The following is a 113,852-nucleotide window of genomic DNA, read 5'->3' on the forward strand; positions in this document are numbered from 1 at the left end:
CAAGGCTTATCATCCCTGCGATATTTGAGGTCTCCGGGTTGCTAAGCCTTGCTGCCGCCGGCGCTCTTGGTGACATTCCTGCTTTGCGCAGTGGGTGACATTTCTGGATGGTTGCAACATCGATGTGGCCGGGTGGATTCACAAATGAAGTGCAAATTCTGTATTAAAACAGAAGATTGCATGGAGGATGTTGAATGGGACGCCGTTACCCTCACCTGAGTTTGGAAGAACGTCGGAAGATTGCCAAGTGGCGTGACGCCAACATTCTGGTTCCCGAGATCGCGGATCGGCTTGGCCGCGCGCCGTCGACCATCTACCGCGAACTGAAGCGCAATTTCTATGACGACAAGGAATTGCCGGAGCTGAACGGCTATTACGCTCTGAACGCCCAAGACATGTATGAGAAGCGTCGTGCTCTTCATCGCAAGATGATCATGCACCCGGAATTGAAGACGGCCATCGAGGATCGTCTCAAAGCCGGATGGTCCCCTGAACAGATCGCGGGCCGGATGCGGCTTGAACGCCACCCGATCCGTGTAAGCCACGAGACGATCTATCGCTTCGCCTATTCCAAGGATGGCCGCGCGGAGCAGTTTTACCGTCATCTTCCCGAACACCGCAGACGCCGCAGACCACGCGGTCATCGTCGGCATAACCGAACCCACATATTCGACGCACAAAGCCTGTCACACAGGCCAGAGCGCATCGCGGAGCGCGCGGAGTTCGGCCACTGGGAGTGCGATCTGATGATGTTCCGCAAAGAGCATGGAAAGATAAACGTGACATCGCTCGTTGAGCGTGTGAGCCGGTACGCTGTCGTGATGCGTAACGAGGACCGCCAGTCCAAGCCGATCATGGAGGCGCTGATCCGGGGATTGGCTCCCCTGCCCGCTGGCGCGCGCCAGTCGATCACCTTCGACCGGGGCACCGAGTTTTCGGCTTGGCGACGGCTCAAGGCCGGGATCGGAGCGGATGCGTGGTTCTGTGATCCGCAAGCGCCATACCAGAAAGGCACTGTCGAGAACACGAACAACAGGCTCCGAAAGTACCTGCCTCGCTCGACCGAACCGACGGCGCTGACAAATCGATATTTGAGGTCGATTTGTCAGCGCCTCAATTCAACGCCGCGCAAATGTCTCGGCTACCACACACCAGCCGAAGTCTTCGAAAGCAAGCTGATGGAAATCCGGAACCGGTTGGAATAAAAGGATATATCAGAAATTGCGCTTCACCGTGAGTTCACACCGGGCAGATTCTAAACTGGGTTGCGACAAATCCCCCCCCCCAGAAAGTGCTTGGGTTGGAGACCCCCGACCGAGGCCTTCAGCGAAGAGCTCATAAAACTGAGATAGTGGAAAACCGTCGCAACGACCCTTGAGCCTTCACAACAATGGGCGCCAGCGCTGTGACCTGACGCCCTTTTGTTTATGCGACGGACTGATCCTCGCCCGTGTCGTGCACCTGCTGGGTCAGCGTGATGAAGGCGTCGTACTGCGACAGGAACACTTGCCCGGACAACTCGTCCAGAAAGGGACTACATTTCAGACGGTCCGCCACTGGCCCCTTCACCTCGGACAGGTGCAGCTTGATCCCCTGATCCGTCAGCCTTTGATTGATTGCCTCAAGCGACTCCAGCGCGCTCAGGTCGATCTCGTTCACCGCTGAACACATCAGGATCACATGTTTCAACTGATCGCGGCTCTGATGCACGCGCGACAGGATCAGATCCTCCATCCGCCGGGCATTGGCGAAATACAGGCTTTCATCAATCCGCAGCGTCAGGATCGCGGGATCGGTGATCACCTTGTGACGATGGATGTTGCGGAAATGCTGGCTGCCCGGCACCTGCCCGACCTCGGCCACATGCGGGCGCGAGGTTTTCCAGACAAATAGCATGAGCGACAGCAGAACGCCCGTGGCAACGCCCACTTCGACACCGACGCCAAGCGTCAGCACGATGGTACCCAGAACAGCGGCGAAATCGGCCTTGGAATAGGACCACGCGCGCGTCAGGATCGAGAAATCCACCAGCGACAGCACCGCCACGATGATGGTGGCGGCCAGCGTTGCCTTGGGCAGAAAATACAGCAGTGGCGTCAGCATCAGCGCCGCCAGCAACAGCCCCACGGCGGTAAAGGCGCCCGCCGCCGGGGTTTCTGCGCCGGCGTCGAAATTCACCACCGAGCGGGCAAAGCCACCGGTCACCGGATAGCCACCCGACAGCCCCGAAGACAGGTTCGCAGCCCCCAACGCGATCAACTCCTGGTTCGGTTCGATCCGCTGTTTACGTTTCGCCGCCAGCGTTTGCGCCACCGAAACGCTTTCCACATAGCCGATGATCGAAATCAGGATCGCAGGACCAATCAAGGTTGAAATCATGCTCAAATCGACGTTCGGCAGGCCCAGCGGCGGCAGTCCGGTAGGGACCGTCCCGACTACGGCGACCCCTGCCCCCGGCAGGTTCAGCGCCCAGGCCGCCACGGTGGTGCCGATCACGGCAAAGACCGGTCCGACCCGCGCAGCGGTGCCAGCGGTGCCGGCGCTTATCCCGAATTTCGACGTCAGGAATTTAGCCAACCCCTTGCGGACCCAGAACAGAAAGGACAGCGCGAACAGCCCCGTGATCAGCGTCGGCAAGTTGGTGTTTGGCAACTCCACCCAGATCGAGGACAGGATTTCAGGCAACGTGTGCCCATGCGCGCTAAGGCCAAGGATATGCTTCATCTGGCTTGCGGCGATCAGGATGCCCGAGGCGGTGATGAACCCCGCGATCACCGGGTGTGACAGGAAATTGGCCACTACCCCCAGCCGCAGGATCCCCATCGCCAGCAACACCAGCCCCGACAACAGTGCCAGCACCGCAGCGGCGGCGGTATAGTCCACCAGGCTCTCCAATCCCAGCGGCGCCAGTGCCGAGGCGGTCATCAGCGAGACCACGGCCACCGGCCCCACCGCCAGCGAGCGGCTGGTGCCAAAGATGGCATAAAACACCAGCGGCAGGATCGAGGCATAAAGCCCGACCTCGGCCGGAAGCCCGGCCAGCAAGGCATAGGCCAGCGATTGCGGGATCAGCATGATCGTCACGATCACCGCCGCGGTCATGTCGCCGGTGAATTGCGCCCGATCATAGGTTCGGCCCCAATCCAGCACCGGCAAAACCGCCCTCAGCCGTTCGGGAGAGAGCCGCGGCAGCGCGTTCAGAAACTTGATCAAGGGGGCGCACCTTTCTGTCGGTCCCCTGCCCCGCGTGCGGCGCATTTGCGCGGCGGGAAAAACGGGCCGGTTCGGAATTACATATTGCCATTTCTATATATGTAAGATCCCCGGCTTGTGAACCCCGCCAAGGGAGAGAAACGGCGCAAATGTCAAAATGCGAAAAGGCCGGGAAATCCCCGGCCTTTTCTGTTGATTCTCAATGCGGTGCGATCAGAAAAACGCCTGCAGCCCGGTCTGGGCACGTCCCAGGATCAGCGCGTGCACGTCATGGGTGCCCTCATAGGTGTTCACGGTTTCCAGATTCACCATGTGACGGATGACCTGGAATTCCAGGCTGATGCCATTGCCGCCATGCATGTCACGCGACATCCGTGCGATATCCAGCGCCTTGCCACAGTTGTTGCGCTTGATGATCGAAATCATCTCAGGCGCGGCGTTGGCCTCGTCCATCAGACGACCGACCCGCAGGCTGGCTTGCAACCCCAGCGCGATCTCGGTCTGCATGTCGGCCAGCTTCTTCTGGAACAGCTGGGTTTGCGCCAGCGGACGGTTGAACTGCTTGCGGTCCAGCCCGTATTGCCGCGCCCCGTGCCAGCAGGCCTCGGCCGCGCCCATCACACCCCAGCTGATGCCATAGCGGGCCCGGTTGAGACAGCCAAACGGCCCTTTCAGCCCCTGCACATTGGGCAGCAGCGCATCCTCGGATACCTCGACACCTTCCATCACGATCTCGCCGGTGATCGAGGCGCGCAACGACATCTTGTTGCGGATCTTGGGGGCAGACAGCCCCTTCATGCCTTTTTCCAGCACAAAGCCGCGAATTTTGCCGCCATGGGCGTCGGATTTCGCCCAGATAACAAAGACGTCCGCGATCGGCGCGTTGGAGATCCACATCTTGTTGCCGGTCAGCCGATAGCCGCCGTCGATCTTTTCGGCGCGGGTCTTCATGCTGGCAGGGTCAGAGCCGGCATCCGGCTCGGTCAACCCGAAACAGCCGATATGTTCACCGCTGGCCAGCTTGGGCAGGTATTTCTTGCGCTGCTCTTCGCTGCCATAGGCATAGATCGGGTACATCACCAGCGAGCTTTGCACCGACATCATCGAGCGATAGCCTGAATCCACCCGCTCAACTTCGCGCGCGACCAGACCATAGCTCACATAGCCGGCACCGATGCCGCCGTATTCCTCGGGGATGGTGGTGCCAAGCAGGCCCATTTCGCCCATCTCTCGAAAGATCTCGGGATCGGTTTCTTCGTTCTCGAAGGCCGACAGAACGCGCGGCTGCAGCTTTTCCTGCGCATAGGCGCGGGCGCTGTCGGCGATCATGCGCTCGTCTTCGCTCAACTGGTCGCTGAAGCGGAATGGATCGGCCCAGTCGAATCCGGCCAGATCGGGCGCGTCTTTGGCACGCAGCGTGGGGGCGGTCATGACAATCTCCTTTATCATATGCGTTTGCATGCGATGTATCACAGCGTTTGGGCAAGAAACAGCGAGACATTCGCATGGTTTCATGAGTAAACGGAATACATGCTTGCCCCGCGCCGATTCCTGCCTTCGATCGCCTCGCTTCGCGCGTTGGAGGCGCTTGAGCGATTGGGCAGCGCCTCGGCAGTGGCCGAGGAGTTGTCGCTGACGCAAAGCGCCGTCAGTCGGCAATTGCAGACGCTTGAGGAGCAGATGGGCGTGCCGCTGATCCAGCGCAGCCGCAGGCGCTTGTCGCTGACCCCGGCGGCGCAGGTCTATGTGGCCGAGATTCGCCCGGCCCTTGGACATATCGCGCAGGCCTCGATGCGGCTGCAGGTGCCGCAAGCGGGGGGCGCGCTGAACCTTGCCATCCTGCCGGCCTTCGGGATGCGCTGGCTGATGCCACGGCTGCCGGATTTCGCCCGGCTGCACCCCGAGGTGACGATCAACATGGCGACCCGGCTGCACCCGTTCAATTTCACCGGCGAACCTTTCGATGCGGCAATTCATTTTGGCACCGGCGACTGGCCCGGCACCGACCGGTTGCTGTTGAAACACGAACAGGTGGTGCCGGTCTGCGCGCCAGCCCTGCTTTCAGGCCGGGTTCCGGGCGATCCGCGCGCCCTGCTCACCATGCCGCTTTTGCATATCGAAACCCGCCCGCGCGCCTGGCAGGATTGGTTCACGCTCAAAGGGATCGAGACCAGCGGGCCGGTGCCGGGCACCATGTATGACCAGTTCTCGGCCATCATTCAGGCCGCTCTGCATGGGCTGGGGGTGGCGCTTTTGCCGGACTATCTGGCGGAACAGGATGTGGCGACGGGGCGGTTGGTGGCCCCCTTCGGCCAAGCGACCGAGGTGCCCGGGGCCTATTTCCTCGTCTGGCCGCAGGCCAAGGCGCACCATCCCCCGCTCACCGTCTTTCGCGATTGGCTCGCCGAGCAGGCCCAGCCTGAAGACCCCCTGCCCCGCTAAGCGCCGCCCGGGACGTTTTCCCGCTCTTTTTCTGGCCGAAAATACTCCCGCCGGAGGCTCCGACGTCCGCGATCGTGGAACCGCCCGTTCGGCGCTACAAAGGTCGGCGTTGAAAACACGCACACCCCGGGGCTAAGCCCGTTCGGCGCGGAAAACGCTCCACCGGAGCGTTTTCCGAGCGCGCCTCACCCCAGAGCATACCCCGCGCCGCGTACGGTGCGTACCGGATCGCCGCCGCCATGTTGGGTTAAAACCTTGCGCAGCCGCCCGATATGCACGTCCACGGTGCGGGTATCGACATAGATGTCGCGGCCCCAGACCCGGTCCAAAAGCTGTTCGCGGCTCCAGACCCGGCCGGGCTTTTCCATGAAGGTCGACAACAGCCGGAATTCGGTCGGACCCAGTTTCAGCGGATGGTCCGAGCGGCTGACCTTGTGGGTTTCAGCGTCGAGCACGATATCCTCGTATTCCAGCCGCAGCCCCACCGTCGAGGGACGTACCCGGCGCAGTTGCGTGCGCACCCGCGCCATCAGTTCCACCACCGAGAACGGCTTGACCACATAGTCATCTGCCCCGGTTTCCAATCCGCGCACCCGGTCCACCTCTTCCGAGCGGGCCGAGAGCATGATGATCGGAATCGACCGGGTTTCGGGCCGGGTCTTGAGCCGGCGACACACCTCGATCCCGGACAGGTTCGGCATCATCCAGTCCAGCACGATGATATCGGGCATGTCCTCTTCGACCAGAAGCAACGCCTCTTCGCCATTTTCGGCCCTGAGAACGCGAAAGCCCTCGGCCTCAAGATTGTAGCCCAGCACCTCGCGCTGGGCCAGTTCATCCTCGACCACCAGAACGGTGGGTTGATCGGCAGCCATGGCTTAGCCCTCCACCACACTTGAGGACGTGGTGTCGGCCTTGCTGCGCGCCTCGTCCGGGCGTTCGCCGGTGACCAGATACACCACCTGTTCGGCGATGCCGGTCACATGGTCGCCCATCCGCTCGATATTCTTGGCGATGAAATGCAGGTGCATGCAGGCGGTGATGTTGCGCGGGTCTTCCATCATGAAGGTCAGGAATTCGCGAAACAGCGCGTTATACATCTGGTCGACTTCATGGTCGCGCCCGATCACGTCGCGGGCCAGTTCCGGATCGCGCTGGATATAGGCGTCGAGCGCGTCCTTGAGCATCAACTCCACCTCGCGCGCCATCCGCCGCAGCGCTGCGGTCGAACTGTTCACCGGCCGCAACTGGGTCAGCACGCCGGTGCGTTTGGCGATGTTCTTGGAATAATCGCCGATGCGTTCAAGGTTGCCGCTGATTTTCATCACCGACAGCACCACCCGCAGATCCACCGCGGTGGGGGCGCGCAGGGCGATCAGCCGGGCGGTTTCCTCGTTGATCAGTTCCTCCAGCCCGTCGATGGCCGCGTCGCCGGCACGGACCTGTTCGGCCAGCTCCTCGTCGCGGGTTTCCAACGACCGGGCCGAGTCCGAAATCGCGGCTTCGACCAGACCGCCCATTTTCATGATCCGGGCCTGGATCGCCTCGAGATCACGGTCAAAGGCGGTGGCAATATGTTGCTCAGACATGGAAAATCCTATTCGCTTACCCGATGCGCCCGGTGATGTAACTCTCGGTGCGCGGGTCTTCGGGATTGGTGAAAATCTGTCCGGTTTCCCCGTATTCAACGAGATTTCCGAGATGGAAAAAGGCGGTCTTCTGGCTGACCCGCGCGGCCTGTTGCATCGAGTGGGTGACGATCACCACCGAATAGCTTTGGCGCAATTCGTCGATCAACTCCTCGACCTGCGCGGTGGCGATCGGGTCAAGCGCCGAACAGGGTTCATCCATCAACAGCACTTCGGGTTCCGTCGCGATCGCGCGCGCAATGCACAGCCGCTGTTGTTGCCCGCCCGACAGCCCGGTGCCCGGCGCATCCAGCCGGTCCTTGACCTCGTCCCAGATGGCGCCACGGCGCAGCGATTTCTCGACGATCTCGTCCAGTTCGGCCTTGCCACGGGCCAGCCCGTGGATGCGCGGCCCATAGGCGATATTGTCATAGATCGACTTGGGAAACGGGTTCGGTTTCTGAAACACCATGCCGACCTTGGCGCGCAACTGCACTGGGTCGACCTTGGGGTCATAGATATCCTCGCCGTCGAGCAGGATGTCGCCGGTGACCCGGCAGATGTCGATGGTATCGTTCATCCGGTTCAGGCAGCGCAGAAAGGTGGACTTGCCGCAGCCCGACGGGCCGATAAAGGCGGTCACGGTCTTGTCCTCGATTTCGACGTTCACGTCTTTGATGGCATGGGTGTCGCCGTAATAGACCTGCACGTTGCGTGCCGAGATCTTGGTTTCGGTCTGCTCCAAGGCACTCTCCGTTTTGGCTGTGTCGTACATTCTGGGTGTCCCTAGGTTCTTACCATTTATTCTCGAACTTCTGGCGCAGGAAGATCGCGACAGCGTTCATTGCGACCAGAAAGCCGAGAAGAATGAGGATGGCAGCCGAGGTTCGCGACACAAAGCCGCGTTCCGGGCTGTCGGCCCAGATGAAGATCTGGGTCGGCAAGGCGGTGGCGCTGTCAAACGGGCTTGAGGCCGCCGAGGTGATAAAGGCGTTCATCCCGATCAGCAGCAGTGGCGCGGTTTCGCCCAGGGCCTGCGCCAGCCCGATGATGGTGCCGGTCATCACGCCGGGCATCGCCAGCGGCAGCACATGCTGGAACACCACCTGTTGTTTCGACGCCCCAAGCCCAAGCGCCGCCTCACGGATCGAAGGGGGCACCGCTTTCAGCGCGGCGCGGGTGGCGATGATGATCGTCGGCATGGTCATCAGCGCCAGCGTCAACCCGCCCACAAAAGGGGCCGAGCGCGGCAGGCCGAACCATCCGATAAACACCGCCAGCGCCAAAAGCCCGAACACGACAGAGGGCACGGCGGCCAGATTGTTGATGTTCACCTCGATAAAGTCGCTGAGCTTGTTCTTGGGGGCGAACTCCTCAAGATAGATCGCGGCGCCGATCCCCAATGGAAACGAGATCACGAAACAGGTGAGAAGCGCCCAGAACGTCCCGGCCAGCGCCCCTTTCAACCCGGCAAGCTCGGGAAAGCGCGAGTCTGCATTGGTGAACAGAGCCCAGTTGAACGGCTTGGTAATGGCGCCTTGGGCCTTGAGCGCGTCGAAATATCCGATCTCGGGGTCTTTCACGCGACGGTGCTGTTCCGGCGTGTCCCGGTCGATCAGGTTCTTGTTCAACTGGTCGAACGGGTCGGAAACCGGCACCGTCATCGTGATGGTCTGACCGATCAGCTTGGGATCGGCCACGACCATGTCGCGCAGCTTGAACTGGGCGCCGTTGGACAGGATCTTTTCCACCGATTTGGCGACCTTGCGCTGGCTCATATCGACGCCCGGGAGCATTTTCCCAAGCGAGGCGCCGAGCGCGTCGTCGAAACCACCGCGCGGAAGTCGGTCCAAGGGGATTTCTTCGGGATCAACAAAGACCTCAAGCGTCACATGGGTCTGTGTGAAGGCCTGCCAACCGGATGAGACAAGCGATCCCACCAGAATGATCAGCATCAGAAAGGCGACGCCGATGGCCCCAAGCCCGATCCATTTCAGCCGCGCCTGCTTCCTGCGGCGGCGTTTCAGCGATGCGGCCACAAGCTCGGTGGCCCGTTTCGGGGTGGGGGCGCCAGATGCGCTGGTGATATCGGTCATGTCCGGGGCCTCAATCATAGGCTTCGCGGTACTTGCGCACGATGCGCAGCGCGAAAACGTTGATCATAAGTGTGACGAGAAACAGCATCATCCCAAGGGCGAAGGCAGCGAGTGTTTTCGGGTTGTCAAAAGAGGTATCGCCAATCAGCAGCGTCACGATCTGAACCGTCACCGTGGTCACGCTGTCGAGCGGATTGATGGTCATCTTCGCGATCAGCCCGGCCGCCATGACCACGATCATGGTCTCGCCGATGGCACGGCTCACGGCGAGCAGCACACCGCCGACAATGCCGGGGATCGCAGCGGGAAACAGCACTGTCGTCATCATCTCGGCCCGGGTCGAGCCCAGCCCCAGCGCCGCATCCCGCAGCGAGCTTGGCACCGCCGACAAGGCGTCGTCGGCAAAGGACGAAATGAACGGAACCAGCATGATCCCCATGACGCCGCCAGCGGCGAGCGCGGTATTGGGCGCCACATCGATGCCGATCGACTGGCCAAGGTCGCGGATGGCCGGGGCGACGACAAGCACCGCGAAAAAGCCGTAGACCACGGTCGGCACCCCGGCCAGGATCTCAAGAACCGGCTTGATGACGGCCCGCAGTTTGCGCGGCGCGAATTCGTTGAGGTATATGGCCGAGAGCAACCCGACCGGGATCGCCACGAACAGCGCCACCACCGTGATCACCATCGTGCCCAAGATCACCGGGAGCCAGCCGAACGCGCCTTCGGCAGCGATCTGATCCTCGCGCAGGGGGATCTGGGGTTCCCAATTGGTGCCGAACAGGAATTCGCTCAACGGGACGCGATCCAGAAACCGCACGGTTTCATAGGACAGCGACACGATGATGCCGATGGTGGTGAAAACCGCCACCGTCGAACAAAAGATCATCAGGCCCGAGACAATTCTCTCGACCCCCTGACGGGCCCGAAACTCGGCCGTCACGCGCGAGCGGGCAAAGCCGATGATCGCCAAAGAAACCCCCGCGACGACCGCAACCATCCACCAGTCAGACTGGGTCCGCAGCGCGGAATAGCTGTCGGCGGCGGCGATTTTCCAGTCTTCCGGGGTGCCAAAAATCTGGCCGCGCGAAATGGATTTGATCTCGGCCAGAACAAGCTGGAGGGCGCCGTCCCCCTGCCCGTCAAGCAAGCCATCGGGCAGGCCGGACATGACGACGCGGTCGATGATCGGCCCTTCGAACGCCAACCACAAAAGGATGATCGTCAGGACCGGAACCAGCACCAACAGGGCCGCGAACATGCCGTGGTAGGAGATCATCGAATGCAGGCGGGCGCCGTTGGCCCGGATCGACCCGGCGGCCATGCGGTTGAGCAGATAACCCGCGAGCGTTGCCAGAATGAGCAGAAGAAAGGGAAGGGCTGTCATGTTTTCGGACGCTTTCCAAAAATAGGTCCCCGGGCCGAAACGGCGGCCCGGGGGTTAGGTCTTAGGCGCAGCTTAGTTCGGCGCAGTCATCGCGGTGCCGTTCAGAACAGCGTCCTGAAGTTCAACACGACGCTCGTCCGACAGGGCCACAAGGCCACGCTCGGCCAGATAGCCGTCGGCTTCAAGCGCGTCATCGGACATGTATTCCTCGATGAAGGCGTCGAGGTTGGCGATCACGCCGCGGTGCGCGTTTTTCACATAGAAGAACAGCGGGCGCGATACCGGATAGGATTTGTCGGCAATGGTGTCGGTCGAGGGCGCGACGCCGTTGATCTTGATCCCCTTCAGCTTGTCGAGGTTCTCGTACAGGAAGGAATAGCCAAAGATGCCAACGGCATCGGCGTCCGCCTCAAGGCGCTGAACGATCAGGTTGTCGTTTTCACCTGCTTCGACAAAGGGGCCGTCCTGACGCATGCGCGAGCAGTTTTCCTTGACCCATTTCTTGTCCTTGTCAAAGCCCTGCTCCTGAACCCAGGCGTTATGCTTGCAACCGGCATGCATCGCCAGTTCGACAAAGGCGTCGCGGGTGCCCGATGTCGGCGGCGGGCCATAGGCAAGGATCTCGGATCCGGGCAGGCTGGCGTCGATGTCCGACCACTTTTTATTGGGGTTGGGAACCATTGCGCCATCAACCGGAACTTCTGCGGCAAGGGCAAGGAACACCTGCTCAAGCGACAGATCCCAGTCGGCTTCGTTGCTGCGCGACACGGCAATCGACAACCCGTCAAAGCCGATCATCGCTTCGGAGATATCGGTCACGCCGTTTGATTGGCACAGCTCGTATTCCGATTTCTTCATGGCGCGCGACGCCCCGGTGATGTCGGGGTGGCCTTCGCCGATGCCACCGCAAAAGATCTTCATGCCGCCGCCGGTGCCGGTCGACTCGACGATCGGAGACGGGGCGCCGGTGTTGTTGGCGAACTGTTCGGCAACCGCTTGGGTATAGGGGAACACGGTGGACGAGCCGACGATGCGGATTTCATCGCGGGCGGCTGCGGCCGTGGCAGAAAGGGCGCCGAGCGCCAGCGCGGAAACCGTCAGTTTCACAAAGGACATATCTGTCTCCTTGGTATGAAATTAATGATCACCCTCATGGTGACCTTGGCGCCCGTCCTAGTGAGCGTGCATGAGGCTTTTGTGACAGTCATGTAACAGTTGCATGACACAGCGCAGGAAAAAGTCCCTTAACCCGCACGAAAGCCTTGTCCGCAAACCGGATTAAACTTGTCTAGACTTCGCAGACAACTCTCGCCCGGCCGCCCTACTGTGGTAAAATAACCGTAAAAACAGAGCCTTGAGCCTGCTCGCTTTCCACCCGCAGCCGACCGCGGTGGCGGTTGATGATATGTTTGACGATCGCCAACCCCAGACCGGTTCCGCCCAGTTGCCGCGAGCGGTGGTTGTCGGCGCGATAGAATCGCTCGGTCAACCGCGGCAGGTGAACGGGATCGATTCCCGGCCCCTTGTCGATCACCTGTATCCGCGCCGCAGGGCCACGCACCGCCGGGTCACGATCCGAGGCCGACAGAACCGCATCGACCCGCCCGCCACTGCCGCCATATTTGATCGCGTTCTCGATCAGGTTGGTAAAGACTTGCCGCAACTGATCCACGTCGCCTGTCACCAGAACCGGCGCCTCTGGCGCGGCCAGCGACAGTTGCACCTGCGCACTGTCGGCCAAGGGGCGCAGTGAGGTGAGCGTCGCCTGCAGGATCTCGTTCAGATTCACCTGCGCCTTGGGGCGCACCCGCTCTTCGCTTTCAACGCGGTTGAGCGACAACAGATCCCCGACCAGCCGGTTCATCCGCCCGGCCTCGTCCTCCATGATGCCGAGAAAGCGATCGCGCGCCTCGGGATCATTGCGCGCGGGACCGCGCAGCGTCTCGATGAACCCCATCAAGGCGGTCAGCGGCGTGCGCAATTCGTGACTGACATTGGCGACGAAATCGCGGCGCATCTGCACCGCCTGCTCCAGATGTGTCACATCCTGAAAGGTGACCAACGTCGCCCCGCCCCGCACCGCGCCGATGCCGTGCACATAGCGGCAGGTCACATCATAGGTGGTGTCCTGAACCCCGTCATTGGACAACATGCGCGCCTGATGCGGGCTCTTGTCGCGCAGCGCTGCCTCGATCACATCCAGCACCGTGGGTTGGCGCAGGATGGTGGCGAAATGACGCCCGATGATCTGCTGCCCCAGCAATGTATGCGACTCGGGGTTGGCGGCGATGATGCGCTCGCTCTGATCGACCAGCAGCGCGGGCAGCGGCACCGCCGCCAGCAACCCAGAAATCAGATCGTCCTGCATGTTTTTTGCCTCCACACGGCTGTTTTCGGTGGCGGCCACCCTGCCCTGCTTTTGTAACTAGGATACGGCAGCGGCGGCGGCCTCGGAAAACACGGTTTTCAGCGCCTCTGGCTGTTCCAGCCCGACCGAGACCCGGAAAAACCCCTCGCTCAGACCCAGCGCGGCGCGTTCCTGCGCGCTGAGCGCCCGGTGCGAAGAGGACGCCGGATGCGACAGCGTGGTGCCGACATCGCCCAGCGTCGGGGCAAAGCTCAGCCCCTCGGCGGCACGGGTGAAGGCATTGGCGGCGGCGCGCCCGCCGGTCAGCTCGAAACTCACCATATTGCAGCCCTGCGTGCCCAGCAGCGCCACGGCCCGGGCCTGATCGGGATGATCGGCGCGCAGCGGATAGATCACGCGTTTGACCCCCGCCAGCCCGGCGAGATGATCGGCCAGCAGCACCGCCGTGGCCTGTGCCCGCTCAAAGCGCAGATCAAAGGTCAACATGCCACGTTCGGCCAGCCAGCAATCGAACGGGCTTGCGGTCAGACCGGCGGTGACCGCGAACACCCGCAACCGCGCGTTCAACTCGGGATCGCGGGCCGCGACATAGCCCAGCATCACGTCGGAATGCCCCGACAACAGCTTGGTCACCGAATGGATGACGATATCGGCGCCATGCTCGAATGGGCGGATCGCTTTTGGCGTGGTAAAGGTATTGTCCACCGCCAGCAGCACGCCCTTGTCCCGGCACAGTGTCGCCAAGCCCTCCAGATCGGCCACCCGCAGCGTCGGGTTCGATACCACCTCGATCAGCACCAACCGGGTCTCGGGGCGGATCGCGGCGGCGACGGCCGCCACATCCGTGGGATCGGCCAGCGTGGTTGCAATGCCCAGACGCGGCAGATCCTCGCTCATCATCCGCAGCGACCGGCCGTACAACTGGTTGCCGCCGACCACATGATCGCCAGCCTTCAACAGCCCCAAAAGAACCGCGCTCACCGCGCCCATGCCCGAGCCGGTCAGAACGCCGCCCTCGGCCCCCTCCATCGCGTCGAGCCGTTGCGCGACCACATCGGCATTGGGGTGCCCTTCGCGCGAATAGGTATAGCCCTGCACGCGCCCCTCGTATTGGTCATCCAAGGCGTCGGGCGTGTCGCTGGCATAGACCACCGAGGGGCTTAGCGGCGTGACAACCGGGGTGCTGGCGCTGGCGGGCAGCGGATAGGGCCGCACGAGCGAGCCCTTGGAGTTGCGTGTCATTCGATCGCCTTCAGTTCGTCGCGGTAACGGCGCATGTTGTCCTGATAGTGCAAGGTGCCCGCGTGCATCCGTTCGGCATGGGCATCGCTGATCTCGCGCACCACTTTGCCGGGGCTGCCCATGACCAGCGAATTGTCGGGAATTTCCTTGTTCTCGGTCACCAGCGCCCCTGCCCCGATCAGGCAGTTCTTGCCGATCTTGGCGCCGTTCAGCACCGTCGCGCCCATGCCCACCAGCGTGCCGTCACCAATGGTGCAGCCATGCAGCATCACCTTGTGACCGATGGTGCAATCCGTGCCGATGCTCAGGGGATAGCCCGCATCCACATGCATCACGCAATCTTCCTGCACGTTGGACCCTGTGCCGATGCGGATTTCCTCGTGATCGGCGCGCAGGGTGCAGCCGAACCAGACCGAGGAGCCCGGCTCCATCACCACCTTGCCGATCAGGTTGGCATCGGGGGCGACCCATGTATCGGCGTCGATCTTCGGTTTGTGCGGGCCAAGGGCATAGATTGTCATGACAATTCCTCGAATTCGGCCTGCAACGCGCGCACATGCGCCAGAAGGCTGGGTTGCTGGGTGCGGCGCAGGCGGGTGGCGGTGACGATGCTTTTCAGATTTTCCTCGGTGCGGTCGAGGTCATCGTTGATCAGCACGAAATCGTAATAGCCCCAGTGGCTGATTTCGGCCCAGCTCTTCTCCATCCGGGCGCCGATGGTTTCTTCGCTGTCGGTGCCCCGTTCGATCAGCCGGCGGCGCAATTCGGGGATCGAGGGCGGCAGCAGGAAGATCGACAGGGCATGTTGGGCCAGATCCGAATTGCGGATCTGTACCTCGCCCTGCCAATCGACATCAAACAGAACGTCCTCGCCGGAATTGATCGCCTCCTGCACCGGGGTCTTGGGCGAACCGTAATAGTTGCCGAACACATGCGCGTGTTCCAGCATCTCGCCCTCGTTCACCATCCGCTTGAACGACTCTTCGCTCAGGAAATAGTAATCCTTGCCGTCGACCTCTCCGGCGCGTGGCTTGCGCGTGGTGGCCGAGACCGAAAACCGGATCGACGGATCCCACGCGCGCAGCCGCTTCGCCAGCGTCGATTTCCCCGCGCCCGAGGGCGAGGACAGGATGATCAGTAGTCCGCGGCGTTTGCTCATGTCATGTTCCTTTCCCGATCATTCCACATTCTGCACCTGTTCGCGCATCTGGTCGATCACCGCCTTCAGGTCCAGCCCGACCTTGGTCAGATCTACGTTCTGCGACTTGGAGCACAGGGTATTGGCCTCGCGGTTGAACTCCTGCATCAGGAAATCCAGCTTGCGCCCGACCGCGCCACCGGCCCCGACCAGATCGCGCGCGGCCCCGACATGGGCGCGCAGGCGGTCCAGCTCTTCGGTGACGTCCGATTTCACCGCGATCATCGCCAGTTCCTGCGCCACCCGCTCGGGGTCGGCGCCCTCGGCGTTGTCCAGCACCCGGGCCAGATTGGCGCGCAGCGTTTCGGCCATGGCCGCCTTGCGCGCCTCGGCCAGATCGCTCGCCGTCGTGACCAGCGTGCTCAGTTGCTCCAGTTGCCCACGCAGCACCTGCGCCAGCGCCCGACCCTCGGCTTGCCGCATCTCCAGAAAGGCGGCGATCAGCGGACCCAGTTCGGCGCAAAGCTGCTTGACCAGCGCGGCGTTGTCGCCCTCCTCTGCGGCGGGCTCCATCATGCCGCGCAGCCCCAGCAGATCGCTGGCTTTCGACGGCGCCAAGGACACCCCGCGCGCCATCGCTTCGGCCTCGATCTGCGACAGTGCCTCGAGCGCAGCCGACAGCACATGGGGGTTCAGCGCCGCGCTGCTGCTCGCATCACTTCGGGTCAGGCGCAGCGACAGGGTGACATTGCCCCGCGTCACCGCCTTGGCCAGATCGGCGCGCAACGCCGTCTCCAGCCCTTCCAGCCAATCCGGCACCCGCAACCGCAGATCCAGCCCCTTGGCGTTGACGCTGCGCAGCTCCCAGCCCCAAGAATAGATCCCACGCTCGCCCTTGGCCGAGGCAAATCCGGTCATTGATCTGATCATATGCTGGGTGCTCCGTTTCCGCATTGCGCCGTCTCGGGGCGCAGGTAAAGGCAATGCGCCGGTCAGGGCAAGCCCCCGGCGATCGGTCCGGCACCGGTGCGACGTTAACCAGAGATTAAGGAAACGCTCCAAATTCGAGCAGAATTGTGTCAAGTTAACGGCAGGGTAACCAATCCGGCGGAAGTTTGGCAAAGCGTCGCGCGCGCCTGAGGACAGGGGCGGCGATATGGTCAGGACCCGATCGGTGATCGGGCCCGCGACAGCAGATGCAGGGTAACAGGTCGGGTGTAGGGTATGAGTGAGGACGCCAGCATGCAGCAAAGCGAGATCGGATGGAAAAAGGTCGTCGTGCTCGACCGGTTCCGCAGCGGTCGCAGCCTGTCACCGCTGCGTCAGGCCGAGGCCTATTGGCTGGCGCTCTGCGGGGAAACCGGGGTGCCACGCCGCAGCCAGATCGACCCACGCGCGCTGGGCAACATCCTTGAGCACAGCTTTATCCTTGAACGGGTATCGCGTCGCGCTGCCCGGTTCCGCCTTGCGGGCGATCACCTGACCGCATTGGCCGGGATGGACCTGCGCGGCACACCGTTCACGGCGCTGTTTGCGGATGAGGCGCGGGCCGAGGCCGGCGCGATCCTGCAACGGGTCTTCACCGCGCCGGCGGTGGCCGAACTGCGGTTGCAGACCTCGCTGTCGGCGCGCGCACCTGCTCTTGAGGCGCGGATGCTGCTTTTACCACTGGCGACGGAAGACGGCGATGTCGCGCGCGCGCTGGGCGTGCTTGTCGCCGATACGACGCTGCGCGCGCCGCCGGTCCGCTTTGACATTGCCAACCGCCTGCTGCGTCCGGTCGCAACCGCGCCACAGGCCCCCGCGCAAGCCCCCGTGCAAACAGAAGACCCGGGACAAGCGGAAGACCCGCCAAAGCCCTTGGCACTTACGATCTCACCCGCGTCCCGCTCCACAGACGGTTTTGCCGAGGCCCGCACAGCGCTGGAGGGCCAGCCGCCACATTTGCGGCTGATCAAATAGACACGGACTGTCGGTGAGGCAGAGTTTAGGCGCGCGCCCGGATGCCCCGGGCGCGCGGTTCGCTTTACTTAACTGGCGGCGCGTTCGACCCGCTGAGCGCGCAGCGCGCTCAGTTCCTCGGCAACGAGAAAGGCCAGCTCCAGCGATTGGCTGGCATTCAGGCGCGGATCGCAGGCGGTGTGATAGCGATCCGACAGGTTTGCCTCGCTGACCGCGCGCACGCCACCGGTGCATTCGGTCACGTCCTGACCGGTCATCTCGAAATGCACCCCGCCCGGCACCGTGCCCTCGGCCGCGTGCACGGCAAAGAATTCGCGGACCTCGCGCAGCACCAGTTCGAACGGGCGGGTCTTGAACCCGGTCGAGGATTTGACCGTGTTGCCATGCATCGGGTCGCAGACCCAGACCACATTGGCCCCCTCTTCGCGCACGGCCTTGATCAGGCGCGGCAGATGCTCGCCCACATTGCCGGCCCCGAACCGCGCGATCAGGGTCAGCCGCCCGGCTTCGTTGCCGGGGTTCAGCTTGGCCATCAGCAGCTTGAGATCCTCGGCCGTCATAGACGGCCCGCATTTCAGCCCGATCGGGTTCAGCACACCGCGACAGAACTCCACATGCGCGCCATCTGGCTGACGCGTACGGTCGCCAATCCAGATCAAATGACCCGAGCCCGCCAGCCATTTGCCCGAGGTGGAATCAAGTCGCGTCAGCGCCTCTTCGTATTCCAACAGCAGCGCCTCGTGGCTGGTATAGAAATCCACCGTCTGCAGGGTATGCGCGGTGTCGTTCTTGACCCCGGCCGCCTTCATGAAGTCCAGCGTGTCGGTGATTCGGCTCGCCATCTCGCGATAACGTTCGGATTTCTCGCCCTCGGTGAAGCTCAGCGTCCAGCTGTGCACCTGATTCACATCGGCATAGCCGCCGGTGGAAAACGCGCGCAGCAGGTTCAGCGTGGCGGCGGACTGGGTATAGGCCTGCAACATGCGGGCCGGGTCGGGAATGCGCGCCTCGGGGGTGAAGGCAAGATCGTTGACGATGTCGCCGCGATAGCTGGGCAGCTCGACGCCATCAACCACCTCGGTCGGTGCGCTGCGCGGTTTGGCGAACTGGCCCGCCATCCGCCCCACCTTGATCACCGGCACCTTGGCGCCATAGGTCAGCACCATCGCCATCTGCAACATCACCTTGAAGGTGTCGCGGATGCTGTCGGCGCTGAACTGTTCAAAGCTTTCGGCGCAATCGCCGCCCTGCAACAAGAATGCCTCACCGCGCGATGCGGCGCCCAATTCCTGCTTCAGACGGCGTGCTTCGCCGGCAAAGACCAGCGGCGGATATTTGGCAAGCTGACCCTCGACCGCAGTCAGGGCCGCGCTGTCAGTATAATCGGGCATCTGCACGCGCTGCTTGGCGCGCCAGTCCGATTTGCTCCAGTCCGTCATTGTTTCTTCTCCGCTTGGCGTATCAGGGGGTCTGTATACAAAAGCCAGAGGATAGAGGCCATATCCCATTTGCGGCACTTGACGCCGCAAATAACCTCTGAGCAAGCTGTGGATCACGGTCGGGTCGACACTGGATTCGGCGCGGACCTGGTTCGGAAAGGCCTCCGATGGAAGAACAACGTGAAGCCGTCGCAGTCGATCAGCCTCTGGGCCGTCCCCGTCGCTTTGTCTTTGTTCTGCTCGATAATTTCACGCTCCTGTGCTTCGCCTCGGCGGTTGAGAGCCTGCGCATCGCCAACCGGATGTCCGGGCAGGAACTGTATACTTGGCGCCTGATCGGCGAGGGCGGCGAAGAGATAACCTGTTCGTCGGGCACCACCTTCAAGCTTGACGGCGGGCTGGATGATTTGCAGCGCGACGATACCGTGCTGCTGTGTGGCGGGATCGAGGTTCAGAACGCCACCACCAAAAAGCTGCTGTCCTGGTTGCGGCGCGAGGCGCGCAAGGGGGTGATCATCGGCGGCTTGTGCACGGCCGGATACGCCATGGCCCGGGCCGGGCTGCTGGACGACAAAAAGGCGACGATCCATTGGGAAAACGCCGATAGCTTTGCCGAGGAATTCGACGAGGTGCAGCTCACCAAATCGGTCTTCGTGATTGACGGCAACCGCATCACCACTGCCGGCGGCACCTCTTCCATCGACCTGATGCTGAAACTGATCGCCGATGATCATGGCGAGGATCTGGCCAACGCAGTGGCCGACCAGTTGATCTATTCCTCGATTCGCACCGATCAGGACACCCAGCGCCTGTCGGTGCCGACCCGGATTGGCGTGCGTCACCCCAAGCTGAGCCAGGTGATCCAGATGATGGAAACCAACATCGAAGAGCCGATCAGCCCCTCGATCCTTGCGCGCGACGTGGGCATGTCGACCCGCCAGCTTGAACGGTTGTTCCGCCGCTATCTGAACCGCTCGCCCAAGCGCTACTATATGGAGCTGCGGCTGCAAAAGGCACGCAACCTTCTGATGCAGACCGATATGAGCGTGATCAACGTGGCGCTGGCTTGCGGCTTTGCCTCGCCGTCGCATTTCTCGAAATGCTACCGGACGCATTACAACACCACGCCCTACCGCGAACGCGGCGCACAGGCGGCGCGGCTCTCGATCTGAACGCAAGGCTTGGGCTGCGGGCGACGTCACACTCGCCGGGGCAAACCGTACAAAATCGACGCCAAAATCCCCGTTTTCTCGCCGCGCTGGGCCACCAGATATCCTGCTACAAAGCGCAGAAAGATCCGCGTAAGGCACAGGGCGAGCCCCCATTCGCGCCTTCGCCAAGGGGGGGTGATTTTGATCACGGATCTCGCGCAATCGCTGCGCGGGAAAAAAAATCCGGACGGGATCCATCGCACGGTGTTACGCTCTGGCAACGTTAGTACTTTTCTTTTTCTCAGAGCTTGCCTAGGGTCTGCACAGAACTTCACCGTTCAAATTTGGGAGTAATGAACATGAAAAAACTGCTTATGGCGACAGCCCTGAGTTCGTTGGGTGCGACGGCCGCATTTGCTGCGGATGATATCAAAATGGGTGTCGCGGCGGCCTTTACCGGCCCGCTCGAATCGCTTGCCCCGCCGATCGCGCGCGGTGCCGAACTGGCCATCGAAGAGGCCAACGCGTCGGGTCTGCTGCTGGGCGGCATCACCGTGAGCCCGGTCCGTGCTGACACCACCTGTATCGATTCAGCGGCCGCAACCGCCGCTGTCGAGCGTCTGGTCACCGGCGACAAGGTTGTCGGCGTCATGGGGCCGATGTGCTCGGGTGCCACCACCGCAGTGCTGCAGAACGTCGCCGTGCCCAACGGCATCGTCATGATCTCGCCCTCCGCCACCTCGCCGGCGCTGACCGATATCGAGGACAACGGCCTGTTCTTCCGCACCGCCCCTTCGGATGCCCGTCAGGGCGCCGTGATGGCCCAGATCATTCTTGATCATGGCATCAAAAGCGTGGCTGTGACCTATACCAACAACGACTATGGCAAGGGCCTCTCAAGCGCCTTTGAAACCTCTTACAAGGCGGCAGGCGGCACCGTCACGTTGACCTCGGCGCATGAGGACGGCAAGGCCGACTACTCGGCCGAAGTCGGTGCCTTGGCCTCTGCTGGTGGCGACGCGCTGGTTGTCGTGGGCTATGTCGATCAGGGTGGCTCCGGCATGGTACAATCCGCACTGGATTCCGGCGCCTTTGACACCTTTGTGTTCCCCGACGGCATGGTCGGCAGCGCGCTGGTGGAGCGGTTCGGCTCGGATATCGACGGCTCCTTTGGCCAGAACCCGGCAGCTGCCGGCGAAGGTCGCGGTCTGTTCAACGATATGGCGACGAAAGCCGGTTTCGACGGCACCTCGGCCTTTGCGGGCGAAGCCTATGACGGCGCGGCTCTGATGCTGCTGGCGATGCAGGCTGCTGGCTCTTCCGATCCTTCGGTCTACAAGACCAAGATCATGGATGTGGCCAACGCCCCGGGCGAGATGATCCTGCCCGGTGAAATCGGCAAGGCGCTGCAGATCCTCGCCGATGGCGGTGAAGTCGACTATGTCGGTGCCGCAGCGGTCGAGTTCATCGAGCCGGGCGAAAGCGCCGGGACCTACCGCGAAATCACCATCGAAGGTGGTGAAATCAAGGTTGTCGGCTACCGTTGACACCATCGCCCTGACAACTATGACAGCCCGGCTTGATGCCGGGCTGTCTGCTAACAGGGCAACCGTTCCACGCGAAGTTAGGGGAAGGTGATGATCGCCGTAGAGAATCTCCACAAACATTTCGGCGGGTTCCATGCGGTAGACGGCGCGTCGCTGGAAATCGCCGAAGGGTCCATTACCGGGCTGATCGGTCCGAACGGGGCCGGAAAAACCACGCTTTTCAATGTGATCGCCGGTGTGCTTCCGCCCACCTCTGGCCGTGTCACCATGGCGGGCGAAGACATCACCGGACTGCCGCCGCATCAGCTGTTCCACAAGGGGCTGTTGCGGACGTTTCAGATCGCGCATGAGTTCGGCTCGATGAGTTGCCGGGAAAACCTGATGATGGTTCCTGCCGCGCAATCGGGCGAAACGCTGTGGAACACCTGGTTCGGGCGCAAACGCATCGCCGAGGAGGAACGCGCGTTGCGGGCCAAGGCCGACGAGGTGCTGGAGTTCCTGACCATCGAACATCTGGCCGACCAACAGGCGGGCCAGATCTCGGGCGGGCAGAAAAAGCTGCTGGAACTGGGCCGCACCATGATGGTCGACGCCAAAATCGTCTTTCTAGACGAGGTCGGCGCCGGGGTGAACCGCACCCTGCTGAACACGATCGGCGATGCCATCATCCGGCTGAACAAGGAACGAGGCTATACCTTTGTGGTGATCGAACACGATATGGATTTCATCGGCCGCCTTTGCGATCCGGTGATCTGCATGGCCGAGGGCAAGGTTCTGGCCAAGGGCAGCCTGGACGAGATCAAGGCCAATGAGCACGTGATCGAGGCCTATCTGGGCACCGGCCTGAAGAACAAGGACAAGATCGACGCCTGACCGGCGGATGGTCGCACAAGAAGAACCGAAACCGGAAGAACCGAAAAGAGAACGTGAAAACAGCGTTCCGATGGGGGTTAGCATGATCAGACAACCGAACCTCAGGGTGTCCCGATGAGCGGCGGCTATGAAAACCGCAGCAACAAGGACGCGACCATCACCAATACGGTGGGCAAGGGCGAGTTCGACCCGCATCCCGGCACCGGGCACCCGATGGACACGGCCGAGGCCTTTCTGGTCGGCGACAGCATGACCGGCGGCTATGGCAAGGGGCCAGACATCCTGCACGATTGCACCCTTTCGGTGAACCCGGGTGAAATTGCGGTGATCGTGGGGCCCAACGGCGCCGGGAAATCCACCGCGATGAAGGCGGTTTTCGGCATGTTGGATTTGCGTCAGGGCTCGGTCCGGCTGGATGGTGAGGATATCACCAACCTCAGCCCGCAAGACCGGGTGGTTCGGGGCATGGGGTTTGTGCCGCAGAACAACAACATCTTTACCTCGTTGACGGTTGAGGAAAATCTGGAAATGGGGGCGTTTATCCGCCGCGATGATTTCCGCGAGACGCTTGCCCAGATCTATGACCTGTTCCCGATCCTCAAGGACAAGCGCCGTCAGGCTGCCGGAGAACTGTCGGGCGGCCAGCGTCAACAGGTGGCGGTGGGGCGCGCGCTGATGACCCAGCCCAAGGTCTTGATGCTGGATGAACCGACCGCCGGAGTCAGCCCCATCGTGATGGACGAGCTGTTCGACCGGATCATCGAAGTCTCGCGCACCGGGATCCCGATCCTGATGGTCGAACAGAATGCCCGCCAAGCGCTTGAGATTGCCGATCGCGGCTATGTTCTGGTGCAGGGTGCCAATGCCTATACCGGCACCGGGAAACAGCTTTTGGCCGATCCCGACGTGCGCAAGTCGTTTTTGGGAGGGTGAGCAGATGGATTTCCTGAACGCCATCGTGGCGCTGTCCAATTTCGTTCTGATCCCCGCCATCGCCTATGGCTCGCAACTGGCGCTGGGGGCGCTGGGGGTGACGCTGATCTATGGCATCCTGCGGTTTTCCAACTTTGCCCATGGCGACACCATGGCCTTTGGCTCCATGGTCACGGTTCTGGTGACCTGGTGGTTCCAGTCGATGGGGATCAGCTTTGGCCCCCTGCCCACGGCGCTGCTGGCGCTGCCCTTCGGCATTCTGGGCTGTATGGCGCTGGTGCTGATCACCGACCGGGCCGTCTATCGGTTCTATCGCGAACAAAAGGCCAAACCGGTGATCCTGGTGATCGTGTCGATGGGGGTGATGTTCATCCTGAACGGCGTTGTCCGCTTTATCATCGGGCCGGACGATCAGCGTTTTGCCGATGGTGAACGCTTCATCATTTCGGCCCGCGACTTCAAGGAAATGACGGGGTTGAGCGAGGGGCTCGCCATCAAGACCACGCAGGGCATCACCGTGGTGGTGGCTGTGGTCGCGGTGGTGCTGTTGTTCTGGTTCCTCAACCGCACCCGCACCGGAAAATCGATGCGCGCCTATTCCGACAACGAGGATCTGGCGCTGCTGTCGGGCATCAACCCCGAACGGGTGGTCATGTATACTTGGCTGATCGTGGCGGCACTGGCAACCGTGGCGGGTACGCTCTACGGCCTCGACAAAAGCTTCAAACCCTTTGTCTATTTTCAGCTTCTGCTGCCGATCTTTGCCGCGGCCATCGTCGGCGGCTTGGGCAGCCCGCTGGGCGCCATCGCCGGCGGTTTCGTCATCGCCTTTTCCGAGGTGACGATCACCTATGCGTGGAAAAAGGTTCTGGTCTATCTGCTGCCTGATGCGCTGGAGCCATCGGGGCTCGTCCAGCTGCTGAGCACCGATTACAAATTCGCGGTCAGTTTCGTGATCCTGCTGATCGTGCTGCTGTTCCGGCCCACGGGCCTGTTCCGGGGGAAATCCGTATGAGCACCACACTCAAGAACACGCTGCTGTTTGCGCTGGTCGGGGCGCTGATCCTGCTGACCGGTGTCATGCAAAGCTGGAACTCTGCCCTGTTGATCCTGAACATGGGGCTGATCTCTGCCATCATGGCGATCGGGGTCAACCTGCAATGGGGGTTTGCCGGTCTGTTCAATGTCGGCGTCATGGGCTTTGTCGCCCTTGGCGGACTGGCGGTGGTGCTGGTGTCCGAGCCGCCGGTGACCGAAGCCTGGGCGGCCGGTGGGATGCGCATCGTGCTGGGCCTGCTGCTGGGGGCGGCCACGGTCGTGGCGGCGGTTCTGGTCAATACACGGATGCCCGCCGGCCGTTTGCGCGTGGCGGTGATGATCGCGGTCCTGATCGGCGGATTCTTTCTGTATCGCGGGGTGTTTGATCCCGGCGTTGACGCCGTGGAACAGGTGAACGCGGCCGCAAGCGGATTTCTTGGCGGGCTGGGTCTGCCGGTGTTGCTGGCCTGGCCGGCGGGCGGGCTGCTGGCCGCTGGTGCCGCCTGGCTGATCGGCAAGACCGCTCTGGGGCTGCGCTCGGACTATCTGGCGATTGCGACGCTGGGCATTGCCGAGATCATCATCGCGGTGATGAAGAACGAGGATTGGCTGGCGCGCGGGGTCAAGAACGTGGTTGGCCTGCCGCGCCCCCTGCCCTTTGAGATTGATCTGCAGAACGACCCCGGTTTCGTCGAGCGCGCGGTCTCTCTCGGGATTGACCCGGTGACCGCCTCGACGCTCTACGTCAAACTGGGGTATTCGGTGCTGTTTCTGGTGGTGCTTCTGGTGCTGCTTTGGATGGCACAAATGGCGCTGAAAAGCCCTTGGGGCCGGATGATGCGCGCGATCCGCGACAATGAGGTCGCGGCCGAGGCGATGGGCAAGGATGTCACCCGCCGCCACCTTCATGTCTTTGTTCTGGGCTCGGCCATCTGCGGCATCGCTGGCGCCATGATGACCACGCTGGACGGGCAACTGACACCGGGCAGCTATCAGCCGCTGCGCTTTACCTTCCTGGTCTGGGTGATGGTGATCGTCGGTGGATCGGGCAACAATCTGGGCGCCGTGCTGGGCGGGTTCCTGATCTGGCTGCTTTGGGTGCAGGTTGAACCGATCGGGCTGTTCCTGATGCAGGTGATGACCTCGGGTCTTGCCGAGGACAGTGCGCTGCGGGCGCATATGCTGGACAGCGCGGCGCATATGCGCCTGTTCACCATGGGGCTGATCCTGCTTCTGGTGCTGCGGTTCAGTCCGCGCGGATTGATCCCCGAAAAATAGCGAGTGTGCCCAACGCCGCAGGAAAACTGAAAATGCGGCGCCCGTTTGAACGGGCGCCGTTTTTTATCGCCTAGCGGCCTTTGAAGAAACTGCCAAGGATGCCGCGCACGATGCGTCGTCCGGTGGTGCCCTTAAGTTCCTTGATCACCGCCGAGGAAAACGCCGATCCGAAGGTGTCCGTCTGCCGCCGCTGCGGTTTTGCAGTGGAACGGTCCGCCCGGCTGCCGGAATAGCGCCGCGCCGTGTTGTATTCGCGCGCCATGGGGTCGCCGGTGGCCTCGGCCTGTTCTTCGGCCTCGCCGGCGGCCTGTGCAGCTTTGGCCGCGCGGGCGGCAAGGATTTCATAGGCGGATCGGCGGTCAAGCGCGGTGTTGTATTTCTCCGCCAACCCCGAGGTCGCCATCACCGCTGTGCGCTCCTGTGGCGTGATCGGGCCCAGATGCGACGATGGCGGCCGGATCAAGGTGCGTTCGACCACCCCCGGCGCGCCTTTGGCTTCCAACATCGAAGTGACCGCCTCGCCGACGCCGACGTCGCGAATGGCCTCTTCGGTCGAAAACCTTGGATTCTCACGATAGGTCTCGGCAGCCATCCGCAGGTTCTTACGGTCGCGCGCGGTAAAGGCGCGCAGCGCATGTTGAACGCGGTTGCCAAGCTGGCCGAGAATGTCCTCGGGGATGTCCGATGGATGTTGGCTGACGAAATAGACCCCCACCCCCTTGGACCGGATCAGGCGGGCCACCTGTTCGACCTTGTCGAGCAGCGCCTTTGGGGCATCGTCAAACAGCAGATGCGCCTCGTCAAAGAAAAACACCAGCTTGGGTTTGTCGGGATCGCCCACCTCGGGCAGTTCCTCGAACAACTCGCTGAGCAGCCAGAGCAGGCAGGTGGCGTATAGGCCGGGCGAGGCCATCAGCTTGTCAGCGGCGAGGATATTGACCATGCCGCGCCCCTGCGCGTCGGTGCGCATCAGGTCGGCAAGCTCCAGTGCCGGTTCGCCAAAGAAATGCGCCGCGCCCTGATTTTCGATCACCAGCAGCCGGCGCTGGATCGCGCCCACCGACGAGACCGAGACATTGCCATAGCGCAGCGACAGCGTGGCACGGTTCTCGCCGATCCATGTCAGCAGCGCCTGCAGATCCTTGAGATCCAGCAGCGGCAACCCTTCTTCGTCCGACAACCGGAACGCGATGTTGAGGATGCCCTCCTGCGCCTCGGACAGGTCCAGCAGACGGGACAGCAGCAGCGGCCCCATCTCGGCGACCGTGGTGCGCAGCGGGTGACCCTGCTCACCGAAGATATCCCAGAAGGTGACCGGGCTGGCCCCGTAAGCATAGCCGTCGAACCCGATCGTTTCGGCGCGCGATGTGAAGGCATCGTGCAGCTTGAAGGTCTCGGTTCCGGGTTTCGCAAGACCCGAGAGATCCCCCTTGACGTCGGACAGCACGACAGGAACCCCGGCGTTCGAAAACCCTTCGGCCAGAATTTGCAGCGTCACGGTCTTGCCGGTGCCGGTGGCCCCCGCGATCAGCCCGTGGCGGTTGGCATATTTCAGCGCCAGCCCCTGTTTGCTGCCGTAGTCCGGGCCACCACCGCCCAGAAAGACCTTGTTGTCCATGTCATTCATCTCGGGTCATCCCGTTTTGGGCCCAATCATCTTGGCCATACTTCGTTAATACCTATCTGGAATAGTGGTTTCTGCCCGGCGCGGCAACGCGGTGCCCGGGGCAATTTCCCTCCTCGTCGGAGGGGCCGCGCGGTTCTGGCGCGGCCCTTTCGCCTTAGGGTTCTGAGAAAACGCACAGAAAACAGGCAAACATGGTGCGGCATGGGAATGTTCTCACCTTTGCTGTTGACCGAATCCAGCCCCTTTCGTAACTTCGTCTTTATAAATAAGTCGGCCTGTCCGACGGGGAGAAACAAAATTACGGAAGGGGGCCGGTTCGGCCCCCTTTTTCGTGTCTCCCGCTGCGGGAAAAACGCCGGGATCGGAACATTTCCGCGCGGGACGAGCAAAGGCCACTGACAGCGATCCGGCACCGTGATAAAGCAGCGCCAGCCTGCCATTATGGAAACGGGATAAACATGTTCAAGACACTGACCACTTTCTCCGCCATCGCCCTGGCGGCGTTGACCCTCCCCGCGGTCGCGCAGGATACCGCAACAGAACAGCCTGCGGGAACAGAGCAGCCCTCGGGCGAGCAACAGCTCGATCTGGGAACGCCCGCCGATGCGAGCCCGCAACTCGGCGAACGCTATTCCAAGGAAAAAGTCGGCGACTGGGATCTGGCCTGTATAAAGACTGAAAATGAAACCGACCCCTGTTCGCTGTTGCAGATCCTGAACGACGAAAAGGGCAACCCGATGGCCGAGTTCTCGTTGTTCCGCATCGAGGGCGAGGGTCAGGCGGTGGCTGGAGCGACCGTGATCGTGCCGCTGGAAACCCTGCTGCCTGCGCAGCTGACCCTGTCGGTCGATGGCGCCCCGGGCAAACGGTACGGATATTCCTTCTGCAATCCCTATGGCTGCGTGGCGCAGATCGGTCTCACCAAAGAGGATATCGCCGCCTTCAAGGGCGGGAGCGCAGCAACGCTGGCCTTGGTGCCGGCCCCGGCCCCTGATCAACTGGTGACGCTGAAGCTGTCGCTGCAAGGCTTTACCGCCGGGTATGACAAGGTGGACGTGGTCAAGAACCGCTGATCCCACGCGACACGCGGAAGATCGAAAATATGAAAACGCCGGACGGTTTGTCCGGCGTTTTTGCGTTCTACAACCTGTTTTGCGGCACCTTGTTTTGCGGCCTGCTCGGCTGTCAGATACGCGAACTCACACCCGGCGCAGCGCCAGCACCGCGTTGAGCCCGCCAAAGGCAAAGGCGTTGCTCAGCGCCACGTCGACCTTTGCCTCGCGCGCCACGTTCGGCACCACGTCAAGCGCGCATTCGGGATCCGGTTCCTGATACCCGATGGTGGGCGCGATCACGCCGTCACGCAACGCCATGATACAGGCCAAAAGCTCTACCGCGCCGGTGCCGCCAATCAGATGGCCATGCATCGATTTGGTGGAGGAGATCATCAAATCATCCGCATGCGGTCCGAACACATCGGCGACGGCGGCGCATTCGGTCTTGTCATTGGCGGCCGTGCCGGTGCCATGGGCGTTGATATAGCCTACGGCGTCGCCATTGATCCCGGCATCGGCCAGCGCGCCCGCCATTGCCCGCGCCGCCCCCTGTTTCGAGGGCATCACGATGTCCGAGGCATCAGAGGTCATGGCAAAGCCCGCCACCTCGCACAGGATCTCGGCGCCGCGCTTGCGTGCGTGTTCATATTCCTCGAACACGAACACCCCGGCGCCCTCGCCCTGAACCATGCCATTGCGGTTGGCGCTGAACGGGCGACAGGCATCCTTGGACATCACCCGCAGCCCTTCCCACGCCTTGACGCCGCCGAAACACAGCATGGATTCCGAGCCCCCGGTGAGCATCGCCGGCGCCGCGCCAGAGCGCACCAGTTGGAACGCCAGCGACATTGCGTGGTTGGACGACGCACAGGCGGTGGACACGGTAAAGGACGGCCCCTTGAGATTGTATTGCATCGAGACGTGGCTGGCAGCCGCGTTGTTCATCAGCTTGGGCACGACAAAGGGGTGTACCCGGTTCTTGCCGTCCTCATAGACAGAGCGGTAATTGTCATCCCATGTCGAGACTCCGCCGCCGGCAGTCCCCAGAACCACGCCGGCGCGCGCCGACAGCTCGCCATGAAACTCCAACCCCGCTTGTGCGACCGCCTCTGCGGCGGCGGTCAGGGTGAATTGGGTGAAGCGATCATAAAGAGACATCTGCTGACGGTTGAACCGCCCTTCGGCCTCGAAATTGCGGACCTGCCCGCCGATCTGGATCGCGAGCCGTTCGACGTCGCGAAACTCCAACTGACCGATGCCGCAGCGTCCTTCGCGCATCGCTTCCAGCGTTTCGGGAACCGTGTGACCCAGGGCGTTGATCGTGCCAGCCCCGGTGATGACAACGCGTTTCATGTGATCAGGTCCGTTCCCGCTGTGTCAGGATTGCTCGGCAATCATTTTTTCGATCCCGGCGATGATCGCGCCGACATTGGAGATGTCGAAATCGCTTTCCTTGGGATCGTTGGCGTTGAAGGGGATCGAGATGTCGAATTCCTCTTCGATGGCAAAGATGCTCTCGACCAGCCCCAGACTGTCGATGCCCAGATCCTCCAGCGTGCTGTCGGGCGTCACGTCGGAGGGGGACAAAACAGCCTGTTCGGCTATGATGGCAATAACCTTGTCGCGAGTGCTCATAGGGGCCTCTGATCTGCTGTACTGGGGCTGATTTACTCGCTCGATCCCAGTTTGGAAACCGCCTTTTTCAGGGCTGCGACATCGCGCAGGAGGCGTGGCAAACGGCGCTGTGCCTTGTAGATTTCGGTATGGGTTTCCATCTTGACCGCCGGATAACCCATCAGAACCCGACCAGCCGGCGCGTTCGACAGGATCTTGGTGCCGCCGGCGGCAATCACCCCGTCGCCGATAAAGACATTGTCGACGACGCCGCACTGACCGCCCAGCACGACATTGTTGCCGATATCGACCGAGCCAGAGATGCCGGTCTGTCCCGCGAACAGGCAATCCTGCCCGGTGCGTACGTTGTGGCCCAGATGCACCTGGTTATCCAGCTTGCAGCCATCGCCGATCTCGGTGGCACGGATGGTCCCGCTGTCGATCGTGGCATTCGCCCCGATCTCGACATCGTCGCCGATGCGCACCGCGCCCAGCGAATGGATCCGCAGCCAGCTTTGTGCTTTTGCGCCGCCCTGATCGCCCATCGTCTTGCGCACGTTCTCGGCGCCGGACACCTCGGGCGTGACAAAGGAAAACCCGTCCGAGCCGATCCGTGCGCCCGGCTGCGCGATAAAGCGGTCACCGATATGGACCCGCGCCCCGATGCTGACCATTTCGCGCAGAAAGGCCCCCTCGCCCAGCACCGTGTCCGTGCCCACATAGCAATGCGGCCCGATCACCGACCCCGCGCCGATCTTTGCCCCCGCGCCGATCACCGTCAGCGGGCCGACGCAGACGCCGATTCCCAGTTCTGCGCTGGGGTCGATCACGGCCGAGGGGTGGATGCCGGGGCCATAGCCCTGACCGGGGTCCATCATCCGGGTCAGCCCGGCCATCGCCATGCGAGGACGCGGAGCAAGGATCGCGGCACGCAGCCCCAACGCCTGCCAGTCCGCATCTGGCCAGACCATCGCGGCACGGGCCTGTCCCTGGCTGAGCGCTTCGGCGTATTTTGGCGACATCGCCAAGGCCAGATCGTCGGGCCCGGCACTGGCGGGTTCGGCGGCGCGACGGATCTGTAACGACACGTCGCCCCGGGCTTCGGTGCCCAGGGCGCGTGCGATCTCTTCGATGGTATAGGTCATTGCGGGTCCTGCGAACTGATCTACTTTGGACCCGTGCTTACCCCTGAACCGTGCCCAGGGCCACCCCGGCCTGATTGAGCGCATCCCAGATCTTGGCATCGCGTCCATAGACGTCGCGGCGGAACTCTGCCCGGCCCTGCTCGTTGGTAAAAGCGGTGCGATAGATGATGTGCACCGGCAGCGGCGTTTCCAGTTCGACCTTGGTTTCCACGCCGGTCTTCAGGATCGACTGGAACAGGCCCTGCGGATCATCGCTCTGCGCGGCGAGCAGGGCATAGGCGAACTCGAACGGTTCCTGCAGCCGGATGCAGCCATGGGAGAATGCGCGCACTTCGCGGTTGAACAGGCTTTTCTGCGGGGTGTCATGCAGGTAGATATTATAACGGTTCGGGAACATGAATTTCACCAAACCCAGCGCGTTGCGCGACGACGGTGGCTGGCGCATGTCGAACGGGAAAGAGTTCCCGGTATATTGCGAGAAATCGGCATTCGCCCGGTTCACCCGACGGCCACGGCTGTCGGTGATGATCAGATGGCCGGCGGCCCCGGGGTTGTTGCGCAGCTTGGGCAGGTATTCCTTGACGATGATCGAGCGCGGGATGTGCCAGCTCGGGTTGATGATCATGTGCTCCATCTCGTCAGAGAATTCCGGGCTGCGCCGGTCCGGCACGTTTTTCCCCACCACCGAGCGCGTCTCAAAGGTGACGCGGCCATGGTCGATGATCTTGGCGGAGAAATCGGTCTGGTTCACCCAGATGTGGCGCTCGCCGCGATCACGGTTCATCCAGCGTTCGCGCTCCATGGCCACGATCACCGATTTCAGCCGTTCTTGCACCGGTTTGTTGATCTCGCTCAGGGTGCCGCCGCCAGCGACGCCATCGGCCAGCAGCCCGTGGGCGAGTTGGAATTTCCGCACCGCCTGCTCCAGTGGCTTGTCATAGGTGCGCGTCGCGCTGCGTTGGAGGTAGCCCATCGCAACCAGACGGTCGCGCAGTGCAATCACTGCGGTTCCGGTATCGCCCGGTTCCAGTTTGCTGCCCGGCACGGTGGGGGCCCAGCCGCCGAGGGCGATCAGATGTTCAAAGCGCAGCTTTTCTTTCATCAGCGCGCGGTATTCGGCCGTCACCGGCGGCAAAGCCCGCAAATAGGCCTGCGGCGCGCTGTCAGCGAATTCGGTCAGATAGGCGGTCCGGTCATGCAGCGGCACCTTGCGCTTGATCCCGTCGTCAATCTTGGACGGGGTCAGCAAGCCGGTCTGCACGTCCTTGGCATAGGTGACAAAAGCGCGGCTCATCGCGACCTCGACCTCGCCCAGATCGCGGGTGGTGCGCACGGCGGCCATGCGCGCCTTAAGCGCCGCGACCCCATATCTTGCCTCGGGGAGCCCATGGACCGAGACGCCTGACAGCGCGTCGAGCAGCGCCGCGCGCCGGGTGCGCGCCATTTCCCCTTCGGCGGTCCAGATCGGCTGGTAATCGCGTTGGCGATAGAAGGCTGCGATGCTGTCATCGTCCGCTGCAGCCTCAGCAACCGCCTGTTTGAAGGCGGTGACTTGCGCCTGTGCGGGGGCAGTAACGGAAAACGTCAGCCCCAGTGCGCAGGCGGCCGCGAACAGCGTGGCACGGAGCGGAAACCGGATCGTCATTGTCATTTTGGCGTCCCTGATAACGTCGGAAAAATGTGTCTTTGCAATGGTTACGCCATCACTGTCTCTGCGCCAATGTACAATGTCCATTCACAATTCCTCTATCGGTCCTCTATCGGGGATTCTCTGGTACAGGTGCGGCGTGGCGGCATCTGTACCAGCGATGGCGCGGATCGAATTGTGGAATTTTGGGGCGGAATTCCCCCTTTTGCGCAAAAAATTGCCGAAAATCGGGTGCATGACAGGGTTGAAATATTCCGTGCTTGGCAGTCGAATCGTCTTATGGCATGCAGTCTGCATCTGGGGATGGATAAAAATCGTGTGCATAACATTGCGCGCTGGCAGGACGAAATTAGCGTACGGGACAACGCAGACCAATGGCAGATATGAACGGATCGGGAATTTCCCGGCGCTTTCTTTTGGGCGCATTCGCGGCAACCGCAGTAGTGGCAGCCCCAACATATTCCAGCGCAGCTGGTTTTCTTCGCGGCAGCGGTGATATTCGCAAGCTGAAGATGTACTCGGGCCGCACAGGCGAGCGGCTTGATATGATCTACTGGATCGACGGCGACTACATCAAGGACGCGGTCAAAGAGATCAACCACTTCATGCGCGACTGGCGCACGGATCAGATCAAGTCGATCGATCTGCGCACACTCGATATCATGGCAGCCTCGCATAACCTGCTTGATGTCAGCGAACCCTATCTGATGCTGTCGGGCTATCGCAGCCCGCAGACCAACGCGATGTTGCGCAGCCGCTCGCGCGGGGTCGCCAAGAATTCTCTGCACATGAAGGGTCAGGCCGCCGACCTGCGTCTGGGCTCCCGCAGCGTCAACCAGATAGCCAAGGCGGCGCTGGCTTGTCATAGCGGCGGTGTCGGGCGCTATTCGCGGTCGAACTTCGTCCATATGGATTGCGGCGTGGTGCGGACCTGGGGGGCCTGATCCCCTTTCGCAATTGACGTCTGTTCCGATGAACTGCCCCCGCCGTCACGCGGGGGCTTTTTCATGTTCGCTCTCCGCGATGGCATGACGCAGCTGCCGGTCCCGACGCCGCCCTTTACGGGACTGTCCGCCACATCGTAAAGAGTGGCAGACAGCCACGCCCTCGCCGACGACATCAGCAGACAGGACGCTTGCCAGATGATCACGATCCGCACCTTGATCTCCCGCCTCTGTTTGGTGGCCTGCGCCACACCCGCCGTCGCGCAAGAGGGCGCAATAGAGACAAGCACGCCGCTGTTTGGTGCCCCCGTCGCTTCCCCTGAGCCCCCCGTAACGGCCCTTGAATCGATCCCGTTGCCACAATTTCTGGTCGATGGCGGGCCGGTAATCTGGGCGATTTCCGCGCTGTCGATCATCACCCTTGCCATCATTTTGTGGAAGACCTGGGGCCTGGCCCGTGCCGGGGCCTGGCGCAAGGGCCATGCGCGCGACGCGGTGGCCGCCTATGAGCGGGGCGAGCGCGCCATGGCCGAGCAGATCCTGGCCCAAGGCGGCGGGCCGCGCTCGACCGTGGTGCGCGCCGCCGTAACCGGACGCGCCACCAAGCCCGACGCCCTTGCGCGCGAAGATACCCTGCGCGTGGCCCGCAATGAACTGGCCGAGGCCGCCACCGGTCTGAGGGCCTTGGAACTGATCGCCACCATCGCGCCGCTGCTGGGGCTGCTTGGCACCGTTCTGGGCATGATCGCGGCATTTCAGGCGTTGCAGGACAGCGGGGCGCGCGCCGATCCCGGGCAGTTGGCTGGCGGCATATGGGAGGCGTTGCTGACCACCGCCGCCGGCATGGCCGTGGCGATCCCGGCCTCGGCCGCCCTGACATGGTTCGAGGCGGTGATCGACCGCATGCGCCGCGATATCGAGGATGCGGTGACGCGGATCTTTGTCGCCCGCCCGCCCGAGGAGGCCGCCGATCTGACACGGGCCGCCGAATAACCATGCAAGAGCTGGCCCCGCCCCGAAGATCCAGGCGCCCCAGTCTGACGCCGATGATCGACGTCGTTTTCCTGTTGCTGGTTTTCTTCATGCTGGCTTCGCGCTTTGGCGTCGAACAGGTGATACCGCTGCCGCTTGTCGGCGGCGGTGAAAGCTATTCCGGCCCGCCGCGTCTGGTTGACATCGGTGCTGACGGGCTGCGTCTGAACGGGCGAGAGATTGCCCTTGAGGCGTTGATCGCGGCGCTGGCCCCTTTGATGACTACGGCAGAGGATACCATCGTGCTGCGCGGCGGCGCGGGGGCGTCGTTGCAGGATGTGGTGTCGGTCGCCGACCGGTTGCGCGCGGTGGGCTATTCCACCCTTGTTCTGGTGGAATAACCGATGCTGCTTGCCCCCCCGCGCCGCAGCCCACCCCGTGAATCGGTTGTTCCGATGATCAACGTGGTGTTTCTGCTGCTGGTGTTCTTCCTGATGACATCGCAGATCGCGCCGCCCGACCCGGTCGAAGTCGCACCGCCAATTTCGGTCGGGGGGGCACCTGTCGATCATGGCACACGCCTGTTCGTCGGGGCGGACGGCGTCGCGCGCTTGGACGGGATCAGCGGTGATGCGGCCCTGGCGGCGCTGGCCGCGCGGGATCCTGCCGCTGGCCCGGTGATCCTGGCCGCCGATGCCGAGGTGCCCGCTGCCACCATCGCCCGGTTGATGGCGCAGTTGGCCGGGCTGGGTCTGGCCCGGGTCGAGATGTCGGTGCAGCCGTGACGGGCGCTCTGGCGGAAAAGGTGGCGTTTGGTTTGATCGCGGCGGGGCTGCATGTGCTGGCCTTTGCCGCGCTGCCCGGAACCGGGGCGCAAACGCAGGGGGCGGGCGGCGACGGGCGCATCACCCTGCAAGGGGCCACGCCGCAGATCGAAGCGATGGTCGCCGCTTGGACCGCCCCGCCTGAAACGGCGCAGCCGGTTACGCTGGAGCAACCGATCCCACCAGCCATGGAGACCGCAGAGCCTGACCTGGCGCAGGCCACGCCGGAACCGATCCCAACGCGCCCTGTCCCGACGCAGCCTGAAAGGCCAACCGCTCCCAGCGCCCCGGATGCCGCGCAACTCCCGCTGCCACGCCCGATACCGACCCCGCCAATGGCTGATGCACTCGCCCTGCCCGCGCCGCAACCGGACCCCGCGACGATGGACCGCCCCGAGATCGCCGCGCCATCGCCGGTCCTCTCGTCCCGTCAACGCAGTGCCCCGACACCAGAGGCCCCGCCCGCGCCGGTGACGCCACGCGCGCCGGACCTGGCCGAGGCGCGCCAGCTGCCGCCGCCCCCACCTGCACCGCCAAAACCGCGTGAGATCGCCCCCCCCAAACCCGCCCAACAGGCATCAGCGGCGGTGCAATCGCAACAGGCAGCGGGGCGCGGTGGTGGAGCGCAGGCGGGAAACGGCAACAGATCGGATCGCGCAGCGCTGAGCCCGGGCCAGCGCAACAGCCTGATTGCCGCATGGGGCGCGCAGATCACCAACCGCATCGAACGCACCAAACGGGCGCCGCGCGGGCTGCGCAAAGGCGGGCGCGTGGTGCTGCGCCTGCAGGTCAGCCGCGCGGGGCAATTGCAATCGGTCTCGGTGCGGCAAAGCTCGGGCAATGCAGAGCTGGATGCCGCCGCAATCCGCGCGGTGCGCCGCGCCAAACGCTTTCCCGCCGCACCAGAGGGGCTGAACAAACCCTTCTACAGCTTTTCCCTGCCGGTGCGGTTCAACGACTGACCGGCGGCGGCCCCTTGCGCAGCGCCTCGTAAAGATCCGGCTCTAGATCAAGCTGCGCCTCGGCTTCTTTCAGCAGCCGTTCCTCGACCCGAGGCGGGGTCAGATCCACACCCTGTGACAGGGTGTCCAGAATGGTCTGCATCGCGGTCACGCGGGCGTATTTCTTTTGATTGGCCGGAATCAGATGCCACGGCGCCTGCTCGGTCGAGGTCTTTTCGAACATCTCGTTCGCGGCTTCCACGCTTTCGCTCCAATGGGCACGGTTACGGAAATCCTCATAGGAAAGTTTCCAGCGTTTCATCGGGTTGCGTAGCCGCTCTTCAAACCGCCGGGTCTGCTCCTTGGGCGAGATGTGAAAGAACAGTTTGACCAATCGCACACCGTCATCGGCCAGCATCTGTTCAAAGGTGTTGATCTCATCATAGGCGGCGCGCCAGCGGGATTCCGGCGTCAGCGCCTCGACCCGTTCGACCAAAACCCGCCCATACCACGATCGGTCAAACACCGAGATCGCGCCCTCGGGCGGCAGCCGCTCCATGAACCGCAACAGATAGTGGCGCTCCTTGTAATAGTCGCGCGGGGCCCCAATCGGCCAGACCTTGAACCCGCGCGGATCGAAGGCCTGCGACAGCCGCCGGATCGTGCCCCCCTTGCCTGCGGCATCCCAACCTTCAAAGACGATCACCGCCTTGTTGCCGGAATGCAGATAGGCCTGTTGTATCTGCGAGAGCTTGAGTTGCAGCGCGCAAAGCCTGTCCTCATAGGCCCCTTTCCCGATCCGCAGCGAGAGATCGGCCTTGTCCAGATTGGGGGGGGAGCTTTGTATCATGTGAGGGCAGCCTTTCGCGAGGGTGAGGTCAGGACGCAGTCCAGCGTGAGGCCCGAGGCCCCGCTTAACCGTAGCATATGCCAGGCCAGAACAAGATTGCTGGACAGCACCGGCAGCCCGATTTCGCGCTCCAGCGTGGGAACGACGGGCAAGGTGTTGAGATTGGTACAAGACAGAAACAAAGCATCGACTGGCGAGACTGGCGCGGCCGGGGCCAGCGCGCGTGCTGCCCGTGCCACCGACCCCGGGGTGATCCGCGCGACGCGGGCCTCTTCGGCCTCGTTGAAACTGCCAAAGACCGGGGTTTCGATCCCGTGGTGCGACAGCACCGCCCGCAACCTCTCCGAGACGGTATCGACATAGGGCGACAGCAGAGCCAGCCGATGCAGCCCAAGCGCGCGGCAGGCCGCGACAAGGGCGCTGACCGGCTCGCTCACATGGGTGCAGCGCGCGCCATTTCGCAGGCCGCTGGCCACACGGTCGGGGCCGATTTGCGCGGCGCCCGAGGTGCAGCCATAGCCGATCACGTCGAAGTCGACCGTGCCGGGCAGTAGCGCCGCTGCTTGTGGCAGGTCGGCTTCCATCTGCGCCAAGGTCTGCGGCGTCACATCCCGCCCGCTGGGAATCCGCGTCACCATCAGGTCGACCGACGCGGGCAAAAGCTGTCGGAAATCCGCCTCGATCCGCTCATCGACCTGAAGCGCGACAAGACCAAGCGTGGGACGGCTGCGCGGTTCGGTATCGAACGAAAAGACCTGCATGTCTCACCCCTCCAGACTGGGTATCTCGCGCGCGGCGGGGGTGGACAGAAATTCAGCCCCGCCGGCGCGGATGACGATATTTTCTTCATGCACCATGAGGTGATCCGGGCCCAGTTCCAACCCCGGTTCCAGCGTGATCACCATGCCGGCGGCCAGCACGGTCTGATCGCCGGAGATCAGCGACAGCCCCTCGGTCAGTTGCAGACCCAGCCCATGGCCCAGCCGACCCGCGCCGGGTGTGCCGTGCTGCGCCAGCGCCCGATGCAAGACATTGAACAGATCGCCGGCGGTCTGGCCGGGGCGCACTTGGGATGCGGCCTCCTGCGTGGCATCGATCAGGGCGGCATGGGCCGCGCGCACGGCGTTATCGGGGCGCCCGAGCGAGAAATTGCGGTCGAAATCACAGAAATAGCCGTCACGGATTACGCCGGTATCCAGCATCAGCACATCGCCCAAGCGCAACGGATCGGGGCCGGCGGGCGAGATCACGTCGCCATAGCCGCCCGGTGAAGCCGCACCCGCCAGATAGGGCACCCAATCGGCCCCTTCTTCAAGGCACAGGCACTGGAACCGGCGGAACAGATCGTCAAGCGGCACCCCGGCCCGCGCGATCTCCGGCACCCGGGCAAAGGCCCGGTCGGCCACGGCGCAACTGGCGCGGATCTTGAAGATTTCGGCCTCGGACTTGATCATGCGCAACCCGCGGACGATCCCGCCATCATCGGTGAACCCGACGTCCGCCTGCGCTTTTAGTCGGCCCCAATCGGCCAGCGGCATGCGCAGGTGGCTTTCCAGCCCCATCGGCACACCGACCCGCCCGCCCGGCCCGGCCAGTTCGATCAAGGTATCGGCCAGCAGGCTAACCCCGTCATCCACCGGATCGGGGGCGGGCCAACTGCGGATATCGGTGATCCAGCCGCGCGCCATCAACGCCACACCGATCGCCGGAATCACCGCCACCGGATCGCCTGTGGCAGGCACGATCAGGAACCAAGGGCGGGTCGGGCTTTCCCAGAACCGGGTGAGAAAACCGCTGAAATACCTCAGATCGGCCTCGGTTGTCAGCAACAGCGCGGCCAGCCCTAGCTTTGCCATGCGGGCCTGCGCCCGCACCACCCGCGCGCGGTATTCCGAGGTTGGAAATCCGCGCGCCGGGCCGCTCATCCCTCGGGCCCTTTGCTGAGGATCGCCAGCGCGTACGGTCCCGCCGCAACGGTGCTGGGCTGCGGGATTGGGGCGCGCACAGCCATGACATTGGCGGTGCTGCGACGGGGATCGGGCTGGATGTCCATGGCGTCCAGCCGACCCGAAAGCCCCCCATGTGGTCAAGTGTTATCGTCGGCGCACGCTCGAAACACGCCTTGCGGAGAGTATCGTCGTGAAATTTTCATGCATCTTATGCGTGAAGTAACGATAGTAATCCTTTGTTAAGCATCAAAAAAGAGCATCTCTTCATGCTTGACATGAAAAAGCCGGGTACAGGGCCCGGCTTTCTGCACGTGCGACCCAGACTTGGGCCAGACTTGGCCAGACTTGGGGCCAACCTCAGGCGCGGCGACGGCGTCCGCCAGCGCGGCCACGGCGACCGCCTGCTCCTTCTTCCCCGGGTGCGGCGGGCGGTTTGTTGAACCGGATCCATGCGCCCCCATGGGGATCGTTGTTGGTCAACAGGTTGGCGGCACGGATGGCTGCCATCTCGGAGCCGGACTGGAACTGTGTACTGCCCAAGCCGAACAACCGGCAGAAGGTCTCGTCATCCATGCCTTCGGGCAGGATGATCCCGGCGGCCTCGATCTCGGCACGTTTCTCGGCGATCTTGATTGGCCCGATCGGCAAGGCGCAGGGGTTCATGATGGCGCTGGTCATGCCCGCACCCATCGCCATCGGCAGAAAGGCGTTGTTGATCCCGTGCCGGTTCGGCAGCCCGAAGGAAACGTTGGAGGCGCCGCAGGTGGTGTTCACACCCAGCTCTTCGCGCAACCGACGCACCAGGGCAAAGACCTGTTGTCCGGCGGTGGCCATCGCCCCGATCGGCATCACCAGCGGGTCGACCACGATATCATGCGCCGGAATGCCGAAATCGGCAGCGCGTTCGACGATCCTTTTAGCCACGGCAAACCGCACGTCCGGGTCTTCGGAAATGCCAGTGTCATCGTTGGAGATCGCAACCACCGGCACGTTGTATTTCTTGACCAGCGGCAGAACCAGCTCCATCCGTTCCTCTTCACCGGTCACCGAGTTCAACAGCGGACGCCCCTGCGCCGCCGCCAGCCCCGCCTCGAGCGCGCCGGGCACCGAGCTGTCGATGCACAACGGCACGTCGACCAGAGCCTGCACCATCTGGATGATCTTGGTCATCAGCGGCGGCTCGGTCTCGTTCGGGTTGGGGTTGGAATTGTAGACAACCCCGGCATTGATATCGAGGATGTTGGCCCCGGCGGCGACCTGCGCCACGGCATCGCGTTCCACGGTCGAGAAATCGCCCGCCTCCAACTGCGCCGCCAGCTGTTTGCGGCCAGTGGGGTTGATGCGTTCGCCGATCACGCAAAAGGGTTCGTCAAAACCGATCACGGCTGTCTTGGTTTTGCTTTCGACTACAGTGCGCGTCATTAAACGGCCTTTCAGCTTTGATTTGCGGGGGCGGCAGAGCTGCCGCCATGTTCAATCGCCCAAGTGGCGTTGGTCTTGATACCGCCCAACGGAAAGAAATGCACGTTGGTGATGTTGAAATCCGGATTGGCGGCCTTGTGGGCGGCCAGATCTGCCAGCACCTGCGTGGGTTCATAGGGCAGCAACAGCTTGGTGACATCCATTGCCCGTTTTTGTAGCACCTTGAGCGAGGGGCCGACACCGCAGGCGATGGCGAACTTGATCAGCGTCTGCAATTTGGCTGGCCCGGCGATCCCGATATGGATCGGCAGATCAATCCCCGCCGCCTTGAGCCCCTCGGCCCAGGCGATGATCGGCTTGGCGTCAAAGGCGAACTGGGTGGCCAGCGCCATTTCGGCATCGCTGCGTTCATTGAATTTCTGTTTCCATTGCAGCGCTTCAAAGACGATCTTGTCGCCGCCATCGGGGTCGATATCGCGGTTGCCTTCGGGATGGCCCGCCACGTGCAACCGCTTGAACCCGGCCTTGTCAAAGGCCCCGGTCTCCATCAGTTGCATCGAGCTGTCGAAAGCGCCCTGCGGCTGTGCAAGGCCCCCGGCCAGCAACAGCGCCTGATCGACGCCGGCCTCGCCCTGATACATGGCGATCCAGTTTTCCAGCGTTGCCTTGTCCTTGATGATCCGGGCGGGGAAATGCGGCATCACTGCAAAGCCGTCGCGGGCCAGACGGGCGGCGGTGCGCACCATGTCCTCGATCGGTGTGCCGTCGATATGGGCGATGTAAACCCGGGTGCCTTCGGGCAGAAGATCGCGAAAATCATCGACCTTTTCGGCGGTCCGCGGCATCACCTCGATCGAATAGCCCTGCAGCAGCGCCTCGACCTGCCGGTTCACCGGGGCTTGGGCCGTCGTGTCGCGTTTTTTGAAGTTCAGCAATGCCATAGCGGCCTCCCAGAGTGATGTCAGGCTCACGCCCAGCCGTTGTTCGCGATCAGGGCCTTGATCCGATCCTGATCGTATTCGGTTTCCAGACGTATCGCCTCGGACTCGGCCAGTTCCGCTGGCTCGCCTTCGACGCGATAGGGATCACCCTTGCGCCATTCAGCGAGATAGGCATCCGTTCCCGCCGCACCACTTTTCATCGCGGCGCGGTCAATCGCCTGTTCAAACCGCTCGGCCAGCGGGCGTTTGGTGCCCCGCCGCCCCTTGCCGACGATGACTTGGGCCGGAATGTCGCGCCAATAAACGATGGTAATGTCCGGCATGGTCTGATTCCCCGTCTGCTCAACAACCTCTCTACGGCAGGAGTGCCGCGCGGCGACGCCGGTTTTCGACGAAAACGACACCGTCCGCGACCAATGCCTAGGCAATCGCGCCCTTGCTGGCCAGCCTTTCGACGGCTCATTCTTTTCAAGTTCAATATGAGCGCAGTGATCCCTTGCACGGGCGGCAGCAAAGACATACCTTTGAATTAACTCAAAATCGGAGGGCGTGTTGTCATGGCGCCCAAGCGTCCCAAAGGTGCGGGCGCGTTCCCGAAACCGGTCGAAAGCCCTGCGCCGTCCCGGCCCGATCCTGATGCGCTGTATGCGGCGCTGGATCTGGGTACCAATAGTTGCCGCATGCTCATTGCCCAACCAAAGGGCAGCGGGTTTCATGTGGTGGACAGTTTCTCGAAATCGGTTCAGCTCGGCTCCGGGCTGGAGCGGACCGGGCGTTTGTCGCGTGCCTCGATGGCGCGCACCATTCAGGCGCTGCGCATCTGTCAACAAAAGATCAAGCGCAACAAGGTGCGGCGGATGCGGCTGGTCGCAACCGAGGCCTGCCGACGGGCCCAGAACGCGCGCGAATTCATTCGTCAGGTCCAGCGTGAAACCGGCCTGAGCCTTGAGATCATCCAACCGGAGGAGGAAGCGCGGCTTGCCGTGATCTCCTGCGCGCCGCTGGTCTCGACCAAGACCGAACAGCTTTTGGTGGTCGATATTGGCGGCGGCTCGACCGAGCTGGTCTGGATCGACATATCCTCTGTCCCGCGCCGCGACCGGCCAGCGGCGATCATGCGGTTGCATGCAGGGTTCCATCCGCCCGAAAGCCCCTTTCCCGCCGCCAAGGTGGTGGATTGGATCAGCGTGCCGCTGGGCGTGGCGACGTTGCGCGACCAGTTTTCGGATGTCGAGGATGACTCGGCCCGCTTTGCCCTGATGAGCTGGTTTTTCGAGGAAAACCTCTCGGAATTCGCCCCCTATCAGGACGTGCAGGCGCGGGAAGGGTTCCAGATCGTCGGCACCTCGGGCACCGTGACCACGGTTGCGGCCAGCCATCTGGGGCTCAAACGCTATGACCGGACCAAGGTGGACGGGCTGCGTATGACCTCGGATCAGATCGACAAGGTGATCCGTGGCTATCTCGACCTTGGTCCGATTGGCCGCCGTCGCGATCCGCGCATCGGCGAGGATCGTCAGGCGCTGATCATGTCGGGGGCCGCGATCCTGCAGGCGCTGCTGCGATGCTGGCCAACCGACCGGCTTTCGGTCGCCGATCGTGGCCTGCGTGAGGGGCTGCTTTATGCCCAGATGAGCGCCGCTGGCGTGCTGGAGGATGGCCCGTTCTGACGCGGCACCGGTGACACAAGACGCGGCCCCCGCAGTGGCCGCAAAAGCAAGGATACCCCCTTTCCCTTGCCGGGGACGGCGGGACCCAGTATCGGGGGTCGATTGCGGAGAACAGAACCATGGCCAAGAACACCACCGGGAAGAACACATCAGGACGCGGACAGCGCGACCTGACGGTGACGGTAAAGACCGCGCGAGGACGCAAAATGTCCTCGACGCGCTGGCTGCAGCGCCAGCTCAATGACCCCTATGTCAAACGCGCCCAGGCCGAAGGCTTTCGCGGCCGCGCGGCGTTCAAGATCATGGAGGTGGATGACAAGTTCCGCTTTCTGGTGCCCGGTGCACGGGTGGTCGATCTGGGCTGTGCGCCCGGCGGCTGGATTCAGGTGGCGGTTCCACGCGTCAATGCGCTGGGTGAAAAACAGGGCAAGGCCGTTGGCCGAATTCTTGGGATCGACCTGCAGGAGGTGGAGCCGCTTCCGGGAGCCGAGATCCATCAGCTTGATTTCATGGCAGATGATGCCGATGAGGTGGTCAAGGAATGGCTTGGCGGCAAGGCCGATGTGGTGATGTCCGACATGGCCGCCTCCAGCTCCGGTCACAAACAGACCGACCATTTGCGCATCATCGCGCTGTGCGAGGCGGCGGCCTATTTTTCGTTTGACGTGCTGGAAGTGGGTGGCACCTTTGTCGCCAAGGTTCTGGCGGGCGGTGCAGAGGGCGATCTGCAAAAGCTGCTGAAGCAGAAATTCACCAAGGTGATGCATGTGAAACCGCCCGCCTCCCGCTCCGACAGTTCGGAGAAATTCGTGGTCGCGACCGGGTTTCGCGGCTGATCAGGGGCGCGTTCCAGCTTGGTCCGGACAACGCCAAGACCGGGCGGCCAAGCTCATCAATCTCTCCGAATCGGGTCCGGCCAATGGCTGTTTGGAGCGTCGACGCAGGCGCCGCGCGGTATGTCGGGCCCGCGCCTGCTGATGGATCAGGGCGAACAGGCGGGCGTGACGGTCAGAGGTATCGTTGAGCGGCATGGCGGCGGGTCCAATGGGCTGTGTCTGAGACAGACCTACGCCGCAACCGGGCCGTCAATAAGGCAGGCATCTGACACTCCGGTGGAAATGATCAACCGGCCTTTGCTGCCGGATCTTCCGCTGTGGGGTCCTCAAGCGCGGCCTCGATCAGGGTGCCGTTGAACTCGGCTCCAAGGATCAGGATCGCGGCGTTGAGATACAGAAAGATCAGCGCCGACATCGCCCCGGCCAAGCCGGCATAGGTTGCCGAATAGGCGGCAAAGCGCGCGATATAGATCGAGAACCCCCAGCCGGCCAGCGCCCAAAGCACCAGCGTCAACACGACGCCGGGTAGAATCTGGCGCAACGGGTGGCGCCGACCGGGCAGCAACAGGTGACAGGCCACCACCCCCAGAACGGGCATCAGCGCGACGAACAGCCAGCTTGCGCCGACGCCGACGAACCACGCGCTTACCTCGCCCGGGACCGCGGCGCGCAGCATATTGGTATAGATCGGCAGAACCACATCTACCGCCAGCCCCGCCAGCACCAAGGCCGCCCCCGCCACGACAAGGCCAAGGCTCAGCAAACGGGTTTGCCAGAACGGGCGCGGATCGGTTTCGTGATAGGCCCGTTCCATCGCCACCCGCACCGCGTTCACCCCGTTGGATGCGAAATACAGCGCCAGCACCCCGCCCAATGTCATCAACCCGGACTCCGAGGCCGTCAGCACCGCTCGCAGTTCACGTTCGATCGGGATCGCGACCTGCTCCGGCCAAGCCCCGAGAAGGACCTGGAACAGATCGTCCACCGGCACATCGCGCGACAGGAACCCCGCCAGCGCCACCACGAAAAGGACAAAGGGAAACAGCGCCATCATCATCGACATCGCCACATGGCTGCTCATCACCCAGCCGCCCTTGTCGCCGAACCGCGCCGCCGCATGCAGCAGGGCGCGCAGGATACGCCGGGTTCGAGGGGGCAGGATGCTCATGCCCGCACCCTAGCCGCAGCCGCCGCCGGCATCCAGAGGCGACGCGCTGCCCCGTTGCCATTGTTTTCAATCGGCTGCACCATGCGCGCGATAGAACCGCCGGAATCCCCCGGCCCCACTTTGGGAGAGATGATATGAGCGATTTTGACGAGGTTACCGCCAAGCTGAAGCAGACCCGCGATGAGTTGAAGCTGCAATTGCATCTCGCCGGCAAGGAGGCCGAGGAGGAATGGGACGATCTGGTCAAGGACTGGGACAAATTCGTTCAGCAAAAACAGCTCAACAAATCCGCCGACGAGGTGGGCGAGGCTGCCAAGCAACTGGGCCTGCGCATGAAGGATGCCTTTGACCGGCTGCGCAAATCCTGATCCGGCACGTCCCGTCCGCGCCGCTCAGGCGCGAACGCTCTGATCCCTAGCCGGAGGCCGGGCGCATGTGGGTTATGATGGGTAGTCTGGCCGTCGCCGCGCTTTACGCGGTGTCGGTTCTGTTCGCCTTTCGCGCCGCCGCCACCGCCCGCACGGCGCAGGGGGCCGTGGGCTGGGTGGTGTTTCTACTTGCCCTGCCCTTTGCGGCCGTTCCGGTCTATCTGGTTCTGGGGCATCACCGGATGCGCGGCTATCTGATCTCGCGCCGCGAGTCGCGTCAGGTGGTCGAGGCGGTCCGCAAGTCCGCCGCCCTTAACGCCCCGGACCCGGAGCAGACGCAGATCAATCTGGCGCCGTTCGAATATTGCGCCAATTTGCCGGCTCTCCGGGGCAATGGGGCCGAGCTGCTGATCGACGGCAAGGCGGCCTTTGACGCCATGTTCGCCGCCATCGACGCGGCGCAATCCTATGTGCTGGTGCAATTCTATATCATCCGCAATGATGCGCTGGGGCGCGCCTTTCAGGACCGGCTGATCGCCGCCGCGGCGCGTGGGGTGCAGGTGCGGGTGATGACCGATGCCGTGGGCAGTTTCGGCCTGCCCGGTCGCTATTTTACCCGGTTGCGCGGGGCCGGGATCGAGGTGGCCCGGCGGAAACGCTCGCGCGCCCCGCGATTCCGGTTTCAGATCAACTTTCGCAATCACCGCAAAAGCCTGATCGTGGACGGCGAGACCGGGTTCACCGGCGGCTTTAACGTCGGTCAGGAGTATCTGGGTCAGAACCGCGCCCTTGGCCACTGGCGCGATACCCATGTGCGTCTGCGCGGGCCGGTGGTCTCGCAGCTGCAGCTTATTTTTCTAGAGGACTGGCACTGGATCACTGGCTCTGCCCCCTTTGCGGATCTAAGCTGGGAGGCCCCGCAAGCGCCGCAGGATGCAACCGGGCTGATCGTGGCGACCGGCCCGGGGGATGAGACCGAGACCGGCGGCCTGATGTTCTTTTCCGCGATCGCCGCCGCGAAACACCGGGTCTGGATCGCCTCGCCCTATTTCGTGCCCGATACCGATATCGTCACCGCCCTGCGCCATGCTGCCTTGCGCGGGGTGGATGTTCGCCTGCTGGTGCCCGACAGGGCCGATCACTGGATGCCCTGGCTGGCCGCCTGGGCCTATTTCGACGCCATCACCGAATCTGGCGTGCGCGTGTTCCGCTATACCGAAGGCTTCATGCATCAAAAGGTTTTTGTGGTGGATGACAGGCTGGCGGCTGTCGGCACCACCAACCTCGACAACCGGTCTTTTCGATTGAATTTCGAGGCGATGGCCTTGTTCTTTGATACCGGTTTCGCGGCACAGGTCGATGCGATGCTGCGCCGGGATTTCAAGCACAGCTATGAGTTGAAGGATCGGATCACGCAGCAATCGGCCCTGATCCGGTATGGCGCACCGGTGGCGCGACTACTTTCACCATTACTTTAATAGTGAACGACAACCTTATGAATATGCTTGGTTATTAAGTGTTTTGGAGGTGTCACTCAATCTTTGCGTTCATCCATGCAGGCGTCAAAGGCACGTTGGAAACTCTCCGCCCGTTTCTGATTGCGCTTTGCCTCGAACCGCTCGCGATGGGCGGCGCCGGCAAAGGGGGGCGCGGCAGGTGTGGCCGCCCCACTGCTGCGCGATACCCCGAGCGCAACTGAACCGCTGAGGCTGAACTTTATCCCGCCCGCCTCTGCCTCGATCGCGCGTGGGCGGTATCCGCTGCTCTGTTCTGCCTGCGCGCGGCAGGTCTCCTCCCGCTCGCCCGCCTGAGCGGTCGTGGCGGTAATGAGAACGGCAAACAGCGGGGCCAGAAGCAACGGAAAACGGATCATGTCCCCACCTCACCCGGAACCCAGCCCGGGGTCAATGCCGACCCTGCGCCCGCTGCGGCGAAACGCGGCAATCCGCCCAACCGACCGTTCCGGGGGCTGGACAGCACGGGCTTGAAGGCCAATTGATGGCGGGGTTGGAGATGGGGGCAAACCTCGTCGCACAGGAGGCCGCCATGCTGCAGATCGAGGATGTGAGCAAAACCTACCCCGGCGCGCGCCCGGTGCTGCAGGGCGTTTCGCTGCACCTTGATGCGGGCGAAACCTTGGCCCTGACCGGCGAAAGCGGCAGCGGGAAAAGCACGCTGCTGCACCTTGCAGGCGCGCTGGACGGGTTCGACAGCGGTGAAATCACCCTCGCCGGAACCCGGCTCTCCGGGCTGGATGACAGCGGGCGCGCGGCGCTGCGCCGGGGCTGCGTGGCGCTGGTGTTTCAGCAGTTCAACTTGATCCCCTCGCTCACCGTGGCGCAAAATCTCAGCTTTCATGCCCGGCTCGCGGGGCGGCAGGATCCGGCATGGATCAGGGATCTGACCGACCGGCTCGGTCTGGGGGAACTTGGCGCGCGCTATCCCGAACAGCTTTCCGGCGGGCAACAGCAACGCGTTGCCATTGGCCGGGCGCTGGCGGCGCGGCCCGCGCTGCTGCTTGCGGACGAACCCACCGGAAATCTGGACGAGACCGCCAGCGATGCGGTGATGGATCTGATGCTGGAGCTTGTGCGCGTCAGCGGCACCGCGCTGTTCCTTGTCACCCACTCCGAACGGATCGCCGCACGGCTTGACCGTCGCGCCCATCTTAGCGGCGGGCGCATCGCATGATCGGGGCCGCCCTTCAGGCGCTCGCGTCGCATTGGCGGCGGCATCCGCTGCAACTGGGGACGTTGCTGGCCGGGCTGGCGCTGGCCACCGCGCTGTGGTCGGCGGTGCAGGCGATCAATGCGGAGGCGCGCGCCAGCTATGCCCGCGCCGCGTCCCAGATCGGCGGCGCCACCCTTGATGTACTGGAGGCCCCGGGCGGCCCGATGTCGCGCGCACGCTATGTGGCGTTGCGCCGGGCCGGTTGGCAGCTCTCTCCGGTGTTGGAGGGCCGCACCCGGCTGGGCGAGGAACAGGTCACGCTGCTTGGCCTTGATCCGCTCACCCATCCGCCGCTGCCGGCGTTCGAGGCGGCGATGCAGGCCGATCAGGCGACGCTGGCACAGATGCTGACGCAGGGCGGTTTGCTACTGGCGTCGCCAGAGCTTGTCTCGGCCCTGAAGGACGTCCCCGGCCTGCCGCCCCTTCGCGCCAGCGACAGCGTTCCGCCGGGCATGGTGATCACGGATATCGGCCTTGCCGAACGCCTGTTGGCCCGCCCGGACCAGATCGACCGGCTGTTGATCCTGCCGCAGCAGCCAATGCAGCTGACCCCGCTGGACCAGCTTGCGCCCGATCTGCAACGCCGCGCCTCGCGCGCCGGGGCGGACACCGCGCGTTTGACCGACAGTTTCCATTTGAACCTCACCGCCTTCGGGTTGCTGTCCTTTGCCGTCGGCCTGTTCATCGTGCACGGCACCGTGGGGCTCGCCTTTGAGCAACGCCGCGCCATGGTGCGCACCCTGCGCGCGCTGGGTCTGCCGGTGTGGTTGCTTGCAGCGCTGATGCTGGCAGAGCTTCTGGCCTTGGCGCTGGTCGGCGGGCTGTTGGGGCTGGGGCTGGGCTATCTGGTGGCGGCGGCCTTGCTGCCGGATGTGGCGGCCACCCTGCGCGGGCTTTATGGCGCGCCGGTGGCGGGTGGGCTGTCGCTGCGCCCGTCGTGGATCGTGGGTGGGCTTGCCATGGCACTGATCGGAACGCTGGCTGCCAGCGCACAGGCGCTTTGGCGGATGCTGCGGATGCCGCTGCTGGCCGCGCCGGGGTTGCAGGCCTGGGCCCAGCGCGCGGCGCAGGGGGATCGCCGCATGGCGCTGGCGGGGCTGGGGTTGATCGCGGCGGGGATCGCAGCCTTGGCGCTGATCAAGGGGCTGATCGGCGGCTTTGCCCTGATCGCCGGGCTGATGTTGGGGGCGGCCCTGCTGTTGCCGCCGGTTCTGGCCGCGCTGCTCGGACTGGGGCGGCACCTGACACGGGGGCCGCTTGGCGAATGGCTCTGGGCCGATACCCGGGCGCAACTGCCGGGCATCGGGCTGGCGCTGATGGCCCTACTGCTGGCGCTGGCCGCCAATATCGGGGTCGGCACCATGGTCTCCAGTTTTCGGCTGACCTTTACCGGCTGGCTCGACCAGCGGCTGGTGTCCGAACTCTATCTCACCGCCCGCGACGATGCGCAGGGCGCCGAGATCGCCCGCTGGCTGGCCCCGCGCAGCGACGCGGTGCTGCCGATCCGCGCGGCGGAGTTCACGGTGCAGGGCAATCCGGTCACGGTCTATGGCGTGGTCGATCACCCGACCTATCGCGACAACTGGCCACTGTTGGATCGCACGCCAGACGCTTGGGCGCAGGTCAACGCCGGTCAGGGCGTCTTTATCAATGAACAGCTTGCCCGCCGCGCCGATCTCTGGCCCGGCGACGTGGTTCAGCTTGCGCCCGGCTGGGTGTTGCCCGTCGCCGGGGTCTATTCCGATTACGGCAACCCTACCGGGCAGGCGATCACCGCGCTGCCGGCGCTGTTGACCCATGCCCGCGCCGTGCCGAACCGCCGCTTTGGTGTACGGATCGTGCCCGAGGCGGTGCCAGATCTGATCGAGGCCCTGCGCGCCAAATTCGACCTGCCCGCCAGCGCCTTGATCGATCAGGCGGGGCTCAAATCGCGCTCACTTGCCGTGTTTGACAAAACCTTTGTGGTGACCGGCGCACTGAACCTGCTGACCCTCGGGGTGGCGGGCTTTGCCATCCTGACCAGTCTGCTCACCCTGTGGTCGCTGCGCCTGCCGCAACTGGCACCGGTCTGGGCGCTTGGGCTGACGCGTGGGCGGTTGGCCCGGCTGGAACTGGCGCGCAGCCTGCTGCTTGCCACGTTCACCGCGCTTCTGGCGCTGCCGCTGGGGCTGGCGCTGGCCTGGGTGCTGCTGGCGGTGATCAATGTGCAGGCGTTCGGTTGGCGCTTGCCCATGTACCTGTTTCCGCTCGACTGGCTGCGGCTGTTTCTGTTGGCGCTGCTGGCCGCCGGGCTGGCCGCCGCCCTGCCCGCGCGCCGCCTCTATCGCCTGCCCCCCTCGGAGTTGCTCAAGGTCTTTGCCAATGCTCGCTAGACTGGTTGTGATCCTTGCGCTGGCGCTGCTGGCGGCGCGGCCCGCCGGGGCGCAAGGCTTTGCCGGTCTGGGCAGCACGGCGGCGGCCGAGGGCTTTGCCACGCCGTCCCCAGACACCCGCCTCAGTTTCCCCCGCGACCACGGCCCGCACCCGGATTTCCGCATCGAATGGTGGTATCTGACCGCCAATCTCACCGGCCCTGATGGCACCGACTATGGTGTGCAATGGACGCTGTTCCGCACGGCCCTCGCCCTCGGAGAGGCCGAAGGCTGGGCCAGCCCCCAGATCTGGATGGGCCACGCCGCCGCCACCACGCCCCAGCATCACTATTTCGCCGAACGCTTGGCGCGCGGTGGCATCGGTCAGGCGGGCGTGCACAGCGATCCCTTCGAGGCCTGGATTGATGGTTGGCAGATGGCGGGCGAGGATTTCGACAGCCTGCGTCTGACGGCGCGGGGGGCGGAGTTCGCCTATGACCTGACCCTCTCCGCCGAGGGGCCTCTGGTGCTGCAGGGGGTCAACGGCTATTCGGTGAAATCCGCCGATGGACAAGCCAGCCACTATTATTCGCAACCGCACTACAGGATCGAAGGCACGCTCACCCTGCCCTCCGGTCCGGTCGCGGTCAGTGGTCAGGGCTGGCTTGACCGGGAATGGTCGTCGCAGCCGCTGGCAGCGGATCAGACCGGCTGGGACTGGTTCTCGCTCAGCTTTGACAGCGGCGCGCATCTGATGGGGTTTCGTCTGCGCGGGGCGCGTGGCGATTTCACCTCTGGCACATGGATCGCCCCCGATGGCAGCGCCACGCCGCTCGCCCCCGGCGCCTTTCAGGCCGCGCCGCTGGAACTGGCCGATGTGGCGGGGCGGCAGATCCCGATCCGCTGGCGCGTCACCCTGCCCGAACGCGGGCTCGATGTGGAGGTTTCGCCGCTCAACCGGCAAAGCTGGATGGGCACCCGGTTTCCCTATTGGGAGGGGCCGGTTCGCGTCACCGGCAGCCATGCCGGGCGCGGTTATCTGGAAATGACCGGCTACGAGTGATCCCGCCCAAGTACCCCGGCCCTATCGCGGGAACACCACCCCGTCCATCAGCTTGCGCGCGGTGCGCAGAATGCCCGCCTGCACCACCGCACCGCTGCCGTCCAACGTGGCGACCACGGTCATCTCTCCGGTCGGATGCTCCACCGCCAAACTGCGTTCAGCCCCCGCGCCGGTCTCGGCCATCGCATGGGCCGGGGTGCCTTCGATCAGACAGGCGGTGGCGACGCTGACCGCCCCCAGAACCCCGATCGCCTTGTGACAACGATGCGGTATAAAGGTGCGGGTCGAGATCGCGCCGCCGGCGCGCGCCGCGCTCACCATGCTCATCTTGGGCACCGATGAGTCGGCAACGTCGCCAAGATTCATCAGCGGCCCGCAGGCCAGCCGGATCGCTTCCAGCCGCGCGCGCAGATCCGCGTTCGCCTCAAGCGCCTCGGGGCTCTCCTCCCCGGTGATCCCCATGTCAGAGGCGCGCAACACCACGCAGGGCATGCCGTTGTCGATCATCGTCACCTCGACGCCCTCGACCACATCCACCACGTTGCCAGTGGGCAGCAGCGCGCCGCAGCTTGATCCGGCGGTATCACGAAACACGATCGGCACCGGCGCGGCATGGCCCGGCACCCCGTCGATCCGCGCCTCCCCCGCATAGGCGACGACACCGCCCGGCGTCTGTACCCGCGCCTGCGCCACCTGACCGGTGTTCTCCATATAGATGGTCACGGGCGTTTCGCCCTCGCGCGCCGCCACCAGCCCGCGCTCGATGGCAAAGGGGCCGACACCGGCCAGCAGGTTGCCGCAGTTCTGCGCATCGCTCACCAACAGGCGATCAACGAACACCTGCAGAAACAGGTAATCCACATCGACGCCCGGCCGCTCCGAGCGTTGGACCACCGCCACCTTGGAGGTCAGCGGATCCGCCCCGCCCATGCCGTCGATCTGACGCGGATCGGGGCTGCCCATGATCGACAACAGCGCGGCATCGCGCGCCGTCGCATCGCCGGGCAGATCCCCGGCCAGAAAATAGCCACCCTTGGAGGTGCCCCCCCGCATCCACATGCAGCCTATGCCGTCGCTCATCGAAACCCTTTGCTTCATCTCGGCCTTTACTTCTTATTGGCCCGCGCTTCTTCTTGGTGAAAATACTCCGGGGGAATCGCGGCTTGCCGCGATGGGGGCAGCGCCCCCTGCCCGCCGGGTCTCCACCTCAGACGTACTTCAACCCTTTCTCGGCCAGCCGTTCGCGCATCTTGTAAATGTCGAGCCCCAGTTCGCCCGCCTCGAACCGGGCGCGCTTTTCGGCCTCAAGGGCCTCGCGCGCGCGGGCCTTTTCCAGCACAGTTTCGGCCTCCTCGCGGCGCACCACGCAGACCCCGTCGTCGTCGGCCACGATGATGTCACCGGGATGGATCAACGCATCGGCGCAGACGACCGGAACATTGACCGATCCCAGCGTCTCCTTGATCGTGCCTTGCGCGAAAATCGCCTTGGACCAGACCGGGAACTGCATCTCGGTCAGATCGCGGATATCGCGCACACCGGCGTCGATGATCAGCCCGCGACAGCCGCGATGTTGGGCCGAGGTCGCCAGCAGATCGCCGAAATAGCCGGCCTCTGACGGCGAGGTCGGGGCCAGCACCAGAAGGTCACCATCGCGGATCTGTTCGATCGCCACATGGATCATCCAGTTGTCACAGGGCGGCGCCGAGATCGTCACCGCGCTGGCCGCCAACCGCACGCCGGAATAGATCGGCCGCATGTAGGAGGCCAAAAGCCCCTTGCGCCCCTGCGCCTCGTGCACGGTAGCGACACCGCATTCCCCCAGCCCGACGATCACCGCCGGGTCGGCGCGCGCGATGTTCTGCACCACCACGCCCTGCGTTCCTACGCCGTAGCCGCTCATGCCAATTCGTCCACGGTCTGCGGAAAGATCATCTGGAACCCTTCAGCATAGCGGCAGTTGCGCCCGCCCGCCTGACCGCCCGAGTTGCGGCGGAAATGGTTACCGCGGTTCTCGGCCACGTTGGTATAGAAATCCCACAGGTGCTCCTGCCCCTGCATGCATTCGATCGCCGCGCGCTTCTTGTCCCAGACCGGCGTGATGTCGAGAAAGACGTTGGGCTTCCATTCCATCTGCTCGGTCTGGTGCGGCTCGAACAGATAGAGCTGCGGCGCGCCCAGAACCTTTTGCCCCGGATTGTGGCCCCAGGCTTGCGCGATCATCCGGCATTCCAACGCGAATTGCGTCGTGTTCATGTGGTCGGTGTTATAGGGATCCCACTTGGAATGGCTCATCATCCACTTGGGCTGCACCTCGCGGATGATATCCACCATCTGCTCCTGCGCATCGCGATCCAGCCGCAACGGATAGTCGCCCAGATCGAGAAACCGGATATCGTTGACACCCAGCGCGGTGGCGGCATTGCTGGCCTCTTCGCGCCGCGCCTCCTTCACCCGCTCCAGCGTCATGCCCTCCTGTTTCCACAGCTTGGCGCTCTCGCCGCGCTCGCCATAGGACAGGCAGGCCACCGTCACCTCGTATCCCTTTTCCTGATGCAGCGCGATCGCACCGCCGCAGCGCCAGACAAAGTCGGCGGCGTGGGCGCTGATCACCAGAGCGGTCTTCTTGTCGGTCATGGGGGTCCCTCCCGGCACGGTTTCAGTTGCATTCTGGTTACGGCGGACGGCAGGCCAAGACCATTCCATTTCCCCTGCGTCGTGATAGGTTTTTGCTATAGCAGACGACGGTTCGGTGATTTTCACCCATCCCTTTTGCACTGCCTCAAGACCAGCCATGCGTCTGGCGCAGCCCTGCTTTTCACCGGAAATGGGGTGGTTTGTCGAAGGTTCTTCGGGTGTTACACTGCTCCGAATGGTCCTTGGCGGGGCGAATGCCACACAGCGTTTGGTTCGCCGGTGACGACCGTGATGGATGGCGACACAGGAGTACAGCAAACATGAGCCGCATCGGATTTCTTGGAACCGGACAGATCGCAGCGCCGATGGCGCGGTTCCTTGCCCGCACAGGCCATGATATCCTTGTCTCCGAGCGCAACGCCGCGCTTGCTGCCGCGCTCGCGGACGAGCATGGCGCGCTGGTCGTTCCCAATCAGGATGTGCTGGATCGCTCTGAAATCGTGTTCCTGTGCCTGCGCCCGCAGATCGCGCCCGAGATCATCGCCGGGCTGACGCTGCGCCCGGATCATCGCATCGTCTCGGTGATGGCCGGAATCTCGCTGGCCGATTTGCGCGACCTTTGCGCGCCGGCCACGGACATCACCATGACCATTCCTCTGGGCTTTCTTGAACAGGGCGGCTGCCCTCTGCCCGCCTTTCCCAACGCCGAGTTGATGTATCGACTTTTTGCGCCGGAAAACCCGGTGATCGCGGTGGCCGATGAAGGCACCTTCAACAAGCATTTCGCGATTTGCGCGATGGTCCCCGGCCTGCTTGATCTGATGGCCGGCAGCGCGGAGTGGCTGGCGGCGGATACCGGCGACCGGGACGGCGCCGAGTTTTATACCACACAGCTTTTCTCGGGCTTTCTGGCCGCCATGGGGCGCGAGCCCGGTGCGCTTGCCGAGGCGCGCGATGCATTGGCGACCGAGGGCACGATCAGCCTGCAAATGATCGAGGCGCTGCGTGCGGGCGGCGTAGGGGAGACCTTGCTTGCAACGCTGGAGGCGATCGGCGCGCGCTTGATCCCGACCTCCTGAGCCGGGGCCGCTTCCCCACTCCCCCGTCCTGTTCGCCTGCCCATGCCCCTTGCGATACCCTTCCGACAAGCGTCCGGGTCTGCTGCTGGGGTCGGGTGTTGGGGGCTGGCGCCCGTGTCTGGGCAGGAATCCGCGCAGATCACACCGGTTTGGCAGAAACTCGCGCAGAAAATTCCACACGGGCTGCGATGGGTTGAGGCAACGGCGCGTCCGCGCAACAAGGGCAGGGTTGAGGTTTCGTTTATCAGAGCAGGAATTGCCCATGCTGTTTCCGTCGATGCTGCGGCTTGCCGCGGCCCCCGTTTTGGGGGCTGCTTTGGTCGCCCTCGCTCCGATCCCGTCCGCCCATGCCGCCACTGAAGCCCGTGCCGTGAGCGCAAGCTGCGCAGCCCCGCTTTCGCGGGAAATGCCGCAGCGGACCTCGCGCGCGCCTTCGGGCAGTGCGGTGATGAAACAGCTCATGTCCGCCAGTGGGCCGGCGCGCGACAAGGCCATCGTCGATCAGGTGTTGTCGGGCAACCTGCCCGCGTTCCTGCGCGATCTGACCCCGGTGACCCTGGCCGGCAAGCTGGCCGATGGGGCGCAGGTTATGATCACCATCTGCGTCACGCCCGATTACCTTTCGGTCGGCAATGACCGTGATTTCGTGCGGGTGCCGATGGGGCTTGCCGGTGCCGCCCGCGTGGCAAGCGAGATGGGATTCCTGTTGCCGACCACCAAGATGGTCGATGCGATCTATCGTCAGGCCAAGGTGCATGTGGCCCCCAGCCCGATGACCCCGGGAAGCCAGATGAGTTCGACCGCCTATCTTGTCGAACATGATCACACCGTGGCGCGCCAGCGCGCCCGGATCAGCGGGGAGCCCGCCGCGCTGACCGCCGGGCAGAAGAAAGATATCGTGCTGACCAACCGGCTGCTGTCCAAACCGGGGCGCGTTGCGATCTATGGCTGGCACCGGATCAACGGCAAGCCGATCCAACCGCTCAGCACCGTGCATGGGGCGTCCTATGCCGACTACAGCCACGGCGTGCGGTTGGTCAGCCGCACCGCTTTTGTCAACGGCAAGCAAGTGTCGCTGTCGGACATCATGCAAGACCGCGACCTGTCGCGGATCGTCAGCGGCGAAGGCCCGATCGGCAATGCAGAACGGCTGCTCGCCAGCCTGTACTGAAGACGACAACGTTCAATGAAAACGGGCGCTCAGTGAGCGCCCGTTTTCTGTTTCAGATCGCGGTCTTGGGAGACATGCGGGGCCGTGCGTGTCGACCCCGCCGGTCACTTGATCGTTTTGCAGCAGCGAAATCCCAAGTGGTAATTTTCATGGCTCGCCGTGCTCATCACCCGGGTGCCATGCCAATAGGGTGCCCGCCAACGGCACCAATCGGGGTGGGCGCGGTACTTGTCCCAAATGAACCAACTGCCTTTCATTTCGGTCACGCCCAGCTTGGTACTGCCCCGGCTCGACATCTGGTCGGGCGCCATCGGCAGGTTCATATGCTCGGCCGCGTTGCCGTGCTGGTCATAGACCCCCAGCTTGCTGACGCAGCCGGGAAAGGCCCCGGTGGGATAGGTGTTGGAGCCGCAGGAATTATAGCCACCGCCACCGCAAGACGCGCTCTTGGTGCTGTTCTGGGCGCAGATTCCGCGTTGAAAGGCGGGCCCATAGGCCCAACTGGCACTGGCCGCATATTTTCCGTTGTGGATCGAACGCATCGCCGCGACCGACCCCGCGCCAAAGGGGTAATCGGGCGGCTCCAGCGCTCCGGCGCAGGCGCCTTCCCATTCATGCGCATCGCACAGCCGCTTGCCCACGGCGGCGCAAACCTCGGCGGCCTCCTTGGCCTTTACCCAGACCACCGGATAGGTGCAGGGAATATTGGGAAACTCGAACTGATCAATACAGGCGCGGGCATCGCTGGCGTTCTCAATGCGCGGATCATACAGCGGCGCCATGTACTTGTCGCCGCAGATCCGGGTGTTGCGAGCGTTGTCATAACCGCTCGAGGGGCTGCGCGCGCGGCATTGCTCCGGCGTCATCGGGTGGCGGGTGATCTTGGGGTTGCCCTGCCCCATGAAACCGGACCGGGCAAAGATCTTTTGCACCCGGTCCATCTGTGCCGAGGACAGGCGATGCACCTGTTCCAATTGCTGAAACAGCACCGCGTTGGCCTGTTGCAATGTGGTCTGGGCGGCTGCGGGGGCGGTGAACCCGGCCAGCGCGATCATCCCGGCGGCAAGTGTTGAGCGGATCATGTCTATGGCTCCTTTCGGGTCAGATAGAACAGGTCGCGATTGTCGGCAAAGCCAATGAACCGCGGCAGGATGGTGCCATCGCGCATCTTCTTCTCGATCAGCGCCATGCCCGGCACCAGATGCTCCACATGGACCTGACCGCCCTGGCGCGCATAGACCGCGAGATAGGTGTGCTCGAGCGCGTTCATGTCCAGCAACATGGCATAGTCACAGCCATAGGCCTGAAAGGTGCGCGCCATGGCCGAGGGCGTCGCGGTCGAGAAATAGCCATAGATCAGATAGCGGGTGCCCTGTGCACGCGCCATGCAGGCCCCGGCGCGCAGGGTGCGCAGTTCGGCCTTGGCCGACCCCGACCAATTGCCCGGCCCCCATTTTGTCACCCGGTCGCCCGGAATGCCCATGCCGGTTTCGGGGTCGGTCTCAAGGATCGGCACACCATTCTGACGGGCAAAGCGGATCTGTGGCAGCAAGGCGTCGTCCGCTGCCGTCCAGGTGTTCATATGCACACTGCCGTCGGTCAGTTCAAACAGCGTCGAAAGCCCCGGCCAGAGCTTGCTGAGCACGACGCCCTTTTCAACGAACCCATAGTGATGACCATAGTTGAACCCGGCCATGTCGCCATATTTGAACGCCCCATGCTGGCGCTTGAAGCCGGCGGTAAAGGTGGCCACGGCCTTGTTGGCGATCTCGGGATTGACCATGCCCAGCATCACCAGCGGATCGGGGCGGCTTACCCCATCCGGTCCCGGCAGGCCCTTGGGGCGCGCGTTCCACGACGGGCGCGGCGACCAGCCCAACGAGGGATGATCGGTGCCCACTGCATAACCAATGTCGAATTGCCCCATATCGAAGCCGATCATATAGCCGGTGGCGCGCGCCTCGATCCCGTCAAGCCGGTTCGCCGTGCCCGGCCCCTGCATCACCGCATCCGCGACATAGCGGGGCTGGAACGTGCTGGCGAACACGCCGGGTACACCGGTGACGGGATACCACGCCCCGACCGCCATCCGCCTTGGGTCCCCCCCCTTGATCGCCATATCCAGCAGCGTCGCGATCACCGGCCGCTCGCCAGACTCGAAATTGGTCAGCATCGGCGCAGGGCCGGCCGCCGGCCCGGTCGCGATCTGCCCAACCGCATCGCCGGTCTCCAACTGCGAATCCTTGAAGAAATTGTCACGTACGAATCGCACGATATTCTCGCCGCCCCAGACATTGTCGCGCAGAAACTCTGCGGTGGCCTCCAGCGTGGTGTACGCGCCGCTGATCTTGTTGCGCAGATACAGCTTGCCGTCACAGATCGGCGCATAGCCAAGCCCGGTCTGGCGCGCCTTGACCAACGCCTCATCGGCCCAAGGGCGGCAGCGGATCCCATCCACCAGCAGCGCCGGACCGTTCAGATCCAGAGTCACCTGCCGCGTTCCGGGCGCGGGGTTCTCCAGATGATAGCTGACCGGCGCCTGTTTCGCGCCCGCGCGCGTTTGCAGCAGGAACCACGCCCCCACCTTCGGGCTGAGATCGATCAAGGTGATCTCAAGCCCGGTCGCCTCATCCACTGCCGTCACAGTCGTGCGGAACGGTTGCAGATCCAGAATCGTCTTGGCCCGCACGGCATCATAGGCGGCGCGCTGCGCGGCCAGCGTGTCAGCCGTTTGCGCCTGCACCGTACCCGCCAGCAGCAACGCCGTTGCCACTCCGCCAAGACCTTGTGTAACCCGTCGCATCAAGCCCCTCCCCCCAGATATCATAGCACCAGCCGGATCAGTTTCAGTGCGCCTTTCTTCCACGGCACACGGTGCGAAACCCCCGCATGTGTCGATATCCGACCATGATTTTCAACATACCAGTCATAGTTGCGCACCAGCGCCTCTTCGTTGGAATGCTCAGGCGCAAAGCCCAGCCGCGTGGTGATCTTGTCGATGCTGACGAAACTGTCGGTGGCGGCGGTCTCATAGATCCACTTGTACAGCGGCGAGAGATGCAGCGCCTCCAGCACGCGCAAGATCGCGATCGCGGGGCCGACAGGAAAGCCGATGATGCGCTTGCCATGCCCGGCCCGGTCCAGCACCGCCTGAAAACTGTCGCGCAGGCTGCCATAGCGCGCCGCGCCGACGTTGAACGTGTCGTTCACCGCCGCCTTGTCGCCGGTCGCGCACAGGTAAACCGCTTGGCACAGGTCTTCGACATCCATCAGCTGATAGATATTGTCGCCCTTGCCCAGAACCGGAAAATTATGCCCGTCATAGGCAAAATCATACAGCAGTTCGAACGCGCCCAGCCGCTCCGGCCCGACAAAGGATTTCGGCCGCAGGATCGGCAGGCACAGGCCGCGGGCACGGAAATCGGCGCACAGATGTTCGGCCTCGACCTTGGATTCGCCATAGGGGCCGACGCCGTGCATCGCATCGTCCTCGGTCAGCGGATGGTGATCGGGAATGCCATAGACCGCCGTACTGGAAATATGGATATAGCGATCAATCCCCATCTCTTGCGCGGTTTCCATCAGCGACAGCGCACCGCCCACATTGGTTGAATGGATCTCGGCCGGGTCGGCCAGCGGCAGCGCCGCAGCACAATGAACCACCACGTCGATCCCATCAAAGGCGCGCGGGTGCAATCCCTTTTCACGGATATCGCCCTGCAGCACATCCACCCGGTCAGCCTCGGGATAGGCGAAGGGCGCAATGTCATAGCTGCGCACCTCGTGCCCACGCTCCAACAGATAGCGGATCAGGTTGATTCCCATGAACCCTGCCCCGCCGGTCACGAGAAATCGTTGCTTTGTCATGGTATTTCATCCTTCCTTTCGCCGTAGCAGAGCCATCGCTAACGGTGTCGCCATCCTGCGGTCAACGTGGACTCGTGGATATGACCTGTGTCAAGTGAGAGGGGTTCCCCCTGCGGTAGAGTTTTTCCTATATCATAAATGCCGCAGGCAACTGCCTTATACACTGCAAAAACAAAACGCTGCGAAGCCAGAAAAAAGAAAAGGCGCATGACCGAGCCGACCCAGACCGAGAGCCCCGACACAACGCCCCTGATCCTGGATGTAGACGGGACACTGTTGCGCACAGATATGCTTTACGAAAGCCTCTGGGCGGCGGCGGGGCGCAATATCGCCGCAACGCTGAAAACATGCGTCACACAGTGGCGCGCGCCCAATCTGCTCAAACATGCGCTGTGCGAGATCGCGGCGCCGAATGTGGCGCTGTTGCCGCTGCGCCCGGCGGTTCTGGATCTGGCCGATGCGGCGCGGCAGGCGGGCCGCGCTGTCCATCTCGCCTCGGGCTCCGATCAGGCGCTGGTCGAGGCGGTGGCGCAGCGGCTTGATCTGCCGGGCCCGCATTTCGGCTCGGACGCAACGCGCAACCTGACCGAACAGAGCAAGGCGCAGATGCTGGTGGAGCGCTTTGGCGAAGGTGGCTTCGATTATGTCGGCAATTCCAACGCCGACCTGCCGGTCTGGAGCAAGGCGCGCCGGATCATCGCGGTTTCGCCGGGGGGCACACTGCGCCACCGGCTGGAGGCGATGGGCAAGCCGCTGGAGGTCGTCGAGGATCGCAGCGACCCGTTCGCGCTTTTGCGCGAGATGCGCCCGCATCAATGGATCAAGAACTTGCTGTTGTTCCTGCCCCTGCTGGTGGCACATGAATTTGGCCTGTCGGTGTTTCTGGCTGCACTGATGGCGGCGGCGGCGTTCAGTATCGGCGCCTCGGCGATCTATATTCTCAATGATCTGCTGGATCTGGAGTCCGACCGGCTGCACCCGGAAAAGCGCAACCGCCCGATTGCCTCTGGCGCGTTACAGATCCGCAACGCCATGATTGCCAGCGCCGGGCTGGTTGTACTGGCCTTGACCTCGGCTTGGCTGGTTGGACCGCCGGTGGCGGCGCTGACCTTGCTGTATATGTTGACCAGCCTGACCTATTCGTTCTGGCTCAAGAAACGGCGCTGGATCGACCTTGCCAGTCTCGCGTTCATGTTCCTGTTGCGGGTGCTGACCGGGGCGGTCGCGGCACAGATCGCGGTTCCGGGCGTGGTGATGGCCTTCGTCTTCGTCGTGTTTTTCACGCTGGCTTGCGTCAAACGGATGACCGCGCTTGCCCGAGATGTGGATCATGGCAAGCTGCCGGGGCGCGGCTATGGGGCGGATGATTTCCGCGCGCTGAAAGTCTTGGCCGCCGCCGGGATCGTGCTAAGCGCGGCGGCGTTTCTGCTCTACGCCTTCAGCGGGCATTCGGGCGGGCTGTACGGGTCACAGATGATTTTTGCCGCCACAGTCCTGCCGCTGACCCTCTGGCTGTTCCGGGTTGTCCGGCTCAGCGAGTTGGGGCGCGAGGATTACGACCCGATCCAATTCGTGACCCATGACCGCATCGGCCTGATGATCATGGTGATTGGTGTCGCTCTGGTGATCTTGTCGCTGTAACGGGACAAATCTTGCGCGGCGTCTTCGCCCGTGTGCCGCGCAAGCTGTTTCCGATCGGGGCGCCCTGCTTAATCGCGGCGGAAAACAAAGCGTTTGTCCAGATTGTACTTGATCACATAACCCGCGCTCAGCCCCAGAACAGCGCCCAATTCACGCATGTCCCGGGTTTGCCAGATCGCCCAGAACAGGCTTTCGACACCCCAGAACAGCGCCGTGGTCGCCACCCCGGTCAGGGTGTAAAGCGAAAAGGTGCGCGTTTCATCGCGTGCCGGGCGCAATGGGTCGTCAAAGATCCAGCGCTTGTCGAGGATGTATTTCACCACCAGCCCGATTCCGGTGCCACAGACCAGCGCCGCGATCAGACGCAGCTGCCCCGCGGGTAACAGCGCAAAGATCCCGCGTTGCGCCCCAAGGTTGGCCAGTGTCGCGATCACGGCGAACCCGGCATATCGTAGGATCAGACCTGTTGTGCCCATCTGCGTCGCCCTGCCCGTCTCGATCCTGTTGCCCGGCTTAGCCGCCTATTGATAGGTGCGCGCCTTGAGGTCGGTTTCATCAATCATCTCGCCATACATCCGAAGCAGCGCCGCCTCGGGCGGCGACAGGCTGCGGCGCGGATTGCTCAAAAGATAGATATTGACCGCAGGCAGCTTGGTATAGGGCGGCAATTGCCGCAGCATCCCCAACCTCACGTCGCGTTCGGCCACATGCACCGGCAAGGCCCCGATACCGATATTGGCGAGGATCATGCGCCGCACCTCGGGCAGATTGGCCGACACCCCCTTGAGCCCCGGCGCCAGCCGTGCGCGATGGCGCAGCCCCGACACGACATCAAGCGGCCCGCCTTCAATCTCGGTCTGGAAGGCGACCGAATATTCCCCCGCCAGATCGCCGATATCGATCTTGGAGCGGGAAAACAGCCGATGGCGCGGCCCGCAATACAGGCCGAAATATTCCCGGAACAGGATCCGCGCCTCCAATTCGGTCGGGATCTTGTTCAGCAGGCAGACCCCAAGGCTGGCCCGGTTCTGCCGTACCAAGGTGACGATATCCGAGCTTTCGGCGACGACGATGGAATAGGTCACCTTGGAATGGCGGGCGTGAAACGCCTCCAGCACTCGATCAAAGTGTGGCGACATCACATGGCTGGTCAAAGCGATATTCACATGCCCCGAGAGTTCTTCTTCCTCGGCTTCAAGCAATTCAGGAAGCTGCGATACCGCGCCAAAGATCGTCGAGGATTCCGAGTACAGCGTGCGCCCGACCGCGGTGACCGCGAACCGGTGCGGCCCGCGCTCGATCAACCGATGGCCGACGGTCTCTTCCAACCGGCGTAGGGCCGAGCTGATCGTAGGCTGTTTCAGGCCCAGAAAATCGGCGGCCTTGGTCACCCCTTGCTGCTCCACGATCACCATGAAGGTGCGCAACAGGTTCCAGTCAAGGTTCCATGGAAAACGCTGGCCGATAGAGTTGTTCATAGGTTTTATCAATGTAAGTGATTTTGAATATCTATTTGCTTTATGTGAAGCCCCTATGCAAGCCTCTTGCAATGCAGCGGTCTTTCGCGGGCTTGGTCCCGAGCGTACCGCAGCGCAAAGATCAAAAACAACCTCGGGAGAAGAAAACCATGACGACTCGCAGATCTCTGATGAAGACCACTCTTGCCGCCGGCGCATTGCTGGTCGCGGGCCTTGGCACCACCAGCGCGGTTCAGGCCGAAGAGCTGGACACGATCATGGAAAAGGGCGTGATCCGCATCGCCATGAGCGGTGCCTACCCTCCGTTCAACTTCGTCAATGAAAAAAACGAGGTCGTGGGCTTTGACCCGGCGATCGGGACCGAAATCGCCAAGCGCATGGGGCTGAAGGCGGAAATCGTCACCACCGCATGGGACGGCATCATCGGCGGCCTTCTGGCCAACAAATATGACGCCATTGTCGGGTCGATGACGATCACCGAAGAGCGCGACAAAGTGGTCGATTTCGTCGGCCCCTATTACGCCACCAAACGCGCGATTTTCACCAAGGCCGGCTCGCCCATCACCAGCGTGTCGCAACTGGGCGACGCAACGCTGGGCGTGACTCTGGGCGAAACCCACGAGGAATGGGCGCGCGATCAAGGCTATAGCATCCGCACCTACAAAGGCCTGCCCGAGCTGCTGCTCGAGCTGGAAAACGGCCGCGTCGACGCCATCGTCAATGACTCCATCGCCGCGATTCTGGCGATGAAGGAAAAGGGCTATGATTACGCGGTCATCCCCGACCTTGAGACCGAAGCTTTCGGTGCCGGTATCGCCATTCGTGAAGGCAACCCCAAGCTGGGTGCCGCGATGCAAAAGGCGCTGGACGACATGATGGCAGACGGCACCTACGTGAAGATCGCCGAACAGTGGGTCGGCGGCGACATCCGCTAATACGGATGAATAAATCCGTTAATACGGACGAAGAGTATCGGGTTCGCCGTCAGCGGCGAACCCCACAAAAATCAAATTAAAAATAGGCAGCATTATGACAACGGACTATGGGAAACTGACTTGGGAAGAGGTCCGCGATGCGGACAAGGACCGTGTCGTCATCCTGAACGTCTCCGCAACCGAGGATCACGGGCCGCATATGCCGCTCGACACCGACACGGTGTTGGGCATGGCGGTGGCCAATGGCGTTGCTGCGGCCGCCCCCGACGAGGTGCTGGTGATGCCGCCGGTTGCCTACGGGTTCAACGAACACCACAAGGATTTCCCCGGCGTCATCTGGATCCAGCCCGAAACGCTGATCGCCTTTGTCACCGACATCACCAAATCGCTGGCCCATCACGGGTTTCGCCGGATCCTGCTGCTGAACTCGCACGGGTCGAACCATCCGATCCTCGATCTGTCGGCGCGCAAGACGGTGATCGAAACCGGGATCATCTGCGTCTCGGCCTCCTATTGGAACCTCTGCGCGGATCGCATCAACGAACACCGCAAATCCGAAATCGGCGGCATCGCCCATGCCGGAGAGTTCGAGGCGGCGATGTACAAACATCTGCACCCGGAGATGGTGCATATCGAGAAGTCGGTCTCCCAGAACCTGCACGATCCCAAGACCAACTTCTTCAACCTTGATCTGGCCAAGGGCGGCGGCAAGGCGATGCTGATGCGCTGGTGGTCCGAGGTTTCGCCAGACGGAACCATGGGGGACCCGACCGTCGCGGATGCCGAGACCGGCGAAAAGTTCCTGCGCGCCGCAATCGAAGAAACCACGGCACTGGTTCGCGAAATCCGCGCCTTGCCGATTCTGAGCCGCACCGATCATCACTGATCAACACTAAGGCCACACCGGCCACCGCAGAAACGGGAGGGGACTGGCCCTTGGATATCGAACTGATGCTGACGGTCTACCCGTACTTCCTGAAGGCGGCGTGGGTGACCATTCAACTTTCCGTCCTGACAACGATCCTTGGCCTGTTCTGCGGCGGGCTCGGGGCGGCCGCGCGGCTGTCCCGGTTTGTGGTGCTGCGCTATATCGGGGCCGCCTATGTCAGCTTTATCCGTGGCACACCGGCGCTGATCCAGCTCTTTATCCTGTACTTTGGCGGCCCGCAGATCGGCATCCAGCTTGACGCCTTCGAGGCCGGGGTGATCGGGCTGGGGGTCAATATCGGCGCCTATATGACCGAAACGATACGCGGCGCCATCATCTCCATCGACAAGGGCCAGATCGAGGCCGCCCGCACCCTGGGGATGAGCCGGGGCCAAAGCTTTCGCAAGGTGGTGCTGCCGCAGGCCATGCGGCTGATGATCCGGCCGCTGGGGGTGAATATCAACGCGCTGATCAAGGGCACCGCGCTGGTGGCCGCGATTTCGGTGGTCGAACTTACCTATACCGCGCAGCGCTATATCGGCTCGACCTACAAGCCATTCGAAATGTTCCTGATCTCGGGCATTCTTTACATGATCATCATCTACATCACCAGTCGCGCCGTTACCTGGCTCGACAACAAAGCCAAGATCGTTTGATCCCAACCGGATAGGAGGCGCCCGCATGGGCCTGGATTTCTCAGTTGTCCCCGACTACCTCGACGTGATCTTTCTGGGCGCGCTCTGGACCATCGCGATCACGGTGGGCGCGGCGGTGCTCAGCTTTTTCGGCGGCATCTTCTTTGCCGTGATCGCGCTTTATGCCCCGACGCTGGTGCGCTTGCCGCTCCGGGCTTTTGAATGGTTGTTCATGGGCACGCCGCTGCTGCTGCAACTGTTCCTGATCTATTTCGGGCTGGTGCAGATCGGCATCGACCTGCCGGCCTTTGTTGCCGGTGTGGTCGGACTGGGGCTGCATTTCGCGGTGTATAACTCCGAGCTGATCCAGACCGCCATCGTTGCCGTCGACAAGGGCCAGATGGAGGCGGCCCGCACCGTGGGGCTCAGCCGGGGACAAGCCCTGCGCAAGGTGGTGATCCCGCAGGCGGTGCGCGACGTGATCCCGCCGATCGGCAACAACATGATCGCCCTGCTCAAGGACTCTGCGCTGGTCTCGGTGATCGGCGTGACCGAACTAACCCTGTCCGCTCAACTTGCCATTGGCCGTACCTACCGCCCGTTCGAGTTCTACGTGGTGGCGGCCCTGTTCTATTACATCATCAACCTCGGCATGGAAGCTGTCCTGCGACGCATCGAGCGTCGGGTCCAGGCCGCCCGATGACCGCGAAGGGAGACTGAAAATTGGATACCGAGAAACCCTTTGTGGATATCCGCCACGCCCAGAAAAGCTATGGCTCGCTTGAGGTTCTGAAAGATATCAGCCTCAAGGTGAACCGGGGCGAAATCGTCGCTATCATCGGCCCCTCGGGGTCGGGGAAAAGCACGCTGTTGCGCGCGATCAACGACCTTGATCCGCTGACCGGCGGCGAGGTCTGGCTGGAAGATGTCCAGGTCAACAAGACCCTGCCGCACCGCCAGTATGAAAAGCACATCAATCACGTGCGCCAGAACATCGGCATGGTGTTCCAGCACTTCAACCTGTTCCCGCATCTGAACGTGCGCGAAAACATCACGCTGGCACCCAGAATGCTCAAAGGTCTCACCGTTGACGAGGCCAATACCCTGGCCGAGGAGCAACTCGACAAGGTCGGCATGTTGGAGCGGATTGATTATTACCCCTCGCAGCTCTCTGGCGGGCAGAAACAGCGTGTCGCGATTGCCCGCGCGCTGGCGATGAAACCCAAGGTGATGCTGTTTGACGAGGCGACCTCGGCGCTCGACCCGGAACTGGTCGAGGAAGTGAACCTGGTGATGAAAAAGCTCGCCGAGGAACACATGACCATGATCATCGTCACCCATGAAATGGGCTTTGCCGAAAGCGTCTGCGACCGGGTTCTGTTCATGGATCAGGGCGTGGTCGTCGAAGAAGGTCCGCCCAGCGTGATCTTTCGCAATCCCGAAAACGAACGCACCAAGAATTTCCTCCGCAAGCACCTTGCTTCAAACAAAGAATGACTGTGATGTCGCATCTCTTTTATCAATCGCGCCAGCCGCGTCCGACCCTTGATTATGGCAAGGGGATCTATCTGTACGATACGGATGGCAAAAGGTACATCGACGGCTCATCCGGGGCGATGGTGTCCAATATCGGGCACTCCAACCCGCGCGTTCTGGACGCCATGAAGGCGCAGATGGACAAGGCCACCTTTGGCTATCGTCTGCATTTCCAGACCGAGCCCTCGGAACGCCTTGCCGCCAAGACCGCCGCGCTGATGCCCAAGGGGCTGGACCGGGTGTTCTTTGTCTCTGGTGGGTCCGAAGCGGTGGAAAGCGCGATCAAGATGGCGCGGCAATACGCGCTGACCCAGGGGCAGGACAGCCGCTGGAAGGTGATCTCGCGCCACCCGTCCTATCACGGCTCGACGCTGGGGGCGCTGGCGCTGACCGGCTATGATCCGCTGACGAAACCCTTTGCGCCGATGATGCGCGAAATGCCCAAGATCGCGGCGCCGACCTGTTATCTCGACACCGACAATCTTGACGATGACCAGCGCGGGCTAAAATATGCCGAGATGCTGCGCGAAGAGATCATCGCGCAGGGCCCCGAGAGCGTGCTGGCCTTTATCATGGAGCCGGTTGGCGGGGCCTCGACCGGGGCACTGGTGGCGCCCGACAGCTATTACGCGCGCATCCGCGAGATTTGCGACGAATTCGGCATCCTGCTGATTTATGACGAGGTGATGACCGGCGCGGGTCGTACCGGCAAGTTCATCGCCGCCGAGCATTGGGGCATCACCCCCGACATCATCGCGCTGTCCAAAGGCTTTGCCGCCGGTTATGCGCCGCTGGGGGCGATGGTGGCGCGCGGCGATATGGTCGAGGCGGTGTTGGATGCGGGCGGCTTCCTGCATGGCTATACCTATGCCGGCAACCCGCTGGCCTGCGCCGCCGGTTGTGCCGTGCTGGACGAGATTGCCAGTCAGGATCTGGTCGGCAATTCCGCCGCCATGGGCGATCTGCTCAAGGCGCGTCTAACCGGGTTGATGGACCGCTTCCCCTTTATCGGTGACGTGCGCGGTCTGGGCCTGTTGCTGGCCTTTGAACTGGTCTCTGACCGCAAGACCATGGCGCCGCTGCCAAAGGAATTGAACGCCTATAACCGGCTGGTGGACCTTGCCTATGAACGCGGTTTGATCATCTATTCGCGCCGCACCCGGGGCGGCCTTGAGGGCGATCACTTCCTCGTCGCGCCGCCGCTGATCGTGACCGAGGCTCAGATCGACGAAATCATGGCCACACTGACCGACAGCCTGGAGGCCATGGCACGGGAGATGAACCTGCCGGTGAACCCATGACCACCCTGCCCGACAAGACCAGCGAGATGGAACAGGCCGTCGCCGAGATCCGCGACGGGGCCACGGTGATGCTGGGCGGCTTCGGCGTGCCCGGCACCCCCTTTGCGCTGATCCGGGAGCTGGTGCGTCAGGGCAAGCGGGATCTGACCGTGATCAAGAACGACGCCAACGAACAGGGCCTTGGGGTTGATCACCTGTTGGCGGCCGGGCTGCTGCGCAAGCTGATCACCACCCATATCGGGCTTAACCCGCGCGCGGTGGCGATGTTGAATGCGGGTGAGATCGAGGTCGAGTTTTGCGCGCAAGGCATCCTTGCCGAGCGCATCCGCGCCAGTGGCGCGGGCCTCAGCGGCATCCTGACCGATATCGGTGCCGAGACCGAACTGGCCGCGGGCAAACAGATCGTCTCGGTCGATGGCCGCCCCGTCCTGCTGGAACGTGCGTTGCGCGCGGATGTGGCGCTGATCCATGCCGATAAGGCCGATCGTTTTGGCAATCTCGCCTATGCCGCCACCGCGCGCAACTTCAACCCGATGATGGCGATGGCCGCCGATCTGGTGATCGTCGAGGCTGAACATGTGCTGCCGCTGGGCGGTTTGGCGCCCGATCAGATCCACACCCCAGGCCCCTTTGTCGACCGTGTGGTTCACCTGCAATCCATTTCCGAGGAGTATGGCGTTGTCCAACGCTAAGGCCCGCATGATCGCCCGCGCGGCGCGCGAAATCGCACCGGGAATGGTGGTCAACCTCGGCATCGGGCTGCCGACAAAAGTGGTTGATCACCTGCCCTCGGGTTTTCCGTTTTGCCTGCATAGCGAAAACGGCATGACCGGCATCGGCCCCTCGCTGCCGGCTGAGCGCGCCGACCGCAACCTGATCGACGCCGGTGGGGCCTATGTCTCGCCGATTCCCGGCAGCGCCTTTTTCGACAGCGCGATGTCTTTTGCGCTGGTCCGGTCCGGGCGGCTGGATCTGACCATGTTGGGGGCCTTTGAAGTGGCACAGAACGGCGATCTGGCCAACTGGAAGATCCCGGGCAAGTTTTCCCCTGGCGCGGGTGGCGCGATCGAGCTGGCGCAAAAAGCGCGCCGGGTGGTTGTGCTGACCACCCATACCGACCGCGCGGGCAAACCCAAGCTGGTCGAGGGTTGCACCCTGCCCCTGACCGCGCTCGGCTGCGTCGGGCGCATTTACACCGACATGGCGGTGATCGACGTGACGCCCGAGGGCTTTGCCCTGCGCGAGATTGCCGAGGGGCTGGACCCCGATCAGGTAATCGCCGCAACCGGCGCACCGCTTGTTTTGCCGCAAGGCGATCTTCCCACATTCTGACGAGGCCCAAGATGGACGCTGATATCCGCACCCGTATCCTTTCCGCCGTTGACGATCACTTCGAGCAGGAGATTCAGTTTCTCGCCGAGCTGACCGCGCATCCCTCGACGCGCGGCAACGAGCAGAGCGCGCAGGCATTCATGGCCGCTCAGTTGGCGGATCGCGGGCTGGAGGTGGACAGCTGGCAGATCGACGTCGCCGATATTTGCGACCTGCCCGGATTTTCCCCGGTCATCGGCACCTATGACGACGCGATGAACGTGGTCGGCGCGCACCGGCCCGCCACCAGCAAGGGGCGCTCGCTGATCCTGAACGGTCATGTCGACGTGGTGCCCGCCGGGCCGCTGGATATGTGGGACAGCCCCCCGTTCGAGCCGCGTGTGGATGGCAAATGGATGTATGGGCGCGGCGCCGGGGACATGAAGGCGGGGCTGGTCGCCAATGTCTTCGCGCTGGATGCGCTGCGCGCCTGCGGTGTCGTCCCGGCGGCGGAGGTCTTTGTGCAATCGGTGGTGGAAGAAGAATGCACCGGCAACGGCGCGCTGGCCTGCCTGCAACGTGGTTATCGCGCCGATGCGGCGCTGATCCCCGAACCCTTCGACGAGAAACTGGTGACCGCCCAGCTTGGCGTGATATGGTTTCAGGTCCATCTCAAGGGGATGCCCGCCCATGTCGCCTATGCTGGCACCGGCGCCAATGCGATCGAGGCGGCGATCCCGCTAATCGCGGCGCTGCACGAGATGGAAACGCGCTGGAACGGGCCGACCTGTCGGCATGCGGATTTCGCCCATCACGATCACGCGCTGAACCTGAATATCGGCAAGTTTCAGGGCGGCGACTGGGCCAGCTCGGTGCCCGCTTGGTGCGTCTTTGATGTGCGCATGGGGATCTTTCCCGGTCAGGATATCGAGACCGCCAAGGCCGAGATCGAGGAGGTGCTGCGTCAGGCCGCGCGCGAAAACGCCTTTCTGCGCAACAACACCCCCGAGATCGTCTATCACGGCTTCCACGCCGAGGGCTATGCGCTGTCCGAGGACACCAGCGCGCGCGCGCGTCAGGCCATCGGGGCGTTGGACGGTGCGCATGAGGCGGTGAACGGCGGGGCCGCGCTAGACCGCTTGGCGATCACGGCGACCACCGATGCGCGGTTCTTCGGGCTTTATGCCGACACCCCGGCGCTGGTCTATGGCCCCAAGGCCGAAGCGATCCATGCCTTCAATGAACGGGTGGATCTGGACAGCGTGCGGCGGGTGACACAGGCCACCGCGCTGTTTATCGCGGACTGGTGCGGGCTGGAGGCGGCGGGCTGAACCCTGCCCTTTAGGCGCCCGGTTTCACCGTCTCGACCGCCTCGGCCGGTTTGCTCTCTGCGTCGGGCAGCCCGGCCATGGCGCAGATATGCGCCGCGATCTCGTCCACGCCGCGGGCCCGCGACAGCGCCGCAAAAACCACCGGGCGCGCGCCGCGCATCCGGGCGGCGTCGCGCGCCATCACCTCCAGCGAGGCCCCCACATGCGGGGCCAGATCGGTCTTGTTGATCACCAGCAGATCGGAGCGGGTCAGCGCGGGTCCCCCCTTGCGCGGGATTTCTTCGCCAGCGGCGACGTCGATCACGTAAAGGGTCAGATCGGCGAGCTCCGGGCTGAAGGTGGCTGACAGGTTATCGCCGCCGGATTCAATGAACACGATTTCCAGATCCGGATGGCGCGCCCGCATCTCGGCGATGGCGGCCAGATTGATGCTGGCGTCCTCGCGGATGGCGGTATGCGGGCAACCGCCGGTTTCGACCCCGATGATCCGGTCTTCCGGCAGGATCTGCATCCGCATCAGCGCCTCGGCGTCCTCTTGCGTATAGATGTCATTGGTAATCACCCCGATCGAAAACCGATCCTTGAACACCTCGGCCAAGCGGGCGGTCAACGTTGTCTTTCCGGCCCCGACCGGGCCACCGATACCGATGCGAAGCGGGCCATTCATCCGGGTCATGACTGGAATATCCTTGGTTCAAGGGTTTCATGTTTCATCGCCGCCACATCTGACAGAAACGCCGACGAGGCGATATCCGTCGCGGGCACGCCTTCGGCCTCGGCGGCCACTTTGGTGCAAAGCGGAGTCAGATCAGCCAGCACCGCTTGCGCCGCTGTCTGTCCCAGCGGCATCAGCCGTTGCGCCGACGCGACAAGGTTTCCGGCAAAGCTGTGCAGATAGAGCGCCGCAACCGGCACCGGCTCCATCCCCAACAGCCGCGCTGCGCGACCAAGCGCCAGCGGCAGCAACAGCGTGGGCAGATCCAGATCCCAGATCTCGGCGGTGGTACGGGCAAAGGCCGCGCCCTGACGTTCACCTTCGCGCAGACGTTCCAGCGCCGGGGAAAAGGCGCGCGCAAGATCATCGAGCGCCCAGAGATCCGCGTCATCAGGGCTGGCATGGGCCAGATGCAGCCAGATCGCATCGGCCCGCCCCGACCCCTGTGTCAACAGATCGCCCAACCAAAGGCGCAGCCCCTCGGCATCGGCGATCCAGCCCGCCTCCACCGCGCTTTCCAACCCGTGGGAATAGGCGAAAGCCCCCAGCGGATAGGCCGGCGACAGCCATTGCGCCAGCGTCAAAAGATGGGCGTCACTGCGCATGGGCGCTGTGCCCGTGCTCGTGGCTGTGGGTGCGGCCATGGCCATAGGCGCCGCCCTCGGGGGTAAAGGCCCCCACCGCTTCGGCAACCCCCGCGCCCAGATGCTCCAGCATGTGACGGATCACCGGATCGCGCTGGATCACGAGGCAATCGGGCTGAATTTGGCAAGGGGTGTGCCGGTTGCCGATATGCCAAGCCAGACGCGCCAAGCTCTCGCCGGTGACGATCAGGATCTCTTCGCTGGCGGCGCGGATTTCCACCAGCGTGCCGTCGCCAAGCTCCAGCGCATCGCCCTGATCAAGCGAGGTGGTCTGCTCCAGATCGACGATAAAACCGCGCCCGGCCTCGGTCTGCAGCCGTTTGCGCCGCAGGAACCGGCCTTCATAATCGAGCAGCACGGTCTCCGCCGCATCCGACCAATGGCCCGCGCGGTGAAAAGTCTGGGCAAGGGGAAGTTCGGTCATGGTTTCAGTCCTTGATCGCGTGGGAGGACGGGGTCTTTGGACGGACCTCAGAACAGGAAATAGCGTTGCGCCATCGGCAAGACCTCGGCAGGCTGACAGGTAAGCAATTCGCCATCGGCGCGCACCTCATAGGTCTCCGGGTCGACCTCGATATGCGGGGTGGCGTCGTTCAGCTTCATGTCGGCCTTGCCGATGGTGCGGGTGCCGCGCACCGTCACCGTGTCCTTGGCCAGCCCCAGCCGCGCCCCGATGCCATCCGCCTGCGCCGCGTCCGAGACAAAGGTGACGGCCGAGTGTTCGACGCTGCGCCCATAGGCCCCGAACATCGGCCGCGAATAGACCGGCTGCGGCGTCGGGATCGACGCGTTGGGATCGCCCATCTGCGCCATCGCGATGGTACCGCCCAGCAGTACCATATCCGGTTTCACCCCGAAAAACGCCGGCGACCACAGCACCAGATCGGCGCGCTTGCCCGGTTCGATGCTGCCGATCTCATGGGCGATCCCGTGGGCAATGGCCGGGTTGATGGTGTATTTGGCGATATAGCGGCGCACCCGCAGATTGTCGTTGTCGCCGGTCTCGTCCGCCAACCGCCCGCGCTGTTTCTTCATCTTGTCGGCGGTCTGCCAGGTGCGGATCAGCACCTCGCCGACCCGGCCCATCGCCTGGCTGTCACTGGCGATGATGGAAAACGCGCCGAGGTCGTGCAGGATGTCTTCGGCGGCGATGGTTTCGCGCCGGATGCGGCTTTCGGCAAAGGCCACATCCTCGGGGATCGACTTGTCCAGATGGTGACAGACCATCAGCATGTCCAAATGCTCTTCCAGCGTGTTCACCGTGAACGGGCGCGTCGGGTTGGTCGAGGCGGGCAGCACATGCGACTCGCCGCAGATCTTGATGATGTCGGGGGCATGACCACCGCCGGCGCCTTCGGTGTGAAAGGCGTGGATGGTGCGCCCCTTCATCGCGGCAAGGGTGTTTTCGACAAAGCCGCTTTCGTTCAGCGTATCGGTGTGGATCATCACCTGCACGTCCATGTCGTCGGCGACGCCAAGACAGCAATCAATCGCGCCGGGCGTGGTGCCCCAGTCTTCGTGCAGTTTCAGCGCGCAGGCACCGCCCAGAACCTGTTCTTCCAGCGCGGCAGGAAGCGAGGCATTGCCCTTGCCGGCAAAGGCAAGGTTCATCGGAAAGGCATCCGCCGCCTGCAGCATGCGCCCGATATGCCAAGGCCCCGGCGTGCAGGTGGTGGCCAGCGTGCCATGCGCCGGGCCGGTGCCGCCGCCGAGCATGGTGGTCAGGCCGGAATGCAAGGCATCCTCGATCTGTTGCGGACAGATGAAATGGATATGGCTGTCGAATCCGCCGGCGGTCAGGATCTTGCCTTCGCCCGCTATGGCCTCGGTGCCGGGGCCGACAATGATATCGACACCGGGCTGGGTGTCGGGGTTGCCCGCCTTGCCAATCGCGGCGATGCGCCCGGATTTGAGCCCCACATCCGCCTTGTAGATGCCTGTGTGATCGACGATCAGCGCATTGGTGATCACCGTATCCACCGCCCCTTCGGCGCGGGTGACTTGGGATTGCCCCATGCCGTCGCGGATCACCTTGCCGCCGCCGAACTTGACCTCATCGCCATAGGCCAGCGCATTGCCCCCCGAGCCGCCGCTGGTGGCAGCGCCCGCGCGCTCTGCGATCAGGTCACGCTCGACCTCGATGATCAGGTCGGTATCGGCCAGCCGCAGCCGGTCGCCCACCGTGGGGCCGAACATCGCGGCATAGGAGGCGCGGGAAATCGTTGCAGGCATCCTCAGTTCTCCTTCAATCGACCCAAAGGCCGTGCGTCTTGTGCCAGTCCGCAAGCGACAGCTCGGGATATCCGGCGAAATGGGTGTCGTCCGCTCCGTCGGGCAGTGGCACCCAAAGCGGTTTCTCGGCGACAAAGATGTGCACCCGTTCCGGGGCGCGCGGCAGCTCCGTATCCACGGCGCTGGCAAAGGGATGCACCAGATCGGGCCAGCCCGGATCAAACAGCCAAAGCGCGCTGCCACAGCGGGTACAGAAGTGGCGTTCAGCACTTGAGGTGCGACAGATCCCGTCGCGCGTGATCTCGGCGTGGAAAATGCCGATCGCGTCGCGCCCCTGAACCGACAGGGTTTTTGCCTCGGCCCCGAGATTGATCGCAAAGCCGCCGCCGCCATCCGTCTTGCGGCAGATCGAGCAATAACACCGTTGATAGGGCACCGGCGTGTGGCTCTCGACCGTGAAATGCACGGCACCGCAGCGGCAGGATCCTTCAAGTTTCAGTGGCATCTGTTGCCCTTCCGGATTTCCGCCTGACCGGGCGCCTCTGCACCCTGCCACACGCCCCACAACTGGCACACGGGCGTCACAGCGCCCCCATCACCTTTTGGTTGAAGCCAAAGATCCGCCGCGCCCCGGAGACCGGGATCAGGTTGACCTCGCGCCGCTGGCCCGGTTCGAACCGCACCGCGGTCCCCGCCGCGATATCCAGCCGCATCCCCCGTGCCGCGTCCCGGTCAAAGTCGAGTGCCGGGTTGGTTTCGGCGAAATGGTAATGGCTGCCCACCTGCACCGGGCGGTCGCCGGTATTGGCGACCATCAGCGTAATCGCCACGCGGTCCGCGTTGAGGGTGAGCATGCCCTCGGCCGGGAAAAGCTCGCCCGGGATCATGGTCAACGCCTCCGGAACAGGGTGACGGCCCCGACCACGGCGATCAGCGCCAGACCCAGCACCACAGGCCCCGCCTGGCTTTCGTGCATATGGACGGCGTTGTCGGCATGGGCCAGCGCCGGGCCGGCAAGACTGGCCACAATCGGGGCAAGGTGGAAAGCTTTCATCGAAATATCCTCTTCTTCAGATGTTCAAATGCACAGGGCTTACCGGATCGGTTCGTGAACCGTCACCAGCTTGGTGCCATCGGGAAAGGTCGCCTCGACCTGCACGTCATGGATCATCTCGGGCACCCCTTCCATGCATTGGTCGCGGCTGATGACCTGCGCCCCCGCCTCCATCATGTCGGCCACGCTGCGCCCGTCGCGCGCGCCTTCGACCACCGCATCGGTGATCAGGGCGATGGCCTCGGGATAGTTCAGCTTGACGCCACGGGCCAAGCGGCGGCGGGCCACCTCGGCCGCCATGGCGATCAACAGCTTGTCCTTCTCGCGCGGGGTCAGGTTCATGTCTTACAATCTCCAGGATGTCGGCAGGGTCTCGCCGCTTAGGCGATCAAGAACGGGCAACAGCGAGCGGCGCAGATCGAACCCGTCGCGGGCCAGCAGCCGAACCGCCAGAAGATCGGGGCGTAGCAGGCTGACGCCGCCGGTGTCCGGCAATAACGCCCGCACCGCGGCCAGATGCGTTTCGACCTCGGGGGCGACGAAAACAACGCTCGCCATCGCGGCACAACCGGGGGCGACGGCCGGGCGCGCAAGCTGCGCCGCCAGATCCCCCTCCAGCCGCATCGCGTCGTGATACAGCGGTCGCCCGGCGCGCCAGATCTCGATCCGGTCATGGATGCGGGCGCTGTCCAGCGTCTCGCCCATCGCGGCGCGGCCAAACAGCACCGGTTCGACCATCAACAACTGTGCCTGCGCCGCCAGATCAATCCGCAACGTACGTTGCAATGCGCTGCCACGATACAGGATCATTTCCTGCGGCAACCAAAACAGCCGCGCGTTGTCCTGCACCTCAAGCCGGGTATCGACCCGCGCCCAGCCGTCTTTCGCGCGATAGGCGCGCTCGGCGGCCTGTGTGGTCAGCGTCAGATGTGTCCCCGGCCCCGCCGTGGCGCGCACGGTGATACGGTCGCCCCCGGTCAGCCCGCCAGAGCTGTTGATCATGATCGCCTCAAGCCTGTCGGAGCCGCGTGGAAACAGCGCCTTCATCGCGCCAGAACAGCGCAACCCGTCCAGAACGCTGCGCCCGCGTGCCTGCTTGGCCGACAACAGCAATTCACCCACGGCGCGGGGCTGCACCGGGTTCGCCTGCGAACTGTCAATTTGCGCAAGGGATGTCACGAAAAACTCCGGGCGAAGGTCTTGGCCCACTCTGCACCGGCCCTGTCGATACGGCCATTCCCGGCGCTCTGAGAGGGTTTGGTGAGGACGCGTTAAGGTTATTAGTTAGGCAACCAATGTGCGCCTTGCACAGAAAATCATCGCTATAGAAACGGCGGGACAACTACTTTTGCACCCCCTCTTTGGCCGCCTCAGACCGCATCCAAAGATCCAGATCGCTGATCTGTTCAGGTGTCATCCGCAGCCCCAGCTTGCTGCGCCGCCAGACCACATCCTCGGCCCGCCGGGCGTATTCATGCGCCATCAACCAGCGCACCTCACGCTCGGTCAGATCGGCGCCGAACCCGCGCCCCAGATCCTTGGCGGTACGGGCATCGCCGAGAAGTGTTGCCGCCTCGGTGCCATAGGCCCGGATCAGACGCCGCGCCCAACGATCCGTCAGAAACGGAAAGGCGGTCTTCAGATCGTCGATCAACCGCTCCACCCCGTTCACCGGGAAATCTCCGCCGGGCAGCGGCACGCCAGCGGTCCAGTTGCCCTTGAGACCACCAAAGACCGGCGCGATCTTGGCCAGCGCGGATTCGGCCAACCGGCGATAGGTGGTGATCTTGCCGCCAAAGACATCGAGCATCGGCGCTCCGGCCCGATCGTCCAGTTTCAACACATAATCCCGTGTCGCGGCCGTGGCCGAACTGGAGCCGTCATCATAAAGCGGGCGCACCCCGGAATAGGTCCAGACGATATCGTCGCGGGTGACCGGAGTCTTGAAATACTCCGACGCAAAGGCCAGCAGATAATCGCGCTCCGCCTCGGTACAGACCGGGGGCGTGTCGGGATCGGTGTGGTCGGCATCGGTGGTGCCGATCAGGGTGAAATCGCCCTCATAGGGAATCGCAAAGATGATCCGCCCATCGGTTCCTTGGAAAAAATAGCATTTGTCGTGATCGAAAAGCCGCCGGGTCACGATGTGGCTGCCGCGCACCAGCCGCACCCCGGCCTGCTGCGTCAGATGCACCGTGTCGTGGATCACCTGCCCGACCCAGGGACCGGCGGCATTGACCAGCATCCGGGCGCGCTGGGTACGGGTTTCACCGCTTTCCATATCGGTGATCGTCAGCGACCATATGCCGTCCTTGGCCTGCGCAGCCGTCACCTTGCTGTGGGTCAGGATGGTCGCGCCGCGCGCCTGCGCATCGCGGGCGTTCAGCACCACAAGGCGGGAATCCTCCACCCAGCAGTCCGAATACTCAAAGGCTTTCAGGAACTTGTCCTTGAGCGGCGCCCCCGCCGGATCCTGGCGCAGATCCACGGTGCGGGTGCCGGGCAGGATTTTACGCCCACCAAGGTGATCGTACAGAAACAGACCCAGCCGGATCAGCCAAGCCGGGCGCCGCCCCCGCATCCACGGCATGAGCAGGCCCAGCAGCCGCGCGGTGGGCGTCCCACCCTCGAACCGCATATCTTGGTGATAAGGCAGGACAAAGCGCATCGGCCAACTGATATGCGGCATGGCGCGCAGCAGTACCTCGCGTTCGTGCAGCGCCTCACGCACCAGCCGCACCTCGAAAAACTCAAGATAGCGCAGGCCGCCATGAAACAGCTTGGTCGAGGCCGACGACGTCGCCGAGGCCAGATCGCCCATCTCGGCCAGCACCACCGACAGCTCGCGCCCCGAAGCATCGCGCGCAATGCCGCAGCCATTGATCCCGCCGCCGATCACGAAGAGATCGACGATATTCTGATCCTCAGGCGCGTTCATTGCCGGTCTGGCCTTTTCTGTAGTTCCTTACGGAAGGTTTAGGGGCGTCGCGTGACAAGTCAAAGATCTTTGGGAGGTCTCTTGCGCCCGGAAAGTCTTTATACCTGACGTAATATCCGTTTTAACGATTTTTTATCCGTTAAATAAGATGATCTCCGATGATTTTGTTTTCTTGAGCGGCCTGCATCTCAAGCTGGCCGGGGATCGACAAACCACGTCCTCGATCCCCGGCCTTTCTGCGCTACAGCCCGTAGATGTCGCCGAACTTCGCTTCGAGATAGTCCATCAACGGCGCAGCGCCGGGGGTCATGCCGCTGGCCCGTTCGATCACCTCGGCAGGGCGGAACAGCCCGCCATGTTGCTGCACGTTTTCGCGCAACCACGCGGTCGCACCGCCGGTCTCGCCGCGCGCCAGTTGATCGTCCAGATCCGGCACCGCCTTGCGCAGCGCCTGATGCAGGCAGCCGGCATAGACATTGCCCAGCGAATAGGTCGGGAAATAGCCAAACAGCCCGACCGACCAATGCACATCCTGCAAACACCCGTTTGACGGCTTGTCGACATCAAAGCCGAAATCGGCCTTGAACCGGTCGTTCCAAGCCGCCTCAAGATCGCCGACCAAAAGGTCGCCTTGCATCAGCGCGCGCTCAAGATCGAACCGCAGCATGATATGCAGGTTGTATTGCACCTCGTCCGCCTCGGTGCGGATATAGCCGTCGTTCACACGGTTGACGGCATGATAAAACGCCTCGGCACTGTCGAGACCAAAGTCGCCAAACGTCTCCCGCATCTGGCCAAACAACCAGCCGGTAAAGGCGCGCGAGCGGCCAAGCTGGTTTTCATAAATCCGGCTTTGGCTTTCATGCACGCCCATCGACACGCCCCCGCCCAGCGGCGTCAACAGATAGGCCTCGTCGATATTCTGCTCATAGCAGCCGTGCCCGACCTCGTGGATGGTGGAATAGAAACAGTTGAACGGGTCCAGCTCATTGGTGCGGGTGGTGATCCGCACGTCCTGCCCCGAGCCGGAACTGAACGGATGCACCGCCTTGTCCACCCGGCCACGGGTCATGTCATAGCCGAATACGCAAGCGAGCTTTGCCGCCAGGGCCATCTGCTTGTCGCTGGCAAAATGCCCACTCAGCGCCTTGGGGGCCTCGGCGGCCAGCACCGAAGCGCGCAGGGCCACCAGCCGTGGGCGCATGGCATCAAACATCTCCGCAAGATCGGCGGCGCCCATGTCGGGTTCGTAATCGTCCACCATCGCATCATAGACATCGCCACCATCGGCCAGCGCCTGCCCCTCTTGCCGTTTGAGCGCGACAACCTCTTCCAGCACCGGCAGAAAGGCCGCCACGTCTTCATCCGCGCGGGCCTGCGCCCATTGGCCTTGCGCCTTGCTGGTTACCTTGGCCAGCGTGGCGGCCAGATCGGCGGGGATCTTCATCGTGCGGGCATGGCTGCGCCGTATATGGCGCATCTGCGCCTGCGCGACGGTGTCCAGTGCCCCATCGTCGATCTGGCCCAGCCAGTCGCCCACGCGCGGGTCGATCCGGCGGGCATGCAGCACGCTTTCGATCGCGGCCATTTCTTCGCCGCGCTGATCACTGGCGCCGCGCGGCATCACGGTTTCCTGATCCCAGCCAAGGCGGCCAGCGATCTGTGCCAGCGCCTGCGTGTCGTGTTCAAATCGCATCAGATCTTCATATGCGCTCATGGATCAGCCCTCGCGGATGGATTTTGTGACAGGATATTGCGACAGGAACCGCGCCCGGAGGATCAGCACCCAGACCAGCACCGCAACGATCTGGTGGGTGAGCGCGGCATGGACCGGCGCGGCATAGATCACGGTGACAATCCCCAGCGACACCTGCAGCAGCAGCGCCGCAAAGACGGCGTTGAATGCAAAACGTGTCGCCGCATGCGACGAGCGTCGCCCGCGCAGCCAGACCACCACGCCAAAGACCAACAGCAGATAGCCGCTGACACGGTGGATAAACTGGACCAACCCCGGGTTCTCGAAAAAGTTTCGCCAAAGCGGTTCGATCATGAAGGGGTTGGGCGGCAGGATCTGCCCCCCCATCAACGGCCAGTCGGTATAGGCCCGGCCCGCATCAATCCCCGCAACCAGCGCCCCGAGCAGGATTTGCAGAAAGGCGAAATGCATCAGACCGGTGGAAAGGCTGAACAGCTTGGCCTCGCGGCCCCGGCGCGCCTGCATCAGGTCGCGTTCCTCACGGCCCAGTTGGAACACATACCAGGCGATGACGCCAAGAATGACAAAGGCCAGACCCAGATGCGTCGCCAGCCGGTACGAGGCAACCGAGGTCATCCCCTCGCCCTGCGTAACGCCCGAGGTCACCATCCACCAGCCGATCGCGCCCTGAAGCCCGCCCAGCGCGCCCGGAATGATCAGCCGCCCGGTCCAGCCGGTCGGGATGCGTCGGGCGACAAGAAAGCCAAGAAAGCCAACGGCCCAGACCAGCCCGATCAGCCGGCCCAACTGCCGATGCCCCCATTCCCACCAATAGATCGCCTGAAAATCGGCCAGCTCCATCCACTTGTTTTCGATGCGCCACTGGTCGATCTGTTTGTACTTGTCGAATTCCGATTGCCACTCGACCTCACTCATCGGCGGGATCGCCCCGGTGATCGGGCGCCATTCGGTGATGCTCAGCCCGCTGTCGGTCAGCCGGGTCAGCCCGCCTACCGCGATCATCGCCACCACCAGCACGAAGATCACGATCAGCCAGGCCCGGATGCCCTTGCGCGCGCCGCGTCGGCCACGATCAATCGCGCCGGGCTGGGCCGCACGTTCTGCCGCGACCTCCCCGTCACCGACCTCTTCGAAAATGGAGCGTTTCGTTGCCATGGCGTCGCCCTGTCCGTTTTGTCTAACACTGTTGTCCCCATGTAGACCGGGCAGCGGGTCAGGACAATGCGATCGCGCTATGGGCGACCCGGTGCCGCGTGAGGCGACTGGCGAGGGTGCGTCAAATGCGGGGCATTGATACCATCACATTGTTTTCAACCTCAGGTCTCCTTACATCAAATACAAGGAATATGTCCGCACCGTCGTGCGGGCCGTGCTTTGGGAGGTTCGATATGTTGCGCCCCGTCCTTGCCGTACTGATGTTGATTGCCGCATTGGCGCTGTCTGCCGGTGATGCACGCGCCGATGGTTATCTTTATGTCCGCGACGGTATCTATCTGAATGCGCGGATTGGCCCCGGTACACGCTATCGCAGCCATCATGTTCTCGCCCCACGCACCCGGTTGCAAATCATCACGCGGATCGGCGACTGGGCACAGGTTCGCACGCCCGACGGGATGATGCTTTGGGTGTATTTTTCCTATTTGATCGACGCCCCGTCGTATTTGCCCCGGCGTCCGGCACCGCCGATCTTCCTCAGGCCGCCGCCCCGCTACATCGCCCCCCCGCCGCCACCGCGCTGGGTTCAGCCGCAACCCTATCCCCGGCCCTATGTTCAACCGCGCCCAAGGGTCCAACCGCAACCGCGTCAGCAGCCGAGGGTTCAGACCCAACCGCGCCAACAGCCGAGGGTCCAGACCCAACCGCGTCATCAACCAAGGGTTCAGACCCAACCGCGTCATCAACCAAGGGTTCAGACCCAACCGCGTCAGCAGCCAAGGGTTCAGACGCAACCGCGTCAGCAGCCAAGGGTTCAGACGCAACCGCGCCAGCAACCGAGGATCCAGACGCAACCGCGCCAGCAACCGAGGATCCAGACGCAACCGCGCCAGAAGCCGAGGATCCAGACGCAACCGCGCCAGAAGCCGAGGATCCAGACGCAACCGCGCCAGAAGCCGAAGGTCCAGACCCGGCCGCGACAGCAGCCCAAGACCCAGCCGCAGCGACAGGGCAATCAGGACAGCAACGAAATCCGAAGGGTCACCCCTGATGGCATGATCATCTACAAGGGCCGATAAGGGGCGCTGATCCGCCCCCCTCCCGCCGTGGCCGCTGAACCATCCGGCGCAGTCCCCCGTACAGAACCGGAAACATCGGCCCGCGTCCCGTCGTTGGCCTTCGGCTCGGTTGACTGTCTCCGGTCTGATCCAAGGTGGTCCGGGCGGCAAAATGCGAAAACATTCGGAAACCTGCGACGGAAGTTCGAAGCCGGGACAATGAAAGAATATCTCGACCACGAAATCATTTTAGGGATTCTCTCATGTTTCATCGCCTTATTGCCCCGCTCGCAGTTGCCACGGCCTTGGCGCTTGGCACCGGTGCCGCGAGCGCCGACAGCTTTCGCTATGTCCAGCAAGGCGTAAACCTGAACGCGCGTTCAGGGCCCGGATCGCATTATGCCGCCAAGCGCGTGCTTGCCCCGGGGACCAGACTTTCGGTGATCCAGCAGCGGGGCGATTGGGCGCAGGTGCAAACGACAGAGGGGCTGCTGCTTTGGGTTTTCGGATCGTACCTGAGGGATCAGGCACCGCAGACCGCCGCACCCAGACAGCCTGCGCAGCCGCAGCGCAAACCGGTGCAACAGCAGGTGCACCGCAAACCGGTACAACAGCACCAGCAACAGCCAGCGCAACAGCAGACACCGCAGCGGGTGAGGCCGCAAACTCAACAGCAAACCCAACAGCAGCCTCAACGCCAGACCCAGCAACAGCAGACCCAGCGCCCGCAGCAGCAGCAGCAGCAGCAGCAAAAACAACAGCCGCAGCAGCGCGGCAACACGGACAACAACGAAATCCGGATGATCAAACCGAACGGCACGATCATCTATAAAGGGCGCTAAGAGTCCCTGATGCTGCGCGGCGGCTGATCCGGATTACGGCTCAGTCGCCGCGCTCTTTCCAGCGCACCATCTGGCGCATCACCCCGTGCAGCATCTGCACATCGGCCCCTGTCAGCTGCATCCGCCCCCACAGGTTGCGCAGGGTAAGTTTCATGCTCTCGGCCTTTTCCAGCGGGAAAAAGAACCCGGCCTGCTCCAGCCGCGTCTCATAATGCTCGGCCAGTTTTTCCATCTCGATGCTGCTGGCCCAGTCGGCGCGCCCCATCTCAACGGTTTCATGGGTCACCTGCGCGACCTGACGGCGCCACTCATAGCCGGTCAACAGCACACATTGCGCCAGATTGAGCGAGGCAAACTCCGGGTTCACCGGCACCGTGATGATCGCATTGGCCCGCGCCACGTCGTCATTTTCCAGCCCGGCCCGCTCAGGCCCGAACATCACCGCCACCTTTTCGCCAGCGGCGATCTTTTCGGCGGCCAGTTGCATCGCGCGTTCGGGGCTGAATGCCGGCTTGGTCAACCCACGCTGCCGCGCCGTTGTGGCAAAGACATAGGTACAATCGCCCACCGCACTTGCCACGTCGTCAAACAATCCCGCCTCGTCCAGCAGCCGCCCGGCGCCGCTCGACATCGCGGCCGCCTTGGGGTTGGGCCAGCCATCGCGCGGGGCAACCAGCCGCATCCGGTCCAGCCCGAAATTCCACATCGCACGGGCGGCGCCGCCGATATTCTCGCCCATCTGCGGGCGCACAAGAACAAAGGCGGGCTGGGGGGAGGCACTGGATTTGGCGCTGGGCATAGGCTGCTCCTTGTCGAAGGTCTCAGAGGGTCGCAAATCGTGGACATATCGCACCGGAGCGCAGTCGAAAAACGGCGATCATAAACCGCGCGAAAACCCGCCCTGCTCTACTTCGACACGACGGGCGGGGCAAGTCGCCCGTGTCCGTTCACAACAATTCCCCCGTCAAAGGCGCAATCTTCCCTTCGCCGCAGCAATTCGTTAAACCGGCGCAAAATCATCCTAGGACCGCCACCATGGACGCCCCCGACAAGCCACAGCTTTACCTGATCACCCCCCCCGCTTTTGAGCTGGAGCGGTTTCCCGACACCCTGTCGCGCGTGCTTGACACTGCCGAGGTCGCCTGCCTCCGCCTGACCCTTGCCAGCCATGACGAGGACGAGGTCGCGCGCGCTGCCGACAGCCTGCGCGAACTGGCCCATGCCCGCGATATCGCGCTGGTGATCACCGACCATGTGCTGTTGGCGCAGCGGCTCGGGCTCGATGGGGTGCATCTCAGCGATGCCGCCCGCTCGGTCCGCGACGCGCGCAAGACGCTTGGGGCCGACGCGATCGTCGGCAGTTTCTGCGGCACCTCGCGCCACGATGGCATGACCGCGGGCGAAGCGGGCGCGGATTACATCAGCTTTGGTCCGCTTGGCCTGACCACGCTTGGCGATGGCACCCGCGCCGAGGTCGAACTGTTCGACTGGTGGTCGCAGATGATCGAACTGCCGGTGGTGGCCGAAGGCGGGCTCACCCCCGAGAGCGTTGCGGCCCTTGCCCCGCATACCGATTTCTTTGGTATCGGAGACGAGATCTGGGGTGCCGATGACCCGGCTGCGGCGCTGAAGGCCCTGACCGCCAGTCTGGGGTAACTGCCTCATCCGCAGGCGGAGCCCTGCCCGTCCGAAAACCCATTGGATGGCAAGGGATTTTTCTGCGCCCTCTCCGCCTCGGGTGCTTGCACGCTGCGATTAATCACGCCACAAACTGCGGCATGACCCAACGCTCTCCTTCCCCAATCCTGTGCATCGGCAGTGTCCTTTGGGACATGATCGGCCGGGCCCCCGGCCCAATGCGCCAAGGCGCCGACGTGCCGGGGCGAATCACGCGGCTTCCCGGTGGGGTGGCGATGAATATCGCCCGAACGCTGGCGCAGTTCGGACAGATCCCCACATTGCTCAGCGCGGTTGGCCGCGACAGTGAGGGCGATGAGTTGATCGCCGCCTGCGCGCAGCACGGCGTGGGGACCGATCACATCTATCGGCCTGCCGATCTGCCGACCGATCGCTATATGGCGGTCGAAGGGGCCAACGGGCTGATCGCCGCGATCGCCGATGCCGCGTCGCTCGAAGCGGCAGGTGCGCGCATTCTGGCGCCACTCAGCGACGGATCCTTGGGCCATGCGGATGCGCCCTTTGCCGGCACCATCGCGCTGGACGGCAACCTGACAGCCTCGCTTCTGGCCGAGATCGCCAACAGCCCGGCCTTTGCCGCTGCGGATCTTCGCGTCGCCCCCGCCTCGCCGGGCAAGGCCGAGCGTCTGACACCGTTTCTGAGCCATCCGCGCTGCACGCTCTACGTCAATCTCGAAGAGGCCGGGCTGCTGTGCGCCACCCGGTTCGACCATGCCGAATCTGCGGCCGCGGCGCTGCTGACGCAGGGCGCGGCAAGGGTTCTGGTCACAGATGGGGCCGGCCCCGCCGCCGAGGCCAGCCCCGAAGGCGTGATCAGCCACACCCCGCCTCAAGTCACCGTTGCCCGCGTCACCGGCGCAGGTGACACATTCATGGCGGCCCATATTGCCGCCGAAGCCAAAGGCCACCGACGCGAAGCGGCATTGAGCCGCGCGCTCGTTGCCGCCGCCCGACACGTTTCAGGAGATACACAGTAATGATTTACATGACCTTTTCCGCCGAAGCTGCGCGCGCCCGTTCTTCCGGGCAACCGCTGGTGGCGCTGGAAAGCACGATCATCACCCATGGCATGCCCTATCCGCAGAACGTCGCCGTCGCGACCCAGGTCGAGGCCGATATTCGCGCCGCCGGGGCAACACCTGCGACCATCGCGGTGATCGAAGGTCGGCTGCATGTGGGGCTGGAACCTGAAATGCTGCAGGCCCTTGGCAGCACTCCGGACGTGGCCAAGCTTTCGCGCGCCGACATGGCGGCCTGTCTGGCCACCGGCGGCACCGGGTCGACCACAGTTTCGGCCACGATGATCGCGGCGCATCATGCCGGGATCTCGGTCTTTGCCACCGGCGGGATCGGCGGCGTGCATCGCGGCGCCGAGACCAGTTTTGACATCTCTGCCGATTTGCAGGAACTGGCGCAAACCCCGGTCACGGTCGTCTCTGCCGGGCCCAAGGCGATTCTGGATATCGGCAAGACGCTGGAAGTGCTGGAAACCCTCGGGGTGCCGGTGATCGTGCGCGGTCAGGATATGGTTCCTGCCTTCTGGTCGCGCCGTTCGCCCTTTGCCGCGCCGTTGCGCATGGACGACGCCGACTCCATTGCGCGGGCCCATGCGGCGCGCAAGTCGCTGGGGATACCCGGTGGGCAACTGGTGACAAACCCGATCCCGACCCGGGATGAAATCCCGGCTGAAACCCTTGCCCCGATCATCGCGGCAGCCCAGGCCGAAGCCGATGAAAGACGCATCACCGGCAAAGCAGTGACGCCGTTCCTGCTGGATCGCATCTTTGAGCATACGCGCGGGCGGTCGCTGCGGGCCAATGTGGCGCTGGTGCGCAACAACGCCGTGTTCGCGGCAGAGATTGCCCAATCCTTGCGCAGGGTGTCCAGCTAGGGCGGGCAACAGCAACCGGAACCGCACAGGATGTCGTCGGAGGCCCCGCAAGCCATTGTACCGGCCCCGCAAAGACCCTAGGTACGCGAGGTACAGGATGGAACACCGATGAACAGCCCATTTGACGAAGAACCGCATCGCCGACGGGGCCTTTTCGCCCGGCTGCGGGGGTCGTTTCTGACCGGTCTGGTCGTGATCGCCCCGGTGGGGCTGACGATCTGGCTGATCTGGTCCATCATCGGCTGGATCGACGGCGTGGTGCTGCCGCTGGTGCCGCAACAGATGCGCCCCGAACAGTATATCGGGATCAACCTGCGCGGCGTCGGGGTGATCATCTTCTTGCTGTTCACCATCATCGTCGGTTGGGTCGCCAAGGGCATCATCGGGCGCTCGCTGATCAATTTCGGCGAGCGGCTGGTCAATCGCATGCCGGTGGTGCGGTCGATCTATTCCGGGATCAAGCAGATCTCGGAAACCGTTTTCGCGCAATCAGAACGCTCGTTCGAGAAAGCCTGTCTTGTTCAATATCCAAGACGCGGGATCTGGGCGATCGGCTTTGTCTCGACCATCGCCAAGGGCGAAGTGTCCGAGCGCGCCGAAACCGGTGGTCGTCTGATCAGCGTCTTTGTCCCGACCACACCGAACCCGACCTCGGGCTTTTTGCTGTATTTCCCCGAAGAGGACGTGACCGAGCTGGACATGTCGGTCGAGGATGCGGCGAAACTGGTGATCTCGGCCGGGCTGGTCTATCCCAACAGCAAGGATCCGACGCGCCCGCAAAGTAAGGCCGCCGAATAAATATCGGATGACTGGACCGGGTTGGATGGCCGGGCTCTCCGGTCCGTACCGGTTCTTGTCCTATCCCCTCCGGTTTTCGCCCCCAAACTTGCGCGGCGTTGACTTGGATCAAGGCCAAGATCAAAGGTCTTAAAGAAGATAGATTTTAGATCCGTATTTTGGCCTTTGGGAGAATTCCTTTGCGACTTCGTGTCTTGACGGCCCTTGCCTGCGTCATGGTGGTCCTGTCCGCCCCGCATCAGGCCTATGCTCAGGCTCAGGCCCAAAGCAGCGACGCACCTGCCATTCCCGGCAGCGACAGCTCGGCCGATCATTCCAAGTTCAAGATCCTGCAACGAGAGTTCACCTCTGGCCCAGAAGTGACCGAGGCCTGCGTGTCCTGCCATACCGAGGCAGACGATCAGGTGATGCATTCGATCCACTTCAACTGGGAGTTCGAAAACACCACAACCGGCCAACTGCTGGGCAAGCGCCATGTGATCAACGCCTTTTGCGGCAATGTCGTCGGCAATGAGCCGCGCTGCACCTCGTGTCACGCCGGATATGGCTGGGACGACATGGCGCAGAGCCCGCAACAGGAATCGGTGACGCCCGATTGTCTGGTCTGCCACGACCGCTCTGGGCAATATACCAAAACCTCGACCGGGGCCGGGCTGCCGCCGCTCGCGCCGGTGAAACCGGGCACCAAGACCATCACGGGCGCCGAGGCCTGGCCGGTCGATCTGGCCAAGGCGGCACAAAGCGTCGGCCCGCCGGGGCGCGAAAACTGCGGCCAATGCCATTTCTACGGCGGTGGCGGCGACAACGTGAAACACGGCGATCTGTCCTCGGTCCTGTTTGACCCATCGCGCGACGTCGATGTGCATATGTCGTCCGAGGGCGGCAACATGGTTTGTTCCGACTGCCACGTCAGCAAGCAACACAAATGGCCCGGCTCGCGCTATGACGTCATGGCGACCGACACCCAAGGCCCCGGCATGCCGCATGAGCGGCGCGATGTCGCCACCTGCCAAAGCTGCCACGGAACCGCACCACACCCGGCCTCGCTCAAGGGCGTCAAGCTGAACGACCACACCGACAAGCTGGCCTGCCAGACCTGCCACATCCCCGAATTCGCCCGCGGGGGCGTTGCCACCAAGATGGAATGGGATTGGTCCACTGCCGGCAAGCTGGGCGACGACGGCAAGCCGCTTGCGCTCGAAAACTACACCCAGGGCGATGGCAAGCCGCGCCACACCTACCTGTCCATCAAGGGCGATTTCGTCTGGGAAGAGAACGTGCAGCCGCTCTACGCCTGGTTCAACGGTCAGGTGGAATATACCACCGGCGACCAGACCATCGATCCCAGCCAGATCGTCGAGGTCAACAAGATCTCGGGCAGCCCCGAGGATGGCGACAGTCGTATCTGGCCGTTCAAACGGCTGGAGGGGCGACAGGCCTATGACTCCAAGCTGAACCACCTCGCCTATAGCCATGTCTGGGGGCCGGACACCGACACCGCCCTGTGGAGCAATTACGACTGGGGCAAGGCGATCGCGGCGGGAATGAAGGCCGCCGGGGTCGAGTACTCCGGGGAATACGGCTTCGTCGATACCCATATGTACTGGCCCATCACCCATATGGTCGCCCCGGCAAAGGATGCGGTTGACTGCGCCGAATGCCACGCCCCTGATGGGCGAATGGCCAAGATCGACGGCGTCTACATGCCTGGCCGCACCCCGTTCAGCACCGCCGGAATCCTCGGCATTGCCCTGGTTGTGGCAACCGCCCTGGCCTTGTTGATCCACGCCCTCGGCCGCCTGTTCACCCGCAAGAACGGAGACGCGTCATGACCGAACGTTTCGTCAAGATCTACCCGCGGTTCGAACGCTTCTGGCACTGGACGCAGATGGCGTTGATCTTTGGGCTGCTGTTCACCGGGCTGGCGGTGAACGGGCTGAACCCCTTGATCCCGTTCGGTCCCGCCGTCATGCTGCATATCATCGCCGCACTGGCGCTGATCGTGCTGTGGATCTTTGCCATCTTCTGGCACATCACCACCGGCAGTTGGGTGCATTACGTGCCCACCACGCAGGGGTTGGTCAAGGTGGCGCGGTTCTATGCCTGGGGCATCTTCAAGGGCGAACATCACCCCTATCGCAAGGCCTATTGGCGCAAGCACAACCCGTTGCAGGCGCTGACCTATCTGGCGCTGAAACTGATGCTGTTTCCGGCGATCTGGGTGACCGGGGTGATCTATCTGACCTATAATTACTGGTCCGGCGTGCCCAATGCCACGCTTTGGCTGACCATTGCGGCCAACCTGCACCTGCTGTCGGCCTATGCCATCGCCGCCTTTGTGCTGGCGCATGTCTATCTGCTCAGCGTGGGCGGCTCGTTCCGGGCCCATGTGCGCCCGATGATCACCGGCTTTGACAAGGTGGACCTGACCCCCGAGGAAGAGGCCTATCTTGAAGCGGACGAAGCGGTGCGTATTCGCTAGGCTGTATCCGCTAACCCATATCCGCAAGCGCAGATCAGTCGAACATCTGTTTCAGATCCACGCTGTTGCGCTTGCCGATATGTTGCGCGCCCTGCTCGAGAAATCGCTCGGCGGCATCGCGACCGGCTTGTTTCAGGCGTGCAAGAACCGAGGGCATCGGCATCATCTTGGTCGTCACCGACAGTTCGCGCATCAGCTTGTCGTCCGAGATCATATGCACATGGACCCGCTTCATACGGTCCCGACGCAACTCGCCCTCATCCATCAGACGCTGGATAAGATCGATCGAGCGCAACTCTCGCAGCAGCGAGGAGTTGAAGCTGATTTCGTTGATCCGGTCCGCGATTTCCTGCGGCGACCGGGGTGGTTCGGCCCGTTCCAATGGATAGACGTTCACCACCACGATGTCCGAAGGCAAATGCGACTGGAACAGCGGGAACAGCGCCGGGTTGCCGGTATAGCCGCCATCCCAGAACGCCTCGGTCTCTCCGGTTTCGGGGTTCTCGATCTCGACCGCCTGAAACAGGTTCGGCAGGCAGGCCGAGGCCAGAATCGCCTCGGTGCAGATCTCGGACCCGGAAAACACCCGGATCTTGCCGGTGCTGACCCGGGTGGCGCCGATGAACAGCTCTGGCGCCGCCTCGTCGCAAACGCTGTCGAAATCCATCGCCTTGACGATCAGCTCCAGCGGATTGAAATAGAACGGCCCGTACATATAGGGCGAAACCAACCGCGACCAGGTATCGGCCAGCGAGAACGGCAAGGAAAATTCGATTCCCTGCGCCATCTGCGGTGGCTCCAACACCCCCATTAAAGTGGTCAGCCGCAGGTCGCCCATGCCGCCCATTTGGCCCCAAAGCCAGTCAAGGTTTTCGCGTGCGCCGTCCCGACCGCCCATGACCATTCCAGCCTTGAATGCCGCCGCATTCAGCGCCCCGGCCGAGGTGCCGGCGATCGCCGCGACCTCAATACCCTTTTCATCCAGCAGCCGGTCGAGCACGCCCCAAGTAAAGGCGCCATGCGCGCCCCCGCCCTGAAGTGCGAGGTTTATGCGAAGTGGATCAGCCATTGTTTCTTGTCGCCTCTCCTAAAGGGAATCAGCCCCGGACCCTGATGCCTTCAAAGGTCATAGCAGCCCGGTTCGCCCGCAGGATCGCCGGCCGATCAAAACCGGCAATCCCTGTTCTGCTTACATTGCGGTCCAGCCGCCATCGACGCTGATGGTCGTGCCAGTGATCTGCGCCGCCGCATCGGAACACAGGAACACGGCGGTGCCGCCCAGCTGTTCGACTGTGGCAAAGCCCTTGCTCGGCTGGCGCTCCAGCATGACGTTCTTGATCACGTCCTCGCGGCTCATCCCGTATTCCTTCATGGTGGCGGGGATCTGCGCCTCCACCAGCGGGGTCAGCACATAGCCCGGGCAGATCGCGTTGGCGGTGATCGGCTCCTGCGCGGTTTCCAGCGCCACGGTCTTGGTCATGCCGACGATCCCATGTTTGGCCGCCACATAGGCCGCCTTGAACGGCGAGGCGGTCAGCCCATGCGCCGAGGCGATGTTGACGATCCGGCCCCAGCCCGCCGCCCGCATCATCGGCAAGGCCACTGCTGTGGTGTGAAAGGCCGAATTCAGGTTGATGGCGATGATCGCGTTCCACTTGTCGACCGGAAACTCGTCGATCGGCGAAACGAACTGGATGCCCGCATTGTTCACCAGAATATCACAACGCCCGGCCTGCTCGATCAGCGCACGGCACTCGGCGCCATCGGACATATCGGCCTTGATATAGCGCGCCTTCACACCGGTCTCTTCCGCGATCTTTGCGGCCAGCGCATGATCTTCCTCGCTGTCGGTGAAAGAGTTCAGAACCACATCGGCCCCGGCGCGCGCCAGCTCCCAAGCCACGCCCAACCCGATCCCAGAGTTCGATCCGGTGATAATTGCAGTTTTTCCGGTCAATGACATGAAAGGCCCCTTTGTTTGCTTTCCCCGCAGTTTGCCACGCTGTAGGTGCGAAGAAAACGCCAAAGCCGCGCACTACGTGTTTGCCGCAGGACGCTGGAGCAGGTTTTTCGGGCCGGGTCATCCCGGGCGAGTCGCCCCCTGCCGCGACGGACACAGCCCCCCCCCAGGTCCGGGCCAGACCAGGCGCGCAGGTCAAAAAAAACGCCCGCACAAGGCGGGCGTCAAGTTATTGAGGCAGGTTTCATACAGGCAAGAAACCTATCGAGCAGTGAGTTAGTTATAAGCAATTCCCAGCCTTTTTCCAAGCTAAAAGTTTGAAAAGCCGTGAATCCCAAGATACCGTCATCATTCATAAAAACAGAGCAGAACGGATTGTTTCCAAAGTGCGACCGGGCCTTTTCCACTTCATCGCGGCGTCCCTGACCGGAATCGCCTTGTTTTTCGGCGCTTCACCCTGTCAGGCGGCGCCTTCGCATGGCATCGCCATGTATGGGGAACCGGCGCTTCCAGCGGATTTCGTCTCCCTGCCCTATGCCAACCCGGAGGCGCCGAAAGGCGGGCGGGTGGTCTTTGGCAACACCGGCGGATTCGATTCGCTCAACCCCTTCGTGCAGAAAGGCACCGCCCCCTGGCAGCTCCGATTCTGGAGCTACGAATCGCTTATGGGGCGGTCCTGGGACGAACCGTTTACCCTGTACGGGCTGCTGGCCGAATCGGTTGAAACCGCACCGGACCGATCGTGGGTGGAATTCACCCTGCGCCCCGAGGCCCGGTTTTCCGATGGCAGCCCGGTCACGGTCGAAGATGTGATCTGGTCCTACGAGACCTTGGGCACCCAAGGCCATCTGCGCTATCGCGGGTTCCAATCGCAGATCGCCGACATCGTACAGGTCGGCCCGCGTTCTGTACGGCTCAGCTTCACCACCCCGGATCGGGAGTTGGCGCTGATCGCCGGGATGCGGCCGATCCTGAAAAAGGCGCAATGGGAGGGCAAGGATTTCACCGCCTCCGGCCTGTCCGAGGCCCCGATCGGCACCGGCGCCTATGTGGTGACGGATTTCGAGGCGGGCCGGTCCCTGACCCTGCGCCGCAACCCGGACTATTGGGGCGCCGCCTTGCCGTTTCGCCGTGGCACGTTGAATTTCGACGAGATGCGGATCGAATTCTATGGCGATGGCACGGTTCTGTTCGAGGCGTTCAAGGCCGGCGAACTCTCGGTGGTGCGCGAATTCAACGCCGAGAAATGGCAAACCCAGTATGATTTCCCCGCCGTGCGGCGTGGCAATGTGGTCAAATCCGAAATCCCCAACCAGCGCCCGTCGGGGATGACTGGTCTGGTGATGAACACCCGCCGTCCCCCGTTCGATGACTGGCGCGTGCGCGAGGCGCTGATCGAGGCGTTTAATTTTGAGTCGATCAACGACACGATGACCGGCGGGGTGCAGCCGCGGATCACCTCTTATTTCTCCAGTTCCACCCTCGCCATGCGGCCCGGTCCGGCAACCGGTCGGGTGCGTGAGATGCTTGCCCCGTTTGCCGACAGCCTGCCCCCCGGCGCGCTTGAGGGCTATACCCTGCCCAAAAGCGATGGAACCGCACGCAATCGCGCCGGGCTGCGCCGGGCTATGACCCTGTTGAACGCGGCCGGTTGGACCGTACAGGAAGGGATCTTGCGCAGGGCCGATGGGGCGCCGTTCGCCTTCGCGGTCTTGCTGCGTCAGGCCGATGGCGAGATGCAGCGCGTCACCGATATCTATGCGCAGGCCCTGCGCCGTCTCGGGATCGCGCTGCGGGTCGAGACGGTGGATGATGCCCAATATGCCGCCCGCATCGCCGCACATGACTTCGACATGACCAATTTCCGCCGCGACCTGACCCTGTCTCCGGGCAATGAGCAGCGGCTTTATTGGGGCAGCGCCGGGGCACAGCAGGACGGCAGCCGAAATCTGATGGGGATGGAGTCGCCCGCCGCCGATGCGATGATCGACACCCTGCTGACCTCGCACAGCAGCGACGATTTCAATGCCGCAGTGCGCGCGCTTGACCGGGTGCTGACTGCCGGGCGCTATGTGATCCCGATCTGGCAATACGACGTCGGCCGCATCGCCCATATCCGACAGTTGAAATACCCCGAAGACCGGCTTCCGATCTATGGCGACGGGGTCAATTTCATGCCCGATGTCTGGTGGTACGAGGAGGAGTGACCCCGGCTTTGGGTCGCGTATTCGTGGCCGTGGCCCAACTGGGCCACCGCACAGACACGGTCCCCATCAGGCCAGCGAGGTGACCCAAAGGATGGTGGCGTCTTCTTCGCTGAGCGACACCACGTTATGCCCCATCGTGGCATCGTAATAGGCGCTGTCGCCGCGCCGCATCTCGAGGGGTTCATAAAACTCGGTATACAGACGGATCACCCCGGTCAGCACGAAAAGAAATTCCTCGCCGTCATGGCGCACCCAGCCGTCGAACTCGTCCATGCTGCGGGCGCGGACGCGGGCGCGATAGGGCAGCATCTGCTTCTTGGTCAGCGTCTCGGCCAGCAGCTCATGTTCATAGGTGGCGGTGGCGTAATCGGCCCCCTCGCCACTGCGGGTCACGGCCATGCGCCCGTTCACCTGTTCACGCTGCGGCGGGGTGAACAGCTGCGGCACCGAGATTTCCAGCCCGACGGCCAGTTTCTTCAGCGCCTCATAGGTCGGCGACATCTGCCCGTTCTCGATCTTGGACAGCGTCGAACGGGCCAGCCCGGCCTGACTGGCGGCCTGTTCCAGCGTCCAGTTGCGCGCCTTGCGCAGCTCGCGCACCCGCACGCCCAAGTCCAACGGCTCGGCTTCGGTGTCCGGGCTGCCATTGCGGGCGATACGGATCAGGGCTTTGGGGTCACGCGCGGTCATCCCGTTTCTATAGGCGCGCCGCGTTCGTCTTGCAACGGCGGCTGCCGCGCGCTAGCCAATTACCATGTTGTCCATATTCGATCACGGCGCACCTCCGCCCTGCCCCGCCCCCTTCAACCTGGCCGCCTTCGTGCTGCGCCGGGCCGGGGATTGCCCTGAAAAATGCGCCCTGTCGATCCTGCGCGCCACTGGCTCCGACGATTGGAGCTATGGCGAACTGGAGCGCGCGGTGCGCGGCACCGGAACCGGGCTGTTGCAGGCCGGGCTGAAGCCGGGGCAGATCGTGCTGATGCGGCTTGGCAATACGGTGGAGTTCCCCATCGCCTATCTCGGGGCGATGGCAGTCGGGCTGGTGCCTGTGCCGACCTCATCACAGCTGACAGCGGCGGACACCGCCAAGATCATCGCCGAGCTGAAACCGGCCGCCGTGTTGCGCGACCCCGAAATTGCCTGCGCCGATCATCCGCTGCAGATCAACATCGAGGCCCTGAAACGGATGCGCGCTTTGCCGCCCTGCGACTGGGCCATGGGCGATCCGGAACGGCTGGCCTATGTGGTCTATACCTCGGGCACATCTGGCAGCCCGCGCGCGGTGGCCCATGCCCATCGCGCGATCTGGGCCCGGCAGATGATGGTCGACGGCTGGTATGCGCTGACCCCCGAGGATCGGCTGTGCCACGCCGGCGCGTTCAACTGGACCTATACGCTGGGCACCGGGCTGATGGACCCTTGGGCGATCGGTGCCACCGCCCTTATCCCCGAACCGGGAACCGATATCGCCACCCTGCCCGCGCTGTTGCGCAGCCATCGCGCGACGCTTTTTGCCGCCGCGCCCGGCGTCTATCGCCGGATGCTGCGCGACCGCGACAGGCTTGATCTGCCCGATCTGCGCCACGGGCTGAGCGCGGGGGAAAAGCTGTCGCCGGATCTGCACCACCGCTGGGAAGAGCTGACAGGCACCGCCCTGCACGAGGCCTATGGCATGTCGGAATGCTCGACCTTCATCTCCTCCAGCCCGGCGCACCCGGCGCGGGGCATCGCCCTTGGTCAGCCGCAAATCGGTCGCCGCGTGGCGATCCTCGGGGCCGAGGACCAGCCTGTGACTCAACCCGTAACCCAGGGCGAGATCGGCGTGATCGCGGTGCACCGCACGGATCCGGGCCTGATGCTGGGCTATCTCAACGCGCCGGATGAAATGGCGGCACGGATGCGCGGCGACTGGTTCGTGACTGGCGATCTCGGCGCGATGGCGGCGGATGGGCAGATCACCTATATGGGGCGCAACGATGACATGATGAATGCCGGCGGCTATCGGGTGTCGCCGCTGGAGGTCGAAGCCGCGCTGAACGCCCACCCCGGCATTGAGCAGGCCGGCGCGGCCGAGGTCGAGATCAAACACGACACCACGGTCATCGTCGCCTTTTATACTGGGCCGTCAGAACTGGACGCGGCAGAGCTGCAGACCTATGTCAGTGAGACGCTGGCGCGCTACAAACAACCGCGCGCCTTTGTTCATCTCGCCGCGCTGCCCACCGGCGCAAATGGCAAGCTGCTGCGCCGTGCGCTGCCTGCCTATTTCCCAGCCCGGAGCCCGAATCCCGCATGACCGACAAGACCGTCAAACTTGATATCATCTCCGACCCGATCTGTCCCTGGTGCTATATCGGCAAGGCCAATCTGGATCGCGCGCTGGCCGAGATCCCCGATCACCCCTTTGTGATCGAGTTTCATCCGTTCCAGCTCAACCCCGACATGCCCGCAGGCGGCATGGACCGGCGCGCCTATCTGGAAACCAAATTCGGCGGCAAGGACGCCGCGATCCGCGCCTATGCCCCGGTGGCGGAACGGGCCGAGGCCGCCGGGCTACCGATCCATCTCGACAAGATCCAGCGCACGCCCAACACGCTGGATGCGCATCGTCTGATCCACTGGGCCGGGGTCGAGGGGCGCCAGTATGCCGCCGTCTCGGCGCTGTTCACCGCCTATTTCGTCGACGGGCGCGACATCGGCGATCACGAAGTCTTAAGCGATCTGGCCGACAGTCTGGGCATGGATGCCTCGGTGGTGATGAAACTGCTCGACTCCGATGCCGACAGCGCAGATATCCGTCGCCGCGACGCCCATAGCCGCGAGATGGGGGTCAACTCTGTCCCCACCTTCATTGTGGCGGGAAAACATGCCGTTCCCGGTGCGCAGCCGCCCGAGATGTGGCAAAAGGTGATTGAGGAGATCAAGGAGCAGCTCGCCACGTGACACAGATCAAGCCCTTTACCGTCTTGCTCAGCCTGATCTTCGTGGTCGGCTTTGGCACCGTGTTCTTTCGGCACGTAGAGGGCTGGAACTGGCTGGATTCCTATTTCTTCACCGTGGTCACGATTTCGACCGTCGGCTATGGCGAGCTGGTCCCGGCGACCGACCTGGGCAAGATCGGCACCACCGCCCTTATCTTCATCGGGCTTGGTGTCTTTGCCATCGCGATCCAACAGTTCGCGCTCTACAACATGCGCAAGCGCGAGCAGGAAACCGAATGGTTGATCGCGCGGCTTGGCCATCACGAAGCGGATCTGACCATCGAAGAAGAGGACGACATCCTCACCGCCAACGAGGATGATCCGCCCCGGGCGGACATGGCCCCGGACCCGGATCTGAAATCGGATCCAAAACCGCACAGAAATCGCCCGCGAAACTGATACCCGCACCGAGATCGAAACCGACCCCGGTGAAGGGAGGTCTTCCGCTCTGGCCCTTGGCTTTAGGTCATGCTACCGCCGCTCCAAATCCTCACGGAGCCCCCATGCAAAACAGAATGTCCCAGACCGAGTTCATCGCGCTGATTGCGATGATGTTTGCCACCATCGCCTTTTCGATGGATTCGATGCTGCCCGCCCTGCCCGAGATCGGCGCGCAGCTCAGCCCGGACAATATCAACCGCGCGCAGATGATCCTGACCGCCTTTATCCTCGGCATGGGAGCGGGCACCTTTATCACCGGACCGCTTTCCGATGCCTTCGGTCGCAAGCCGGTGATCCTGGTCGGGGCGATCATCTATATCGCGGCGGCCTTCGTAGCCTGGCGCAGCAGCTCGCTCGAGGTGGTTCTGGCCGCGCGCGTGGTGCAGGGGTTGGGGGCTGCCGGTCCGCGCGTGGTGGCCATGGCAGTGGTGCGCGATCTCTATTCGGGCCGGGAGATGGCCAAGATGGTGTCGATCGCGATGATGATCTTTACCATCTTTCCTGCCATTGCGCCGCTGATGGGAGCCGGCATCATCGCACTGACCGGCTGGCGCGGGATCTTCCTTGCCTTCATCCTGTTTTCGCTGATCTCCACGCTGTGGATGGGGCTGCGCCTTCCCGAAACGCTGGCGCCGGAAAACCGCCGCGCCTTCCGTCCCCACCTGTTGGCCGCCGCATTGCGCGAGATGGCCCGCCATCCCACCGTGCGCCTGTCGATCATCGTGCAGACCCTGTGTCTTGCCAGTCTCTTTTCCATGATCCTGTCGGTGCAGCAGATCTATGACGTGATCTTTGGTCAGGCCAAGAATTTCCCGATCTATTTCGGCGTCGTGGCGCTGGTCTCGGGCTCGGCCAGCCTGCTTAACGCGGCCATCGTGATGCGTATTGGCATGCGCCGGATCGTCACTTGGTCGCTGGGCGCACAGATCTGCCTGTCGGGGCTCATGCTTGTGACCAGCGAAATCGGGCTGCCGCTGGCCGCCTATTTCTGGATCTTCGTGGTTTGGCAGGCCTGCGTGTTTTTCATCATGGGCATGACAATGGGCAATCTCAACGCCATCGGGATGGAACCGATGGGGCATATCGCAGGCATGGCGGCCTCGATCATGGGGGCGATTTCCACCGTTGGCGCGGCGCTGCTTTCCGCGCCCGTGGGGCTGTTGTTCGACGGCACCATCCTGCCGCTCGCGGCGGGGATTTTCCTGCTGTCGATCATCGGATTTGCCTTGATGCTGAAAATGGGCCGGATCGAGGCGCGTGAGGCGCTCTGAACCTTGTTGCCAACGCCCGGTTTCGCCTAACCTGAGATCGGCAAAGAGAGACAGCATGGACAGTTGTTATGATCTCGGCATTTCTGGCTGCGACATCACGACCCGGCAGCAACAGGCGCAACTCTGGCTCGATCGCGGCCTGATCTGGACCTATGGCTTCAACCCTCAAGAGGCGATCGTCTGTTTCCGTCGCACGTTGGAGCATGATCCCGACTGTGCCATGCGCGCCCGGCGCCATGACCCATCCCGGGCTGCTGCATCTTTATGTTCCCCTGATGGCAATGTCGCCGACCCCGGAAAAGGCGCTCAAGGCTGCTGACGAGCTGCAACCCCTGGTGCCGGATGCTGGCCACCTCGCACACATGCCCACCCATATCGATGTGCTTTGCGGCCAGTATCATGACGTGGTGCATTGGAACCAACAGGCGGTGGCGGCCGATCTGAAATACTATCACCGCGAAGGGGCGCTTAACCTCTATACCGAATATCGCCTGCACAATTACCACTTCATCATCTACGGCGCGCTGTTTCTCGGCCAGATCGCACCGGCGCTCAAGGCGAACGCCGCCCTGCGCGCCACCACCCCGGAAGAGATGCTGCGGATCGAAAGCCTGCCGATGGTCGATTACTTCGAAAGCTTCATGGCGATGGAACCCCATATCCTGATCCGCTTCGGGCGCTGGGACGACTGCAAGGCGCTGGCCCTGCCCGAGGACCGCGATCTTTACAGAACCCATACCGCAACCGTAAATTACGCCCGCACTCTGGGCCACGCCGCGACCGGTGACGTGGCAAAGGCCGAGGAACAGCTTTTCTTCGCGACCCGGGACCGGGTGCCGGAAAGCCGCTTGATGTACAATAACAAGGTCAGGGATCTGCTTGAAATCGCTGCGGAAATTCTGCGCGAAAAAATCAACGACAAGCTGCCCTATGATGAACCTTGGGGATGGATGCAACCCGCGCGCCATGCGCTTGGGGCCTTGTCGCTGGAACGGGGCCATGTGGTCAAAGCCGAAGCGGTCTATCGCGAAGATCTGGGCTTCGGCGGGGTCCTGTCGCGCGCCGCGGATCACCCGGATAATGTATGTAGATTGAATGGATTACATGATTGTCTTGACGCACGCGGTGAAGAGATCGAGTTGCGCCATATCGGCACCGTCTGGCCTAGACCCAAGCCCGCGCGGACGGCATCACCGCCTCTTGCGGCTGCACCCAATCCGCCATGAAGGCCATCGCTTAACCCACTGGCCGGACTGCCTTATAAAGCGGAAACGCCCCGCCCTTCTTCTTGTCTGAAAATACTCCGGGGGAGCCGCCCATCAGGGCGTCGGGGGCAGAGCCCCCAACTAATCACCCCCTAGATCAGAAGCACATCTCAAGCCTTTGCAGCTTTGGCCTTTTTCTTCGCTGTAACCACCTTTTCGGCCAGATCGCGGGCAATGGCAAAGGCGCCTTTGATCTTGTCGCTTTCACGACGCCAGTCGCGCCGCACGATGATCTTGTTGTCCTTGAACTTGGCGAGCCCGTTCTGCGCATGCACAAATTCCACCAGACCCTCGGGCGAGATGAATTTGTCGTTGTGGAACTGGATCGTCGCCCCCTTTGGCCCCCCGTCAAGCTTGGCGATGCCAGCGCGTTTGCACATCGCCTTGATCCGTACGACCAGCAGCAGGGTGTTGACCTCTTTCGGCAGCTTGCCGAAGCGGTCGATCAACTCGGCGGCGAAACCTTCCAATTCCACCTTGGTGGTGAGCGAGGACAGGCGGCGATACAGGCCCAGACGCACGTCGAGATCGGGCACAAAGGCCTCGGGGATCAACACCGGCACGCCAAGATTGATCTGCGGTGCCCATTGATCGTCGGCCTCGCTCAGCCCCTCCATTTCGCCCGCCCGGATCTTGGCGATCGCCTCTTCGAGCATGGATTGGTACAGCTCATAGCCGACATCGCGCATCTGACCTGATTGTTCTTCGCCCAGAAGGTTGCCGGCGCCGCGAATATCAAGATCCTGACTGGCCAGCGTGAACCCGGCGCCCAATGTATCCAGACTGCCCAGCACCCGCAGGCGTTTTTCGGCCGTGGTCGTCAGTTTCGCCCGCGGTTTGGTGGTGAGATAGGCATAGGCGCGGGTCTTTGATCGGCCAACGCGGCCTCGGATCTGATACAGTTGTGACAGACCGAACATGTCGGCGCGGTGCACGATCATGGTGTTGGCCGTCGGGATGTCGAGGCCACTCTCCACGATGGTAGTGGCCAGAAGCACGTCGTACTTGCCATCGTAAAAGGCGTTCATCCGGTCGTCGAGCTCCCCCGCCGCCATCTGCCCGTGCGCGGTGATAAAGGACACCTCGGGCAGTTGTTCGCGCAGGAACTCTTCGATTTCCGGCAGATCCGAGAGGCGCGGAACCACATAGAAACTTTGTCCGCCGCGATAGTGTTCGCGCAGCAGTGCCTCGCGGATTGTCACCGCGTCAAATTCGCTGACATAGGTGCGGATCGCCAGCCGGTCCACCGGCGGCGTGCCGATGATCGACAGGTCACGCACCCCCGACAGCGACAGTTGCAGCGTGCGCGGAATCGGCGTGGCGGTCAGCGTCAGAACGTGGATGTCAGAGCGCAGCTGTTTCAGCCGTTCCTTGTGGGACACGCCAAAATGCTGCTCCTCATCGATCACCAGCAGCCCGAGATCCTTGAACCGGAGCCCCTTTGCCAACAACGCATGGGTGCCAATGACGATATCAACGGTGCCTTTGGCCAGCCCCTCGCGGGTTTTCTGCGCATCGCCGCTGGAAACGAAGCGGCTGAGTTGACGCACCACAAGAGGAAAGCCGCGGAACCTTTCGGCAAAGCTGGCATAATGCTGTCGCGCCAACAGAGTGGTCGGGGCGATCACCGCGACCTGAACACCGGTCATCGCGGCGGCAAAGGCGGCGCGCATGGCGACCTCGGTCTTGCCGAACCCGACATCGCCACAGATCAGCCGATCCATCGGCTGGCCGCTTGCCAGATCGCCCATCACATCGCCGATGGCGCGCAGTTGATCGTCGGTTTCCTGATAGGGAAAACGGGCGCAAAACGCCTCCCAGGCGTGATGTTCCGGTTCCAGCACCGGCGCGCGACGCAGGGCGCGTTCGGCGGCGACCCGGATCAGGCGATCGGCCATCTCGCGGATGCGTTCCTTGAGCTTGGCCTTCTTGGCTTGCCAGGCACCACCGCCCAGCTTGTCCAGCAGCCCCTCGTCATGGCCGTATCTGGACAGCAGTTCGATATTCTCAACCGGGAGGTAAAGCCTTGCGTCTTCTGCATATTCCAGCAAAAGGCACTCATGCGCGGCACCGGCGGCGGTGATCACCTCCATACCTTGATAGCGCCCGATGCCATGATCCACATGGACCACCAGATTGCCGGGGCTCAGCGATTGCACCTCGGTCAGAAAATTCTCGGCCTTGCGGCGTTTCTTGGGCGCGCGGATCAGCCGGTCGCCCAGCACGTCCTGTTCTGCAATGACACTCAGATCGGGGGCTTCGAACCCGGATTCCAGCGCCCAGACCGCCAGATGCAATCCACGCTTGCCGATCCGGGTGCCATTCAGCACGGTGATGGTCTCGGCCAGACCTTCGTCTTCGATCAACCCCTCAAGACGTTCACGCGCACCCTCGGAATAAGACGCGACAAGCACCGGACCCTTTTCTAGCTTTGCGCGAATATGATCCGCCAAGGCACTGAAAAGGCTGATATTTTCCTGTTGCCGTTCCGGGGCGAAATTACGCCCGATCCGCCCCCCCGCATCAATCACCCCGGGGCCGGTGGCCTGCGGCAAGGGATTGAACTGCAACACGCGACGGCCAGTGACGGCCCCTTGCCATGCCGCATCGTCAAGAAACAAAAGCCGCGGCGGGATCGGTTTATAGACCGTATCGAGGCGCGATTTCGACAGCATCGCCAGACGCCGCGTCTCGTACTGATCCGCGATGCTGTCCCAGCGCGCCAGCCGCGAAGGCGTCACCTGATCGTCCTGGGTGATGGTTGCGCCCGGCAGATAGTCGAACAGGGTTTCAAGCCGCTCGTGAAAGAACGGGAGCCAATGTTCGATGCCTTGGTGTTTGCGCCCGGCGCTCACCGCCTCGTACAGCGGATCGTCGGTGCCTGCCGCACCGAATTCGATGCGATAATTCTGGCGGAACCGGGTTACGGCGGCCTCGTCCAGGATCACCTCGGAAACCGGGGCGAGTTCGACCAGATCCAGCTTTTCGGTGGTGCGCTGGGTTGCCGGATCAAAGCGGCGCGCGCCGTCCAGCACATCGCCGAACAGATCAAGACGCACCGGCCCCCCCTCGCCGGGCGGAAAGATGTCGATGATGCCGCCGCGCACGGCATAATCGCCCGGCTCCATCACCGTGGGGCTTTGTGAAAACCCCATGCGCACAAGGAAATTCCGCAGCGCACCTTCATCGATCCGATAGCCGACGCGGGCGGTAAAGGCGGCCTCGCGCAGCACGTCGCGCGCAGGTAGCCGCTGGCTCGCGGCGTTGAGCGTGGTAAGCAGCACAAAGCGGCTGGGCATCTGGTGCACCAGCGCCGCCAGCGTCGCCATGCGCGCGGCCGACAGGCTGGCATTGGGCGAGACCCGGTCATAGGGCAGGCAATCCCACCCCGGAAACGTGATCACCGGCATGTCCGGCGCGAAAAAGGCCAGCGCGGCGCGCATCGCCTCCATCCGCTTGTCATCGCGCGCGATATGCAGCACCGGCGCGCCGGTTTTGTTGATTTCGTTCAGGATCAGCTGCGCGTCGAACCCTTCGGGCGCGCCGCCCACGGTGATGTGGCTGGCTTCGGTCATCCGCTCTCGCTTCTTCGTCGTTGGCACACGATCAGAACGCGCCCAGCGACAGGTTTTGATACATGCCCCAAAGCGCCGTCACAAAGATCGACGCCATGCCGATCATCTGGGTGTAGACCCGACAGCGCGCCAGCCGCTTGTACAGCAGCGGGCCATGGGCCTGGTCCCGTTCGATCCGCCGGGCAGTTGCAGTGTTCAGCGCGGCCACCCCGCTCATTGGCAGCCCCAGCAGGAACACCGCCTGGGCGAATTCGACGCCATAGAAAAAGCCAAGTATCCCAAGGCTGCTTAACAGAAATGTCCCGATCCCCATCAGCCAGGGCCCGGAGACCCGTGCCACATAGAGCACTCGGTTCACGTTGACGCGGGTGATATCCTCAAGATCCCGTTCGGCCTGACCGCCAACGCGGCGGGCACGCAGCACCAGATCATAGGGCACGCCCAGCACCCAATGGCTGGCCGAAGACCAAGCCACCGCGAGCGCAATCCAGAACCAGAGGTTCGAAAAAGAGCGCATGTCGATCAGTTCGAAAACCGTGCTGTACCAGTCCAAACGCCCTGCCCTTTTCTGACCGTCTTGCCCCCGGGCTGACCTGCCCGGAGGGGCGCGGCCATGGATACCCTTGTAGGGGACGGTTTTCCATGCCACCCAATACCCAATTGTTCAAGGAGTCCGCACCATGAAACCCACGATCGCCCCATTTCCCGCCGCCCGCCCACGTCGCATGCGCCAATCCCCCGCGATCCGCGGGCTGGTGCGCGAAAACGTGTTGAGCACATCCGATCTGATCTGGCCGGTCTTTGTGCGCGAGGGGACCGGGGTAGAGGAACCTGTGCCGTCGATGCCGGGCGTGATGCGGCGCAGCGTCGATCTGATCGCCAAAGCGGCGAAAGAGGCTTATGATCTTGGCATCCCGGCGATCTGCCTGTTTCCCTACACCGAGCCCAATCTCAAGACCGAGGATTGCGCCGAAGCCTGGAACCCCGACAACCTGAGCAACCGGGCGATCCGCGCGATCAAGGACGCGGTTCCAGAGATGGCGGTGATGACCGATGTCGCGCTTGATCCCTATAACATCAACGGCCATGACGGCTTTGTCGTGGAGGGCGAGATCGTCAACGACCGCACCGTCGAGGCGCTGGTCAAGATGACATTGGCACAGGCCGAGGCCGGGGCCGACATCATCGGCCCCTCGGACATGATGGACGGGCGCATCGGCGCCATGCGCGCGGCGCTGGAATCAGCGGGTCATCAGCGGGTCATGATCCTGTCCTACGCGGCAAAATACGCCAGCGCGTTCTATGGGCCGTTCCGCGATGCCGTGGGGGCATCCGGAGCGCTGACCGGCGACAAGAACACCTATCAGATGGACCCGGCCAATTCCAACGAGGCCCTGCGCATGATCGAACGCGATCTGAATGAGGGCGCGGATATGGTGATGATCAAACCCGGTATGCCCTATCTGGACATTTGCCGGCGCACCAAGGACACGTTCGGGGTTCCGACCTATGCCTATCAGGTGTCGGGCGAATATGCGATGATCCAGGCCGCCGTGCAAAACGGCTGGCTTGACGGTGAAAAGGTCATGATGGAAAGTCTGATGGCGTTCAAACGCGCCGGCTGCGACGGGGTTCTGACCTATTTCGCCCCGACGGTGGCGCGCCTTCTGAACGGCTGACCGGTCGGGCAGAGCCCCTGTGCTGGTGAGGAGACATAAATGAGCGGAACCGGACATACCACGACCTGGACCACGGCGTCGGGGGACGCGCGGGTCGACGGCATCCTTTACGGCACCCACTGGGCCGATCCGACGCTGACCTATAGCTTTCCGAGCACTTCCGGTGAATATGATCCCTCCGATGGCGCGGGAGAGGCCGCAGGGCTGTTCGCCGCCACGCCAGCCATTCGCGACGCCGCCGGGTTTGCCCTGGATCGCGCGACCGGAACCGCCGCCGATGACGGGTTTTCGGTGGAAGGGTTTACCGGGCTGCGGGTGAAGGTGACCACTCTGGAACAGGCGCATATCCGGGTCGCCCAGACCACACAGGATCCCTATGGCTATGGCACGGCCTGGGGGTATTTTCCGTCCACTTACGACTCTGGCGGGGATGTCTGGCTCAGCAATGTGAGCTTTGACTATTCCGCGCCGCAGGCGGGCGGCTATGCCTATATCAGCGTTCTGCACGAACTCGGTCATGCGCTTGGCCTCGAACACGGCCATGACTCCGGGACATTCGGGGTGGTTCCGACCGGGTATGACGCGATGGAATACACCATCATGAGCTATCGCTCCTATCCCGGGGCCTCGTCCAACATGTACTCGAACGCTGAATGGGGCTATGCGCAAAGCTATATGATGCTGGATATCGCCGCGCTTCAGTATTTGTACGGGGCCGATTACAGCACCAATTCCGGCAATACGGTCTATCGCTGGGCCCCGGACTCGGGCGAGACCCTTGTCAACGGAGAGGCCGCAATCAGCCCCGGCGCCAACCGCATCTTTGCCACCATCTGGGACGGCGGCGGCACCGATACCTATAACTTGAGCGCCTATGATACGGATCTTGTGATCGACCTGATGCCCGGGTCTGCCTCGGTCTTTGCCGGGGCACAGCTGGCGCGGCTTGGGGCGGGCGAACTGGCCACGGGCAATATCTATAACGCGCTGTTGCAGGGTGACGACCCGCGCGCGCTGATCGAGAATGTCATCGCTGGCGCCGGAGATGACGTCATCTTTGGCAACACGGCAGACAACCTCCTGAAAGGAAAGCAGGGCAACGACACGATCTCCGGTCGCACCGGCGGCGACAGCTTGATTGGCAACGCCGGACAGGACCGGCTGGATGGCGGGCTTGGGGATGACGATCTCGCTGGAGGCACTGGCCGCGACCGCCTGCTTGGCGCGCGTGGGAGCGACAGCTTGGACGGCGGCAAGGGCAACGACATCCTCAAGGGCGGCAAAGGCAAAGATCTATTGCAGGGCAATGACGGGGACGACACCCTTGTCGGGGGGCTCGGCCAAGACATGCTTCTGGGCGCAGAGGGGGCGGATAGCTTTCGCTTTCTCACGGCCGAGGACAGCGCCGCGTTCAACACCTCTGATCATATCGGAGATTTCCTCAGCGGCACCGATTTCATCGACCTCTCCGCGCTGATCCCCGGCACCTTTGCCCTGCAGATCGGTGGCCCGTTCACCGCAACCGGGCCTAGCGTGATCACCCGCGACAAAGGTGATGACATCGTGGTGCGCGCCGATCTCGATGGCGACGGCAAGGCCGATTTCGGCATCGTTCTGGATAGTATCAGCGCGGTCGCGGCCGGTGATTTCATCCTCTGATCCGGGTGCGATCTGTGCAGGCGCGCCCGCACGGCGGCACTTGCGGACACGGTGCGGGCAATGTGCAGGCAAAAAGCGGGCAACAACCCGCCCACCTGCCCCGCTTGCATCGTGACACAAGCCCCGCTTGGGCGTATAACCGCGTACAAGGCCGGAAAACCGGTCAGAGCAGTTCAAAAAACAGGCAAGTTCAATGACACATGCGATCCAATCCCGGCTGACCCGACGTGGGTTCACGTTTGGTGCCCTCTCGGCCTTGGGCGCGACCGCCGCCTGCGGCAACGGCGTCGGCACCAACAAGGCCGCCAAGATCGACGCGCGCGTCGATTCCACGCTGAACCAGATGTACAGCCGCTATCCCAACACCGTTGTTCTGGCCCAGAAGTCCACCGGCATGCTGGTCATGCCGCTGGTGACCGAGGCCGGGCTGGGTCTGGGCGGGGCTTATGGCCGGGGCGCGCTGCGCGTGAATGACGCAACGGTGGATTACTATTCCACCGTCAAGGGCAGCGCCGGCTTCCAAATCGGGGCCCAGCAATACGCCCATGTGCTGTTCTTCATGACCCAAGACGCGCTGATGGAGTTTCGACGCTCCTCCGGTTGGGCGGCTGGCGGCGATCTGGAATACGTAATCCGGGACGAGGGTGACTCGGTCGCGGCGGACACCAACACCATGCGCTCGCCGATCCTTGCGGTTGTGTTCGGCCGCGCCGGCCTTCGGATCGGCGCCACGCTTGAAGGCACCAAATACACCCGGATCATTCCCTGATTCAGCGTGGCCGTCCCAGTGGCGGCCATGCCTTTCTCTGCCCGGCGATTTCGCCTAGGGTGACGCGGTAAGGAGACCGGAGCCGCCCGTTGCGCGGGCGCGCACCCGGTGGATGAGACGGGGACGCAATGAGACAGGTTTTTCGGTGGCTGATGCGGATCGCCGCAGGTCTTGTTGTGTTGGTCGTTCTTGCTGTCGGACTGGTCTATTTTCTGGCCAGCCAATCGCTTCCCGATTACGATCAGACCGAACAGGTCACGGGGATTTCGGGCCCGGTCGAGATCATCCGCGACAATGCCAATGTGCCGCATATCTTTGGCGAGACCGACCCGGATGTGTTCTTTGGCCTAGGCTATGCCCATGCGCAGGACCGGCTGTGGCAGATGACGATGATGCGCCGCACGGTTCAGGGGCGGCTGTCCGAGGTGTTCGGCGCGCGCACCGCGCGGATCGACCGGCTGCTGCGGCGGCTCGACCTCTATCGTTTGGCGCAGCAATCGCTCGCGGCGCAGGATGACTACACCCGTGCCGCGTTGGAGGCCTATGCCGCAGGCGTCAATGCCCGGCTTTCCGAGATCAACGAAAAAGCACTGGGGCGCGGCGCGCCCGAGATGTTCCTGTTCAACGCGCCAATGGCCCCTTGGGTGCCCGCAGATTCCATCGCGATGATCAAGCTGATGGGCTTGCAGTTGAGCGGACATCTGGAGGAAGAGGTGCTGCGCGCGCGAACCTCGCTGATGCTGGACGACCCGGCGCGGCTGCTGGATATCCTGCCCGATGCGCCGGGCACCGGGATCGCCGCGCTGCCGGAATACGCCCAGATGTTCCCCGGCCTGCCGCGCTATGCCGAAGGCACCCCACCCGACGACGATCCGCTGTCGCCGTTTCCCAAACGCGGGCTGGCTGGTGCCTCAAACGCCTGGGCGGCGGCGCCCTCGCGCTCGGCCTCAGGCGGCACGCTTTTGGCCAATGATCCGCATCTGGGCTTTTCCGCCCCCTCAACCTGGTATCTCGCCCGGATCGAACTTCAGGACGGTGGCGTGATCGGGGCCACCGTTCCGGGTATTCCTGCCATCCTGACGGGGCGCAGCCGCAAACTGGGCTGGGGCATCACCTCGTCCTATCTGGACGATCAGGACGTCTTTATTGAACGGGTCAATCCACAGAACCCGGACGAATACCTGACACCTGACGGCTATAAACCGTTTGAGACCCGCCCCTCGATCATCCAGATCAAGGATGCCGCGCCGATTACCCTGACCCTGCGCTGGACCGAGAACGGCCCGGTCCTGCCCGGCAGCCACTACAAGCTCGACACAGTGACCCCGCCGGGCCATGTCGCCGCCTTGGGCTGGACGGCATTGACCCCTGATGACACCACCATGAGCGCGGCAATGGACCTGATGCGCGCGGGCACGGTGCGCCAAGCGATCACAGCCGCAGAAAAATATGTCGCGCCGTCGCAGAACCTGATGCTGATCGACGCTGAAACCATCGCCTTCAAGACCATCGGCGCGGTGCCGCGCCGGGATCCCCAGCAACAAAGCAAAGGGCGCCTGCCCGTGCAGGGCTGGCGTACCGAGAACCGTTGGCAGGGTCGCCAGCCCTATGCCTCCAACCCCGAATTCATCAGCCCCCGGGGCGGCATTCTGGGCAATACCAACAACAAGATCCTCGAACGTCCCTTCCCCAACCACATCTCTTATGTCTGGGGCGACACCCAACGGATCAATCGCTGGCAGCGGCTGATGCAGGCGCGTCAGGTCCATACCCGCGACAGTCTGGTCGAGGCGCAGCTTGACACCGTGAGCTTTACCGCCCGCTCGCTGCTGCCGCTGATCGGGGCCGACCTGTGGTTCACCGGCGAGGCCGCAGCCGAGGGCACGCCAGAACGCCAACGTCAGGTCGCGCTGTCACTGCTGGCGGAATGGAACGGAGAGATGAACGAACATCTGCCCGAGCCGCTGATCTATGCCGCGTGGCTGCGCGCCTTGCAGACCCGCCTGATCGAGGATGATCTGGGGCCGCTGGCCGACGACTTCAAACATGTGGATCCGGTCTTTATCGAACGGGTGTATCGCGATATCGACGGCGCCGCTGTCTGGTGCGACGTGCGCCGCAGCGCCCCGAAAGAGACCTGCACCGATATGGCCCGGCTGGCGCTGGACGACGCGCTGGTCTGGATCGGGGAACACTATGGCACTGCGCTGGAAAGCCTGCGCTGGGGCGATGCGCATCAGGCCACCCATGATCACCCGGTGCTGGGCAAGGTGCCCTTGCTGCGCTATTTCGTGAACATCCGCCAATCCACCAGCGGCGGCGACAACACACTGCAACGCGGCCGCACCTCGGGCGAGGATCCCAATCCGTTCCTGAACGTGCACGGGGCGGGATATCGCGGGGTCTACGATCTGGCAGATCCTGACAGCTCGGTCTTCATCATCTCAACCGGGCAGTCGGGGCATTTCCTGTCGCGCCACTATGACGATCTTGCCCAGCTTTGGCGGCGGGGGGAATATATCCCGATGTCACTGGATGTGGATCTGGCCCGTGCCGCGTCCGAGGGGATCACGCGGCTGATCCCGCGATGACGCCAGACGCCCTTCCGGGAGAGATCGCAGCGGCACTGATCTCGCTTGGCGTGCTGTTCCTGCTGGGGTTGGCCGCGGATTCTCTGGGGCATCGGACACGGCTGCCGCGCGTGACCTTGCTGTTGGGATGTGGGTTGCTGGCGGGCGCGGCTGGGTTCGACGTGATGCCCACCCTCCTGACCGAGATGTACCCGATCATTTCGATCATCGCGCTGAGCATGGTGGCCTTTCTGCTGGGGAGCGAGTTGTCGATGCGAACCCTGCGCGCGCATGGCAAGGCGATTATCCTGATCTCGCTTGCCATCGTGTTGGTGACGCTGCCCTTGGTGGCGGCCGGGCTTTGGCTGGTCGGGGTGCCGCTGGCGGCGGCGCTGGTGCTGGGGGCGCTGGCCACGGCCACCGACCCGGCCGCCACCTATGACGTGATCCGTCAGACCGGGGTCGAGACCCGCTTTACCCATACGATCAAGGGGATCGTGGCCATCGACGACGCCTGGGGGCTGATCGTGTTCAGCCTTGTCATCGTGCTGGCGCGGTCTCTGGATGGCAGCGGGTTGTCGTTCTGGGTGCTGCAGGCGTCGCTAATCGAAGTTCTGGGCTCGGTCCTGCTCGGGCTGGCCGTTGGCGTGCCGGGCGCGTTTCTGACCGGACGGTTGTCCGGCGGAGAACCGCTGCGGGTCGAAGCACTGGGGCTGGTCTTTGTCACCGCCGGGCTGTCGATCTGGCTGGAGCTGTCCTATCTGATCGCTGGCATGACGGCGGGCGCGGTGATCGTCAATCTGGCGCGCCACCACACCCGTGCCTTTCACGAGATCGAGAACCTGCAATGGCCGTTCATGATCATCTTTTTCATCCTCGCCGGGGCCTCGCTCGAAGCGGATGCGCTGTGGCTGATCGGGCCCGCCGGGCTGGCCTATGCGGTGTTGCGCATCGCTGCGCGCCTGCTGGGCGGCTGGCTTGGCGCGGCGCTGGCCGGGGAACCTGTGCAGGACCGGAAATGGTACGGCCCCGCCCTGCTGCCACAGGCTGGCGTCGCGATCGGCATGGCCTTGATCGCGGCCGAGTTGATGCCGGACTATGGGCGTGAGATCGTGGCGATGGCCGTCGGCACAACCATCGCCTTTGAACTGATCGGACCGATTGCCGCGACGCTGACCCTGAACCGGATCAACCGCCAGAGCGTCGCGCAGGACAGCTCCGCGCCGGATTAAAGCGCGCGGTACTGCGCCTCTTGCCGGGCGGTCCAGAGCACCGTCACGTCAAACCCGTCCTCGGTCTGTGTTTCGGCCTGCACCAGGTCGTGGTCAAACAGCCAGGCGCGTTGGCGGCCTTCGGAAAAGCGCAGATGCAGTTGGGTCTCATGGCGCACCCCCTGCAAGGCCTCGGCGATGGCGGTCAAAAGCGGCGCCATCCCCTCGCCCGTCCACGCAGAAAGCGCAAAGACACCGTCATTGCGGTCGGCGCGCGCCTGCACCGCTTCGCGGTCCGCCGGGGCGAGCAGGTCGATCTTGTTCCAGACCTCCAGCCTTGGCCGCGCCTCTGTCACGCCCAAAGAGGTCAGGATCGTTTCCACGTCGGCGGCCTGTTCTTCGGTCCCGGCATGGCTGATGTCGCGAACATGCAAGATCAGATCGGCGGCAAGAACCTCTTCCAGCGTGGCGCGAAAGGCGGCAACCAACTCGGTCGGCAAGTCCGAGATGAACCCAACGGTGTCCGACATGATCACCTCGGGGCCATCGGGGATCTCAACCCGCCGCATGGTCGGGTCCAGCGTGGCAAAAAGCATATCCTTGGCCATCACATCGGCCCCGGTGAGCCGGTTGAACAGCGTGGATTTGCCGGCGTTGGTATAGCCCACCAGCGCCACGATCGGATAGGGCACCTTGGCGCGGGCCTTGCGATGCAGTTCGCGGGTCTTGACCACCTTGTCGAGCTGTCGGCGCAGGCGCACCAACTGGTCGTCAATGGCGCGACGGTCAGCCTCGATCTGGGTCTCGCCGGGGCCACCGACAAAGCCCAGCCCACCGCGCTGGCGTTCCAGGTGGGTCCAGGCCCGGACCAGCCGGGTGCGTTGATAGGACAGCGCGGCCATCTCGACCTGCAACACGCCTTCGCGGGTGCGGGCGCGATCGCTGAAAATTTCCAGGATCAACCCGGTCCGGTCAAGGATCTTGACGCCCCAATCCTTTTCCAGATTGCGTTGTTGCACCGGGCTTACCGGGCCGTCGATCAAGACCAGTTCGACCTCTGCGGCCTCGAACTTTGCGCCCAATTCCGCGATTTTGCCCGATCCGAACAGGTGGCCGGGCTGCGCCCGCGGCAGCCGAACGACATCGCTTCCCGCCAACGCGAGCCCGGGCAAGGCGGCGGCAAGTGCAATCGCCTCTGCCAGCGCCGGTTCAGCTGCCCGGCGATCCATGTCGGATTTTATGTCGGGATGCAGCACCCAGGCCCGGGTGTCTTCCCTATCGTGGTCCATCAATTGGCGTCTTCGCCCTCATACAGGCTGATCGGCTGGGCCGGCATG

Annotated in this window: 108 protein-coding genes (1 of these 108 running past the window's edge); 53 read left to right on the forward strand and 55 right to left on the reverse strand. The window is 63.2% G+C overall.

Features of this window, described 5'->3' with window-relative positions; all coding sequences use genetic code 11:
• Positions 1-194: 194 nt before the first annotated feature.
• Positions 195-1,205 (forward strand): IS30 family transposase, encoded by a 1,011-nt coding sequence (locus E1B25_RS09010; RefSeq protein WP_132828568.1) that lies wholly within the window; start codon positions 195-197, stop codon positions 1,203-1,205.
• Positions 1,206-1,425: 220 nt separating this feature from the next.
• Here E1B25_RS09010 and E1B25_RS09015 read toward each other — a convergent pair whose 3' ends face one another.
• The gene (locus E1B25_RS09015) at positions 1,426-3,213 is read right to left on the reverse strand and encodes a SulP family inorganic anion transporter (RefSeq protein ID WP_245510665.1); all 1,788 of its coding nucleotides are present in this window, start codon (positions 3,211-3,213) and stop codon (positions 1,426-1,428) included.
• A gap of 213 nt (positions 3,214-3,426) precedes the next feature.
• Positions 3,427-4,644 (reverse strand): acyl-CoA dehydrogenase, encoded by a 1,218-nt coding sequence (locus E1B25_RS09020; protein ID WP_245510666.1) that lies wholly within the window; start codon positions 4,642-4,644, stop codon positions 3,427-3,429.
• Between the two features lie 99 nt (positions 4,645-4,743).
• Here E1B25_RS09020 and E1B25_RS09025 point away from each other — a divergent pair, with 99 nt between their 5' ends.
• Positions 4,744-5,655, forward strand: coding sequence for a LysR family transcriptional regulator (locus tag E1B25_RS09025; RefSeq protein ID WP_132828574.1), 912 nt, complete (start codon positions 4,744-4,746; stop codon positions 5,653-5,655).
• Positions 5,656-5,840: 185 nt separating this feature from the next.
• On the opposite strand, the gene phoB is transcribed toward E1B25_RS09025, so the two are convergent.
• The 11 genes from phoB to E1B25_RS09080 all read right to left on the reverse strand — a co-directional run bounded on the left by phoB (position 5,841) and on the right by E1B25_RS09080 (position 16,444).
• Entirely contained in the window at positions 5,841-6,530 is a 690-nt protein-coding gene (phoB, locus tag E1B25_RS09030) for a phosphate regulon transcriptional regulator PhoB (protein ID WP_132828576.1), read from the reverse strand.
• 3 nt (positions 6,531-6,533) lie between these two features.
• Positions 6,534-7,244 (reverse strand): phosphate signaling complex protein PhoU, encoded by a 711-nt coding sequence (gene phoU, locus E1B25_RS09035; protein WP_132828578.1) that lies wholly within the window; start codon positions 7,242-7,244, stop codon positions 6,534-6,536.
• A 16-nt stretch (positions 7,245-7,260) separates the two neighbouring features.
• Positions 7,261-8,058: a phosphate ABC transporter ATP-binding protein PstB gene (gene pstB, locus E1B25_RS09040; RefSeq protein WP_132828580.1), complete on the reverse strand. Its 798-nt coding sequence runs from the start codon at positions 8,056-8,058 to the stop codon at positions 7,261-7,263.
• Between the two features lie 19 nt (positions 8,059-8,077).
• Positions 8,078-9,379: a phosphate ABC transporter permease PstA gene (pstA, locus tag E1B25_RS09045; protein WP_132828581.1), complete on the reverse strand. Its 1,302-nt coding sequence runs from the start codon at positions 9,377-9,379 to the stop codon at positions 8,078-8,080.
• Positions 9,380-9,389: 10 nt separating this feature from the next.
• Positions 9,390-10,766 carry a phosphate ABC transporter permease subunit PstC gene (pstC, locus tag E1B25_RS09050; RefSeq protein WP_132828583.1) on the reverse strand — a complete coding sequence of 459 codons (1,377 nt, stop codon included), beginning with the start codon at positions 10,764-10,766 and terminating at the stop codon, positions 9,390-9,392.
• Positions 10,767-10,838: 72 nt separating this feature from the next.
• Entirely contained in the window at positions 10,839-11,882 is a 1,044-nt protein-coding gene (locus E1B25_RS09055) for a substrate-binding domain-containing protein (RefSeq protein WP_132828584.1), read from the reverse strand.
• Between the two features lie 205 nt (positions 11,883-12,087).
• Positions 12,088-13,134: a sensor histidine kinase gene (locus E1B25_RS09060; RefSeq protein WP_132828586.1), complete on the reverse strand. Its 1,047-nt coding sequence runs from the start codon at positions 13,132-13,134 to the stop codon at positions 12,088-12,090.
• A 57-nt stretch (positions 13,135-13,191) separates the two neighbouring features.
• Positions 13,192-14,376, reverse strand: a complete 1,185-nt coding sequence (locus E1B25_RS09065; RefSeq protein WP_132828588.1) for a trans-sulfuration enzyme family protein — start codon at positions 14,374-14,376, stop codon at positions 13,192-13,194.
• Positions 14,373-14,897 carry a gamma carbonic anhydrase family protein gene (locus E1B25_RS09070; RefSeq protein WP_132828590.1) on the reverse strand — a complete coding sequence of 175 codons (525 nt, stop codon included), beginning with the start codon at positions 14,895-14,897 and terminating at the stop codon, positions 14,373-14,375. The genes E1B25_RS09065 and E1B25_RS09070 overlap by 4 nt, the downstream gene beginning before the upstream one ends.
• Positions 14,894-15,535 carry a guanylate kinase gene (gmk, locus tag E1B25_RS09075; protein ID WP_132828592.1) on the reverse strand — a complete coding sequence of 214 codons (642 nt, stop codon included), beginning with the start codon at positions 15,533-15,535 and terminating at the stop codon, positions 14,894-14,896. Before gmk ends, E1B25_RS09070 begins: the two co-directional genes overlap by 4 nt.
• A gap of 18 nt (positions 15,536-15,553) precedes the next feature.
• Positions 15,554-16,444 (reverse strand): YicC/YloC family endoribonuclease, encoded by an 891-nt coding sequence (locus E1B25_RS09080; RefSeq protein WP_132828594.1) that lies wholly within the window; start codon positions 16,442-16,444, stop codon positions 15,554-15,556.
• Positions 16,445-16,738: 294 nt separating this feature from the next.
• On the opposite strand from E1B25_RS09080, the gene E1B25_RS09085 reads away from it, so the two are divergent.
• Positions 16,739-17,476 carry a PAS domain-containing protein gene (locus tag E1B25_RS09085; protein WP_245510667.1) on the forward strand — a complete coding sequence of 246 codons (738 nt, stop codon included), beginning with the start codon at positions 16,739-16,741 and terminating at the stop codon, positions 17,474-17,476.
• 68 nt (positions 17,477-17,544) lie between these two features.
• On the opposite strand, the gene E1B25_RS09090 is transcribed toward E1B25_RS09085, so the two are convergent.
• Entirely contained in the window at positions 17,545-18,915 is a 1,371-nt protein-coding gene (locus E1B25_RS09090; RefSeq protein WP_132828597.1) for a class II 3-deoxy-7-phosphoheptulonate synthase, read from the reverse strand.
• A gap of 167 nt (positions 18,916-19,082) precedes the next feature.
• Here E1B25_RS09090 and E1B25_RS09095 point away from each other — a divergent pair, with 167 nt between their 5' ends.
• The 6 genes from E1B25_RS09095 (at position 19,083) to E1B25_RS09120 (ending at position 25,735) form a co-directional block, all read left to right on the forward strand.
• Positions 19,083-20,087 carry a GlxA family transcriptional regulator gene (locus E1B25_RS09095; RefSeq protein WP_132828599.1) on the forward strand — a complete coding sequence of 335 codons (1,005 nt, stop codon included), beginning with the start codon at positions 19,083-19,085 and terminating at the stop codon, positions 20,085-20,087.
• 338 nt (positions 20,088-20,425) lie between these two features.
• Positions 20,426-21,613: an ABC transporter substrate-binding protein gene (locus E1B25_RS09100; protein ID WP_132828600.1), complete on the forward strand. Its 1,188-nt coding sequence runs from the start codon at positions 20,426-20,428 to the stop codon at positions 21,611-21,613.
• Positions 21,614-21,703: 90 nt separating this feature from the next.
• Positions 21,704-22,486 (forward strand): ABC transporter ATP-binding protein, encoded by a 783-nt coding sequence (locus E1B25_RS09105; protein ID WP_132828602.1) that lies wholly within the window; start codon positions 21,704-21,706, stop codon positions 22,484-22,486.
• Between the two features lie 114 nt (positions 22,487-22,600).
• Entirely contained in the window at positions 22,601-23,419 is an 819-nt protein-coding gene (locus E1B25_RS09110; protein ID WP_132828604.1) for an ABC transporter ATP-binding protein, read from the forward strand.
• A gap of 4 nt (positions 23,420-23,423) precedes the next feature.
• Positions 23,424-24,434 carry a branched-chain amino acid ABC transporter permease gene (locus E1B25_RS09115; protein WP_132828606.1) on the forward strand — a complete coding sequence of 337 codons (1,011 nt, stop codon included), beginning with the start codon at positions 23,424-23,426 and terminating at the stop codon, positions 24,432-24,434.
• Positions 24,431-25,735, forward strand: a complete 1,305-nt coding sequence (locus E1B25_RS09120; protein WP_132828608.1) for a branched-chain amino acid ABC transporter permease — start codon at positions 24,431-24,433, stop codon at positions 25,733-25,735. Before E1B25_RS09115 ends, E1B25_RS09120 begins: the two co-directional genes overlap by 4 nt.
• A 70-nt stretch (positions 25,736-25,805) precedes the next feature.
• Here E1B25_RS09120 and E1B25_RS09125 read toward each other — a convergent pair whose 3' ends face one another.
• Positions 25,806-27,353: a helicase HerA-like domain-containing protein gene (locus E1B25_RS09125; protein ID WP_132828988.1), complete on the reverse strand. Its 1,548-nt coding sequence runs from the start codon at positions 27,351-27,353 to the stop codon at positions 25,806-25,808.
• A gap of 467 nt (positions 27,354-27,820) precedes the next feature.
• Between E1B25_RS09125 and E1B25_RS09130 the strand changes: the two genes are divergently transcribed.
• A complete protein-coding gene (locus E1B25_RS09130; RefSeq protein WP_132828609.1) occupies positions 27,821-28,435 on the forward strand; it encodes an invasion associated locus B family protein in 615 nt (204 codons plus the stop codon).
• Between the two features lie 126 nt (positions 28,436-28,561).
• On the opposite strand, the gene E1B25_RS09135 is transcribed toward E1B25_RS09130, so the two are convergent.
• From E1B25_RS09135 to E1B25_RS09150, 4 genes are read right to left on the reverse strand one after another with little or no spacing between them, the layout of a single operon-like run.
• The gene (locus E1B25_RS09135) at positions 28,562-29,770 is read right to left on the reverse strand and encodes a beta-ketoacyl-[acyl-carrier-protein] synthase family protein (RefSeq protein WP_132828611.1); all 1,209 of its coding nucleotides are present in this window, start codon (positions 29,768-29,770) and stop codon (positions 28,562-28,564) included.
• Between the two features lie 24 nt (positions 29,771-29,794).
• Positions 29,795-30,052, reverse strand: coding sequence for an acyl carrier protein (locus E1B25_RS09140; protein ID WP_132828613.1), 258 nt, complete (start codon positions 30,050-30,052; stop codon positions 29,795-29,797).
• A 32-nt stretch (positions 30,053-30,084) separates the two neighbouring features.
• Positions 30,085-31,176: a UDP-3-O-(3-hydroxymyristoyl)glucosamine N-acyltransferase gene (gene lpxD, locus E1B25_RS09145; protein WP_132828615.1), complete on the reverse strand. Its 1,092-nt coding sequence runs from the start codon at positions 31,174-31,176 to the stop codon at positions 30,085-30,087.
• Between the two features lie 37 nt (positions 31,177-31,213).
• Positions 31,214-32,827 carry a L,D-transpeptidase family protein gene (locus tag E1B25_RS09150; protein ID WP_132828617.1) on the reverse strand — a complete coding sequence of 538 codons (1,614 nt, stop codon included), beginning with the start codon at positions 32,825-32,827 and terminating at the stop codon, positions 31,214-31,216.
• A gap of 371 nt (positions 32,828-33,198) precedes the next feature.
• Between E1B25_RS09150 and mepK the strand changes: the two genes are divergently transcribed.
• From mepK to E1B25_RS09180, 5 genes are all read left to right on the forward strand, one after another.
• Complete coding sequence (gene mepK / locus E1B25_RS09160; RefSeq protein ID WP_132828621.1) at positions 33,199-33,768, forward strand: peptidoglycan L,D-endopeptidase MepK; 570 nt, start codon at positions 33,199-33,201, stop codon at positions 33,766-33,768.
• A 354-nt stretch (positions 33,769-34,122) separates the two neighbouring features.
• Positions 34,123-34,761 (forward strand): MotA/TolQ/ExbB proton channel family protein, encoded by a 639-nt coding sequence (locus E1B25_RS09165; RefSeq protein ID WP_245510668.1) that lies wholly within the window; start codon positions 34,123-34,125, stop codon positions 34,759-34,761.
• A gap of 2 nt (positions 34,762-34,763) precedes the next feature.
• The gene (locus E1B25_RS09170) at positions 34,764-35,141 is read left to right on the forward strand and encodes an ExbD/TolR family protein (protein ID WP_132828625.1); all 378 of its coding nucleotides are present in this window, start codon (positions 34,764-34,766) and stop codon (positions 35,139-35,141) included.
• Between the two features lie 3 nt (positions 35,142-35,144).
• Positions 35,145-35,525 (forward strand): biopolymer transporter ExbD, encoded by a 381-nt coding sequence (locus tag E1B25_RS09175; RefSeq protein WP_132828627.1) that lies wholly within the window; start codon positions 35,145-35,147, stop codon positions 35,523-35,525.
• Positions 35,522-36,526: an energy transducer TonB family protein gene (locus tag E1B25_RS09180; protein WP_132828629.1), complete on the forward strand. Its 1,005-nt coding sequence runs from the start codon at positions 35,522-35,524 to the stop codon at positions 36,524-36,526. The genes E1B25_RS09175 and E1B25_RS09180 overlap by 4 nt, the downstream gene beginning before the upstream one ends.
• Here E1B25_RS09180 and E1B25_RS09185 read toward each other — a convergent pair.
• The 6 genes from E1B25_RS09185 to E1B25_RS09210 all read right to left on the reverse strand — a co-directional run bounded on the left by E1B25_RS09185 (position 36,516) and on the right by E1B25_RS09210 (position 41,990).
• The gene (locus E1B25_RS09185) at positions 36,516-37,355 is read right to left on the reverse strand and encodes a polyphosphate kinase 2 family protein (protein WP_132828630.1); all 840 of its coding nucleotides are present in this window, start codon (positions 37,353-37,355) and stop codon (positions 36,516-36,518) included. The two genes, E1B25_RS09180 and E1B25_RS09185, sit on opposite strands and share 11 nt — an antisense overlap.
• A complete protein-coding gene (locus E1B25_RS09190; protein ID WP_132828632.1) occupies positions 37,352-38,116 on the reverse strand; it encodes a maleate cis-trans isomerase family protein in 765 nt (254 codons plus the stop codon). Before E1B25_RS09190 ends, E1B25_RS09185 begins: the two co-directional genes overlap by 4 nt.
• A gap of 3 nt (positions 38,117-38,119) precedes the next feature.
• Positions 38,120-39,280, reverse strand: coding sequence for a M24 family metallopeptidase (locus E1B25_RS09195; protein ID WP_132828634.1), 1,161 nt, complete (start codon positions 39,278-39,280; stop codon positions 38,120-38,122).
• Between the two features lie 381 nt (positions 39,281-39,661).
• Positions 39,662-40,726, reverse strand: coding sequence for a dihydropteroate synthase (locus E1B25_RS09200; protein ID WP_132828636.1), 1,065 nt, complete (start codon positions 40,724-40,726; stop codon positions 39,662-39,664).
• Positions 40,727-40,737: 11 nt separating this feature from the next.
• Positions 40,738-41,667, reverse strand: a complete 930-nt coding sequence (locus E1B25_RS09205; protein WP_132828990.1) for a methylenetetrahydrofolate reductase — start codon at positions 41,665-41,667, stop codon at positions 40,738-40,740.
• A gap of 26 nt (positions 41,668-41,693) precedes the next feature.
• The gene (locus E1B25_RS09210; protein ID WP_132828637.1) at positions 41,694-41,990 is read right to left on the reverse strand and encodes a virulence factor; all 297 of its coding nucleotides are present in this window, start codon (positions 41,988-41,990) and stop codon (positions 41,694-41,696) included.
• A gap of 234 nt (positions 41,991-42,224) precedes the next feature.
• Between E1B25_RS09210 and E1B25_RS09215 the strand changes: the two genes are divergently transcribed.
• Positions 42,225-43,337, forward strand: coding sequence for a Ppx/GppA phosphatase family protein (locus E1B25_RS09215; protein ID WP_132828639.1), 1,113 nt, complete (start codon positions 42,225-42,227; stop codon positions 43,335-43,337).
• 119 nt (positions 43,338-43,456) lie between these two features.
• Complete coding sequence (locus E1B25_RS09220) at positions 43,457-44,173, forward strand: RlmE family RNA methyltransferase (protein ID WP_132828641.1); 717 nt, start codon at positions 43,457-43,459, stop codon at positions 44,171-44,173.
• 286 nt (positions 44,174-44,459) lie between these two features.
• Here the strand turns inward: E1B25_RS09220 and E1B25_RS09225 are convergent, their stop codons facing one another.
• Complete coding sequence (locus E1B25_RS09225) at positions 44,460-45,341, reverse strand: YihY/virulence factor BrkB family protein (protein WP_132828643.1); 882 nt, start codon at positions 45,339-45,341, stop codon at positions 44,460-44,462.
• Positions 45,342-45,475: 134 nt separating this feature from the next.
• Between E1B25_RS09225 and E1B25_RS09230 the strand changes: the two genes are divergently transcribed.
• Complete coding sequence (locus E1B25_RS09230; RefSeq protein ID WP_132828645.1) at positions 45,476-45,709, forward strand: hypothetical protein; 234 nt, start codon at positions 45,476-45,478, stop codon at positions 45,707-45,709.
• A gap of 65 nt (positions 45,710-45,774) precedes the next feature.
• On the forward strand, positions 45,775-47,187 hold the full coding sequence (cls, locus tag E1B25_RS09235) for a cardiolipin synthase (protein WP_132828646.1): 1,413 nt from the start codon (positions 45,775-45,777) through the stop codon (positions 47,185-47,187).
• Positions 47,188-47,243: 56 nt separating this feature from the next.
• On the opposite strand, the gene E1B25_RS09240 is transcribed toward cls, so the two are convergent.
• Positions 47,244-47,582 (reverse strand): hypothetical protein, encoded by a 339-nt coding sequence (locus E1B25_RS09240; protein ID WP_132828648.1) that lies wholly within the window; start codon positions 47,580-47,582, stop codon positions 47,244-47,246.
• 173 nt (positions 47,583-47,755) lie between these two features.
• Here E1B25_RS09240 and E1B25_RS09245 point away from each other — a divergent pair, with 173 nt between their 5' ends.
• From E1B25_RS09245 to E1B25_RS09255, 3 genes are read left to right on the forward strand one after another with little or no spacing between them, the layout of a single operon-like run.
• Positions 47,756-48,400, forward strand: a complete 645-nt coding sequence (locus E1B25_RS09245; protein ID WP_132828991.1) for an ABC transporter ATP-binding protein — start codon at positions 47,756-47,758, stop codon at positions 48,398-48,400.
• Entirely contained in the window at positions 48,397-50,811 is a 2,415-nt protein-coding gene (locus E1B25_RS09250; protein WP_132828650.1) for an FtsX-like permease family protein, read from the forward strand. Before E1B25_RS09245 ends, E1B25_RS09250 begins: the two co-directional genes overlap by 4 nt.
• Complete coding sequence (locus tag E1B25_RS09255; protein WP_132828652.1) at positions 50,801-51,853, forward strand: lipocalin-like domain-containing protein; 1,053 nt, start codon at positions 50,801-50,803, stop codon at positions 51,851-51,853. Before E1B25_RS09250 ends, E1B25_RS09255 begins: the two co-directional genes overlap by 11 nt.
• 21 nt (positions 51,854-51,874) lie before the next feature.
• Here the strand turns inward: E1B25_RS09255 and E1B25_RS09260 are convergent, their stop codons facing one another.
• From E1B25_RS09260 to E1B25_RS09270, 3 genes are all read right to left on the reverse strand, one after another.
• On the reverse strand, positions 51,875-52,933 hold the full coding sequence (locus E1B25_RS09260; RefSeq protein ID WP_132828653.1) for a 4-oxalomesaconate tautomerase: 1,059 nt from the start codon (positions 52,931-52,933) through the stop codon (positions 51,875-51,877).
• 127 nt (positions 52,934-53,060) lie between these two features.
• Positions 53,061-53,756 carry a 4-carboxy-4-hydroxy-2-oxoadipate aldolase/oxaloacetate decarboxylase gene (locus E1B25_RS09265; protein WP_132828655.1) on the reverse strand — a complete coding sequence of 232 codons (696 nt, stop codon included), beginning with the start codon at positions 53,754-53,756 and terminating at the stop codon, positions 53,061-53,063.
• On the reverse strand, positions 53,753-54,490 hold the full coding sequence (locus tag E1B25_RS09270; protein WP_132828657.1) for a PIG-L deacetylase family protein: 738 nt from the start codon (positions 54,488-54,490) through the stop codon (positions 53,753-53,755). The genes E1B25_RS09265 and E1B25_RS09270 overlap by 4 nt, the downstream gene beginning before the upstream one ends.
• Before the next feature lie 320 nt (positions 54,491-54,810).
• Here E1B25_RS09270 and E1B25_RS09275 point away from each other — a divergent pair, with 320 nt between their 5' ends.
• Together E1B25_RS09275 and E1B25_RS09280 are read left to right on the forward strand one after the other, a co-directional pair.
• Positions 54,811-55,569: an NAD(P)-binding domain-containing protein gene (locus tag E1B25_RS09275; RefSeq protein WP_132828659.1), complete on the forward strand. Its 759-nt coding sequence runs from the start codon at positions 54,811-54,813 to the stop codon at positions 55,567-55,569.
• 262 nt (positions 55,570-55,831) lie between these two features.
• Complete coding sequence (locus E1B25_RS09280; protein ID WP_132828661.1) at positions 55,832-56,740, forward strand: hypothetical protein; 909 nt, start codon at positions 55,832-55,834, stop codon at positions 56,738-56,740.
• Positions 56,741-56,844: 104 nt separating this feature from the next.
• Here the strand turns inward: E1B25_RS09280 and E1B25_RS09285 are convergent, their stop codons facing one another.
• Genes E1B25_RS09285 through E1B25_RS09295 form a run of 3 tightly spaced genes read right to left on the reverse strand, consistent with a single transcriptional unit; the run spans position 56,845 to position 60,607 of the window.
• Entirely contained in the window at positions 56,845-57,822 is a 978-nt protein-coding gene (locus tag E1B25_RS09285; protein ID WP_132828663.1) for an SUMF1/EgtB/PvdO family nonheme iron enzyme, read from the reverse strand.
• Between the two features lie 2 nt (positions 57,823-57,824).
• A complete protein-coding gene (locus E1B25_RS09290; protein ID WP_132828664.1) occupies positions 57,825-59,543 on the reverse strand; it encodes a hypothetical protein in 1,719 nt (572 codons plus the stop codon).
• A gap of 20 nt (positions 59,544-59,563) precedes the next feature.
• The gene (locus tag E1B25_RS09295) at positions 59,564-60,607 is read right to left on the reverse strand and encodes an NAD-dependent epimerase/dehydratase family protein (protein ID WP_132828666.1); all 1,044 of its coding nucleotides are present in this window, start codon (positions 60,605-60,607) and stop codon (positions 59,564-59,566) included.
• A 207-nt stretch (positions 60,608-60,814) separates the two neighbouring features.
• Between E1B25_RS09295 and E1B25_RS09300 the strand changes: the two genes are divergently transcribed.
• Complete coding sequence (locus E1B25_RS09300) at positions 60,815-62,248, forward strand: UbiA family prenyltransferase (protein WP_165937586.1); 1,434 nt, start codon at positions 60,815-60,817, stop codon at positions 62,246-62,248.
• 68 nt (positions 62,249-62,316) lie between these two features.
• Here the strand turns inward: E1B25_RS09300 and E1B25_RS09305 are convergent, their stop codons facing one another.
• Both E1B25_RS09305 and E1B25_RS09310 read right to left on the reverse strand, forming a co-directional pair.
• A complete protein-coding gene (locus tag E1B25_RS09305) occupies positions 62,317-62,724 on the reverse strand; it encodes a GtrA family protein (RefSeq protein ID WP_132828669.1) in 408 nt (135 codons plus the stop codon).
• A gap of 45 nt (positions 62,725-62,769) precedes the next feature.
• Entirely contained in the window at positions 62,770-63,726 is a 957-nt protein-coding gene (locus tag E1B25_RS09310) for a LysR family transcriptional regulator (protein WP_132828671.1), read from the reverse strand.
• A 170-nt stretch (positions 63,727-63,896) separates the two neighbouring features.
• Here E1B25_RS09310 and E1B25_RS09315 point away from each other — a divergent pair, with 170 nt between their 5' ends.
• From E1B25_RS09315 to E1B25_RS09355, 9 genes are all read left to right on the forward strand, one after another.
• Positions 63,897-64,661, forward strand: coding sequence for a transporter substrate-binding domain-containing protein (locus tag E1B25_RS09315; RefSeq protein WP_245510671.1), 765 nt, complete (start codon positions 63,897-63,899; stop codon positions 64,659-64,661).
• 94 nt (positions 64,662-64,755) lie between these two features.
• On the forward strand, positions 64,756-65,547 hold the full coding sequence (locus E1B25_RS09320; protein WP_132828674.1) for a creatininase family protein: 792 nt from the start codon (positions 64,756-64,758) through the stop codon (positions 65,545-65,547).
• A 50-nt stretch (positions 65,548-65,597) separates the two neighbouring features.
• Complete coding sequence (locus E1B25_RS09325; protein WP_132828676.1) at positions 65,598-66,245, forward strand: amino acid ABC transporter permease; 648 nt, start codon at positions 65,598-65,600, stop codon at positions 66,243-66,245.
• Between the two features lie 25 nt (positions 66,246-66,270).
• Positions 66,271-66,927 (forward strand): amino acid ABC transporter permease, encoded by a 657-nt coding sequence (locus tag E1B25_RS09330; RefSeq protein WP_132828678.1) that lies wholly within the window; start codon positions 66,271-66,273, stop codon positions 66,925-66,927.
• A gap of 20 nt (positions 66,928-66,947) precedes the next feature.
• Positions 66,948-67,721, forward strand: a complete 774-nt coding sequence (locus tag E1B25_RS09335; RefSeq protein WP_132828680.1) for an amino acid ABC transporter ATP-binding protein — start codon at positions 66,948-66,950, stop codon at positions 67,719-67,721.
• Positions 67,722-67,726: 5 nt separating this feature from the next.
• Positions 67,727-69,061, forward strand: a complete 1,335-nt coding sequence (locus E1B25_RS09340) for an aminotransferase family protein (protein WP_206338521.1) — start codon at positions 67,727-67,729, stop codon at positions 69,059-69,061.
• Positions 69,058-69,753: a CoA transferase subunit A gene (locus E1B25_RS09345; RefSeq protein WP_132828683.1), complete on the forward strand. Its 696-nt coding sequence runs from the start codon at positions 69,058-69,060 to the stop codon at positions 69,751-69,753. Before E1B25_RS09340 ends, E1B25_RS09345 begins: the two co-directional genes overlap by 4 nt.
• Complete coding sequence (locus E1B25_RS09350; RefSeq protein WP_425358928.1) at positions 69,740-70,393, forward strand: 3-oxoacid CoA-transferase subunit B; 654 nt, start codon at positions 69,740-69,742, stop codon at positions 70,391-70,393. The genes E1B25_RS09345 and E1B25_RS09350 overlap by 14 nt, the downstream gene beginning before the upstream one ends.
• A gap of 11 nt (positions 70,394-70,404) precedes the next feature.
• On the forward strand, positions 70,405-71,703 hold the full coding sequence (locus E1B25_RS09355; protein WP_132828685.1) for an ArgE/DapE family deacylase: 1,299 nt from the start codon (positions 70,405-70,407) through the stop codon (positions 71,701-71,703).
• A 10-nt stretch (positions 71,704-71,713) separates the two neighbouring features.
• On the opposite strand, the gene ureG is transcribed toward E1B25_RS09355, so the two are convergent.
• From ureG to ctaA, 12 genes are all read right to left on the reverse strand, one after another.
• Positions 71,714-72,379, reverse strand: a complete 666-nt coding sequence (gene ureG / locus E1B25_RS09360) for an urease accessory protein UreG (protein ID WP_132828687.1) — start codon at positions 72,377-72,379, stop codon at positions 71,714-71,716.
• On the reverse strand, positions 72,376-73,023 hold the full coding sequence (locus E1B25_RS09365) for an urease accessory protein UreF (RefSeq protein ID WP_132828688.1): 648 nt from the start codon (positions 73,021-73,023) through the stop codon (positions 72,376-72,378). Before E1B25_RS09365 ends, ureG begins: the two co-directional genes overlap by 4 nt.
• Complete coding sequence (locus E1B25_RS09370) at positions 73,013-73,486, reverse strand: urease accessory protein UreE (RefSeq protein WP_132828690.1); 474 nt, start codon at positions 73,484-73,486, stop codon at positions 73,013-73,015. The genes E1B25_RS09365 and E1B25_RS09370 overlap by 11 nt, the downstream gene beginning before the upstream one ends.
• Before the next feature lie 47 nt (positions 73,487-73,533).
• Positions 73,534-75,294 (reverse strand): urease subunit alpha, encoded by a 1,761-nt coding sequence (ureC, locus tag E1B25_RS09375; protein WP_132828692.1) that lies wholly within the window; start codon positions 75,292-75,294, stop codon positions 73,534-73,536.
• 13 nt (positions 75,295-75,307) lie between these two features.
• Positions 75,308-75,799 (reverse strand): GFA family protein, encoded by a 492-nt coding sequence (locus tag E1B25_RS09380; protein WP_132828693.1) that lies wholly within the window; start codon positions 75,797-75,799, stop codon positions 75,308-75,310.
• Between the two features lie 76 nt (positions 75,800-75,875).
• Positions 75,876-76,181 carry an urease subunit beta gene (locus tag E1B25_RS09385; protein ID WP_132828695.1) on the reverse strand — a complete coding sequence of 102 codons (306 nt, stop codon included), beginning with the start codon at positions 76,179-76,181 and terminating at the stop codon, positions 75,876-75,878.
• A gap of 2 nt (positions 76,182-76,183) precedes the next feature.
• A complete protein-coding gene (locus E1B25_RS22125; protein ID WP_165937588.1) occupies positions 76,184-76,348 on the reverse strand; it encodes a hypothetical protein in 165 nt (54 codons plus the stop codon).
• A gap of 39 nt (positions 76,349-76,387) precedes the next feature.
• A complete protein-coding gene (locus tag E1B25_RS09390; RefSeq protein ID WP_132828696.1) occupies positions 76,388-76,690 on the reverse strand; it encodes an urease subunit gamma in 303 nt (100 codons plus the stop codon).
• Between the two features lie 3 nt (positions 76,691-76,693).
• Positions 76,694-77,527 (reverse strand): urease accessory protein UreD, encoded by an 834-nt coding sequence (locus E1B25_RS09395; protein ID WP_132828698.1) that lies wholly within the window; start codon positions 77,525-77,527, stop codon positions 76,694-76,696.
• A gap of 163 nt (positions 77,528-77,690) precedes the next feature.
• Positions 77,691-79,286, reverse strand: a complete 1,596-nt coding sequence (gene glpD / locus E1B25_RS09400) for a glycerol-3-phosphate dehydrogenase (RefSeq protein ID WP_132828700.1) — start codon at positions 79,284-79,286, stop codon at positions 77,691-77,693.
• A gap of 241 nt (positions 79,287-79,527) precedes the next feature.
• Entirely contained in the window at positions 79,528-81,003 is a 1,476-nt protein-coding gene (locus E1B25_RS09405) for a carboxypeptidase M32 (RefSeq protein WP_132828701.1), read from the reverse strand.
• A gap of 3 nt (positions 81,004-81,006) precedes the next feature.
• Positions 81,007-82,158, reverse strand: coding sequence for a heme A synthase (gene ctaA, locus E1B25_RS09410; protein WP_132828703.1), 1,152 nt, complete (start codon positions 82,156-82,158; stop codon positions 81,007-81,009).
• 1,363 nt (positions 82,159-83,521) lie between these two features.
• On the opposite strand from ctaA, the gene E1B25_RS09415 reads away from it, so the two are divergent.
• Positions 83,522-84,058, forward strand: a complete 537-nt coding sequence (locus E1B25_RS09415; RefSeq protein WP_165937589.1) for an SH3 domain-containing protein — start codon at positions 83,522-83,524, stop codon at positions 84,056-84,058.
• 40 nt (positions 84,059-84,098) lie between these two features.
• Here the strand turns inward: E1B25_RS09415 and E1B25_RS09420 are convergent, their stop codons facing one another.
• Positions 84,099-84,857 carry an RNA methyltransferase gene (locus tag E1B25_RS09420; protein ID WP_132828707.1) on the reverse strand — a complete coding sequence of 253 codons (759 nt, stop codon included), beginning with the start codon at positions 84,855-84,857 and terminating at the stop codon, positions 84,099-84,101.
• Positions 84,858-85,093: 236 nt separating this feature from the next.
• On the opposite strand from E1B25_RS09420, the gene E1B25_RS09425 reads away from it, so the two are divergent.
• The 6 genes from E1B25_RS09425 to E1B25_RS09450 all read left to right on the forward strand — a co-directional run bounded on the left by E1B25_RS09425 (position 85,094) and on the right by E1B25_RS09450 (position 90,927).
• Entirely contained in the window at positions 85,094-85,714 is a 621-nt protein-coding gene (locus E1B25_RS09425) for a thiamine phosphate synthase (RefSeq protein WP_132828709.1), read from the forward strand.
• Positions 85,715-85,836: 122 nt separating this feature from the next.
• Complete coding sequence (locus E1B25_RS09430; RefSeq protein ID WP_132828711.1) at positions 85,837-86,733, forward strand: PfkB family carbohydrate kinase; 897 nt, start codon at positions 85,837-85,839, stop codon at positions 86,731-86,733.
• Positions 86,733-87,647, forward strand: a complete 915-nt coding sequence (locus tag E1B25_RS09435) for a pseudouridine-5'-phosphate glycosidase (RefSeq protein ID WP_132828713.1) — start codon at positions 86,733-86,735, stop codon at positions 87,645-87,647. The genes E1B25_RS09430 and E1B25_RS09435 overlap by 1 nt, the downstream gene beginning before the upstream one ends.
• Before the next feature lie 108 nt (positions 87,648-87,755).
• Complete coding sequence (locus E1B25_RS09440; protein ID WP_132828715.1) at positions 87,756-88,445, forward strand: DUF502 domain-containing protein; 690 nt, start codon at positions 87,756-87,758, stop codon at positions 88,443-88,445.
• A gap of 194 nt (positions 88,446-88,639) precedes the next feature.
• A complete protein-coding gene (locus E1B25_RS09445) occupies positions 88,640-90,277 on the forward strand; it encodes a tetrathionate reductase family octaheme c-type cytochrome (protein WP_206338522.1) in 1,638 nt (545 codons plus the stop codon).
• On the forward strand, positions 90,274-90,927 hold the full coding sequence (locus E1B25_RS09450; protein WP_132828717.1) for a cytochrome b/b6 domain-containing protein: 654 nt from the start codon (positions 90,274-90,276) through the stop codon (positions 90,925-90,927). Before E1B25_RS09445 ends, E1B25_RS09450 begins: the two co-directional genes overlap by 4 nt.
• Before the next feature lie 34 nt (positions 90,928-90,961).
• Here the strand turns inward: E1B25_RS09450 and E1B25_RS09455 are convergent, their stop codons facing one another.
• On the reverse strand, positions 90,962-91,996 hold the full coding sequence (locus E1B25_RS09455) for a patatin-like phospholipase family protein (protein ID WP_132828719.1): 1,035 nt from the start codon (positions 91,994-91,996) through the stop codon (positions 90,962-90,964).
• A gap of 120 nt (positions 91,997-92,116) precedes the next feature.
• A complete protein-coding gene (locus E1B25_RS09460; protein WP_132828720.1) occupies positions 92,117-92,890 on the reverse strand; it encodes a 3-hydroxybutyrate dehydrogenase in 774 nt (257 codons plus the stop codon).
• 383 nt (positions 92,891-93,273) lie between these two features.
• Here E1B25_RS09460 and E1B25_RS09465 point away from each other — a divergent pair, with 383 nt between their 5' ends.
• Positions 93,274-95,094, forward strand: a complete 1,821-nt coding sequence (locus E1B25_RS09465) for an extracellular solute-binding protein (RefSeq protein ID WP_132828722.1) — start codon at positions 93,274-93,276, stop codon at positions 95,092-95,094.
• 66 nt (positions 95,095-95,160) lie between these two features.
• Here E1B25_RS09465 and E1B25_RS09470 read toward each other — a convergent pair whose 3' ends face one another.
• The gene (locus tag E1B25_RS09470) at positions 95,161-95,784 is read right to left on the reverse strand and encodes a helix-turn-helix domain-containing protein (RefSeq protein WP_132828724.1); all 624 of its coding nucleotides are present in this window, start codon (positions 95,782-95,784) and stop codon (positions 95,161-95,163) included.
• Positions 95,785-95,848: 64 nt separating this feature from the next.
• Between E1B25_RS09470 and E1B25_RS09475 the strand changes: the two genes are divergently transcribed.
• The 6 genes from E1B25_RS09475 to E1B25_RS09495 are packed head-to-tail and all read left to right on the forward strand — an operon-like array spanning position 95,849 to position 101,013.
• Complete coding sequence (locus E1B25_RS09475; RefSeq protein WP_132828725.1) at positions 95,849-97,390, forward strand: class I adenylate-forming enzyme family protein; 1,542 nt, start codon at positions 95,849-95,851, stop codon at positions 97,388-97,390.
• Positions 97,387-98,037 carry a DsbA family oxidoreductase gene (locus E1B25_RS09480; RefSeq protein ID WP_132828727.1) on the forward strand — a complete coding sequence of 217 codons (651 nt, stop codon included), beginning with the start codon at positions 97,387-97,389 and terminating at the stop codon, positions 98,035-98,037. The genes E1B25_RS09475 and E1B25_RS09480 overlap by 4 nt, the downstream gene beginning before the upstream one ends.
• Positions 98,034-98,474: a potassium channel family protein gene (locus E1B25_RS09485; protein WP_132828729.1), complete on the forward strand. Its 441-nt coding sequence runs from the start codon at positions 98,034-98,036 to the stop codon at positions 98,472-98,474. Before E1B25_RS09480 ends, E1B25_RS09485 begins: the two co-directional genes overlap by 4 nt.
• Positions 98,475-98,530: 56 nt before the next feature.
• Complete coding sequence (locus E1B25_RS09490) at positions 98,531-99,787, forward strand: multidrug effflux MFS transporter (protein ID WP_280960245.1); 1,257 nt, start codon at positions 98,531-98,533, stop codon at positions 99,785-99,787.
• 55 nt (positions 99,788-99,842) lie between these two features.
• Positions 99,843-100,106, forward strand: coding sequence for a tetratricopeptide repeat protein (locus tag E1B25_RS22790; RefSeq protein WP_342635590.1), 264 nt, complete (start codon positions 99,843-99,845; stop codon positions 100,104-100,106).
• Positions 100,063-101,013: a hypothetical protein gene (locus tag E1B25_RS09495; RefSeq protein WP_342635591.1), complete on the forward strand. Its 951-nt coding sequence runs from the start codon at positions 100,063-100,065 to the stop codon at positions 101,011-101,013. Before E1B25_RS22790 ends, E1B25_RS09495 begins: the two co-directional genes overlap by 44 nt.
• A 149-nt stretch (positions 101,014-101,162) precedes the next feature.
• Here E1B25_RS09495 and mfd read toward each other — a convergent pair whose 3' ends face one another.
• Both mfd and E1B25_RS09505 read right to left on the reverse strand, forming a co-directional pair.
• On the reverse strand, positions 101,163-104,627 hold the full coding sequence (gene mfd, locus E1B25_RS09500; protein WP_132828733.1) for a transcription-repair coupling factor: 3,465 nt from the start codon (positions 104,625-104,627) through the stop codon (positions 101,163-101,165).
• A 31-nt stretch (positions 104,628-104,658) separates the two neighbouring features.
• Positions 104,659-105,180 carry a component of SufBCD complex gene (locus E1B25_RS09505; RefSeq protein ID WP_132828735.1) on the reverse strand — a complete coding sequence of 174 codons (522 nt, stop codon included), beginning with the start codon at positions 105,178-105,180 and terminating at the stop codon, positions 104,659-104,661.
• A gap of 127 nt (positions 105,181-105,307) precedes the next feature.
• Between E1B25_RS09505 and hemB the strand changes: the two genes are divergently transcribed.
• The 5 genes from hemB (at position 105,308) to E1B25_RS09530 (ending at position 112,536) form a co-directional block, all read left to right on the forward strand.
• Positions 105,308-106,306: a porphobilinogen synthase gene (gene hemB / locus E1B25_RS09510; RefSeq protein WP_132828736.1), complete on the forward strand. Its 999-nt coding sequence runs from the start codon at positions 105,308-105,310 to the stop codon at positions 106,304-106,306.
• A gap of 39 nt (positions 106,307-106,345) precedes the next feature.
• Positions 106,346-107,965, forward strand: coding sequence for a M10 family metallopeptidase (locus tag E1B25_RS09515; RefSeq protein ID WP_132828738.1), 1,620 nt, complete (start codon positions 106,346-106,348; stop codon positions 107,963-107,965).
• A 193-nt stretch (positions 107,966-108,158) separates the two neighbouring features.
• Positions 108,159-108,734 carry a lipid-binding SYLF domain-containing protein gene (locus E1B25_RS09520; protein WP_132828740.1) on the forward strand — a complete coding sequence of 192 codons (576 nt, stop codon included), beginning with the start codon at positions 108,159-108,161 and terminating at the stop codon, positions 108,732-108,734.
• A 128-nt stretch (positions 108,735-108,862) separates the two neighbouring features.
• A complete protein-coding gene (locus tag E1B25_RS09525) occupies positions 108,863-111,325 on the forward strand; it encodes a penicillin acylase family protein (protein ID WP_132828742.1) in 2,463 nt (820 codons plus the stop codon).
• On the forward strand, positions 111,322-112,536 hold the full coding sequence (locus E1B25_RS09530) for a cation:proton antiporter (protein ID WP_132828743.1): 1,215 nt from the start codon (positions 111,322-111,324) through the stop codon (positions 112,534-112,536). Before E1B25_RS09525 ends, E1B25_RS09530 begins: the two co-directional genes overlap by 4 nt.
• Here the strand turns inward: E1B25_RS09530 and hflX are convergent.
• The gene (gene hflX, locus E1B25_RS09535; protein ID WP_132828745.1) at positions 112,533-113,804 is read right to left on the reverse strand and encodes a GTPase HflX; all 1,272 of its coding nucleotides are present in this window, start codon (positions 113,802-113,804) and stop codon (positions 112,533-112,535) included. The genes E1B25_RS09530 and hflX overlap by 4 nt on opposite strands.
• On the reverse strand, positions 113,804-113,852 hold the final stretch of the coding sequence (gene hfq, locus E1B25_RS09540; RefSeq protein WP_011047807.1) for an RNA chaperone Hfq. It continues 191 nt past the right edge of the window; only the last 49 of its 240 coding nucleotides appear in the window; its start codon lies beyond the right edge, outside the window; its stop codon occupies positions 113,804-113,806. The genes hflX and hfq overlap by 1 nt, the downstream gene beginning before the upstream one ends.

This window comes from Antarcticimicrobium sediminis, from assembly GCF_004348975.1.
Classification (GTDB): domain Bacteria; phylum Pseudomonadota; class Alphaproteobacteria; order Rhodobacterales; family Rhodobacteraceae; genus Antarcticimicrobium; species Antarcticimicrobium sediminis.

Excerpts from the sequence above, each read along its gene's own strand:
- E1B25_RS09010 (WP_132828568.1), top strand. The coding sequence starts at position 195 with ATGGGACGCCGTTACCCTCACCTGAGTTTGGAAGAACGTCGGAAGATT.
- E1B25_RS09020 (WP_245510666.1), bottom strand. The coding sequence starts at position 4,644 with ATGACCGCCCCCACGCTGCGTGCCAAAGACGCGCCCGATCTGGCCGGA.
- E1B25_RS09025 (WP_132828574.1), top strand. The coding sequence starts at position 4,744 with ATGCTTGCCCCGCGCCGATTCCTGCCTTCGATCGCCTCGCTTCGCGCG.
- phoB (WP_132828576.1), bottom strand. The coding sequence starts at position 6,530 with ATGGCTGCCGATCAACCCACCGTTCTGGTGGTCGAGGATGAACTGGCC.
- phoU (WP_132828578.1), bottom strand. The coding sequence starts at position 7,244 with ATGTCTGAGCAACATATTGCCACCGCCTTTGACCGTGATCTCGAGGCG.
- pstB (WP_132828580.1), bottom strand. The coding sequence starts at position 8,058 with ATGTACGACACAGCCAAAACGGAGAGTGCCTTGGAGCAGACCGAAACC.
- pstA (WP_132828581.1), bottom strand. The coding sequence starts at position 9,379 with ATGACCGATATCACCAGCGCATCTGGCGCCCCCACCCCGAAACGGGCC.
- pstC (WP_132828583.1), bottom strand. The coding sequence starts at position 10,766 with ATGACAGCCCTTCCCTTTCTTCTGCTCATTCTGGCAACGCTCGCGGGT.
- E1B25_RS09055 (WP_132828584.1), bottom strand. The coding sequence starts at position 11,882 with ATGTCCTTTGTGAAACTGACGGTTTCCGCGCTGGCGCTCGGCGCCCTT.
- E1B25_RS09060 (WP_132828586.1), bottom strand. The coding sequence starts at position 13,134 with ATGCAGGACGATCTGATTTCTGGGTTGCTGGCGGCGGTGCCGCTGCCC.
- E1B25_RS09065 (WP_132828588.1), bottom strand. The coding sequence starts at position 14,376 with ATGACACGCAACTCCAAGGGCTCGCTCGTGCGGCCCTATCCGCTGCCC.
- E1B25_RS09070 (WP_132828590.1), bottom strand. The coding sequence starts at position 14,897 with ATGACAATCTATGCCCTTGGCCCGCACAAACCGAAGATCGACGCCGAT.
- gmk (WP_132828592.1), bottom strand. The coding sequence starts at position 15,535 with ATGAGCAAACGCCGCGGACTACTGATCATCCTGTCCTCGCCCTCGGGC.
- E1B25_RS09080 (WP_132828594.1), bottom strand. The coding sequence starts at position 16,444 with ATGATCAGATCAATGACCGGATTTGCCTCGGCCAAGGGCGAGCGTGGG.
- E1B25_RS09085 (WP_245510667.1), top strand. The coding sequence starts at position 16,739 with ATGAGTGAGGACGCCAGCATGCAGCAAAGCGAGATCGGATGGAAAAAG.
- E1B25_RS09090 (WP_132828597.1), bottom strand. The coding sequence starts at position 18,915 with ATGACGGACTGGAGCAAATCGGACTGGCGCGCCAAGCAGCGCGTGCAG.
- E1B25_RS09095 (WP_132828599.1), top strand. The coding sequence starts at position 19,083 with ATGGAAGAACAACGTGAAGCCGTCGCAGTCGATCAGCCTCTGGGCCGT.
- E1B25_RS09100 (WP_132828600.1), top strand. The coding sequence starts at position 20,426 with ATGAAAAAACTGCTTATGGCGACAGCCCTGAGTTCGTTGGGTGCGACG.
- E1B25_RS09105 (WP_132828602.1), top strand. The coding sequence starts at position 21,704 with ATGATCGCCGTAGAGAATCTCCACAAACATTTCGGCGGGTTCCATGCG.
- E1B25_RS09110 (WP_132828604.1), top strand. The coding sequence starts at position 22,601 with ATGAGCGGCGGCTATGAAAACCGCAGCAACAAGGACGCGACCATCACC.
- E1B25_RS09115 (WP_132828606.1), top strand. The coding sequence starts at position 23,424 with ATGGATTTCCTGAACGCCATCGTGGCGCTGTCCAATTTCGTTCTGATC.
- E1B25_RS09120 (WP_132828608.1), top strand. The coding sequence starts at position 24,431 with ATGAGCACCACACTCAAGAACACGCTGCTGTTTGCGCTGGTCGGGGCG.
- E1B25_RS09125 (WP_132828988.1), bottom strand. The coding sequence starts at position 27,353 with ATGGACAACAAGGTCTTTCTGGGCGGTGGTGGCCCGGACTACGGCAGC.
- E1B25_RS09130 (WP_132828609.1), top strand. The coding sequence starts at position 27,821 with ATGTTCAAGACACTGACCACTTTCTCCGCCATCGCCCTGGCGGCGTTG.
- E1B25_RS09135 (WP_132828611.1), bottom strand. The coding sequence starts at position 29,770 with ATGAAACGCGTTGTCATCACCGGGGCTGGCACGATCAACGCCCTGGGT.
- E1B25_RS09140 (WP_132828613.1), bottom strand. The coding sequence starts at position 30,052 with ATGAGCACTCGCGACAAGGTTATTGCCATCATAGCCGAACAGGCTGTT.
- lpxD (WP_132828615.1), bottom strand. The coding sequence starts at position 31,176 with ATGACCTATACCATCGAAGAGATCGCACGCGCCCTGGGCACCGAAGCC.
- E1B25_RS09150 (WP_132828617.1), bottom strand. The coding sequence starts at position 32,827 with ATGACAATGACGATCCGGTTTCCGCTCCGTGCCACGCTGTTCGCGGCC.
- mepK (WP_132828621.1), top strand. The coding sequence starts at position 33,199 with ATGGCAGATATGAACGGATCGGGAATTTCCCGGCGCTTTCTTTTGGGC.
- E1B25_RS09170 (WP_132828625.1), top strand. The coding sequence starts at position 34,764 with ATGCAAGAGCTGGCCCCGCCCCGAAGATCCAGGCGCCCCAGTCTGACG.
- E1B25_RS09175 (WP_132828627.1), top strand. The coding sequence starts at position 35,145 with ATGCTGCTTGCCCCCCCGCGCCGCAGCCCACCCCGTGAATCGGTTGTT.
- E1B25_RS09185 (WP_132828630.1), bottom strand. The coding sequence starts at position 37,355 with ATGATACAAAGCTCCCCCCCCAATCTGGACAAGGCCGATCTCTCGCTG.
- E1B25_RS09190 (WP_132828632.1), bottom strand. The coding sequence starts at position 38,116 with ATGCAGGTCTTTTCGTTCGATACCGAACCGCGCAGCCGTCCCACGCTT.
- E1B25_RS09195 (WP_132828634.1), bottom strand. The coding sequence starts at position 39,280 with ATGAGCGGCCCGGCGCGCGGATTTCCAACCTCGGAATACCGCGCGCGG.
- E1B25_RS09200 (WP_132828636.1), bottom strand. The coding sequence starts at position 40,726 with ATGACGCGCACTGTAGTCGAAAGCAAAACCAAGACAGCCGTGATCGGT.
- E1B25_RS09205 (WP_132828990.1), bottom strand. The coding sequence starts at position 41,667 with ATGGCATTGCTGAACTTCAAAAAACGCGACACGACGGCCCAAGCCCCG.
- E1B25_RS09210 (WP_132828637.1), bottom strand. The coding sequence starts at position 41,990 with ATGCCGGACATTACCATCGTTTATTGGCGCGACATTCCGGCCCAAGTC.
- E1B25_RS09215 (WP_132828639.1), top strand. The coding sequence starts at position 42,225 with ATGGCGCCCAAGCGTCCCAAAGGTGCGGGCGCGTTCCCGAAACCGGTC.
- E1B25_RS09220 (WP_132828641.1), top strand. The coding sequence starts at position 43,457 with ATGGCCAAGAACACCACCGGGAAGAACACATCAGGACGCGGACAGCGC.
- E1B25_RS09225 (WP_132828643.1), bottom strand. The coding sequence starts at position 45,341 with ATGAGCATCCTGCCCCCTCGAACCCGGCGTATCCTGCGCGCCCTGCTG.
- E1B25_RS09230 (WP_132828645.1), top strand. The coding sequence starts at position 45,476 with ATGAGCGATTTTGACGAGGTTACCGCCAAGCTGAAGCAGACCCGCGAT.
- cls (WP_132828646.1), top strand. The coding sequence starts at position 45,775 with ATGTGGGTTATGATGGGTAGTCTGGCCGTCGCCGCGCTTTACGCGGTG.
- E1B25_RS09240 (WP_132828648.1), bottom strand. The coding sequence starts at position 47,582 with ATGATCCGTTTTCCGTTGCTTCTGGCCCCGCTGTTTGCCGTTCTCATT.
- E1B25_RS09245 (WP_132828991.1), top strand. The coding sequence starts at position 47,756 with ATGCTGCAGATCGAGGATGTGAGCAAAACCTACCCCGGCGCGCGCCCG.
- E1B25_RS09250 (WP_132828650.1), top strand. The coding sequence starts at position 48,397 with ATGATCGGGGCCGCCCTTCAGGCGCTCGCGTCGCATTGGCGGCGGCAT.
- E1B25_RS09255 (WP_132828652.1), top strand. The coding sequence starts at position 50,801 with ATGCTCGCTAGACTGGTTGTGATCCTTGCGCTGGCGCTGCTGGCGGCG.
- E1B25_RS09260 (WP_132828653.1), bottom strand. The coding sequence starts at position 52,933 with ATGAGCGACGGCATAGGCTGCATGTGGATGCGGGGGGGCACCTCCAAG.
- E1B25_RS09265 (WP_132828655.1), bottom strand. The coding sequence starts at position 53,756 with ATGAGCGGCTACGGCGTAGGAACGCAGGGCGTGGTGGTGCAGAACATC.
- E1B25_RS09270 (WP_132828657.1), bottom strand. The coding sequence starts at position 54,490 with ATGACCGACAAGAAGACCGCTCTGGTGATCAGCGCCCACGCCGCCGAC.
- E1B25_RS09275 (WP_132828659.1), top strand. The coding sequence starts at position 54,811 with ATGAGCCGCATCGGATTTCTTGGAACCGGACAGATCGCAGCGCCGATG.
- E1B25_RS09280 (WP_132828661.1), top strand. The coding sequence starts at position 55,832 with ATGCTGTTTCCGTCGATGCTGCGGCTTGCCGCGGCCCCCGTTTTGGGG.
- E1B25_RS09285 (WP_132828663.1), bottom strand. The coding sequence starts at position 57,822 with ATGATCCGCTCAACACTTGCCGCCGGGATGATCGCGCTGGCCGGGTTC.
- E1B25_RS09290 (WP_132828664.1), bottom strand. The coding sequence starts at position 59,543 with ATGCGACGGGTTACACAAGGTCTTGGCGGAGTGGCAACGGCGTTGCTG.
- E1B25_RS09295 (WP_132828666.1), bottom strand. The coding sequence starts at position 60,607 with ATGACAAAGCAACGATTTCTCGTGACCGGCGGGGCAGGGTTCATGGGA.
- E1B25_RS09300 (WP_165937586.1), top strand. The coding sequence starts at position 60,815 with ATGACCGAGCCGACCCAGACCGAGAGCCCCGACACAACGCCCCTGATC.
- E1B25_RS09305 (WP_132828669.1), bottom strand. The coding sequence starts at position 62,724 with ATGGGCACAACAGGTCTGATCCTACGATATGCCGGGTTCGCCGTGATC.
- E1B25_RS09310 (WP_132828671.1), bottom strand. The coding sequence starts at position 63,726 with ATGAACAACTCTATCGGCCAGCGTTTTCCATGGAACCTTGACTGGAAC.
- E1B25_RS09315 (WP_245510671.1), top strand. The coding sequence starts at position 63,897 with ATGAAGACCACTCTTGCCGCCGGCGCATTGCTGGTCGCGGGCCTTGGC.
- E1B25_RS09320 (WP_132828674.1), top strand. The coding sequence starts at position 64,756 with ATGACAACGGACTATGGGAAACTGACTTGGGAAGAGGTCCGCGATGCG.
- E1B25_RS09330 (WP_132828678.1), top strand. The coding sequence starts at position 66,271 with ATGGGCCTGGATTTCTCAGTTGTCCCCGACTACCTCGACGTGATCTTT.
- E1B25_RS09340 (WP_206338521.1), top strand. The coding sequence starts at position 67,727 with ATGTCGCATCTCTTTTATCAATCGCGCCAGCCGCGTCCGACCCTTGAT.
- E1B25_RS09345 (WP_132828683.1), top strand. The coding sequence starts at position 69,058 with ATGACCACCCTGCCCGACAAGACCAGCGAGATGGAACAGGCCGTCGCC.
- E1B25_RS09355 (WP_132828685.1), top strand. The coding sequence starts at position 70,405 with ATGGACGCTGATATCCGCACCCGTATCCTTTCCGCCGTTGACGATCAC.
- ureG (WP_132828687.1), bottom strand. The coding sequence starts at position 72,379 with ATGACCCGGATGAATGGCCCGCTTCGCATCGGTATCGGTGGCCCGGTC.
- E1B25_RS09365 (WP_132828688.1), bottom strand. The coding sequence starts at position 73,023 with ATGCGCAGTGACGCCCATCTTTTGACGCTGGCGCAATGGCTGTCGCCG.
- E1B25_RS09370 (WP_132828690.1), bottom strand. The coding sequence starts at position 73,486 with ATGACCGAACTTCCCCTTGCCCAGACTTTTCACCGCGCGGGCCATTGG.
- ureC (WP_132828692.1), bottom strand. The coding sequence starts at position 75,294 with ATGCCTGCAACGATTTCCCGCGCCTCCTATGCCGCGATGTTCGGCCCC.
- E1B25_RS09380 (WP_132828693.1), bottom strand. The coding sequence starts at position 75,799 with ATGCCACTGAAACTTGAAGGATCCTGCCGCTGCGGTGCCGTGCATTTC.
- E1B25_RS09385 (WP_132828695.1), bottom strand. The coding sequence starts at position 76,181 with ATGATCCCGGGCGAGCTTTTCCCGGCCGAGGGCATGCTCACCCTCAAC.
- E1B25_RS22125 (WP_165937588.1), bottom strand. The coding sequence starts at position 76,348 with ATGAAAGCTTTCCACCTTGCCCCGATTGTGGCCAGTCTTGCCGGCCCG.
- E1B25_RS09390 (WP_132828696.1), bottom strand. The coding sequence starts at position 76,690 with ATGAACCTGACCCCGCGCGAGAAGGACAAGCTGTTGATCGCCATGGCG.
- glpD (WP_132828700.1), bottom strand. The coding sequence starts at position 79,286 with ATGAACGCGCCTGAGGATCAGAATATCGTCGATCTCTTCGTGATCGGC.
- E1B25_RS09405 (WP_132828701.1), bottom strand. The coding sequence starts at position 81,003 with ATGAGCGCATATGAAGATCTGATGCGATTTGAACACGACACGCAGGCG.
- ctaA (WP_132828703.1), bottom strand. The coding sequence starts at position 82,158 with ATGGCAACGAAACGCTCCATTTTCGAAGAGGTCGGTGACGGGGAGGTC.
- E1B25_RS09420 (WP_132828707.1), bottom strand. The coding sequence starts at position 84,857 with ATGCCCAGCGCCAAATCCAGTGCCTCCCCCCAGCCCGCCTTTGTTCTT.
- E1B25_RS09425 (WP_132828709.1), top strand. The coding sequence starts at position 85,094 with ATGGACGCCCCCGACAAGCCACAGCTTTACCTGATCACCCCCCCCGCT.
- E1B25_RS09430 (WP_132828711.1), top strand. The coding sequence starts at position 85,837 with ATGACCCAACGCTCTCCTTCCCCAATCCTGTGCATCGGCAGTGTCCTT.
- E1B25_RS09435 (WP_132828713.1), top strand. The coding sequence starts at position 86,733 with ATGATTTACATGACCTTTTCCGCCGAAGCTGCGCGCGCCCGTTCTTCC.
- E1B25_RS09440 (WP_132828715.1), top strand. The coding sequence starts at position 87,756 with ATGAACAGCCCATTTGACGAAGAACCGCATCGCCGACGGGGCCTTTTC.
- E1B25_RS09450 (WP_132828717.1), top strand. The coding sequence starts at position 90,274 with ATGACCGAACGTTTCGTCAAGATCTACCCGCGGTTCGAACGCTTCTGG.
- E1B25_RS09455 (WP_132828719.1), bottom strand. The coding sequence starts at position 91,996 with ATGGCTGATCCACTTCGCATAAACCTCGCACTTCAGGGCGGGGGCGCG.
- E1B25_RS09460 (WP_132828720.1), bottom strand. The coding sequence starts at position 92,890 with ATGTCATTGACCGGAAAAACTGCAATTATCACCGGATCGAACTCTGGG.
- E1B25_RS09470 (WP_132828724.1), bottom strand. The coding sequence starts at position 95,784 with ATGACCGCGCGTGACCCCAAAGCCCTGATCCGTATCGCCCGCAATGGC.
- E1B25_RS09475 (WP_132828725.1), top strand. The coding sequence starts at position 95,849 with ATGTTGTCCATATTCGATCACGGCGCACCTCCGCCCTGCCCCGCCCCC.
- E1B25_RS09480 (WP_132828727.1), top strand. The coding sequence starts at position 97,387 with ATGACCGACAAGACCGTCAAACTTGATATCATCTCCGACCCGATCTGT.
- E1B25_RS22790 (WP_342635590.1), top strand. The coding sequence starts at position 99,843 with ATGGACAGTTGTTATGATCTCGGCATTTCTGGCTGCGACATCACGACC.
- E1B25_RS09495 (WP_342635591.1), top strand. The coding sequence starts at position 100,063 with ATGGCAATGTCGCCGACCCCGGAAAAGGCGCTCAAGGCTGCTGACGAG.
- mfd (WP_132828733.1), bottom strand. The coding sequence starts at position 104,627 with ATGACCGAAGCCAGCCACATCACCGTGGGCGGCGCGCCCGAAGGGTTC.
- hemB (WP_132828736.1), top strand. The coding sequence starts at position 105,308 with ATGAAACCCACGATCGCCCCATTTCCCGCCGCCCGCCCACGTCGCATG.
- E1B25_RS09515 (WP_132828738.1), top strand. The coding sequence starts at position 106,346 with ATGAGCGGAACCGGACATACCACGACCTGGACCACGGCGTCGGGGGAC.
- E1B25_RS09520 (WP_132828740.1), top strand. The coding sequence starts at position 108,159 with ATGACACATGCGATCCAATCCCGGCTGACCCGACGTGGGTTCACGTTT.
- E1B25_RS09525 (WP_132828742.1), top strand. The coding sequence starts at position 108,863 with ATGAGACAGGTTTTTCGGTGGCTGATGCGGATCGCCGCAGGTCTTGTT.
- E1B25_RS09530 (WP_132828743.1), top strand. The coding sequence starts at position 111,322 with ATGACGCCAGACGCCCTTCCGGGAGAGATCGCAGCGGCACTGATCTCG.
- hflX (WP_132828745.1), bottom strand. The coding sequence starts at position 113,804 with ATGGACCACGATAGGGAAGACACCCGGGCCTGGGTGCTGCATCCCGAC.